Origin of the sequence: Natrialba magadii ATCC 43099 (genome assembly GCF_000025625.1) — an archaeon.
In the GTDB taxonomy this organism is placed as follows: domain Archaea; phylum Halobacteriota; class Halobacteria; order Halobacteriales; family Natrialbaceae; genus Natrialba; species Natrialba magadii.
In genome coordinates, this window is record NC_013922.1 from 736,950 (window position 1) to 852,292 (window position 115,343).

100 protein-coding genes, 1 tRNA gene and 1 pseudogene (2 of these 102 cut by a window edge) are annotated in these 115,343 nt (G+C 60.2%); 46 read left to right on the plus strand and 56 right to left on the minus strand.

The window, feature by feature from the left end:
• Positions 1–597, plus strand: the final stretch of a protein-coding gene (locus NMAG_RS03495; protein WP_004216506.1) for a PQQ-dependent sugar dehydrogenase. The gene continues 1,650 nt to the left of window position 1, outside the view; 597 of the gene's 2,247 nt are visible here — the last part of the coding sequence; its start codon lies beyond the left edge, outside the window; the stop codon is at positions 595–597.
• A 221-nt stretch (positions 598–818) separates the two neighbouring features.
• On the opposite strand, the gene NMAG_RS03500 is transcribed toward NMAG_RS03495, so the two are convergent.
• Entirely contained in the window at positions 819–2,744 is a 1,926-nt protein-coding gene (locus NMAG_RS03500) for a pyrroloquinoline quinone-dependent dehydrogenase (RefSeq protein WP_004216507.1), read from the minus strand.
• Positions 2,741–3,679 (minus strand): hypothetical protein, encoded by a 939-nt coding sequence (locus tag NMAG_RS03505; RefSeq protein WP_004216508.1) that lies wholly within the window; start codon positions 3,677–3,679, stop codon positions 2,741–2,743. Before NMAG_RS03505 ends, NMAG_RS03500 begins: the two co-directional genes overlap by 4 nt.
• 556 nt (positions 3,680–4,235) lie before the next feature.
• Here NMAG_RS03505 and NMAG_RS21475 point away from each other — a divergent pair.
• Positions 4,236–4,374: pseudogene (locus NMAG_RS21475) on the plus strand (IS630 family transposase); the annotation flags it as partial.
• A gap of 297 nt (positions 4,375–4,671) precedes the next feature.
• Here NMAG_RS21475 and NMAG_RS03515 read toward each other — a convergent pair.
• The 10 genes from NMAG_RS03515 to NMAG_RS03560 form a co-directional block, all read right to left on the minus strand.
• Entirely contained in the window at positions 4,672–5,631 is a 960-nt protein-coding gene (locus NMAG_RS03515) for a hypothetical protein (protein ID WP_237076812.1), read from the minus strand.
• Between the two features lie 81 nt (positions 5,632–5,712).
• Entirely contained in the window at positions 5,713–6,777 is a 1,065-nt protein-coding gene (locus NMAG_RS03520) for an eCIS core domain-containing protein (protein ID WP_049939263.1), read from the minus strand.
• Between the two features lie 104 nt (positions 6,778–6,881).
• Complete coding sequence (locus tag NMAG_RS03525) at positions 6,882–7,811, minus strand: hypothetical protein (protein WP_004216068.1); 930 nt, start codon at positions 7,809–7,811, stop codon at positions 6,882–6,884.
• 77 nt (positions 7,812–7,888) lie between these two features.
• Positions 7,889–9,238, minus strand: coding sequence for an eCIS core domain-containing protein (locus NMAG_RS03530; RefSeq protein ID WP_012996405.1), 1,350 nt, complete (start codon positions 9,236–9,238; stop codon positions 7,889–7,891).
• Between the two features lie 8 nt (positions 9,239–9,246).
• On the minus strand, positions 9,247–10,200 hold the full coding sequence (locus NMAG_RS03535) for a hypothetical protein (RefSeq protein ID WP_237076813.1): 954 nt from the start codon (positions 10,198–10,200) through the stop codon (positions 9,247–9,249).
• Between the two features lie 91 nt (positions 10,201–10,291).
• The gene (locus NMAG_RS03540) at positions 10,292–11,146 is read right to left on the minus strand and encodes an eCIS core domain-containing protein (protein WP_012996407.1); all 855 of its coding nucleotides are present in this window, start codon (positions 11,144–11,146) and stop codon (positions 10,292–10,294) included.
• 22 nt (positions 11,147–11,168) lie between these two features.
• Complete coding sequence (locus NMAG_RS03545; protein WP_012996408.1) at positions 11,169–12,125, minus strand: hypothetical protein; 957 nt, start codon at positions 12,123–12,125, stop codon at positions 11,169–11,171.
• Positions 12,122–13,420, minus strand: coding sequence for an eCIS core domain-containing protein (locus tag NMAG_RS03550; RefSeq protein WP_004216510.1), 1,299 nt, complete (start codon positions 13,418–13,420; stop codon positions 12,122–12,124). The genes NMAG_RS03545 and NMAG_RS03550 overlap by 4 nt, the downstream gene beginning before the upstream one ends.
• 8 nt (positions 13,421–13,428) lie before the next feature.
• Positions 13,429–14,463 carry a hypothetical protein gene (locus NMAG_RS03555; RefSeq protein WP_012996409.1) on the minus strand — a complete coding sequence of 345 codons (1,035 nt, stop codon included), beginning with the start codon at positions 14,461–14,463 and terminating at the stop codon, positions 13,429–13,431.
• 2 nt (positions 14,464–14,465) lie between these two features.
• Positions 14,466–15,836: an eCIS core domain-containing protein gene (locus NMAG_RS03560; protein ID WP_012996410.1), complete on the minus strand. Its 1,371-nt coding sequence runs from the start codon at positions 15,834–15,836 to the stop codon at positions 14,466–14,468.
• A gap of 118 nt (positions 15,837–15,954) precedes the next feature.
• Between NMAG_RS03560 and NMAG_RS03565 the strand changes: the two genes are divergently transcribed.
• Entirely contained in the window at positions 15,955–18,132 is a 2,178-nt protein-coding gene (locus tag NMAG_RS03565) for an ATP-binding protein (RefSeq protein WP_012996411.1), read from the plus strand.
• Positions 18,133–18,162: 30 nt separating this feature from the next.
• Positions 18,163–18,822, plus strand: a complete 660-nt coding sequence (locus tag NMAG_RS03570; protein ID WP_004216521.1) for a DUF4255 domain-containing protein — start codon at positions 18,163–18,165, stop codon at positions 18,820–18,822.
• A 37-nt stretch (positions 18,823–18,859) separates the two neighbouring features.
• Here NMAG_RS03570 and NMAG_RS03575 read toward each other — a convergent pair whose 3' ends face one another.
• The 15 genes from NMAG_RS03575 to NMAG_RS03640 all read right to left on the minus strand — a co-directional run bounded on the left by NMAG_RS03575 (position 18,860) and on the right by NMAG_RS03640 (position 35,069).
• Positions 18,860–19,312 carry a phage tail protein gene (locus tag NMAG_RS03575; protein ID WP_004216522.1) on the minus strand — a complete coding sequence of 151 codons (453 nt, stop codon included), beginning with the start codon at positions 19,310–19,312 and terminating at the stop codon, positions 18,860–18,862.
• A 39-nt stretch (positions 19,313–19,351) separates the two neighbouring features.
• Complete coding sequence (locus NMAG_RS03580; protein WP_004216523.1) at positions 19,352–19,609, minus strand: DUF6760 family protein; 258 nt, start codon at positions 19,607–19,609, stop codon at positions 19,352–19,354.
• Positions 19,606–20,136 (minus strand): hypothetical protein, encoded by a 531-nt coding sequence (locus NMAG_RS03585; protein ID WP_004216524.1) that lies wholly within the window; start codon positions 20,134–20,136, stop codon positions 19,606–19,608. The genes NMAG_RS03580 and NMAG_RS03585 overlap by 4 nt, the downstream gene beginning before the upstream one ends.
• On the minus strand, positions 20,133–20,285 hold the full coding sequence (locus NMAG_RS21935; RefSeq protein WP_004216525.1) for a hypothetical protein: 153 nt from the start codon (positions 20,283–20,285) through the stop codon (positions 20,133–20,135). The genes NMAG_RS03585 and NMAG_RS21935 overlap by 4 nt, the downstream gene beginning before the upstream one ends.
• On the minus strand, positions 20,282–20,734 hold the full coding sequence (locus NMAG_RS03590) for a phage tail protein (protein ID WP_004216526.1): 453 nt from the start codon (positions 20,732–20,734) through the stop codon (positions 20,282–20,284). The genes NMAG_RS21935 and NMAG_RS03590 overlap by 4 nt, the downstream gene beginning before the upstream one ends.
• Positions 20,735–20,782: 48 nt before the next feature.
• Positions 20,783–22,540, minus strand: a complete 1,758-nt coding sequence (locus NMAG_RS03595; protein WP_004216527.1) for a phage tail sheath family protein — start codon at positions 22,538–22,540, stop codon at positions 20,783–20,785.
• A gap of 277 nt (positions 22,541–22,817) precedes the next feature.
• Complete coding sequence (locus NMAG_RS03600) at positions 22,818–24,062, minus strand: hypothetical protein (protein WP_012996412.1); 1,245 nt, start codon at positions 24,060–24,062, stop codon at positions 22,818–22,820.
• Positions 24,063–24,311: 249 nt separating this feature from the next.
• On the minus strand, positions 24,312–26,495 hold the full coding sequence (locus NMAG_RS03605) for a phage tail protein (protein ID WP_012996413.1): 2,184 nt from the start codon (positions 26,493–26,495) through the stop codon (positions 24,312–24,314).
• Positions 26,492–28,441 (minus strand): putative baseplate assembly protein, encoded by a 1,950-nt coding sequence (locus NMAG_RS03610; RefSeq protein ID WP_004216532.1) that lies wholly within the window; start codon positions 28,439–28,441, stop codon positions 26,492–26,494. Before NMAG_RS03610 ends, NMAG_RS03605 begins: the two co-directional genes overlap by 4 nt.
• A 4-nt stretch (positions 28,442–28,445) precedes the next feature.
• Positions 28,446–31,751, minus strand: coding sequence for a putative baseplate assembly protein (locus tag NMAG_RS03615; protein ID WP_004216533.1), 3,306 nt, complete (start codon positions 31,749–31,751; stop codon positions 28,446–28,448).
• A 114-nt stretch (positions 31,752–31,865) separates the two neighbouring features.
• Positions 31,866–32,264 carry a GPW/gp25 family protein gene (locus tag NMAG_RS03620; RefSeq protein ID WP_004216534.1) on the minus strand — a complete coding sequence of 133 codons (399 nt, stop codon included), beginning with the start codon at positions 32,262–32,264 and terminating at the stop codon, positions 31,866–31,868.
• A gap of 2 nt (positions 32,265–32,266) precedes the next feature.
• Entirely contained in the window at positions 32,267–32,557 is a 291-nt protein-coding gene (locus NMAG_RS03625) for a PAAR domain-containing protein (protein ID WP_004216535.1), read from the minus strand.
• 2 nt (positions 32,558–32,559) lie between these two features.
• Complete coding sequence (locus NMAG_RS03630) at positions 32,560–33,306, minus strand: phage baseplate assembly protein V (protein ID WP_004216536.1); 747 nt, start codon at positions 33,304–33,306, stop codon at positions 32,560–32,562.
• Positions 33,303–34,328, minus strand: coding sequence for a phage late control D family protein (locus tag NMAG_RS03635; protein WP_004216537.1), 1,026 nt, complete (start codon positions 34,326–34,328; stop codon positions 33,303–33,305). The genes NMAG_RS03630 and NMAG_RS03635 overlap by 4 nt, the downstream gene beginning before the upstream one ends.
• 72 nt (positions 34,329–34,400) lie before the next feature.
• A complete protein-coding gene (locus tag NMAG_RS03640; RefSeq protein WP_004216538.1) occupies positions 34,401–35,069 on the minus strand; it encodes a CIS tube protein in 669 nt (222 codons plus the stop codon).
• Between the two features lie 1,617 nt (positions 35,070–36,686).
• Between NMAG_RS03640 and NMAG_RS21940 the strand changes: the two genes are divergently transcribed.
• Positions 36,687–37,055, plus strand: a complete 369-nt coding sequence (locus tag NMAG_RS21940; RefSeq protein WP_191219369.1) for a hypothetical protein — start codon at positions 36,687–36,689, stop codon at positions 37,053–37,055.
• 2,884 nt (positions 37,056–39,939) lie between these two features.
• Here the strand turns inward: NMAG_RS21940 and NMAG_RS03650 are convergent.
• Complete coding sequence (locus NMAG_RS03650; RefSeq protein ID WP_237076814.1) at positions 39,940–40,923, minus strand: hypothetical protein; 984 nt, start codon at positions 40,921–40,923, stop codon at positions 39,940–39,942.
• Between the two features lie 622 nt (positions 40,924–41,545).
• Between NMAG_RS03650 and NMAG_RS03655 the strand changes: the two genes are divergently transcribed.
• The 4 genes from NMAG_RS03655 (at position 41,546) to NMAG_RS22410 (ending at position 45,185) form a co-directional block, all read left to right on the plus strand.
• Positions 41,546–43,804 carry a CDC48 family AAA ATPase gene (locus NMAG_RS03655; RefSeq protein WP_004216541.1) on the plus strand — a complete coding sequence of 753 codons (2,259 nt, stop codon included), beginning with the start codon at positions 41,546–41,548 and terminating at the stop codon, positions 43,802–43,804.
• A 299-nt stretch (positions 43,805–44,103) separates the two neighbouring features.
• Positions 44,104–44,409 carry a hypothetical protein gene (locus tag NMAG_RS22400; RefSeq protein ID WP_160165667.1) on the plus strand — a complete coding sequence of 102 codons (306 nt, stop codon included), beginning with the start codon at positions 44,104–44,106 and terminating at the stop codon, positions 44,407–44,409.
• Positions 44,409–44,717, plus strand: a complete 309-nt coding sequence (locus NMAG_RS22405; RefSeq protein ID WP_160165668.1) for a hypothetical protein — start codon at positions 44,409–44,411, stop codon at positions 44,715–44,717. The genes NMAG_RS22400 and NMAG_RS22405 overlap by 1 nt, the downstream gene beginning before the upstream one ends.
• A 123-nt stretch (positions 44,718–44,840) precedes the next feature.
• On the plus strand, positions 44,841–45,185 hold the full coding sequence (locus NMAG_RS22410) for a transposase (protein WP_237076815.1): 345 nt from the start codon (positions 44,841–44,843) through the stop codon (positions 45,183–45,185).
• Positions 45,186–45,453: 268 nt separating this feature from the next.
• Here the strand turns inward: NMAG_RS22410 and NMAG_RS03665 are convergent.
• The 3 genes from NMAG_RS03665 to NMAG_RS03675 all read right to left on the minus strand — a co-directional run bounded on the left by NMAG_RS03665 (position 45,454) and on the right by NMAG_RS03675 (position 48,509).
• Positions 45,454–45,528 (minus strand) — tRNA-Glu (locus NMAG_RS03665).
• A gap of 231 nt (positions 45,529–45,759) precedes the next feature.
• The gene (locus NMAG_RS03670; protein WP_004216546.1) at positions 45,760–47,265 is read right to left on the minus strand and encodes an alkaline phosphatase family protein; all 1,506 of its coding nucleotides are present in this window, start codon (positions 47,263–47,265) and stop codon (positions 45,760–45,762) included.
• Positions 47,262–48,509 (minus strand): inositol-3-phosphate synthase, encoded by a 1,248-nt coding sequence (locus NMAG_RS03675; RefSeq protein WP_004216547.1) that lies wholly within the window; start codon positions 48,507–48,509, stop codon positions 47,262–47,264. Before NMAG_RS03675 ends, NMAG_RS03670 begins: the two co-directional genes overlap by 4 nt.
• A 299-nt stretch (positions 48,510–48,808) precedes the next feature.
• Here NMAG_RS03675 and NMAG_RS03680 point away from each other — a divergent pair, with 299 nt between their 5' ends.
• The 5 genes from NMAG_RS03680 to NMAG_RS03700 all read left to right on the plus strand — a co-directional run bounded on the left by NMAG_RS03680 (position 48,809) and on the right by NMAG_RS03700 (position 53,380).
• Positions 48,809–49,609, plus strand: a complete 801-nt coding sequence (locus NMAG_RS03680; protein WP_004216548.1) for a TatD family hydrolase — start codon at positions 48,809–48,811, stop codon at positions 49,607–49,609.
• Between the two features lie 3 nt (positions 49,610–49,612).
• Positions 49,613–50,443, plus strand: a complete 831-nt coding sequence (locus NMAG_RS03685; protein WP_004216549.1) for a sugar phosphate isomerase/epimerase family protein — start codon at positions 49,613–49,615, stop codon at positions 50,441–50,443.
• Positions 50,444–51,454, plus strand: coding sequence for a UbiA family prenyltransferase (locus tag NMAG_RS03690; protein WP_004216550.1), 1,011 nt, complete (start codon positions 50,444–50,446; stop codon positions 51,452–51,454).
• 226 nt (positions 51,455–51,680) lie between these two features.
• Positions 51,681–52,529: a sugar phosphate isomerase/epimerase family protein gene (locus NMAG_RS03695; protein WP_004216551.1), complete on the plus strand. Its 849-nt coding sequence runs from the start codon at positions 51,681–51,683 to the stop codon at positions 52,527–52,529.
• 113 nt (positions 52,530–52,642) lie between these two features.
• Positions 52,643–53,380, plus strand: a complete 738-nt coding sequence (locus NMAG_RS03700; protein WP_004216552.1) for a fumarylacetoacetate hydrolase family protein — start codon at positions 52,643–52,645, stop codon at positions 53,378–53,380.
• A 56-nt stretch (positions 53,381–53,436) separates the two neighbouring features.
• On the opposite strand, the gene NMAG_RS03705 is transcribed toward NMAG_RS03700, so the two are convergent.
• Complete coding sequence (locus NMAG_RS03705; protein WP_004216553.1) at positions 53,437–53,724, minus strand: DUF357 domain-containing protein; 288 nt, start codon at positions 53,722–53,724, stop codon at positions 53,437–53,439.
• A 139-nt stretch (positions 53,725–53,863) separates the two neighbouring features.
• Between NMAG_RS03705 and NMAG_RS03710 the strand changes: the two genes are divergently transcribed.
• Both NMAG_RS03710 and NMAG_RS03715 read left to right on the plus strand, forming a co-directional pair.
• On the plus strand, positions 53,864–55,243 hold the full coding sequence (locus tag NMAG_RS03710; RefSeq protein ID WP_004216554.1) for an FAD-dependent oxidoreductase: 1,380 nt from the start codon (positions 53,864–53,866) through the stop codon (positions 55,241–55,243).
• Positions 55,244–55,686: 443 nt separating this feature from the next.
• Positions 55,687–56,118, plus strand: coding sequence for a thiol-disulfide oxidoreductase DCC family protein (locus tag NMAG_RS03715; protein ID WP_004216555.1), 432 nt, complete (start codon positions 55,687–55,689; stop codon positions 56,116–56,118).
• 54 nt (positions 56,119–56,172) lie between these two features.
• Here NMAG_RS03715 and NMAG_RS03720 read toward each other — a convergent pair whose 3' ends face one another.
• Complete coding sequence (locus tag NMAG_RS03720; RefSeq protein WP_012996415.1) at positions 56,173–56,781, minus strand: TetR/AcrR family transcriptional regulator; 609 nt, start codon at positions 56,779–56,781, stop codon at positions 56,173–56,175.
• 323 nt (positions 56,782–57,104) lie between these two features.
• Here NMAG_RS03720 and NMAG_RS03725 point away from each other — a divergent pair, with 323 nt between their 5' ends.
• Positions 57,105–58,706, plus strand: a complete 1,602-nt coding sequence (locus tag NMAG_RS03725) for a COG1361 S-layer family protein (RefSeq protein ID WP_012996416.1) — start codon at positions 57,105–57,107, stop codon at positions 58,704–58,706.
• A 93-nt stretch (positions 58,707–58,799) separates the two neighbouring features.
• Entirely contained in the window at positions 58,800–61,571 is a 2,772-nt protein-coding gene (locus NMAG_RS03730) for an efflux RND transporter permease subunit (RefSeq protein WP_004216559.1), read from the plus strand.
• Between the two features lie 172 nt (positions 61,572–61,743).
• Here NMAG_RS03730 and NMAG_RS03735 read toward each other — a convergent pair whose 3' ends face one another.
• The 5 genes from NMAG_RS03735 to NMAG_RS03760 all read right to left on the minus strand — a co-directional run bounded on the left by NMAG_RS03735 (position 61,744) and on the right by NMAG_RS03760 (position 66,787).
• Entirely contained in the window at positions 61,744–62,262 is a 519-nt protein-coding gene (locus tag NMAG_RS03735; RefSeq protein WP_004216560.1) for a metal-dependent hydrolase, read from the minus strand.
• Positions 62,237–62,833, minus strand: coding sequence for a hypothetical protein (locus NMAG_RS03740; RefSeq protein ID WP_004216561.1), 597 nt, complete (start codon positions 62,831–62,833; stop codon positions 62,237–62,239). Before NMAG_RS03740 ends, NMAG_RS03735 begins: the two co-directional genes overlap by 26 nt.
• A gap of 79 nt (positions 62,834–62,912) precedes the next feature.
• Positions 62,913–64,931 (minus strand): right-handed parallel beta-helix repeat-containing protein, encoded by a 2,019-nt coding sequence (locus tag NMAG_RS03745; protein ID WP_004216562.1) that lies wholly within the window; start codon positions 64,929–64,931, stop codon positions 62,913–62,915.
• A gap of 314 nt (positions 64,932–65,245) precedes the next feature.
• Complete coding sequence (locus NMAG_RS03755; RefSeq protein ID WP_004216564.1) at positions 65,246–66,112, minus strand: sulfite exporter TauE/SafE family protein; 867 nt, start codon at positions 66,110–66,112, stop codon at positions 65,246–65,248.
• Positions 66,113–66,115: 3 nt separating this feature from the next.
• Positions 66,116–66,787 carry an SCO family protein gene (locus NMAG_RS03760; RefSeq protein ID WP_004216565.1) on the minus strand — a complete coding sequence of 224 codons (672 nt, stop codon included), beginning with the start codon at positions 66,785–66,787 and terminating at the stop codon, positions 66,116–66,118.
• A 147-nt stretch (positions 66,788–66,934) separates the two neighbouring features.
• Between NMAG_RS03760 and NMAG_RS03765 the strand changes: the two genes are divergently transcribed.
• From NMAG_RS03765 to NMAG_RS03775, 3 genes are all read left to right on the plus strand, one after another.
• Complete coding sequence (locus NMAG_RS03765; protein WP_004216566.1) at positions 66,935–67,552, plus strand: nitrous oxide reductase accessory protein NosL; 618 nt, start codon at positions 66,935–66,937, stop codon at positions 67,550–67,552.
• A gap of 243 nt (positions 67,553–67,795) precedes the next feature.
• Positions 67,796–68,482 (plus strand): nitrous oxide reductase accessory protein NosL, encoded by a 687-nt coding sequence (locus NMAG_RS03770; protein WP_004216567.1) that lies wholly within the window; start codon positions 67,796–67,798, stop codon positions 68,480–68,482.
• Between the two features lie 204 nt (positions 68,483–68,686).
• Positions 68,687–69,130 (plus strand): DUF4870 domain-containing protein, encoded by a 444-nt coding sequence (locus NMAG_RS03775; protein ID WP_004217071.1) that lies wholly within the window; start codon positions 68,687–68,689, stop codon positions 69,128–69,130.
• A 40-nt stretch (positions 69,131–69,170) separates the two neighbouring features.
• On the opposite strand, the gene NMAG_RS03780 is transcribed toward NMAG_RS03775, so the two are convergent.
• A complete protein-coding gene (locus NMAG_RS03780; protein WP_012996418.1) occupies positions 69,171–69,992 on the minus strand; it encodes an IS5-like element ISNma2 family transposase in 822 nt (273 codons plus the stop codon).
• 77 nt (positions 69,993–70,069) lie between these two features.
• On the opposite strand from NMAG_RS03780, the gene NMAG_RS03785 reads away from it, so the two are divergent.
• The 7 genes from NMAG_RS03785 to NMAG_RS03815 all read left to right on the plus strand — a co-directional run bounded on the left by NMAG_RS03785 (position 70,070) and on the right by NMAG_RS03815 (position 75,984).
• A complete protein-coding gene (locus tag NMAG_RS03785) occupies positions 70,070–70,261 on the plus strand; it encodes a hypothetical protein (protein ID WP_049939264.1) in 192 nt (63 codons plus the stop codon).
• 16 nt (positions 70,262–70,277) lie between these two features.
• Positions 70,278–70,967: a hypothetical protein gene (locus NMAG_RS03790; protein ID WP_004216569.1), complete on the plus strand. Its 690-nt coding sequence runs from the start codon at positions 70,278–70,280 to the stop codon at positions 70,965–70,967.
• Between the two features lie 4 nt (positions 70,968–70,971).
• On the plus strand, positions 70,972–71,724 hold the full coding sequence (locus tag NMAG_RS03795; RefSeq protein WP_012996419.1) for a hypothetical protein: 753 nt from the start codon (positions 70,972–70,974) through the stop codon (positions 71,722–71,724).
• A gap of 22 nt (positions 71,725–71,746) precedes the next feature.
• Positions 71,747–72,388 carry a hypothetical protein gene (locus NMAG_RS03800; protein WP_004216571.1) on the plus strand — a complete coding sequence of 214 codons (642 nt, stop codon included), beginning with the start codon at positions 71,747–71,749 and terminating at the stop codon, positions 72,386–72,388.
• A gap of 4 nt (positions 72,389–72,392) precedes the next feature.
• A complete protein-coding gene (locus NMAG_RS03805; protein ID WP_004216572.1) occupies positions 72,393–73,157 on the plus strand; it encodes a hypothetical protein in 765 nt (254 codons plus the stop codon).
• Positions 73,158–73,794: 637 nt separating this feature from the next.
• Positions 73,795–74,559, plus strand: coding sequence for a hypothetical protein (locus NMAG_RS21950; protein WP_191219373.1), 765 nt, complete (start codon positions 73,795–73,797; stop codon positions 74,557–74,559).
• Positions 74,560–74,895: 336 nt separating this feature from the next.
• Complete coding sequence (locus tag NMAG_RS03815) at positions 74,896–75,984, plus strand: Vms1/Ankzf1 family peptidyl-tRNA hydrolase (RefSeq protein WP_004216574.1); 1,089 nt, start codon at positions 74,896–74,898, stop codon at positions 75,982–75,984.
• Positions 75,985–76,423: 439 nt separating this feature from the next.
• Here the strand turns inward: NMAG_RS03815 and rdfA are convergent, their stop codons facing one another.
• Both rdfA and NMAG_RS03825 read right to left on the minus strand, forming a co-directional pair.
• Positions 76,424–77,062, minus strand: a complete 639-nt coding sequence (gene rdfA / locus NMAG_RS03820) for a rod-determining factor RdfA (protein WP_004216575.1) — start codon at positions 77,060–77,062, stop codon at positions 76,424–76,426.
• Positions 77,063–77,384: 322 nt separating this feature from the next.
• A complete protein-coding gene (locus tag NMAG_RS03825; protein ID WP_004216576.1) occupies positions 77,385–78,875 on the minus strand; it encodes a glycerate kinase type-2 family protein in 1,491 nt (496 codons plus the stop codon).
• A 454-nt stretch (positions 78,876–79,329) separates the two neighbouring features.
• Between NMAG_RS03825 and NMAG_RS03830 the strand changes: the two genes are divergently transcribed.
• The 4 genes from NMAG_RS03830 to NMAG_RS03845 all read left to right on the plus strand — a co-directional run bounded on the left by NMAG_RS03830 (position 79,330) and on the right by NMAG_RS03845 (position 84,445).
• Entirely contained in the window at positions 79,330–80,892 is a 1,563-nt protein-coding gene (locus NMAG_RS03830; protein ID WP_012996421.1) for an aldehyde dehydrogenase family protein, read from the plus strand.
• A 78-nt stretch (positions 80,893–80,970) separates the two neighbouring features.
• Positions 80,971–81,789, plus strand: coding sequence for an IclR family transcriptional regulator (locus NMAG_RS03835; RefSeq protein WP_004216578.1), 819 nt, complete (start codon positions 80,971–80,973; stop codon positions 81,787–81,789).
• 172 nt (positions 81,790–81,961) lie between these two features.
• Entirely contained in the window at positions 81,962–83,017 is a 1,056-nt protein-coding gene (gene rocF / locus NMAG_RS03840) for an arginase (protein ID WP_004216579.1), read from the plus strand.
• 102 nt (positions 83,018–83,119) lie between these two features.
• Positions 83,120–84,445, plus strand: a complete 1,326-nt coding sequence (locus NMAG_RS03845; RefSeq protein ID WP_004216580.1) for a class-III pyridoxal-phosphate-dependent aminotransferase — start codon at positions 83,120–83,122, stop codon at positions 84,443–84,445.
• Between the two features lie 203 nt (positions 84,446–84,648).
• Here NMAG_RS03845 and NMAG_RS03850 read toward each other — a convergent pair whose 3' ends face one another.
• Both NMAG_RS03850 and NMAG_RS03855 read right to left on the minus strand, forming a co-directional pair.
• Positions 84,649–85,449 (minus strand): enoyl-CoA hydratase/isomerase family protein, encoded by an 801-nt coding sequence (locus NMAG_RS03850; RefSeq protein WP_004216581.1) that lies wholly within the window; start codon positions 85,447–85,449, stop codon positions 84,649–84,651.
• 294 nt (positions 85,450–85,743) lie between these two features.
• Positions 85,744–86,994 carry an RNA-guided endonuclease InsQ/TnpB family protein gene (locus NMAG_RS03855; RefSeq protein ID WP_049916401.1) on the minus strand — a complete coding sequence of 417 codons (1,251 nt, stop codon included), beginning with the start codon at positions 86,992–86,994 and terminating at the stop codon, positions 85,744–85,746.
• 426 nt (positions 86,995–87,420) lie between these two features.
• On the opposite strand from NMAG_RS03855, the gene NMAG_RS03860 reads away from it, so the two are divergent.
• The gene (locus tag NMAG_RS03860; protein ID WP_004216583.1) at positions 87,421–88,170 is read left to right on the plus strand and encodes an IclR family transcriptional regulator; all 750 of its coding nucleotides are present in this window, start codon (positions 87,421–87,423) and stop codon (positions 88,168–88,170) included.
• Positions 88,171–88,174: 4 nt separating this feature from the next.
• Here NMAG_RS03860 and NMAG_RS03865 read toward each other — a convergent pair whose 3' ends face one another.
• Entirely contained in the window at positions 88,175–88,963 is a 789-nt protein-coding gene (locus tag NMAG_RS03865) for an enoyl-CoA hydratase/isomerase family protein (protein ID WP_012996422.1), read from the minus strand.
• Positions 88,964–89,242: 279 nt separating this feature from the next.
• Between NMAG_RS03865 and NMAG_RS03870 the strand changes: the two genes are divergently transcribed.
• A complete protein-coding gene (locus NMAG_RS03870; protein ID WP_004216585.1) occupies positions 89,243–90,376 on the plus strand; it encodes an acyl-CoA dehydrogenase family protein in 1,134 nt (377 codons plus the stop codon).
• Between the two features lie 28 nt (positions 90,377–90,404).
• On the opposite strand, the gene NMAG_RS03875 is transcribed toward NMAG_RS03870, so the two are convergent.
• On the minus strand, positions 90,405–91,283 hold the full coding sequence (locus NMAG_RS03875; RefSeq protein WP_004216586.1) for a 3-hydroxyacyl-CoA dehydrogenase family protein: 879 nt from the start codon (positions 91,281–91,283) through the stop codon (positions 90,405–90,407).
• Positions 91,284–91,397: 114 nt separating this feature from the next.
• On the opposite strand from NMAG_RS03875, the gene NMAG_RS03880 reads away from it, so the two are divergent.
• Positions 91,398–93,098, plus strand: coding sequence for an acyl-CoA mutase large subunit family protein (locus NMAG_RS03880; RefSeq protein WP_004216587.1), 1,701 nt, complete (start codon positions 91,398–91,400; stop codon positions 93,096–93,098).
• 513 nt (positions 93,099–93,611) lie between these two features.
• Here NMAG_RS03880 and NMAG_RS03885 read toward each other — a convergent pair.
• From NMAG_RS03885 to NMAG_RS03905, 5 genes are all read right to left on the minus strand, one after another.
• Positions 93,612–94,238 carry an NAD(P)-dependent oxidoreductase gene (locus NMAG_RS03885; protein ID WP_004216588.1) on the minus strand — a complete coding sequence of 209 codons (627 nt, stop codon included), beginning with the start codon at positions 94,236–94,238 and terminating at the stop codon, positions 93,612–93,614.
• A gap of 151 nt (positions 94,239–94,389) precedes the next feature.
• Positions 94,390–95,598 carry a CaiB/BaiF CoA transferase family protein gene (locus NMAG_RS03890; RefSeq protein WP_004216589.1) on the minus strand — a complete coding sequence of 403 codons (1,209 nt, stop codon included), beginning with the start codon at positions 95,596–95,598 and terminating at the stop codon, positions 94,390–94,392.
• Positions 95,599–95,853: 255 nt separating this feature from the next.
• Positions 95,854–96,039 (minus strand): hypothetical protein, encoded by a 186-nt coding sequence (locus tag NMAG_RS03895; protein ID WP_004216591.1) that lies wholly within the window; start codon positions 96,037–96,039, stop codon positions 95,854–95,856.
• A gap of 405 nt (positions 96,040–96,444) precedes the next feature.
• The gene (locus tag NMAG_RS03900) at positions 96,445–97,662 is read right to left on the minus strand and encodes a mandelate racemase/muconate lactonizing enzyme family protein (protein WP_004216592.1); all 1,218 of its coding nucleotides are present in this window, start codon (positions 97,660–97,662) and stop codon (positions 96,445–96,447) included.
• Positions 97,663–97,889: 227 nt separating this feature from the next.
• A complete protein-coding gene (locus tag NMAG_RS03905) occupies positions 97,890–99,002 on the minus strand; it encodes a mandelate racemase/muconate lactonizing enzyme family protein (protein WP_004216593.1) in 1,113 nt (370 codons plus the stop codon).
• A 141-nt stretch (positions 99,003–99,143) separates the two neighbouring features.
• Here NMAG_RS03905 and NMAG_RS03910 point away from each other — a divergent pair, with 141 nt between their 5' ends.
• A complete protein-coding gene (locus NMAG_RS03910) occupies positions 99,144–100,445 on the plus strand; it encodes a nickel pincer cofactor-dependent isomerase, group 22 (RefSeq protein ID WP_004216594.1) in 1,302 nt (433 codons plus the stop codon).
• 50 nt (positions 100,446–100,495) lie between these two features.
• Here the strand turns inward: NMAG_RS03910 and NMAG_RS03915 are convergent, their stop codons facing one another.
• Positions 100,496–101,290, minus strand: coding sequence for an IclR family transcriptional regulator (locus tag NMAG_RS03915; RefSeq protein WP_004216595.1), 795 nt, complete (start codon positions 101,288–101,290; stop codon positions 100,496–100,498).
• A gap of 431 nt (positions 101,291–101,721) precedes the next feature.
• On the opposite strand from NMAG_RS03915, the gene NMAG_RS03920 reads away from it, so the two are divergent.
• The 4 genes from NMAG_RS03920 to NMAG_RS03935 all read left to right on the plus strand — a co-directional run bounded on the left by NMAG_RS03920 (position 101,722) and on the right by NMAG_RS03935 (position 104,055).
• Complete coding sequence (locus tag NMAG_RS03920; RefSeq protein WP_004216596.1) at positions 101,722–102,510, plus strand: SDR family oxidoreductase; 789 nt, start codon at positions 101,722–101,724, stop codon at positions 102,508–102,510.
• Positions 102,507–102,854, plus strand: coding sequence for a cupin domain-containing protein (locus NMAG_RS03925; protein WP_004216597.1), 348 nt, complete (start codon positions 102,507–102,509; stop codon positions 102,852–102,854). Before NMAG_RS03920 ends, NMAG_RS03925 begins: the two co-directional genes overlap by 4 nt.
• Positions 102,855–102,884: 30 nt before the next feature.
• Positions 102,885–103,712, plus strand: a complete 828-nt coding sequence (locus NMAG_RS03930) for a fumarylacetoacetate hydrolase family protein (RefSeq protein WP_004216598.1) — start codon at positions 102,885–102,887, stop codon at positions 103,710–103,712.
• A gap of 133 nt (positions 103,713–103,845) precedes the next feature.
• Positions 103,846–104,055: a hypothetical protein gene (locus tag NMAG_RS03935; RefSeq protein ID WP_004216599.1), complete on the plus strand. Its 210-nt coding sequence runs from the start codon at positions 103,846–103,848 to the stop codon at positions 104,053–104,055.
• A gap of 8 nt (positions 104,056–104,063) precedes the next feature.
• Here NMAG_RS03935 and NMAG_RS03940 read toward each other — a convergent pair whose 3' ends face one another.
• Entirely contained in the window at positions 104,064–104,498 is a 435-nt protein-coding gene (locus NMAG_RS03940) for a universal stress protein (RefSeq protein ID WP_004216600.1), read from the minus strand.
• 148 nt (positions 104,499–104,646) lie between these two features.
• On the opposite strand from NMAG_RS03940, the gene NMAG_RS03945 reads away from it, so the two are divergent.
• The gene (locus NMAG_RS03945; RefSeq protein WP_004216602.1) at positions 104,647–105,948 is read left to right on the plus strand and encodes a threonine synthase; all 1,302 of its coding nucleotides are present in this window, start codon (positions 104,647–104,649) and stop codon (positions 105,946–105,948) included.
• A 38-nt stretch (positions 105,949–105,986) separates the two neighbouring features.
• Here NMAG_RS03945 and NMAG_RS03950 read toward each other — a convergent pair whose 3' ends face one another.
• Together NMAG_RS03950 and NMAG_RS03955 are read right to left on the minus strand one after the other, a co-directional pair.
• A complete protein-coding gene (locus NMAG_RS03950) occupies positions 105,987–107,399 on the minus strand; it encodes an aminotransferase family protein (RefSeq protein WP_004216603.1) in 1,413 nt (470 codons plus the stop codon).
• 415 nt (positions 107,400–107,814) lie between these two features.
• Complete coding sequence (locus tag NMAG_RS03955; protein ID WP_004216604.1) at positions 107,815–108,465, minus strand: metallophosphoesterase family protein; 651 nt, start codon at positions 108,463–108,465, stop codon at positions 107,815–107,817.
• Positions 108,466–108,592: 127 nt separating this feature from the next.
• Between NMAG_RS03955 and NMAG_RS03960 the strand changes: the two genes are divergently transcribed.
• Positions 108,593–109,384: an SDR family NAD(P)-dependent oxidoreductase gene (locus NMAG_RS03960; RefSeq protein WP_004216605.1), complete on the plus strand. Its 792-nt coding sequence runs from the start codon at positions 108,593–108,595 to the stop codon at positions 109,382–109,384.
• Between the two features lie 134 nt (positions 109,385–109,518).
• Positions 109,519–110,169, plus strand: coding sequence for a helix-turn-helix domain-containing protein (locus NMAG_RS03965; RefSeq protein WP_004216606.1), 651 nt, complete (start codon positions 109,519–109,521; stop codon positions 110,167–110,169).
• A gap of 391 nt (positions 110,170–110,560) precedes the next feature.
• On the opposite strand, the gene NMAG_RS03970 is transcribed toward NMAG_RS03965, so the two are convergent.
• The gene (locus tag NMAG_RS03970) at positions 110,561–111,493 is read right to left on the minus strand and encodes a ferritin family protein (RefSeq protein WP_004216607.1); all 933 of its coding nucleotides are present in this window, start codon (positions 111,491–111,493) and stop codon (positions 110,561–110,563) included.
• 117 nt (positions 111,494–111,610) lie between these two features.
• Entirely contained in the window at positions 111,611–112,108 is a 498-nt protein-coding gene (locus tag NMAG_RS03975) for a hypothetical protein (protein ID WP_004216608.1), read from the minus strand.
• 274 nt (positions 112,109–112,382) lie between these two features.
• On the opposite strand from NMAG_RS03975, the gene NMAG_RS03980 reads away from it, so the two are divergent.
• The 3 genes from NMAG_RS03980 to NMAG_RS03990 all read left to right on the plus strand — a co-directional run.
• Positions 112,383–114,071 (plus strand): acyl-CoA synthetase, encoded by a 1,689-nt coding sequence (locus tag NMAG_RS03980; protein ID WP_012996423.1) that lies wholly within the window; start codon positions 112,383–112,385, stop codon positions 114,069–114,071.
• 166 nt (positions 114,072–114,237) lie between these two features.
• Positions 114,238–115,116, plus strand: a complete 879-nt coding sequence (locus tag NMAG_RS03985; protein WP_004216610.1) for an SDR family oxidoreductase — start codon at positions 114,238–114,240, stop codon at positions 115,114–115,116.
• Positions 115,117–115,258: 142 nt separating this feature from the next.
• Positions 115,259–115,343 carry the 5' portion of a linear amide C-N hydrolase gene (locus NMAG_RS03990; RefSeq protein WP_012996424.1) on the plus strand. Its footprint extends 911 nt past the window's final position, so only the first 85 of its 996 coding nucleotides appear in the window; its start codon is at positions 115,259–115,261; its stop codon lies off the right edge, out of view.

Below are 115,343 nucleotides of genomic sequence, written 5' to 3' on the forward strand. Positions count from 1 at the left end.
GGGTGGCCAAACGGTGAAGAGGAAGACGACGCCGAACTCGATGAGGAGAACGATAACGGCGTCGAGGACGAGGACGAGGACGAGGACGATGACGACGAGGTCGAGAACGGAGCGGACGACGATGCTGAGGGCGAAAACGGCGAGGACTTCGAGCCCGTCGATCCCGAAGGCGAAAACGCAGACGACGCTGAGGACGACGAAAACGAGATCGACGAGGATGGACTCGAGCAGTACCACCCGCCAGACGAGGTCGACCTCTGGGACATCGAAGAACTCACCGTCGAAGGCGACGGCGAAGTCGCTGGCGATGGCATGATGGAGCAGCTCGTCTACGCCTTCGGCCGTGACGCAGACGGCGAGGTCTACGTCCTGACGTCCGACACGCCGACGATCGAGGGCGAAGGTTACGTGAGCCGAATCGTGCCGGCTGACGACGAAGAGGAAGTGGAAGAAGAAGTAGCGGATGAGGACGAAGACGACCTCGACGAAGAAGACGATGAGCTGGACGACGGGGAAGATGATGTCGAGGTCGACGACGAGGAAGATGACGTCGAGGTTGACGACGATATCGAAGACGACGAAGACGAAGACAACTGACGGAGACTACCACGAGAATCCGTCAAACAGCCTCGACTCGGTCGACGTTTTCGTTCATTTTTCGGCGGTGAGAAGGTGACAATTCGATGTTGAGAGCGCCTCGTAACCCGTAACGTGGTATTCATGGCTCGTGGCTCGTGGCTCGTGATCCGTGACTCGTGTCCGCATCGAGTCGAGGATAACGAAACGGACGACTCGGCAAAAAACTGACGAGGAATCGCTCAGCGCTGCAGTGAGAGGACGGCGAACCGGTTTCCTGGCTCGGTCCAGTCCTCACGTTCGCCGCCTGCCGGTGCGGCGACGTACTGTTTGTCTTCACCGGGGTCGTACCAGCTAATCGGCGCACCGGAGACGGCTGCGCCGATGTTCCACTCGGCCAGTTCTTCGCCAGTCTCCGTGTCGAACGCCGTGAACAGGTCGCGGCCGTCGCCGGCGAAGGTGATGCCGGTCGCCGTGGTCATCGAACCACCCCACGGCGGCGTCTGCTGCCAGCTGTACCACTGTTGCCACTTCACCTCGCCAGTGAACGGATCGATACCAGCGAGCACACCGCCGTTTTCGTTCCAGAACGGGACCTCTTCTTCTTCCATCTCTTCTTCCTCTTCTTCCTCTTCTTCTTCCTCCTCGTCTTCCTCTTCCTCCTCGTCTTCCTCATCATCGTCAACCGTCTCGACATCCTCCTCTTCGTCTTCTTCGACCTCTTCTTCAACTTCGACGATTTCCTCACGCGGCGTCTCGATGTCCGGTTCGTCGATCTCCTCTTCCTCGCCGGGCACCCGATCCTGTCTGATCGTGTCCATACCGATGTAGACCTCGCCCGGTTCGTACTCGACCTCGAACCAGGAGAACTTCATCGGGTGGTTGACGCCTTTAACGACCATCGTCCGTGAAATCGGGTCGAACGAACTGGTCTGTGGGTTCGTCCCGCCACGGAGCTCCGGCATGATCCACGGTGCGTCGTCCAGATTTTCGTACGGCGGCAGCGACCACATGTTGTGGTGCTGGACGAACTCCTCACTGCGCTGGTGGAGCTGCCCCGTCTCCATATTGACCGTGTAGACCCAGCCAGTCTTCCCGGGCCACGCTGCAAACCGCGTCGGCTCGCCATTGTGCTCTTCCTCGAAGACCAGCGCCGGACTCGGCGAGTCGTAGTCCCACCAGTCGTGTGGAGCATCCTGGTAGTGCCACTCGTACTCGCCCGTCTCGATGTCGACCGCAACTTTTCCTGCCGTGTAGGGGTTGAACCCCGGCCGAACAGTCCCGTACCATGGGGCAGGGTTCGCAGACGGGATAATGATCGTCCCACTCTCCGGATCGAGGTTCGACGCCGCCCAGGCCGTCCCGCCGCCGTGCAACCAGGAGTCGCCAACCCACTCGTGTTCGGGCGTCATATTCACCCGCCACTCCGGCGAGCCGTCCTCGACGTTGATCCCATCGAAGAACCCGCTGACACCGAACTCACCGCCGAAGCTCCCTTTCATCAGAACGCCGTCACAGATCATCGGCGGGAACGAGGACGTCGTCCCACGCGAGCGCTCCCAGCGCAGTTCCTCGTGCATCCCGACGTCGGTGTCGGCGACCTCCCCGCGATACGCCGCCGCACCGTTGTAGTACCACTCCGTCTCACCGGTGTAGCGATCCATCGCGAGCACGCCGAGATCCAGCGTGCTCTTGTAGATCATATCCCCGAGCACCGCCGGACCACGCTCTGCCGGCGGCGTCTCGTCCGATGTCCCATCTGCGTTCTCGTAGATGTGACGCCACAGAATTTCACCGGTTCGGCCGTTGATCGCGTACAGCCTGTCCGGCCCAATCGTCTGGTAGATGATCGGCGGATCACCGTGGACCACCAGCGGCGACCCCTGGAAGTCGTTCTCCGGCGCACCCAACTCGAGTACGTACTCGAACTCGAGTTGGTCGACGTTCTCCGGCGTAATCTGGTCTGCCGTCGTGTGGCGGTGGCCCTCGTAGTTGTTTCCGAAGACGAGCCAGTTCTCGGGATTCTGTCCGGAGTCGCGGATGTCGGATTCGGTGATGTCGACCTCCGGAATCTGGTCTGTATCGTACTGTTCGACGTGCGATTCGCCGGGCATCTCGTCCCACGGTGCGTCTTCTGGGAGTTCTTCGAGGTGTGATTCGAACGTCATTGGCTGGTCACCCCCGTCGGGGCGCGCTTGTCGTCTGTGATGCGGATCACGTCGTCGAGCAGGAACTCCTGGCCGATGATCATGATCGCGCTACTGCCGCTGATCAGGGTCGAGAGGTGTTCGTCCGCGATGGAGCCCTCCGCGAGGTCGCGCGCGGCGGAACCCATGAGGTAGTAGCCGCCAAGCATGGATTTGATGTCCCAGAGTCCGCGGTCGATCATTTCCGAGGTCACCAGTACCTCGTTCGTCCAGAGGAAGTGATCGAGGCCGTCGATCCACAGCAACGATCCCTCTGCAGCCCGCTGGTGCAACGGTGCGACGTAGTCGTGGACGACGCCGTCGTCGACCGCCTCTGCGGGCGGATACGCTTCAGCCGGCATCCACCACGAGAGCTGTTCGCGCGCGTTGACGATGTTCGTCACGAGCGCCGCCTGCTCCTGTTCGGCAAAGCCAACCTCCGCCAGCGTGGCTGGCAGCGCGTCGAGGTGGAGCAATTGCCGCGTCGTCGTCTCGATGTGTTCGGGCGTGAACGCCGGCAGCGTCTGCTCTGCGCTCGCGAAGAAGCCGACATCTGCCAGATGCTCGTTGATCGCCCACGCCGGTTCGGTCAGCGCCTGATACGCCTCGGACCCGGCCTCAGGGACCCCCATCGCCTCGAGTTCAGGAAGCTGCTCGAAGGAAGCCGTCAACGCACCGAGTTGGTTGCTCAACAGTGTGGCGTCGAGCGAACCGGTAAGCCCGTCACGAATCCCCTGTCCCATTTCGGCCAGCCCGCTTGCTGTGCCGCTCGATACCTCGGCTCTGAGGTCGTGCAACGTCGCGCCTGCGATCGTCCCGCCGGCGATGACACCGAGTGCCTTCAGGAACTCGCGGCGCTCGTCGTCACTGACCTCGCCGTAACTATACCGCTCTCTTGGATCTGTACCGTATGCCATGGCACAAGAGAACCCGTGACACACCACCAATTAGCTGTTTTCACAGTTTCGACTTCTGTCTGAGATTACCCAGCGTACGCTGTAGGGTGTGCCAAATTGTAGTCGGATTAGTAACCGTTTCCGCGCCTAATAACAGATTAGACGAGTCGCTATCCCCGAATCGAGAGGCAGTCGCGACGCACGACCACTGCGGGTGAATTTGTAGGCTGGTCGCCACTCGAGTACCGGTTCTCCAATCCGATTCGAACGCCACTAAGTGGGAGATGTACTGTAAGACGAGACTACCGGGGACACGACGGAGCGGGCTTCTATGAGAGCACTCTTGGGATGAAAGTGGAAGGAAACAGATTGTTCAGCTGGGTCGTAGGTACGACGTCTGTCTTCAGAAGATTGGTGCTTCAGAGCACGGGTCACACGCTCGGCTCACGAGTTTGTTCGCCGAAGAAGTGCTCCGTCTGGGATTTGTGCACTAATACATCAGTACAATATACAGTAATGGACTCCAATTAGTTGGATATGTGTAAAACAGACTCGATCAACGACCGACGAGTCGACGTATTCACCTGAGCTAAATCCAGGCGAAGAGTGCTGGAGACAACTCCAAGCGGTACTTAGCAATGCTCTTTGACTCACTCAACGAGATCACAACAGCGATTGATCAACCCTCGCTCCCAAAGGTGAGCAATTATTCCTAACGTCTACTATTGTCTCCAACCTTCCTTTAGTGGCAGCCCCAGCCAGACCGGCACCAATAATCGTCCCTAACGGACCTGCCAGCCCTAACGCGGCAATCCCCGCGCCAGTCGCTAATCCGGCTCCACTCGAGAGGGCGTCCTTCCCGGCTTCGGTGACCATCTGTCGTTTGGTCGAGGCGGGCCGGACCTGCTCGGAGACGTACTCGCCGAGCGTAGATACTTGGTTCTCGAGGGGGAGTGTAATCGTTGGGGCCATGCATTGAACTTGCGTTTGCATCTTCTCTTGGGTTGGTTCACTCAGTTTAACAGTGACTTTACGTTGCCGAGCAGGGAGTTATCACCGAAGTATTTCGAGTCGAGGTCGGAGAGATACGCCCCGTCCTCGTCAGGAGCATGGTAGTCCGGATAGAAGTCGACCTCCTCGTAGGCCAGTGCAGCAGCAATGTGGCCCAGACCCAGGATCTGATACTCCTCAGGTGGCTTCACACCCATTCGAACGAAACAATCCCGGATCTGACACGCCAGATCGAACGACAGTCCGTGCCGGAACTGCTCGAGGGTGCCGGGATCGACCGGTGGTTCCTCGAACCGAGCGTCAGGTTCCCTGTCGGGTTCGACTGCCGTCGTCACTTGTTCGATGCCGTCGTGGTCGAGATACGCCATATGCAGTTCGGAGGTCGTATCGACGTAGAAGCCCTCGGCTAACTCTGCCAGCTCGTCCTCGTCGGAGCGGTCGAACAACTCCGTAGAAAAGCCACTCCAGGCCTCGAGTCCATCGTCGGTTAGTCCCGCTAGTGGCGTCTCGTTCGGTGATTGCTCGTCTAAATCGAGACCGAACTCCGCAGCGAGCTCTCTAGCGTCATCCGCGAGGTCGGTGTCTAACGGATCGAGACCAAGATAGACGTGCTTGCGATAGAGATGGTAGTCCTCGTCTTGCGAGTCTGCCGGCGGGTGAAGGACGCGCTCGGTATCGTCGTCGTGGTGACTTTTCAGTTGCTGGTAGAGATCACTGAAGTGGTCCTCGAACTCCTCGAGGTCCATCGAATCGATCGCCGAGCGAACCGCCTGCAGGTGGACGGGGTTTTTCCACTTCGGGTTGACAGTGTCGTAACCCCGATTCAGGAAGACGTAGTACTGGGCGTAGCGTCGGGCTTGCTTGCCGTACTCGCTTTCTTCTCGAGTACGCTTCTCGGGTTTTTGTGAATAAGCTTCAGAATCGTGAGCGTAAACCTCGCCATCGGCTTTGTGCATCTCCATTCTGTGCTTGTTACCAACGTTATCAACGACGTGGAGTCCGATACTTTCATCATTCTCACCGGTGATTTCTGCTTTCATGGTTTACGCTAAGCCATCGAAGTTATCTCCCCACTCATCATCCTCATCCCGGCCACCGAGCCAGCCCGGTAGACGGTCACGCAAGGCACCAGCCTTCTCATGGACGCGACCAGATGCCATTTGCTCGGCAGTCTGACCGATGGCAGGGCTGGTATCGAGCATGCCTTTAGTGGCAGCCCCAGCCAGACCGGCTCCAATAATCGCACCAAACGGGCCTGCCAGCCCTAACGCGGCAATCCCCGCGCCAGTCGCTAATCCGGCTCCACTCGAGAGGGCGTCCTTCCCGGCTTCGGTGACCATCTGTCGTTTGGTCGAGGCGGGCCGGACCTGCTCGGAGACGTACTCGCCGAGCTTTGACACCTGCTCCTCGAGATTTTCGACGCGTTCTTCAATATTGCCCTCAGTGGCACCCATCTGGGCGTAGCTGTCGGCTTTGTCCTCCTGAGCTGCTTTCTGTGCGTCGTGGTTGACCTTCGCGAAACTTGCCACAGTACTGCCGATATCGGCGATCGCCCCCGTAAACCGCTGGACGTGGATTTCGGTGTCGGCCATCTCGCCCTCGAGACCGGCCTCCCAGCCGCGCATGACCTGGCCGGCGATCTCGTCGGCCTCGCGTTCGGCGGCCGGATCGGGGTCGACCTCCATCTCGACTTCGGTTTTGGGCATCATCGAGATGGGAGCGTCGGGTTGCTGCAGCGTGTGGACGACCTCGTGGGCGATGAGATGCTGGCCCTCTGGTGAGGACGGATCGTACTCGTCCGGACCGAACGCGATGTGGTTGCCGACCGCGAACGCGCGGGCGTTGACCTCTTCGCAGGCCTGCTGGGCCGTCGGTCCCGTGTGAATCTGGACGTGATCTAACGAGGCGTCTAATCGCCCCTCGAGGCCGGCTTTGACCTCGCCCTCGAGTTGCTGGCCGGGTTCGGAGACGACCGCTCGCACTGAATCGGGGACGCTGGCCTCGCCTGCGGGTTCGTGATCACGGTGGGCAGCTTTGTTGCGATGCAGCGAGGCTTCGGTTTGCTGTTCGATATCGTATTGCGCTCCGCTTCTCAGCGAGCCATCCATACCGTGACAGACAGTCTGTGAGCGCATTGATAGTCGATACATCCGAGTTTGAGGAGCGGTGAATTATGTATTTCGGAACTGAGATTATATCGATAAGACTCTTCTTAGGTTGACTCGAGCAGGCCTGAGAGGTCGTACGCGTCGTCGGGCGTGTGCTGTTCGTGCCAGTCGGTGATGGTCGCCTGTGGGTCGTGATAGTCCTGATAGAAGTCGTGATTGCTGTACCAGCCGATGTGATCGTAGAACCCCGGCCCTTGAATCCGAACGTCTTCCGGCGGGGCGATTCCCATCGTGATGTAACAATCGCGAACTTGACAGCACAGGTGGCGAACCAGCGAGTGGCGAAAGTCCTCGAGGTCGTCGAACTGGTAGGCACGGCCGAACATCTGTGGACGGGCGTCTGGATGACGGTCTGGGACGGCTCCATCGGACTCACCTGTCACTGCTTCGTCGCGGTCGCCGTTTGCCCATCGGATCGTAACCGGTCCGATGGCCTCGATGACGCCCTCACTGAACGTTTCTGCCACACTGGAGGTGTCAATCTCCTCGTCGCTGGCGAAAGTCTGCTGGATACGACTCACGAGCCCCCCACTGTCGGTGGCCTGCTCGACCGTTCGCACCACTGCTTCCAGGGCTCCGTCAGCGATCAGGTCCTCGAGCAAGGCTGCCGTATCGGTCTGATCCAGCCCGAGGTAGATGTCCTGTTCGACGCGTGGGACGGTCACCGGTGGCAGATCCGGAACCTCGACGACGGGGGCAGCCTCGCCAGCGTCGTGGCGCATCTGCTGGTAGAACTCGCCGAAATAGTCCTCGAAGGTATCTGCCGGAAGGTTGGCAATAGCCATCGCGGCAGTCACAATCCTGTCGGGATTCGAAAGCGGGTCGACCGTTTCGTACCCGCGCTGACGGTAGACGTAGAATTTGGCGAATCGACGCGTCTGATTGACCCACTCGTGTTCTTCTTGGGTGCGTTTGGCTGGCTTGTCTGGATAGCCGTCTTGCTCGTGGTACTTTATCTCACCACTTTCGTTCATCTCGATACCGTGGTCTACACCATTGTTATCTTGAACCTTAATACCAATCCGCTTGGATTCTCCTGTAATAACTGCCTTCATTGTTCGTACTCTGCCTCCATGTCCACGTCACCGGTCGAGTCACCCGCTCCAGTCTCGCCACTCTCTCGCAGTTCACGTTTGACCGTTTCGACGACCGTTGCGAGTTCTTCCGGGGAGAGACTGCTCTCTTCACCGAGTGCGGCGTCGGCAGCCCCTTTGCCGAGCATACTTGAGGCGAAGGCTCCAGAGGCAGCGACGGCAGCACCAGCAGCAAGCGGCAACGCGCCGGCGGATGCGACCGTCGTCAGTGCTGCAACGGTTGCGCCGACTCCGGCGGTGACCGCCGTTCGATTGTCGGTCGCCCCGTCGCGTAGCCGTTCCCACACGCTGCTCTCTCCGCCCTCGATCGCCTCGGGATCTACACCGAGGTCTTCCAACGCCGCTTCGTCCAGTTCGTCCGAGCCGCTGAGCAACTCTTCGATTTCCTCGGATCGCTGTTCCAATCGCTTGTCTACCGCCTCGGGAACGCGCTGTTCGATCTCTTCGGAGACGATTTTACGAATACGGGATGGGCTCGCGAGTCCACCGTCGTCGGTGGTCGTCCGCTGAATGTGGACGTCCGTCCCCATCCGACTCACGACTAGCGGCTCCTCACCGGAGAGTGCCTGTGCAGCCGCCTCGTCGGCCTCGCGCTCGAGTTGCGGATCAGGGTCAATCTCGAGATTAGCGCCCTCCTGGGGCATCATCGAAATCGGCGCGCCACCGTTCTGTTGTTTGACGTGGGCGAGTTCGTGCGCGAGCAAGTGCTGACCCTCCGGACTTTCGGGGTCGTACTCGCCCGAATTAAACACGATATCGTTCCCGCAGGTAAACGCCTTCGCGTCGATCGCCTCAGCAGCTTTCGCTGCAGTACCGCCCGTGTGAAGGCGTACGTCCGAGAAATCGGCGTCCATCCGCTCCTCGAGGGCGCGTTGGACGGGCTGATCCAGCGGTTGGCCACCGTTGCTCAGCACGTCCAGGACCTTGCCGGGCACCTCGTCGATGGTCGTGTCGGTTCCCTCGAGCGAGCGCTGAATCTGACCCTCGTCACGACCGAATAGTCGTGGAACCGCCGAATCGGCAAGATCCACGGCGGCAGCGGAGTTGTCGAACGTCGCTGCCTCGAGGTGGGTCTCCACCCGGGCATGCTCGAGGGCAGCCGCCGCCAGCGGCTTGGAACTTCCATCCCGGACAGCGGCTGACGAAGGCGTCGTGTCGGCTGTCTGTGCCTGTGACTTGTCGCTCGTCTCGTCGTCCGAGTCCGCGTTCCGGGAGCGTTTCCAGTGTTCTATGGACCACTTGCCCGCGGAACTCGAACGTATTAGTGCAGTTTTCGAGCACTCAGTACTGTGGGTCTGTGCCGACATGGGTTCGGTCAGTTCAGCAATGATTTCACACTGCCGAGCAAGGAGTTATCTGAGAAGTACTTCGAGTGGATGTCACCATAGAAGGTACCGTCGTCCTGAATGAGATGATAATCAGGGTAGAAGTCGACTTCGTCGTAGGCTTGGACGGCAGCGATGAGACCGACACCCAGCACCTGGAATTCTTCGGGCGGAGTAACGCCCATACGGATGAAGCAGTCTCGAATCTGGCAGATCAGGTTAAACTGGAGTGCAGCCTTGAAGTGTTCCATCGATCGGGGGTCGAGTGGCGACACCTCGAATCGAGCGTCGGGCTCTTTGTCGGGGTCGACGGCCGTCGTCACCTGCTCGATGCCGTCGTGATCGAGATACGCCATGTGCAACTCTGACGTCGTATCGACGTAGAATCCTTCTGTCAGTGCTGCCAGTTCTTCCTCGTCGGACTGTTCGAACAACTCCGTGGAAAAGCCGGTCCAGGCCTCGAGTCCATTGTCGGTTAGTCCTGCCAGCGACGTCTTCGTCGGTGCGTGCTCGTCTAAATCGAGGCCGAACTCCGCAGCGAGTTCTCGAGCGTCATCCGCAAGGTCGGTCTCGAGGGGATCGAGACCGAGGTAGACATTCTTGCGATAGAGATGGTAGTCTTCGTCCTGGGAATCCGACGGTGGATGGAGAACGCGCTCGGTGCTGTCGTCGTGGTGACTTTTCAGTTGCTGGTAGAGATCGCCGAAGTGGTCCTCGAACTCCTCGAGGTCCATCGAATCGATCGCCGACCGAACCGCTTGCAGGTGGACGGGATTTTTCCACTTTGGGGAGACTGTGTCGTAACCGCGGTTCAGAAAGACGTAGTACTGAGCATAGCGGCGAGCCTGATTATTATATTCGTTCTCTTCTCGGGTCCTGTTGGCCGCTTTGTCGTGGTATTCCTCACACAGGTGGGCATAAATCTCGCCATCAGATTTATGCATCTCAATTTGATGTTCGGAACCATTGTTATCGATTATTTTGGTACCGATATCAACTTCGTCTTCACCGATTATTTCGCCTTTCATAACACAATCAGAATTTCGCACCATCGGAATGGTCGTTCATTTCTTCATCCTCATCCCGACCACCGAGCCATTTTGGCAGGCGATCTGTAACGGAGTCACCCCACTCGTCTAGCCAATCGGGGGTGACTTGCTCAGCAGTCTGGCTGACGGCAGAGCTCGTGTCCAGCATCCCTTTGGTGGCAGCCCCAGCCAGCGCCGCACCGGCGATCGCTCCCAGCGGGCCTGCCAGTCCTAACGCGGCAATCCCCGCGCCAGTCGCCAACCCGGCCCCACTCGAGAGGGCGTCCTTCCCGGCTTCGGTGACCATCTGTCGTTTGGTCGAGGCGGGCCGGACCTGCTCGGAGACGTACTCGCCGAGCTTTGACACTTGCCCCTCGAGATTTTCGACGCGTTCTTCAATATTGCCCTCAGTGGCCCCCATCTGGGCGTAGCTGTCAGCTTTGTCCTCCTGAGCTGCTTTTTGTGCTTCGTGGTTGAACTTCACGAAACTCGCTGCAGTACTACCAATGTCGGCGATGGCCCCCGTAAAGCGCTGGACGTGGATTTCGGCGTCGGCCATCTCACCCTCGAGACCGGCCTCCCAGCCGCGCATGACCTGGCCGGCGATCTCGTCGGCCTCGCGTTCGGCGGCCGGATCGGGGTCGACCTCCATCTCGACCTCGGTTTTGGGCATCATCGAGATGGGAGCGTCGGGTTGCTGCAGCGTGTGGACGACCTCGTGGGCGATGAGATGCTGGCCTTCTGGACTCTCGGGATCGTACTCGCCGGAGTTGAACACGAGTGTGAACGCCGACTGCCAGCCAGGGATACGTGAGTTGTTCGTTGTCGGCTGCGGCGACGCGACACGGAATTCGACACTCATGAATGCTGTCTGCAGGTCTGGGTTAGGCCCTGTAGCCTGGAACGTCGGTGTTCGGATCGGCGTAGTCGGGGTAACAATCGAAGTGGCGGTACTTCTGGGCGAATTTGTAGAGGCCATGACCAAGCACGCGGTACTGTGCGGGCGGTTCCTCGCCCATCCCGACGTAGCAGTCTCTGATCTGACAGAGTAGGTGTTCCTCGATTAGGGGCCGGAACTGTTCAACTGAATGCGCAGGCATCGGCGTGAACTCGAGGCGGGCATCGGGTTCTCGATCAAACGGCCGATTGCCTTCGACGACGCGGTCGTCATTAGTGTCCTCATAGTAGAGCATGTGGACATCCGAAACTGCTTCGATAGAGAACTCTGGCGGCTCGATGTCGCCGGACGCCGCTCGCTCTTGGACCTGGCCGGCGAAACTGGCAACTTTCTGTCGGAGACCTCCACTGTCGGTCTGAGATTCGACTTCGTCAACAATCGTCGCCAGTTCGTCGCTGTACGCGTCCGCGGTCGCTCGGATCTCCTCGAGATCCTCCGCGAGGTAGACGTCGAGCATGTACAGTCTGAACTCCTCGCGATCGACGTACTCGAGCGAGTCGATCGGCGGTTCCACGGACGGATCGTCGTAGCTAACCACTTGCCGGTGGAGAGGATCGAACAGCGACTCGAACTCCTCGTCGTCCATCGTGTGAACGGCCGCGAGGACCGCGGCGAGCCGATCCGGGTTCATCCGAGGCTCGAGGGTGTCGTATTCTGTTTCTCGGTAAACGTGGTATTTGGCATAGCGCCGAGCCTGGGAGACACTTTCGTCCTCGGTGTTGGTACGCTCTGATGGATCGTCGGGGTAGCCGTTTTGGGCATGTTGTTTGATAGTCCCGTCAGGTTTTACGGCGATGGCATGCTCCGTCCCGTTATTATCGATTACATCTACTACTACCAAGTCGTCGTTTTCGCCATGGATTGAGGATTCCAAAATAATCACCCCACCAAGTTTCTAACCGAATCCAACGTTCCTTCACTCTCATCTTCTTCACGGGATTTCTGATCGTCTTCGTCACTCTTGGCGCGCCACTCGGAGAACCACGCTTTGGCGCGCTTTTTGAGCGCGGAGATGCCTTCTTTGCCGCCAGTGACCTTCGCGGCGGTGGTCCCGGCAATGACCGTTCCGAGAACGGCGTCGGCGTGAGCGTCTCCGGTAAGATTGCCAAGTAGGCTTTCCACGCCGAGGGCGTCAGCACCAGCATGCTGAGCCTGGGTGAGTGCGGCACCGACGCTGCCCCAAATACCGGCCGCGCCAACTTTCTTCGCGACCCCGCCGTCGCCCGAACCGTCCAGTTGTGCTTTGAGCTCGTCGGTCCGATCGGCCAGTGACTTCAACGGCTCCAGTTCACTCAGTGACTCCTCGATGGCACTCACCCGGCCGGCCAGGCCCGCGCCACCTTCTGCACCTTTCACTGGAGCACCGGCAGGCATCCGCTGAATGTGGACATCCGTCCCCATCCGACTCACGACTAGCGGCTCCTCACCGGAGAGTGCCTGCTCGGCCGCCGCGTCGGCCTCGCGCTCGAGTTGCGGATCAGGGTCAATCTCGAGATTAGCGCCCTCCTGGGGCATCATCGAAATCGGCGCGCCACCGTTCTGTTGTTTGACGTGGGCGAGTTCGTGCGCGAGCAAGTGCTGGCCCTCCGGACTTTCGGGATCGTACTCGCCCGAGTTGAACACGATATCGTTCCCGCAGGTAAACGCCTTCGCGTCGATCGCCTCAGCAGCTTTCGCTGCAGTGCCGCCCGTGTGAAGGCGTACGTCCGAGAAATCGGCGTCCATCCGCTCCTCGAGGGCGCGTTGAACGGGCTGATTCAGTGGTTGGCCACCGTTGCTCAGCACGTCCAGAACCTTGCCGGGAACCTCGTCGATGGTCGTGTCGGTTCCCTCGAGCGAGCGCTGAATCTGAGCCTCGTCACGGCCGAATAGTCGTGGAACCGCCGAATCAGCGAGATCCACGGCTGCAGCGGAGTTGTCGAACGTCGCTGCCTCGAGGTGAGTCTCCACCCGGGCATGCTCGAGGTCAGCCGCCGCCAGCGGTTTGGGGCTTCCATCCCAGACAGCGGCTGACGAAGACGCCGTGTCGGCAGTCTGTGCCCGTGACGTGTCGCTCGTCTCGTCGTCCGAGTCCGCGTTCCGGGAGCGCTTCCAGTGTTCTATGGACCACTTGCCCGCGGAACTCGAACGTATTAGTGCAGTTTTCGAGTACTCAGTACTGTGGGTCTGTGCCGACATGGGTTCGGTCAGTTCAGCAATGATTTCACACTGCCGAGCAAGGAGTTATCTGAGAAGTACTTCGAGTGGATGTCACCATAGAAGGTACCGTCGTCCTGAATGAGATGATAATCAGGGTAGAAGTCGACTTCGTCGTAGGCTTGGACGGCAGCGATAAGGCCAACACCCAGCACTTGGAACTCTTCAGGCGGAGTAACGCCCATGCGGATGAAGCAGTCTCGAATCTGGCAGATCAGGTTAAACTGAAGTGCAGCCTTGAAGTGTTCCATCGATCGGGGGTCGATTGGCGACACCTCGAATCGAGCGTCGGGCTCTTTGTCGGGGTCGACGGCCGTCGTCACTTGTTCGATGCCGTCGTGGTCGAGATACGCCATGTGCAACTCTGACGTCGTATCGACGTAGAATCCTTCTGTCAGTGCTGCCAGTTCTTCCTCGTCGGACTGTTCGAACAACTCCGTGGAAAAGCCGGTCCAGGCCTCGAGTCCATTGTCGGTTAGTCCTGCCAGCGACGTCTTCGTCGGTGCGTGCTCGTCTAAATCGAGGCCGAATTCCGCAGCGAGTTCTCGTGCGTCGTCGGCGAGGTCGGTCTCGAGGGGATCGAGCCCGAGATAGACATTCTTGCGATAGAGGTGGTAGTCTTCGTCCTGGGAATCCGACGGTGGATGGAGAACGCGCTCGGTGTCCTCGTCGTGGTGACTTTTCAGTTGCTGGTAGAGATCACCAAAGTGATCCTCGAACTCCTCGAGGTCCATCGAATCGATCGCCGACCGAACCGCCTGCAGGTGGACGGGGTTTTTCCACTTCGGGTTGACAGTGTCGTAACCCCGATTCAGGAAGACGTAGTACTGGGCGTAGCGTCGGGCTTGCTTGCCGTACTCGCTTTCTTCTCGAGTGCGCTTTTCAGGTTTTGATGGATAATCCTCACACTCATGACCATCAATCTCCCCGTCATCACAGATTCCAATTTTGTGTTTGACATTATTATTGTCCGTGACTAGAACTCCGAACCCATCATTCGTTTCTTTTTTAATTTCTGCCCTCATACTTAGAAGTCCGTCTTGTTACTCGCTTCCCACTCGTCATCATCCTCATCCCGGCCACCGAGCCAGCCCGGTAGGCGATCTGTAACGGAGTCACCCCACTCGTCTAGCCAATCGGGGGTGACTTGCTCAGCAGTCTGGCTGACGGCAGAGCTCGTGTCCAGCATCCCTTTGGTGGCAGCCCCAGCCAGCGCCGCGCCGGCAATCGCCCCCAGCGGGCCTGCCAGCCCTAACGCGGCAATCCCCGCGCCAGTCGCCAACCCGGCCCCACTCGAGAGGGCGTCCTTCCCGGCTTCGGTGACCATCTGTCGTTTGGTCGAGGCGGGCCGGATCTGTTCGGAGACGTACTCGCCGAGCGTAGATACTTGGTTCTCGAGATTTTCGACGCGTTCTTCAATATTGCCCTCAGTGGCCCCCATCTGGGCGTAGCTGTCGGCTTTGTCCTCCTGAGCTGCTTTCTGTGCGTCATGGTTGACCTTCGCGAAACTTGCCACAGTACTGCCGATATCGGCGATGGGCCCCGTAAATCGCTGGACGTGGATTTCGGTGTCGGCCATCTCACCCTCGAGACCGGCCTCCCAGCCGCGCATGACCTGGCCGGCGATCTCGTCGGCCTCGCGTTCGGCGGCCGGATCGGGGTCGACCTCCATCTCGACTTCGGTTTTGGGCATCATCGAGATGGGAGCGTCGGGTTGCTGCAGCGTGTGGACGACCTCGTGAGCGATGAGATGCTGCCCCTCTGGTGAGGACGGATCGTACTCGCCCGGACCGAACGCGATGTGGTTGCCGACCGCGAACGCGCGGGCGTTGACCTCTTCGCAGGCCTGCTGGGCCGTCGGTCCCGTGTGAATCTGGACGTGATCTAACGAGGCGTCTAATCGCCCCTCGAGGCCGGCTTTGACCTCGCCCTCGAGTTGCTGGCCGGGTTCGGAGACGACCGCTCGCACTGAATCGGGGACGCTGGCCTCGCCTGCGGGTTCGTGATCACGGTGGGCAGCTTTGTTGCGATGCAGCGAGGCTTCGGTTTGCTGTTCGATATCGTGGGGAACTTCGGACGGCCGGTCCTGCTGGCGCTCGCGGAAAGCCGCCATCTCGCTGGGTGTGCCCATTGCCTCGGTGGGCATCCCTTCGGTAGCCCACTGGTGGGTGTCGGCGTGGCCGTACTCTTTGGCCGCGCGCTGTAACGTTGCTCGCTGGGACTTGGTTGGGTCGACCTCGAGGGCGTCGACTGGCGCGGACGAGTGATCCCTCGCAGCGGCTGTCTGGGGCGCGGCAGGGGAGCCGGTGGAATCGGTGGCGTCTCGCCACGCAGTCGCCGAATCGCGGCTCTCGGCCGTCGACTCGTCGGCGTTCGCTCTGGCGGATCGAAATGCCATCTTACTTTCTCGTTCGTCTCATTCTGCTATAAATGTTGGTATCTAAGCAGTTGGCTCAAAATACTAGTCGCCTCTCCCAAAATATATTTTGTATTGGTGGGTAACAGGATAGATACTGGTGCCCTACTACGACACACTCGAGCATCTCCTCGAAGAATGCGAGCTTGCGAACGCGCGTCTGGAGGCGTTTCACGAGCGTGCCACGTCACGGTTCGCTCGGGACGGGCTATCGATGGACGAAGCCGACGGGGTCGGCGAGCCGGTCGCGTCGGCCGCTACTTTCGAGTACGCACTTCCAGAACGAGACCGTGATCGGTTTCGGGAGCGACGAGACCGTATCGAGCGCAAGTGTAACGCAGCCCACGAACAGGGTGTCGAACTTCGCCTTCGGAACCTCGTCGACACGTTCGACCTGCAGCCACCGCATCGTGATGTGCTGGTCGTGGCGCTGTTGCCCGACCTCGACCCCGGCGTCACCGATTCAATGACCGGCCTGACCGATGAACGGTCTACTACGCGTCCGACGGTCGGTCTCTGTGCCGACCTGTTTGCCGACTCGCCCGCGGCGTTTGCCAGCGCTGTCAGGCTGCTCTTCGATGAATCACCGCTTGTCGAAGCCACCCTCGTCACGCTCGAACGTCCCGACGACCCGTCGGCGTCAATACTCGATGCGGTCGTCGCCGTCAAGGACCGAATTCGGTCGTACCTGCTGGGCAGCGACGGCGTCGATTCGGCACTACAGACACACCTCGAGCGCGAGACCCGAATCCGGGACCAGCCACTGACGATCGCAGACGCAGACGCGTCCCTCGAGGACCTGCTGATAGCCCCGGAGTGTCGGGCGGATCTGGAGGCCCTGCCCGATCCCGATGGCCGGGGACGGCGCGTCTACGTCCATGGCCCGGAGGGAGCCGGAATGCACCGTGCTGTGGAAGCCGTCTGTGAGAGCGACCGGCTGCTTCGGGCCGACCTGCGGGCGGTCCTCGCAGCCGACGCCCTCGATGCGGTCGTCCGCGAGGCGCGACTGCTCGGCCTGCCGCTCGTCCTCCACCACGCCGACCAGGCTGCTGCCGACGCGGATCAATCACTCGAGGCGATCGTCCATCGCGTCGGCGACCTCGAGACCGACCTCTACGTCGTCGGCCGAGAGTCGTGGACGCCGTCGAACCGGCGGGACCGAACGCTGGACGCGATCCAGTCGTTTTCGCGACCGACTATCGCACAGCGACGGGAATTCTGGGCGGACCGGGCTGACCAGTTCGCGGCGGATATCGATCCGGAACGGCTGGCGAGCACGTTCGATCTGACCCAGGGACAGCTGGAGGCGGCGCTGACGACAGCTCGAACGCTGGCTGCCGACGGCGGGCCGACCGTCGACGACATACGCGCCGGCTGTCGCGCCCAGTCCTCCGACGCACTCGAGGACCTGGCACAGCACGTCGAGCCCGACCTGTCGTGGGACGACATCAAACTCGGCGACGAGACGAGACGCCAACTCGAGACCCTCGAGGCCCACGTCACGAACCGTGGGCGTATCTACGACGACTGGGGGTTTCGCGACCGCGACAAGAACGCGGGCGTGGTCGCCCTGTTCAAGGGACTGCCGGGGACCGGGAAGACGATGGCCGCCGAGGTGCTGGCAAAGGAAGTCGGGATGGATGTCTACAAGATCGACCTCTCGTCGGTCGTCTCGAAGTACATCGGCGAAACCGAGGAGAATCTCGAGGAGATCTTCCAGGCAGCCGAGCAGTCGAACGCGATCCTGCTGTTTGACGAGGCCGACTCCATCTTCGGCGACCGGGCGGAAGTTTCCGACGCGACCGACCGGTACGCGAACGTCGAAGTGAACTACCTGCTCCAGCGGATCGAACACTACGACGGCATCATCGTGTTGACGACCAACTACGCACAGAACATCGATACCGCCTTTTCCCGGCGTATCACGCATACGATCCGCTTCGAGAAACCCGACGCAGCGACACGACGGGCGATCTGGGAGTCGATTTTCCCACCGTCGATGCCCGTCGAGAACATCGACACCGAGTGGCTCGCCGACTTCGAGTACAGCGGCGGGACGATCGACAAACTCGCGAAACACATCGCGATCTACGCTGCCGAGGCCGACGCCGAGACGATCACGATGCGACACGTCGTCGAAGCGCTCGAACAGTACAAACGAGATCGGAACAGTCGTATTCAGGATCGTGACTTCGAACCGTATCTCGAGTATCTCCAGGGACCGACCGAACGAGAACAACAGCAACAACGCCACCGGATTCGCCACGATGAGAACTGACAAGCGCCATCACCGACAATACCCGAACCGATGACGTACAGCGCCATAGCCGACGTGACGACGGCGATCGTCGAACTTTTGCGGGAGCACGCGGCGGAAGCGGCAACGCCACTCGATCCGTCCGGGATCGAAGCAGTTGCTCCTGATGCGGTCGATTCGCTCTCCGGGCTCGAACTCGCAGTGTATCCGTACCGGATTGCGACGGACAATCGGGCCGGAACGGCGGTCAAGCAAGTGACCGGCACGACCCGCTCCGATCCGCCGCTGACGCTTTCGGTGCGGTATCTACTGATCGCCTATACTGATCACGATGAGACGCGAGCGGAGAGTGGTGACGGACGATCGGGACCTCTCGAGCGGGGGACGAGTCTGGGTGCTGCGTTGCAAATTCTTCACGACAACCAGCAGCTCGATCCGAACGACTCGCCGGCGGCGCTGTATCAGAACGAGTCGCTCACGATAACGTTCGTCGACGAACCACTCGACGAGATGCTATCGCTGTGGGCTCAGTTCGAGGGTGCGAGCTATCGCCCGACCGCCGCCATCGAGGTTGCGCCGGTCGTGATCCAATCGTTGAACGAGGAAGAGTTCACGCGTGTCGATGAACGGGAAACTCGCGTCGGGCGTCACACAGACGGAGCCGATACCGATGAGACGCCGGATCGTCTCGACATACCTGGTAACTCGTAGCAGGCGACGAGTTGTGCTGATTCGATATCTGGTGTGACTATTCCGGGAGTCCCGACACCGTTTCGAACCGCTGATAGGTCAACTCGATCGATTCGAACGCCATCCGGTTTTTCGCACCGATGAGGTCGGGCCCCTGCCATCGGGTCGGATAGGCACCGGTAAACTCCCAGCCCCAGACGCTCTGTCCCTGGAAATCCTCCTGCAGTTTGATGACGACGTCTTTCCGCGTCACGGTACCGCTCATCACCTCCTCGATCCACTGCCAGAACGTCGCATCTTCGGTCATCCCGCGTTCCATCACGAGATTCGCGTGCGAAAACGTCCCCGGCAGCGAGTGGACGTGGTCGTTGACGCCGCCTTCTCGGTACTGGACGGTCTCCAGTTGCATCGTGATGCCGGAGATCTCCGAGAAGCCGGCGACCGGTTCGCCGTCGACCTGTACTTCGAAATTGAACTGTGTGTATGGGTCGCTCTGATCTGTGTACGTCATAGTATGTGATTCTGTGAGCGTGAGAGGAGTGAAAGCGGGCTAGAGGTCCTCCAGGGAGTTCCGGAGGATGGTCCCCTCGCCGTCGTCCCCCAGGATGCTTCCGGAGTGGCTCTCCTCAAACTGCGGTGACGGAGAGTGGCCGTCGTTCATCCGTTCGTTGATCTTGCTGATCTCTTCACACCACCGGTGTCGCTCCCAGTGTGGGAGCGTGAGTACCTCGTCGTGGCTCCAGCCGAAGTGATAGGCGACGAACGCGACCTCTTTGTAGAGCGTCTCCCGATCGTACAGCTGTATCACTCGGTCGGATTTCCCGACGCCAGCTCACCCGTCTCGCCGTCCCCGTCGTCCGTGTCGTCCGTGTCGTCGACGGTCGGCGCTTCGAACTCCATCTCAACGTCGTCACCGGCTGGTGCAGCCGGCGACTCGACTGCCGACTCCTCCGCTGACATGTGGGGTCTGCCGGTCAGCACGTCGGCCTCGAACTCGTGTCCACACTCCGGACAACCGGTCGCGACGGTGTTTCGGCCGCGGTTGTTGACCCGTTCGTACATCGCCTGAAGATGCTCCAGATCGGTGACGAACAGGTTCTCGATGACGCTCCGGTCGACCGTCTCGAGCGTGCCGAGTTCCGTCACGACTCTCGCGAGTAGTGTGATCGTCAGGTACGATTGATTCGACTGTACCTTCGGATCCTGAAGCGGTTGGATCTCATCGGCGGCCGTCGCAAGCCGCATTCGACCCTCTTTGTGCAGCGTCCCGTCGTCGTCAACGTACCCTCGAGGGAGAGTGAACTCGAATTCGGTCTGGAGTGGTTGCTCGCTCATTCGTATCGGATGTGCGTGATTGTGATGTTGCTGACGTGTGAGCTGGCGCTGCCGGTGTGAAGATACCCCTCACTGTCGATGCGACACTCGTCACCGTACCAGGTGTGATCGAGGGAGTATCCGTGTCCGGACAGCGGTTGCTTCGTCATTGGTTCTTGCGCTCCATCTCTTCGAACTCGACAGTGAACGTCTCGATCGCCAGTGCCTCGGCACCGCCGTTTGCTTGTGCGTTCAGCGTCGGTGGCTCGTACTCGCGGATCCAGGCTTCGGAGAACTCGTACCGGATCGCGTTATTGCCCGACTGGTCCATGATTACCACCGCGATGTCTTTTCTCGCTTCGTCCGCGTTGCCCTCTTCGACGGCCTTCAGCCAGTCGTTGAGGGCACCGTTGTCTTCGTCGGCACCGCGGGCGAGGACGAGCGGCGAGTAGTGGACGTCACCGAACATCTTACGGGTGTGTTTCGAGTCGTCACCCTCGCGGTAATCGTACTCCTCGGTTTCCTTCTTTGGCAGTTTGACTTCGAGGAAACCGGGAACTTCAGCGCCGTCGAGCTCAACTTTGAATTCCGTGCTTGGTAGGGGTCCGTGTTCTGGCATAGGTGTTGTGTGTTATGGTCGTCTGGGTGTGGTTCTACAACGATACGATCAGGCGGTTTCGGTGTCCTGTGCGATTCGGAACACGACGAACTCCGCCGGTTTGACTGGTGCAATACCGATTTCGACGATCAACCGACCGTTGTCGATGTCGTCCTGGGTCATCGTCTCCTCGCCACAGCGGACGAAAAACGCCTCGTCAGCGGTCGATCCCTGTAGACCACCTTCTCGCCAGACCGTTTTGAGGAACTTCTCGGTAGACTGGCGGATACGAGCCCACAGATCTTCGTCGTTCGGTTCGAACACCGCCCACTGCGTTCCCTCTTCGAGCGACTGCTCGATGTAGAGAAACAGGCGGCGAACGTTGATATACTTCCATTCCGGATCGCTGGAACAGGTGCGAGCACCCCAGACGCGGATGCCACGCCCCTGAAAGCTCCGGATACAGTTGACGCCTTTCGGGTTGAGGACATCCTGTTCTCCCTTCGTGATGTCACGTTGCAAGCCGACAATTCCCCGTAGCGGTTCGTTCGCAGGGGCCTTGTGTACGCCGTGGTCGACGTCGCTTCGGGAATAGATCCCCGCGATGTGGCCGCCCGGCGGAGCCAGCTTTTCACGATTGGTAACCGGATCGAGAACCGAGAGCCAGGGGTAGTAGTACCCCGCGTAGGAGGAGTCTACTGGCGTCTCCATTTCTGACACCGGGCCGGGATTTTGCGGAGACTGCAGGATAGCGAACCGGTCACCCATGTTTTCACAGTGAGCAACGATGGCGTCGGTTAGTCCCTGCACGTCGTTTTCGTCCGGAGCGCAGACGATGGAAATCTCGTCGATCGCTTCGAACGCTGCCAGACCGGTTCGGAGGTCGGGTTTATTGACACCTTCGTAGTCGTTGAGTGTCACTTCACCGTCGGAGTCGGATTCGGATTCGGACTCGAATCCGGACTCCGGTTCTGCCTGCTCGGGTAGTTCGGTAACGACTTCCATGTCGACCTCGCGCTCCCCGTCTCGAATCTGTTCGAGTGTATCGATGAATTCATCCGACGATGGATCTGCATCGATGTCGACGGGTTCGGCGAGTGCTTCCAGTTCGTCTTCGTCGAGTTCGTCCAAATCTTCCGGAATGTGCAGCACGTCCTCGTGGTCAACTGCCACGGTACCACCATCAGTGCGGATTTCGTGGTCATCTCGGCTCAACCAGACGAGTCCGTTTTTCGGTCGGCCATCGTCGAGATACTCGATGTTGACTAACACAGAACTCGCCAGTTGTTTTTCGTGGAACTGACTGGATTTCGGATCCGTCGACAGTCCGTCAAACACCTCCTCGACGTCCGGTGAAGGTTCGGGCCGATTACCGTCGGGATCCATCACTTCCGTTCGGTCGCACGACCAGTATCGGACGATTATATCGAACTGGTCCGGATGTTGGCCGTCACGAACAATCACGGCGACGTTCGACCCCCAGTCGCCCGGACCGTTCGCCTCGAGTTCGACGACACCGTTTTTGTCGTCGTCGATCAACGTTCTCGTCGCGACGTCGTTGGGATCGGCTGCAGTAACTCGAGCGACGTAGCAGCGACTCCCTCCGTTTTTGAAGAAGCCGTTGACTGAGACGTCTAGGTTCGACTCTTTGGGACTCGATCCATAGATGCGTTCGAATTCGTTGTAGCTCGTGATGAGCTGTGGTTCGACCGGTCCACGAACCGTCTGTCCCAGAAATCCTGCAGTACTAGTACTTACACCTTCGACTGATTTGCTTCCGGTGCTTTGTTCTTCGACGTAAACTCCGGGTGCTTGATACTCTGGCATTTATATCCTCTTCGAGACGTGCTACGTTACATTAGTAGAACATTATATTAATATATTTTACGGTACGTACAACAGGATAACACATTACAGATCATGAATGTGTTGGAAATATATAATGAAAATCAATCATCGCGACCGGGAGAGGTGAGGTTTCGGGAGTAGCTGTGGTCGTTCGTTTGACGTGGGAGGGATGAACTCATACGAACGTCGTAGCGTGTTATCGGTGATCGGCCGGATGAGACCGGAAATATCCGATAAAGAACGCCAACAGACTGCATCAGGCGTCGGGGACGACGTTGACGAGGACGTCGAACGAATCGACAGTTTCACAGACCCGATCGTCCGCATCGATTAAGTCGATCAAATCGGCGTCGGATTTGAGCGACGATTGCAACTGCGAGACGGCCCGGAGATACCGCTCGAGTGAGCGTTCGGTGACAACACCGTCGAGCAGATCGCCAATTTCGATGAGATACGGGAGCAGCTCCGACAGTTGCTGGGTGTACTGGGTGTGGACGTTTTCGCTGTCAGCCAGTTCGCTGTCGGAAACCCGAACGATCTCCCGTGCTACTCGGCTACTTTCACCGTGATGCTCTTCGATACGGTCGCCAAGCGTGGCAAAATACCTGGCACGATCCTTGATCGTCTTTCGGAGCGTATACCGAGCAAACGTATCACGTTCTTGCTCGAGGGCGTGTAGCGACGTCTCCAGATCGGCGAGTCGATCCTCAATGTCGCCGATGTCGGGATTTGGGTCAACGGGTTCATGAACCGGCGTCTCGTGGGGATTATCGGTGTCCGTGAGATGCTGGGCGAGCAGGCTAAAGAGCAGTTCGTGATCGTACACGTACGGGCGTGCGCCCCTGTCAGTAATTTCGGACCACGACCCGTCGGATGTGCGTTCGTATCCGCCGAGATAGACGGCTGGATCGGACTCGGACGCCGAATCGCTCCCGTGGTGCTCGTGGTACCGGTTGGTCAATTCCTGTGCGAACGACGTCGCATCACGGTCGGCCGATTTCAGCTCGGAGAGGTCGATCGCTTCGGTAACTGCCGACGTCTCCGGTGGGTTCTCTCGGGAGGTGAGTTCGAACGTTTCGACGACTCGGTTTGGCACGGCATCGTCTTCGATTGCCCCGTCAGTATCCGGTACTGGTACGGTCTCGACCGGCACTTCGTTGTACTGGATGAACAGGTGGAGTTCGTCCGACGAGGCGTCCGGCAGCGATGTCGTCGTCATCTGTTCGACGACGATCGGACGACCGCGTCCATCGAGTGCGAGTCCCGGCGTCAGCGTTATTTCGATCCCGTCACTCGTCGGTTCGAACGACTCGATGTCTAGCCCCGAAACGACGCCCGAACCGGTAATATAGCGGTTGAGCGTCTGCAACCGTTCGCTGTGATACGATCGATCGATCTCCATGATTCGGGGCGTCATCAGTTTCCCCTTAAAGAAGCGGTTTTTGGTGAATTGAGAGAGACTCCCCTCCGAGCTCGAAAATTCGCGTGATGGGTCGTTCATCTCCGTCTATCCTTGCTGTTGTTCTCCGTTTTATTAAAAACTTCGTATATATAATTCACCGTGATAGGGATGGGAACCGCCCCGGCTCTGAGACGGGTCGATGGTCGTCGGTTTCGGTATACCTGCAAGTATCTCGTTTCCGAAGTTATCGACCGTGCGTCAGTTGTGGAAGGGTGTGGGAACCGAATCTGATGTCAATGTGAAATTGTATGGCTAAACCCCGGCCTAACGAACTCGATTCTCGCTCCGCTATCCCTTATTAGTGCCACCCAGGTACGTGTCTCGTCCGAGCGTCGCATCACCGAGTGAGAACGACTCGGTTCCGAGGCGCGTGTTGACTCCGAGGAACGTCGCCCGTCCGAGTTCGAACTCATCATCGACAACGTGAACTCGCGCGTCGACGTGTGCGGGCGTTTCAGTCTCGATGATGGTCTCGATTGCTTCTTCGTGGACAGCGGATTCGAACGGGCCACAGAAGACGGCAACCGATCGATCCGTTGGAACCAGCGAGTCGTAGCTGCTGTCGGAGACACCGTCAGTTCCCAATTCGACGTCTTCCGGCTCGAGGAAGAACAGGCGGTAGCCAGTCGCCGTTTCTCCCGCTGCACCGCTCGAGTCACGCACCGCTTTGTCCGTTGCGTGGCGGAGATAGAGTTCGATCATTTCTCGCAGTCCTGCACGTGTCCCCCGTTTTTTGTAGAGTTCGGGAGCCCGTGCCAGATATTCCCGTCGTGCGCTTTCGGGCCACTCGCGGTACTCGTCAGCGGCGAGCCAGTCTTCGAGCCACTCGAGCGAGTCGCTCGGGGCACCGTGTGGGTCGAAATATTTGGTGATCCCGTCGATCTCGGACTGGATGTCGACAAACGACGTCTCGAAAACCGACAGAAACCGTTCAAGAAACGCCGCTGATCTCTTGTCGTCCTGATACAGTTCAGGCATGTACCGAAGATACGACTGTCGGGGACAGTACGCCGTCACGGTGTCGACGAGCGGTGACGCCGTTGGTGTCCCGATCAGTTCGAGTGCGACGTACAGATATCGGCCGACAGCGTCGTGTAGTAGGATGTCTGGACTCTCGTCGCCTTCGGCGACTGTCCATTCGGATTCGGCGTGTATTTCGAGCGCGTTGAACGCGGTTCGTTGCCACTCTCGGACGGTCTTCGACGATAGTGACTCGTCGTGGGTGGTAATCGTTTCGGGATTGGACCGTGCCAGTTCAAGCCCGGAACTGATGCCAGTCGCCTGCAATGACCTGCAGACGTCCGCGGACCGAAGCGGTGCCCACCAGTCCGACGATTCGTCGGATAGAGCGGTTTCATCAGCACCGACTCCGGAGGTGTCTGGTGTTGCCTCTCCCTCTGAAGCTGGTGTTTCGAGCGGCAACAATGGGTCGTCCGTCGCGTAATAGCGAATTTTGATTCTGGTGTTTGCCGGAAAACGAGCGAGATCGACGGCCAGTCGATGCCACTCGAGTTGTTCGGTTTCGGAGTCGTATCGTGTCATCGCGATTCCGGTGTGTTTGTTCCGATCGGCCCGCTCGAGGTATTCGGTTCGTTCGGTCAGTGCCAGACATCGGTTGTGCGTATCGATTGCGTAGAACGACCGCATTCCGTCTTCGGATTCGGTACCGATCAGCGTCTCGATCGGTCCGTCGCTGTCGATCGTTTCGAGTCGAGTCAGTTTCTTCGTTCCCGGCTTGTACTCAAAGAGGGCGTACTCGTTCCGATTTTCGACGACGCCGGCGAGGACGAGTGACTCCACTGTACCCGTTATCGCCGTCGGCGTGAACTGATGGTCCGCGGCGATGAGCGTTTCGGAGAGTCGTGGTCCGTCACCATCGGTGTCACTGCGGTCGAGCTCGTTTCTCCAGAGTCCGTATCCATCGTCTGTCGCGGTCAGTACCACTAACCCGTCCGTTACAGTCGTCACGTCGACTGTCGTCCCCGGCGACTGGTTCGTTTCTTGCTTGGCTCCGCGAATCGAGACGAGTGTCTCCGCATCGTCGACCACATGCAATGCACCGCAGCCGTACGTACTTGCGGACGGCGTGTCTACTGGAACCTCTATCGCCTTGGTTTCACGCCGCATTTCGGGAATGACGGCCGTGATCTCTCCTGACTCGTGAGTAACGAACACACGTGACCCTGCAGTTGCGATCGATTGCGGCGCCCAGCGGTGGCGGGACGTTCTGTCGATCACCAGTTCACGTGTCTCGGTCGTCATATCGTACTGGTACAATCCGCCGTCCGTCGTGAGAATGTAGAGGGTGCCGGTTGGATCCACGGAAACGTCGACGATATCGTCACCGATCGTCTGTGAACGGATCGCGGTCGTCTCTGTCAGGGTGATTCCCCCGTCAGTGATCTGGGTGTTTCGTGCGACCCAGTCTTTCCACCCAGTCTCGCTCGTCGTCACTGTATACGAAAACGTCACAGTCGATCACCTCGCTGGGTAGATGGGTGCATATCGACGGTCACACGTTCGAGCGAAAACAGTCCCATCTCGTCTATCCTCACTCGGTCGTCGTTCGGCGTCCCACCGTGTGCAGTGATCGAAAGGTCCGACACCCGTGCAACCGCATCGACGCCCTCGATCACGTTGCGTAACGCCTCACGTTCGAGCGGGCGGCCAAGCGGCCACCCGTTCCCGTTAAATCCGTGGAGTGGGTGGAGATACGACTCGACAGCATCGGTTATCGCCGACTCGAACCCGCTCGGTGCGTACTGCTGTCGAACCTCGCCGCTTACTGTGATTTCGAGTCGGACGTACTGTGGACCGGTGACGTGAACCCGGTCAGTCAATAACGTCCGCTCCCGGAGATACTCCCGAACGGTATCGAGAAACGCCACACTTGGTTCTGGACTCGGAATGTCCGCCGGTGCGTATGGAACGACGATCACGGTGGCTCGTCCGCTGTCGACCGCGACGTGCGTCCGTCCGATCCTGAGACCAGGTGTTCGTGCCGCGAGACGGCGATAATCCGCTGTGGTCACTGCACGAGCAGGGCGATCGAGGTTCCGCCTGACACGGTGTAGTGCCTCCGTAACGGTCTCGCCGTCCGTGCCGCCAGTGGCGGGCCCAAGCGGGGTGATGTCGATTTCCCTCGCAGCGTGTTCGGCATCGAACGCCTCCCCAGGATCGTCGAGTTGCCAGTTTGCTGCTGCCGAGACGTTGCCGCGTTCACCGCCACCGTAGACGTACTCTGCGCTGACCGTCGTATTTGTCGGCGGAACGGCACCGTTGAATCCGTCGCCGAACGTGACGCGGCCTGCCGGCCGGTCGAGCACGTAGTGACAGTCCTCAGGACCGGACGCATCGAAGTTGGGCACCTCCGTGTACCGTTCGCCGTCGACGTAGACCGTCGCGGAAAGAACGGGACTGTTCGCGAATCGATACGTCTGATTGTCGAACTGTGAGTCGGTTACTGACTCGGATTCAGCGGACACGGGCACCAATCGTTCGTGGTCGACGCTGACTGCGTGGGTCGCGGTAACGACGTTCGTTCGAATGCCGTCGAGCTGTGGTGGAATCTCGTATCCCGGACGGTCGACGCGACAGCGGATCCACGTCGCCGCTGTGGCAGTGTCGGGGAGAGACGGCAGACTCGAGTTGGGTTCTGCCGATAGGTCTGATTCGTCTGCAACGAGTTCGATGATACCAGATCGATAGAGCGAGTTGGTGTTGTCCGTGGAAACGGCCAGCCGTTCCCAACTGCCGTCACAGTGGTGTTCCCACGCGAGTTCGACCGACGGCTCGAACGGTGGGTGCTGTTCGTCCGCCACCGCCGAGGGCGCTGGCAGGTCCTCGTCGTGATAATCGACGTGAAGGGAGAGTCGATTTGCCGACGAGAAGGGGTCGTGGTCGAATCCGATGTACACGGTGTCGTCTGCTTCGACGCGACGGCCGAACGGCCGATAGTACGTTCCTGATGCGGCGTTTGCCTCACTGTGGTTGCTCACAGCGCCAGAATCGCCGATCACGCTGTCGACGCACGCAGTCGTAACGACGAGTGGCTTGTCCGTTTCGAATAGGTACCGTTCGTCGATACCATCGGTTACGCTCAGTTTGGTATCCGCTGGGAGCCGCGTCCCTGCGAACCGTTCGGGAACGTCGAACCTGATCGTCGCCGTCGCCGACTCCGGCGGTCGTTGTCGATACCCGAGTAACTGGAGGTACTTCTTGCGGTGTTCTTCGGTAATCTGATCGAGTTGATAGGTGTGGGTCTCGGTCAGCCACGCGAGGACTTCCAGAATCGTTATGCCGGGATCGTGCGGGTTGAAATCCGTCCACTCGTCGGAGTACGCTGGAATCAGCTTTTTCGCCTGATCGAGTAACGCTTCGTACTCCCTGTCGTCCAGTTCGGGTAAATCAAGTCCCATCGCGTTAGTCCTCCGTCATGGTGATGCTGAGCTCGTGTGACCCGTGACAGACCAGCGTGTTTTTCGGCAGCGTTTCGACTCGCTGCTGATCGGTGATCGACCGCCGTTCCTCGTTGACCGTGATCGTCGCGTCGAAGTTCGACACCCCCTCGACAGCATCGACGCCGGTAACGACGTCGGCGAGCGATTTCCGTGATGGAAGTGTTCCGAACTCCCATCCATTACCGTTGTTTCCCGTCAATGGATGGACGAACTCGTCGAGTCGGTCTTCGATGGTCGATTTCAGCAGGGAAACACTCTTGACACTGCTCGCTCGGACCGTTGCCTGGACGGTGAGTTCACTGTAACTTGGACCGCGAACGACGATATCGCGGTCTGTATCCGAAACCAGCGTTGCTGGCGCACGTTCGTACAGCGTCTGACGAACGTCGTGTTTCAATTCCATCGACGGCACGGGCTTTTCCCGCTGTGCGTCCGGAACGATATAGACGGTTATGCAGTTCTCGGCATCGGTCACGCAGGACACTCGAGCGAGTTCCGGAAACTCGCCTTTTGCTACCTGCTCGTAATCGCGTGGTGTTACTGCCCGCCCACGATGTCGGAAGCGGTTCGTCGATCGCGAGACGAGCGTATCCGTCGATTCGACGTCAGTCCCGCCGTTGGCCGCCGTCGGATTCGTCACGGTATCGACCAGTGCGATAGAACTCTTGAGATCGGTAATCGTCCACGGACCGACGTTTCCATCGCTACCGCCGCCAGTCGTATACGTCGCCTTGATGTTGTCCTGACCGCTCGGTGGAATCTTGCCGTTGTCACCGTCACCGAACTGAACTGTCCCCAGCGTCCGGTTGATGACGTAGTGGCGATCCTGTGGTCCCGACTCGAGAAAGTCGTCGACGGCGTTCCATCGAACCCAGAACGCCTTCAGTTCACCACGAGAGTCGTATTCTCGGTTGACGTCTGCCGGCCGTTCGTTCAGGAGTCGTCGTCGCTCGCCCGCCGACATGGTATCTAGTGCGTCCACCCAGAGATCGATGTCTATCACTGGTGCGTGCGAGCAGGCGAACGACTGTTCGTGGGATCCGTCGCTCGAACCGAGTATCTCGTCCTCGACGGTGATTTTGTTGTGCGCCCATTGCGTATTGGGATAGAGTCCTGAAAGAATGGGGGGAAGCGTCGTTTGTTCTGTCGTCATGTTCGCCGGGATTGACGACTGGCTGTCGTGGGTACGGGCGCGGGTGGTCGTCCCTCGATCTCGATCGGTGACGGAACCCTTACCGATCTTCCCGCCTTCCGACTGGAACGCAACGGCTTCGTCCTCGACATCGAGGTGGGTCCTAAACTCGTCTTTCGTCAGCCGTGCCCTGATCCAGTGACGTTGTCGACCGAACAGTTCAGCCTCCGTCGTTGGGGTCGGAAACGTCAGCATGACCATGCCTCGCTCGGTCAGACCGGCGGTCTGATCGCGAACATCCATCTGGTTCCAGGTCGGCTCGTTGTCCACAGTACAATACTCCCACTGGACGCCTGGATCGAACTGTTGTGGATACGTGGCGTCGTCGATCACGAAAAAGAGACTTATCGGACCGTTTTCCAGTCGTCGGTCGAACCCGAAATACACCGTCTGCGCGTCGTCGGGGAGCGAGACGAACGGATCGAAACTCCACTCTCGTTTCGTCAGGTCGTCACTGTATGCGCCGTTGTTCTGCCGGACGATCGTATTGAACGAGAGGTCGAGGTGCTCGTACTCGACGATAACATCGCCGTAAACCGGTGGATCGGGCCTCGTTGTGAAAGACGTCGACAGCGGTCCATCGGAATCTTCGATCGACGGCCGGTCGTACGTCCCGCTGACGAGGCGTGCACGGATCCAGACGTTGTCGTGACCTGCAACTGTCGTCGGCTCGATATCCGACGGCACCTCGAACTGAACACGACCGGGGTGTCGTAATGCCTCGGTCTCGTCTGCGACGGAATCCAACCGCATCCACCCGTTTCCGTTCCAGTACTCCCAGGAGACTTCGGGTGGTCCGTCCAGAACTCCTCTATTCACGTTCGTCTCTTCGTCGAGATGGGGTAACGCGTCCGCCATCGCGTCACTGTCTGTCACACCAACTCCATCGTCTCCATCCCGGCCACTGGTGGCCGACGAACTCGAGTCCTGCGGGGTCTCGGATTCGGATTCGGCCGGCGGTGTAAACTCGAGTTCGACTGTCCCACCGGGCTTGGTAAACGCCTCCTCGCAAGCGACGAAAAACGTCACCGGAGGGTGTGGGACCCGTCCGAACGGGTGCAATCGTTCGTCGTCGAGCGCGACCGGGACGTCGTTCGACAGCAGCATATCCGGGTCGAGACCCGTCTCCGAATCGGTCTCCCGATCGCTGCTCGTCACCTGTATCGATATCGAACGAACAGTCCACGTCGGGACAGCCGTCCCGTCGCGTAGCGAACAGCGCAGCCACCGCCCCTCAGTCCCGTTTACCTCGTGGATCGTCGGTTCTCCGGGCAGCCGAAATCGCTGTTCGGCAACGCCGTCACGGGTGCGTGAATCGTCGTCCCCAGTACTGGAGTTTGCCTGTAGCTGTTCTTGCAGGGCTTTCACACCGCCGTCGTCGGACATCGGTGTGTCGTCTACGACGCGCTTGAGGGGGTGCCATCCGTGTTCTCCGTCCTCGTTTTCACCGTAATACTCCCAGATCGTCTCTTCGAAGATCGGTTCGGGATCCGACTGCGAATCGACTCTGACGGTAAATGTCGATCCAGCGGCTACATTGAGTGCGGATTCGTTCTCGAGATAGAGTGCATGGGACTGTATCAGCTCGCCGTCGAACAGCCGTGTCTGTTCGTTCTCCAGCAAAGTGTCGTGATCGACGATCGCGTCGGCGGTCGGATCGACCGCGACGATGTCGGTAAGCGACGCAGGTGTGGCTTCGAACCCGGCCTCCTGTGGAAGTTCGAACTGTTGTGCCTCTCCGTCCGTCGGATCCGCGATAGCGGTCGTTCCCCCGGGGATTGGCACGTTTCGATCGAGATCTCTGGAGACGTCAAACGAAAGCGGAACACGAGCTGCTTGCGGGGGTCGCCGATCGAAGTCCAGCGCATCCAGAAAGCCGAGCAAGTGTTTTTCCGGGACCTCGTTGAGGCGGTTCCATACGTCGGCTTCGAACGACGAGAAGATCCGAACGAGCGTCTGGCCGACGTCGCCTGACTCCGGATCCCACGTTTCGGTATATGTGCGTGCCCGCTGGCGAAGCGTCTCGTAGATCTCTTCCTGACTTCGGTCGTCAATAATTGGTTCGGTTCCATTCATATTGTCTGCTCGTGAGCAACGGAATCTCGATTCATCGGACGTCGGTTATCGGAACACTGATTCTGTGGACTGTTCGCCGATTCCACCGCTGTTGTGTCGTCCTGCTGTCGTCGTTCATCCGTCACCTTCGGTGGTGTGGAACGGGTATACCATGTTCGAGAGGCTGTTCGTCGTGCGAACGTAGTAGTTGATCTCGATCAGGATTCTGTTGGGATCGTCACTCGCAATCGATGCGTTGACGTCTTCGATGTCGATGCGTGGTTCCCACCGAACCAGCGCCTCGTGGACGCTGCTTTCGATGAGATTCAGCGTCGCTGGAGACACAGCCGAGTAGACGTGATCGTGGATATCACAGCCGAACTCGGGTCGCATGACGCGTTCTCCTTTTGCAGTTCCCAGGATGATCTTGATCGATTCACGAATGTCTTCCTCCGCGTCAGATGTTTCGATGTTGCCGCGGTGGTCGGTCGTGACTGGATACTGCCACCCGGTTCCGAGAAACTCTTCAGCCATGGTTACTCGATGAGGACTGTTGGACACCCGGAAACGATCTTGTTTGGGGGTCCGTTTTCGATGATCGTATCCCCCAGTCTCGCTGCCGGCATATTGTTTATCAGGACAGTTGTACTTCCGTCGACGACCGGGCCACCGACGTGTGGTACCACGCCGGAGGCCAGCGGACAACTGTGGACGTCGCTGATCGCCCGCCATGCCGGTCGGTTCCCGATGAACACGTTCGGACTACCCGTTCCTGCCAATGGTGTTCCGTGAGCGGTCCCGTCACCTGTTCTTGCTGCTGGTTTCATGGTTAGTTAAGTCGGATAATGGCGCCTTTGATCGTAAGCGGTCCCGTCGAGTCGACACTCATGATGCCACCACTATCGATATCGACGTTCGCTTTCCCGGAGATGTCCACGGTATTTTTACTCTTGACGTCGACCGTCGTGCCACCGGTAATCTCGACGCTCTTGTCGCCATCGATCTTTACGTTCTTTGCGGAGAGTTCCAGCGTATCGCCGGCATCGACCACGACGGAGTCGTCCGACGAATTGAGGACGATTCGGTTCGTGTCGCTGTCGTCACGGATCGCGATCGTCTCTCGTCCGTCATCGTCATCGATAACGATCTCGTGACCCTCACTGGTCTGGATCGTCACACTTCCTCCGTCGCCGTCTCTGTCGTCGTCGAAGGTGATCCGGTGTTCGCTCCGGGTCCGAATCTCGCGAACGTCGTTGTCGCCGTCGTTTTGTTGTGGCGGTTCCTGTTTCCCGTTCCACAGCGATCCGACGACGTACGGCCGATGGATATCGCCGTTCTCGAACGCGACCAATACCTCGTCGTCGACTTCCGGCAAGAAATACGAGCCGTATTCGTTGCCGGCCATCGGCGTCGCGATACGGGCCCAGTAACTCTCGTCGTCGGCGTCTCGCCAGGGGAACTGCAGTTTGACGCGCCCGAGTCCCTTCGGATCTTCGTTGTCGGTAACGATACCGACGACGACGCCTTGCATCCCGCCGTCCGACGTTTCGCCATCGAAAAATCCGGGTTGGCTCATGAGCCCACCTCCACTGCTTCGAAGGTCGTTCGATAGCCGGCTGCTCCCATCCGATGAGTCGCCCTCGTCACGTGGTAGTGTCCAGAGAACCGGTCACCGAGTTCGACAAGTTCGATCGTTTCTCCCGCACGTATCTCGGGAATCCCATCCGCTTCACCGTACCCCTGGACGACCTCGTCGGAAAACTGGTTGAGCTTCGTCTCTGCAATTCGCTCGGCTTCGTTGGGTGACATCGCTGGCACACAGAATACCTCCTTGTGTTTCGCATCGGAACTGCCCGCCGTTTCGACGATCTCTTCTTTCTGTTCGACGTCCCACGACCTGACCTCGACCTCGTGTGTGTCCCGACGGTGAGATATCTCGCCGGTGAAGTCGTGCAGATCCTCGCCGTACCACAGCTCAACGACCGGCTCGTCCGAGACTGCCGACGACCGGGGAACGAACTTCACCGTCGACCGCTCGGCGTAGAACTCGAACCCGTACGTTGCTGCGAGGTCGTGGACGAATCGATAGTCGCTACATCCGTTTTGAATCAATTTTTTGCGTTCGATGTTTGCACTCTCGACTTCGACTGTCGAGAACGGGTACGCCGAAAGCACGTCTTCGACGGCCTCCCCGATAGTCGCTTTCTCCCACGAATCCGACCGGGATCCTTGCATCGCTTCCCACAGCAGTCCATATCCCGAAACCTGCACTTCGGGACCGTGTTCGACAGTGAATTCACCGGTAATCGATTGAATCTTTCCCGACAGAAGCGGTGTCAACTCGCCCTCGTCACCGTACCCCATGGCGATTTCCACGTCGGTCCCGACCTCGAACTCGTCCCAGGACAGCCCGGCGAACTCGTCGAGTTCTTCGTCGAACGGGAAGTTGAGACCGAACGAGAACCGATCCGCTCCGTCGAACGATGTCTCGACGACGAGATCGGCAATCCGACCCCCCGGTTCCTGGAACCGTTGGTCGCCGATCACTACTTCGAACCGCGGCGAATACCGGGGATGGTTGTCGATGTCGTAGCTCACGTTTCGGTCACCTCTCTCGACACGACACGCGCCGTCGCTCGAGCTGCTCGGTGTGGGATGTACTCGATCATACTACAGTGGTGGCAACTCAAGCTTGTCTCCTGGCTCGATCGCCCGGGGGTTGTCGATGTCATTCTGATCCGCGATCGTTCGCCAATGTGATGGATCACTGTACTCCTCGTCGGCGATTAACCAGAGCGTATCTCCTTCGGCTACCGTCCAGACTTTCGTCTTGTCCGTCGACTCCGGGGAAACCACCGACTTATGATAGTCTGCTGTTTTGTACTCTTTGAAGACGATCGACACACGAGCCCGTATCGGGATCCCGCTGGGCAGGAACTTCGTAAACTGCTTGTTCGCGCGTTGGACCAACGCGGTGAAATCGATCCCATCTCCCCACACGAACCGACAGACCGGCGGGGCGTGAAGTTCACCGTCGACGGTCAGCAAGTAATCGATCGCGTTCGTATACCGTTCACGGACGTCGAGATCTTCGGACGATGCGTCATCGGAGCCGAGTTCGTTCGTCGTGTCGAAAAACAACTCCATCGATAGCGTCTCCGCATTTCCGTCGACAAACTGCATGATCGACGCTCCCGATCCGGTCGCTTTCATCTCGCCGTAGTTGACACTCTTTTCGAGTGCGTACGAACTTGGATTGAATCGACACTCGATCGTTTCACCTTGCTTTTTCCCGTTGAGGATCGTAATCTGGGCCTTCTCTAGTTTTCCGTTCGTCATTGCTGACCTCTTCGTTCACGTTCGATTCGCTTTCGTCGCTCGAGTTTCCGATGAAGACGTTCGACGACACGATCGACGTCTGCCTCATATCGGAGCGATTCGCCTGGCAACTGGACGCTGCTCTTTGTTCGACGTAGCTGTGCTCTGTGATCATCGGTGGAGTGGTGGGCCGGCGCTCCGTGTGCCTGATCGATGTGACTCCGGTGTCTATCGCGAGAGTCGTCAACCGGTCTGGCTGACGACATCGCTGGTGGCGGCCCACCAGTCTGATCGATGCCTTCGGAACGACGGTCCTCGTGAGGGAATGGCCGTCCCGATTCGGGACTCGAGTTCCCTTCGATCGCCGATCGATTCGTGACCGGGTCGTGTCGTCGTCCGCGTCTGGATTGTTCCGACGTGTCGGGACGTTGCGAGTTCGCTGTCCGACGGTTCTGGACACGCTGGTCCGCCCGCTTTCCGTTCGGCCTGCTCCGTGTCGCGGCCGCGCTGTCACCGGATCGCGGACCCGATTGGGATCGTAACGCGTTTTTCTGCTTCCGTTCGCCGGTCAGGGGTGCGTCGACGTGTGCCGACGCAGCCTCCCCACCGCCACCGCGACGAGACTGCTGTTCGCCGCCGGTAGTGTCGATCGGTTGCTGGGCTCGATAGACGAGAGCGGGCCGATCAGTATGCGAACTGACTGTCCCAACCATCGACTCGTCTATACTACTTTCCAATTGAGAGGATTTATATTTATTTATATTATCTCCACTATTGATTTCTGCTGGTTTGGCTACCCGTTCCCCGCCAGTCGTTTGAACTCGTCTCGGGGCCGTAAGCGACGGCGACGAGTCTGCAACCCTCGGTGCGGTCGCGGTCTCATCGTTCTTCGGGATCGATTCGAAGCCTGTATCGATCGCTGTCCGTTCGAACGAGGATTGCTGCTGGTAGTTCTGATGGTAGTCCTGATGTTGAAGTTGCGAGTTGCTCGGCGATTGTTCGCTTGCGACGCTGCTCACCCGGGGAACGAGAAACGACTCGTCACTCGATGGTCGTCGGTCCGTCCCTCCCGTGCTCGAGCCGCCCAAGACGTCACGGTCCGTCGACTGCGTTCGAAGGATTCGGATTCCGGACCCGACCGTACTGGGAACTGTCGCCGTACGAGTAACCGACGGAGAGCCCGCTCCCGACGAACGGATGGAAGCCCGATCAGGACTGCGACCTATCCCAGCAGTGTCTTCGGTTGCCGCCGTTTCTGAAACCGAACTCCTCGCTTCACTGCCACTAACCGAACTGCTGGTACCAAGAGAGAGCCGCGATGACGACGGTCGAGGTTCCGTACGGTTGCTCGGCGTCGACGTCATCGGACTCGAGGCGCGTTCCTGACGTTCTGGTTGTGTCTGTCTCGCCGAGTTGTCGAGCGTGGGTACGGATCGCTCCGACGTCGCCACCGACCCGAGACCACCGGTTTCGGATTCAGTAGCTGAGACCGTCGTCCCGAAACTCCTGGTGGCGTCGTTCGCGATCTGTCCCTGCTCGGCGGTCGTCCGGCCCGTATCCTGATTCGTCGGACTGGGGAGCCGACCCGTCGGCTCGAGCGGCGAGTCGTCTTTCGCAGGTGTCCCTGTCCCCGCAAACGTGACTTTCGCTCGTGATTCCGTCCCCCGGGCGGTCGCAGCCGACGAAGATGGCACCGCCCTCGAGGGCGTCGGCACGGGACTGGTGGACGTGATTCGGACATCTGTGGCCACAGTGTATGACCCAATCGATGCGATCCGATCGCTAGCGTTTCGTGGGGTCGACCCGATCGAGAGCCGACTACTGGCGTCGAAACGCTCGGTTATGAAAGCGGTACTGGTCGCCTGTGAGACCGGCGTCGTGTCCACGTGCAGGTTTGTCGAGGTCGGGTCGGTAACCGATCCATTCGGCGACGAGCGTGCGGTCGTTGCGGATAGCGATACCGATTGCTGTGATCGGTGGTTCGACTGGCCTCGGACTGTCCCGTGATCCCCCGGACGATCGACGGAAGCGGCCGAGACGAGTTGCTGCGATTTCGCAGTTCGATCGGTTGGCCTGCCGTTCGACGCGTTCGTTGCCGTCTCTGTGGGTTTGATTTCGACTGGCGATTGGCTATCGAGTCGGGACACGGACGGCGAGCGGGACACATCCCGGCCGATCTCAGTCAGTATCGCTCCGATCCGTGACGTGGGTCCGGTCGTCTCCGGTCGCGTGTTCTCGGGTGTCGTCGTTCGGAATGCTGCGCGTCGTGACGACCGTTTGGAATCCGAACCGCGGTACTCGAGTGTGGGGTGGGACGGTGGTACCGTCGTCGATTCGAACGACGCCGATCGATCGACGGATTTACGCATACTATCTCGATCCACGTCACCCCCAATCTCCCTTCTGGCGAGGTTCAGCGCGGTCGCAGCGTTGCGGGTCTCTTCCGTGGCCGTGTCCCCGCCAGCCGTGTTCCGGTTCGAAACCGCACGGTATCGGTGAACACCACTGCTCTCGTTTGCTGGCGATCCCGCGTGGACCTCGTTCGGTCGGGCTGGTTTCCACGCCGCGAATGGCTTCTGTCGTCCGTGTTCGCTCCCCTCCGTAGGCTGGATCCGAGCCGGTCTGTGGACGAGTTGCGATCCGATTGCGGTTCGCGGAGTCGGGTCGGTCGGGATCGGGGTCGAAGACGATTCTGCTCTGACTACGGACGCATCGTCACCGGTGGGTGCCGTCTCTCTGGGATCGATACTCGCCCTGCCCGGCGAAGAACTGGCGGCTCCTGTCTCGGTCTCGGTCCAGTGTGGATCGGATCCACTGTGGGTGTCGGAACCAGCACGAGCTGTGGGGAACTGGCGGTTCACTCGAGATCGAGGTCGCTTCCGAACCGATTTCGCGGGAGTGGACTGGGCCGTAACTGGTGACACGCTGTCCGCAGCGGTGACGCGATCCGCCGCTTCGACCCCCTCCCGTCCGACGCTGGTTCCGGGGACGTGTGGAGACGGCTGACGCGGGATGACTGCAGTCGTCGAACGGACGGGGCTGTCAGACCCTCCGCTGTCGGACGACGATCCGTCGCTGTCACCGTACGAACGGGTACCGTCACTAGTTGCGCCTGTTTGAGATTCGGATCGGTATCCGACATCCCTCGAGCGACTGGCAGTCGTCAGGACAGACATCCCGTCTCGCTGACTGTCTCGCTGACTGTCTCGCTGACCGTCTCGCTGACTGTCTCGTTGACTGTCCTGCCGACCTGCCGCTCGTCGCTCATCAGCTGTCAACTCCGCAACCGCCGGAACGGTTCTTCGGGCGGCTCGGGGTCTCCAGTCCGTTGGTCGCCGCCGGTCAGTTCGAGCCGCGGTAACTGTTCGAACAGTTCGTTGCTTTCGGACAGTGGACCGTTGACGCTCGAGCACCGTGGATTCGTTCGCTCCGTCGTCGATCTGGCCGACGTTCTGTGATCGAGACCAGTCACCCAGAAGGCGGTGATCGGACGGGTCTCCTTGGCGCGACAACGCGTCGTTGGATGGCCCCATCGTCTCCGTCGCCGGTGACTGACTATCACCAGACCGGACGATAGTCGACACCGATTCGCTCGCCTTGCTTCGCTGGCTTCGGTGCTGTGTTGTTGTCCAGTTCGACCGAAGCCGTCGAATGTCGTCACCGGCCGCTCGTCCAGTCGGTGCCGCGGAACCGATGGGGCGCGCCGATCGACGGGTGCGGCCCCCGTGGACGCCTTGCTTTGTCGCTATCGACGAAGGATCATCGTCCGTCGTCGTTCTTGCCCTCTCTCGTGACGACCGTTGATCAACGTGGGTCGTCGGGGTCGGCACGTCGTCGGTCGCTACTGGTGTCCTCGAGGGTGTGCGCTGTCGGTGCCGGAGTTCGGGAGCACCCGAAATCCCGGTTTCGACGGCGACTGTTCCGCTTCGTTCGTCCGCTGTTGTCGCAGTCGGTTCGTTCGCGGTAGACGTCCATTCATACTGTCGGACAAAAGTCAGTACTGTTTTTCGACCCCTCGCTCGGTCAAAAGCCTGTGATTCGTTTTGTTCGACAGTATCATAGGGATTATCGTAGAAGTTCATAGTTCCCCTCCGACGGACCGAGATACAACGCCGAAGACCGCGCCTCGGAATCACCGATTGGCTACGATAATCCCTATCAGTCGCGGTCCCGCCCCCGAATGAGGTTTCGCTGACTGGACGGGGTATTCGGTTGTTCCGGGTCGGGGATTGCTCCTCGATGACCTGATGGTCTCGATTCGTGTCCGTCTCTTGTATCGCCGACTCGGCTTCGGGAGCCATGGGCGTGAGATGGGCGCGCACTTCGCCGAACGTGGAGTTGCGTGCTCGTCTCTGCGTTTCTCTCCGCGCCGGCGAGCTGTACTGGTCCGCTGTGGACGTTTCGATCCACGACGGTGGATCTCCATCGGTGTTGAGTCCGAACGGTTCCGGTGGGTCGTCGGGAAGAAGCGACACTGCCGCTAATTCTCGGTCCGATTGGTGGTCGGTCGTGTCGTCTTCGTTCGTGGCGGGTTTCGCCCCGTGGTCCTCCGGTGGAGGGACATACCGGTCACGGAGGCGGTACGTTCGATCGGCCGTCGAATACCGATTGAGGATTCGGAGCGCAAATCCGCCGATCAGCCTCGATGGCTCGAGTGTGAGAATGCCACGATGCCGATTCTGAACGGCTGCCACGTGGTGGCCAACGCTCGTCTGGCTGACTGAATGTCGTTCACTCGTCCCGTCGTTGTATTCCGATTCTCGCCGTGCATTCCCGTCGCTCCAGTCCATACTGACGCTGATGTCACGAATCGGTTCCTCGACAGCGTTCGGCCACGTCCTGGGTCCGGATTCAGGGTCGTACATACGTTATGCGATCGATATCTCGAGTGTCAATCCTGCGGCGTTGGACTACCGGCTGCACCAACGACCGAATCGGGTTCGTTGGCGGTTGAGTGACGGCTATCGTTGTCTTCTTCGACGGAATCGGTCACGTGTTTCGAGCTGTCCCGACCGATTGCGCTTGCGGCTTGCTCCGTCCACTGGAGGTAGTAGACTTCCCCGTCTTTCGTAAACACTGTCGGCGTCTCTCCGCCTCGCTTGAGGTTGTATCCGAGCGGGAGTTTGAGGGCGTCGTCGTTTGGCTTGAGCGAGAACGCTTCGTCTATTTCGAAGGTCCCCTCTTCTCCCGGCCTGATCGTCGTATCGACGCCAGGTCTGAAGAGATCGAGATCTGTGTCCCTGATCAGTGATTCCGAGAGATCGATCGATCGGTTCGAGCTGTTCCGAACGATCAGTTCGAAACTGTTCCGCGCTTCCGGAGTCCTGATGTCCGTACTGATGAGATCGGTGCGTTCGACCGTTCGTTTTTCGTATCGGTTGTAAAGCAGTAGCGTCACTACTCCCCAGAGTAGCCCGGCACAGAGTACGGGAACCCACCAGAGGTATCGATCGAGAGACCATGTGACGACGCCGACGATAAGACCACTGCCAATCGCGACGAGGAGACCGACGATCATCGCGAGGGTTCGGCTTTCTAACCCTCGAGTAAGCACGTATCCGACCCTAATCGATCCGAGTGTCGAAGACGTACGTCGGCTCTTTCGGTAGCCTAACAACACCGCTCCGACTGCAAGCGGCCACGTTAGTAGTATGCCAACGAACAGTATCGGTACCGTGATCCAGCCGAGGGCGTATCCTACCGCCAATACGACAGCGACCGACAGGGCCGCAACCCACCCGCTGAGCATCGCTTTTGCCCACGTCGAGTACTGCTCCCAGCGCTGGTGTATCGTCTCGCGGTTGTTCCGATACAAGAGGTAACAGCCACCGAGAAGAAGTCCGAACAGAAACGCTGTGAGGAAGGTGGTTCGCATCGGTACCAACTCCCATCCCACGACAGGTATCGTCACGAGTGGCACGATGTCGAGCCATCCGGATACCCAGAACGCCAGTGTCACCGCTATCGCGATCGCCGTCGCGAGTATCACAGCGGGAAGAGCCGGTTTGATAAACTGGTTCACCGACGTTGCAACCGCTTTCTTTGCTTTTGTTGTGATCGTCATTGTCCAGTAGTCTGCGCTCGGATCGATGCGTACTCCAGTGGACCACGGCGACGGTGGCGAACACCGATTCGTAGCACTCCGGGCGAAACCGAGTGAATCCGACGCCATTGATGTCGCTTCTTCTCCCGTTCTACTCTCGCCAGATGAGAGCCTGCCCGTATTATGGATGCCCCACCACTCGAGCGTGCTACGCTACTATTCATAGCTACGTTACTGACATTGTTTTATAATGGAAATATAAATACTTTAGCATAGTTATAGAAAACATCTGCGGAGCAATACAAGCGAACGAACGGTTGGTACTGACGATTGACCACAGGTGGACCTAATCGAGACAATCCACGAATCAATAATCCATGTATTTATAATTATCTAATTAATCCTCGATGAGAACGTATTAATGGAGAGTAATACACTACTATCAACTCGACGAATGGAACTCACGGTAAAATCACTCAGCCAGAAGGATGCCGGTCGCGGCCTCGCTGCCGTCGACCGAGCAGCGATGACTGAACTCGGTATTGAAAACGGTGATTACGTCTTTATCGAGGGCGATAGTGGCGAGGTAGCTGCTCGAATCTGGCCAGGATATCCCGAAGACGAAGAATTGGGAATTCTTCGTATCGACGGACGGCTTCGGAAGGCAGTCGGCACCAATATCGATGACACCGTCGACGTGTCGGCTGCCGATCTCCCGGCTGCAACGACCCTCACTGTAACCGCTCCAGAGACGCTGCGTGTCGACGGTGATCTTGCCCCCATCGTCAAGCGAAAGCTCAAAGGGCGGGCAATTGATCCCGGACAAACCGTCCACATTTCGCTCGCGCTTGGGCCCGGTTCGTCAATCTCGGAACGACGGATCCCCATACAGGTCGCAGAAAGTCAGCCAGGCGATATCGCCGTCGTCGTCGAGTCGACGGAACTGACTGTCAAAAGACGACCGGCTGAACGAGCGCAGGATCACGAGGAGTCGAGCGACGATCAGTTGGCGTCTGCGTCCCAGTCCGAATCACAGATCCAGACGGAACCGCCGGACATCACCTACGAGGACATCGGTGGCGTCGACGACGAACTCGAACAGGTCCGTGAAATGATCGAGCTGCCGATGCGCCATCCGGAACTCTTCCAGCAGTTGGGAATCGATCCACCAAAAGGCGTGTTGCTGCATGGGCCGCCGGGAACGGGGAAAACACTCATCGCAAAAGCCGTCGCCAACGAGATAGACGCGTTCTTCACGGATATTTCCGGCCCGGAGATCATGTCTCGATACTACGGTGAGTCGGAAGAACAGCTCCGGTCCGTCTTCGAGGACGCAACGGAAAACGCACCTGCGGTCGTCTTTATCGACGAGATTGACTCTATCGCACCGAAACGCGACGAGACCAGCGGCGACGTCGAGCGCCGGATCGTTGCACAATTACTCTCACTGCTAGACGGTATCGAAGAGCGCGGTGAAGTCGTGGTTATCGGAGCCACCAACCGTCTCAATGCGATCGATCCCGCGCTCCGACGAGGTGGCCGTTTCGACCGAGAAATCGAAGTTGGCATTCCGGATCGAGACGGCCGCGAGGAAATCTTCGAGGTTCACACCCGTGGAATGCCGCTGTCCGAAGAGATCGACCTCAGCGAGTACGCCGTAGATACCCACGGGTTCGTCGGTGCTGACATCGAACAACTCGCCAAGGAAGCAGCGATGCGGGCACTCCGTCGGGTCCGTCCGAATCTCGATCTCGAGGCGGATACGATCGACGCGGCGGCACTCGAAGCGATCCGTATCGAGGACCGTGACTTCCAGCACGCGATGAGCAGCGTCGATCCGTCCGCGCTCCGTGAGGTGTTCGTCGAGGTGCCGGACACTTCCTGGGATGAGGTCGGCGGTCTCGAGACGACGAAAGAGCGACTTCGGGAGACGATCCAGTGGCCTCTCGCGTATTCACCCGTCTTCGACGAACTCCATCTCAGTGCGGCAAACGGCGTCTTGCTGTACGGGCCCCCAGGGACTGGGAAAACGTTGCTGGCCAAAGCCGTCGCGAGCGAAGCCCAGAGCAATTTTATTTCGGTCAAAGGGCCCGAATTGCTCAACAAGTACGTCGGTGAATCCGAAAAAGGAGTCCGAGAGGTGTTCGAGAAGGCTCGCTCGAACGCGCCAACGGTGGTCTTCTTCGACGAGATCGACGCCATCGCTGCCGAACGTGGGAGTGGTGGAGACGCTTCCGGCGTTCAGGAACGCGTGGTATCCCAACTGCTGACGGAACTCGACGGTCTCGAGGAACTCGAAGACGTCGTCGTGATTGCGACCAGCAACCGACCGGACCTCATCGACGACGCACTGTTGCGTCCGGGACGGTTCGACCGTCAGATCCATGTTCCAATACCAGACGAGCAGGCACGTCGCGAAATCTTTGCCGTCCACACGGCACACCGTTCGATCGGCGACGATGTCGAACTTGCCCGTCTCGCCGGTCGGACACAGGGATACGTCGGCGCGGATGTCCAAGCGATCTGTCGGGAGGCCGCGATGGAGGCTGCACGGGAGTACGTCGATGGGGTGACACCGTCGGACGTCGACGACGGTGTCGGAACGATCACAGTGACTGCCGAGCACTTCGATCACGCGATCAAAAGCACGAGCTCGAGTGTCAACCAAGCGATAAAACGTCGATACGAGGAACTCGAGCGGAAGTTCAATTGACGACACACCAGGAGAGCCGCTCGGATTGACCTGCTCTACAGCCTGAGGGCTATGGAATCCGCCATCAGATGTCCGCCAAGCATGATGTTCGAGGTTCCAACCCGTACTCGAGAGGAACCGGCAGCATACCGGAGAAACACTCGTGCCTATGATACTCTTCAACAGATTGAACAATGAGGGCTGATATCTGGTGATATCTATAAAAGAAAAATAGCGCGAGTACCACGGGCCACCGCGCCCGTGGGTGAAGCGCGTCAAAACACGAGCTTTTAACAGGTAGCTAAGCATATCAAAATCCAGTGCAGTCGTCCAAACTCACCCAAACCTTATCGTTCGGACTAGACATCCATACGGGGAGTGGGGACGACCTGCAAACGGGCTGTCTTGAGGCCCGCCGCATCCGCAACGAAGCCAATCGACTCGACCGAGCTGGTTGGGATTGGGACGAGATCAAATCAACTGTTGTCGCCAACGCTGATCACGTCAACAACACCACCCAACTCATCGTTGACAAGGCACTCGGTGAAATCGAAACCAATCACGACAACAAAGATGACGGGTGGGGCGACCCTACCCATACACCGACGAGTCGTACCCGATGGTGATGAACCACGGAGAAGGCTATCGCCTGTTCCCCGAAGACGACGAGACGGTTCGGTTCCGTATCACCGCCACAAGAGGCACGCACGTCAAAGGTGAACTTCGTGGCAACCCCGACCACTTCGACAGACTCCAAATCGCATTCAACGACGAAGAGTGGCGGGTTGGAACCGTTGAAGTCGTTCACAAACACGGTGAGTGGCGACTCCACGTAACAGTCACCCACGAGACTCATCACGTCGCCAGCAAGAACGACGCGGACACAATTGTTGGTGTGGATGTGAACGAGGGCTGTATTGCACTGCTGCAATGAGTCGAAATGGGTCGGTGAAAGACTCCGTGGTGTTTGAGTACCCGTCGGTGAAAGAACAGCGACACGAGTTTTTCACCAAGCGCAAGCGGATGCAGAACACTCCCGTTTGCTGCACTCCAAAACATGGTGTCGTACAAGGCTGCGTGGGAAGGGATTCCCAGCGATGTGGTTGACCCGGAGTACACGAGCCAGCGGTGCCCAAGAACGGAGTGCCAGCACACAGAACGAGCGAACCGACACAGAAAGCGGTTCAAGTGCCAGCAGTGCGAGTTTCAAGACCATTCCGATAGGAAGGCGGCGGTGTGCGTTGTGCAGAATTGGTTTGACGAGCAGTCTGGAAATGTGCCGTCTCTCGAAACCCTTCCACGAGTTCGGACGGTGAGACGGGCGGCATCGGGCGGTGGTGGAGCCGCCGACTCTCACGGACGCCATTCGCGTTCGGATGTTACCTCCGCAGGGGAGGCGTAACCAGAGATGGAAGCGCGAGAGGAATTAAAGACCGTTGCATCAGCAGTGCAGGACTAAACACGGACGCCCCGCGCCACCGTGCGGGGGTACTTCACGCAGATTGCGTAATCGAGAGAAAACGGGAAAACTACCTTTGAGCCATTTGCCCGCAAATGTAGTGCTCCGTCAGGGATTTGAACCCGATGCAAATCCTCGCTTCACTCGGATTTCCGTGCTTCAAATCCCAGAGCGTGCGCTTCCTTCTTCGTTACGCTGTTCCTCAGAAGAGTGCTCCGTCAGGGATTTGAACCCTGGTCATCGGCTCGAAAGGCCGAAATGATTGGCCGGACTACACCAACGGAGCGTGTCTCGTACGCACTCTTTGCTTGCCGAGGGTTAATAAAAAACGTTCCGTTCCACGTCCGTCGTGACACGTGCTGACGCACACAGCGTGTGAGCCCCATCTCGAAACGCTCACACTCACGGTTTCCACCATCTCAGCTGTTCAAAGTGCTGAATTAGTATTCCACCATCCTCCAACTCTTCCCAGGTCTCCGTTAACAATCCACACTCAGTCGGGTTACACCCAATCGATTCACTCCGCTGTCTGATCGAGCGTCCCGTACTCGAGTACCGCCTCGATCGTCGGCGTCACGGCCGTCGCGTCGACGGCGTCGATGCCACTGAGATCAACATCGCGCGCGGCGGGGCCGCCCAGGGCGTAGCAACCGTAGGCGGATTCGTCGACGCGGCCGTGGGAGCCGCTGACCGTCGAGGGGTCGAGCGAGACCATTCCCTCCTCACCGAAGAACAGTTCGCAGGGGTCGAAACCGGGCTTGTCGTGGATGTCCATGTCGGTCGCGTACGGCGGCGCGTTGTCGTGGTCGGTCCACCAGTAGTACTGGAACCAGGCGTCCGGCTCCGCGACGAGGACGAAATCACCCGCGTTCGGGTGGTCGATCCCCCACTCGGCCTTCTCGGCGTCGTCGATGACGGTGGCGACGCCGTCGAGATCGGCGAGCAACTCGCGGGCCGACTCGAGTGCGTCACCGTCCACGCCCGCGTTTCCGTTCGCGCCGTCGTCTGTCCCCGCATCCGCGCCCGCGTCTGCGTCCGTGTCCAGATAGACATGTGCAATCTGATGATCCACCATCGCGAACGCGGCGGAGTTCGGAATGTCGGCGTCACCCTCCGCATCGGTTTCGAGGAGTCCCGCCTCGTGAAGTGCCCGATTCGGGAACACTGGCTGTTCGACGTCGTGGAAGCCGTACTCGCTCAAGAGGTTGACCGCGGTCTCGTCCCAGCGGTCGGTCTCCGAGAGGAAGTCGAGAAAGTCTCCAAGCATCTCGTCGACCGTCTCGAGTTCCGCGTCGAACGCGTCGGAACTCGGCCCGTCGCTCTGACCGACGTAGTCCAGATGGGGAACGTACACCCAGAGCAGGTCGGGATCGAAGCGCTCGACCGCCTCGCGCGCCGCCGAAAGGATCCATTGGCTTCCCTCCTCGTTCGCGCCTGGCCCCCAGTAGTTGTGCAGGGGGAAGTGGGCGTACGCTTCCTGGAGGTCGTCGTAGAACCCATTGGGGTTCGTCCAGCAGTTCATCTCGATCAGGTTGTTGTCCTCGTCCTCGATGGGCGAAGGCGTCACGGCCACGTCGGCGGACGTCCCGATCAGGTGCTGGAAGAACAGGGCACCGGTCGTGAGCCCGGCCTCGCTTGCGGTTTCCCAGATTCGATTCCGGTCCGCGCGATCGCGCTCCCAGAACTCGGCGGCCCGGCGCTCGCGGTCGAACTCACCGCTCGAGACATCGCCGTGCTCGCTCGGCCCAGTCCCGGTCGCGAGGGTCGTCTGCGTTGGCACCGTCAGTGCGGGAAATGGTGGTCGAAGATCCGTCACCCGCTCGTTCGGAAAGAGCGAGTGCAGCGTCGGCGTCCGTTCAGGGTCGATGTGCTGGGGCTGGAGCCCAACGACGTCGAGAACGATGAGTCGGCCTGTGGAGTCGATCGTTTCGGAGTCGAACTCGAGTGCGGTCTGTTCGGTCTGTTCGGTCCGTTCGGTGCTGTCGGTACTGGCCGTGTCGTGGCTTCCGGTGTCGTCAGTCATACCTCGGTATCGCTATGGGTCGCAGCATAGTCGTACAACCAGTGCAACTGCTTCGAGAAATCGTGTTCGTCGACCCCGAGCGGGGCCTTGAAAAACGAGGCGAGGTGGGGCTGGAGACCCCCGTCACCGTATTCGTCGGCATGTGCGATCAGCCGAACCAGATCGAGCACGAGCGGCGCGGCCAGCGCTGAATCTGACCCCTCCCAGGTGAACTGCATCGTCATCTCAGTGTTCAGGAAGCCCTCGAAGTGGATGTAGTCCCAGGCCGTCTTCCAGTCCGCGAGCGACGGCGTGTAGTCGATCCGGACCCGATTGTGGCCAACCTCTGGAAGGATGGACTCGAGTACGTCGCCCTTGCTCGCGAGTTTGCCGGCGGCGTTTTGCTCGTCCTCGAGTACGAGTCCGTCCTTGTTGCCGAGGATGTTGTGGCCCTCCCAGGAGAGGACGTTCAGGTTTCGGCCGGCGAACATGGGCGCGAGCGCGGACTTGACGAGTGTTTCGCCGGTTTTGGCGTCTCGGCCGACGTGGGGGACGCCGCGGTCGGCGGCGAGTTCCTGTACCCCGCCGAGCGCGTTGCCCGTGCTCGGCGTGAAGTTGACGAACGGATGGCCGGCGTCGATGGCAGCGTAGGCGTAGAGAACGCTTGCGGGCAGGTCGCGGTCGTCGGTGTCGAGTGCCTCTTCCAGCGCGTCGCGAGTGTCGTACTGGTCGGCTGTGGGGAGTTCCGGCTCCGTGGACGCGACGTTGACGACGATGAGGCGGTCGAGGTCGTGTGCGGTTCGGAACGACTCGTAGTCGTCGCGGATCTGGTCGAGAACGGTCCGCATCGAGAGCGACTCCTCGAGTTGTTGGCTCTCATCGGTCACCGCAGCTCCGCAGTTGATCGCCGTCCCGACCTCGATGCGCTCGTCGACGGCAGTGAGGTCGTCGCGGACGCCCGCGAGGGTTGCCTCGTCGGGAACGCCGTTTCGCTCGCACTGGCGCTCTGCCTGCTCGACGAGCGAGGTCGGATCGATGTCGTGGCCACCGAAGACGAACTCCTCGACGGGGGGTAACTCGAGTGCCGAGACTGGCTCGCGCTCGGTGACCATGCCGGTCGTATCGGTATGACCGGCGGCGATTGCCCGTGCGCCGACGATGGCCATCGTCGCGACGTTTCCACGTGCGCCGACGAGCCAGACGCCGGTCCGATCTCCGGTGAGCGAGTCGGTCGAGTCGGCTGCGTGAGGCGAGTCAGCGCTCATCGGCCATCACGAGCGCAGTGGGTGGGTTGGGGGAGGCCGTCGGCGCTCGGGGCGCTCGGCCTCGACTGGTGCGTGACCGCTCCGGGAGTCGTCGAAGGCGTCTGCGCGTGTTCACTCATCCGGAAGCCATCTGTCCGGGATGGCTTTTGTTATGCCCGCCGTAGCACGCGTAACACGTGTTTGGCCGAGACTAACACGACATTCCCCGCGAGTCGGACGACCGTCGTTCAGGCACAATATGAGATTAGCCGCGTGAACAACCGGCATTCCAAAACCGAACCACTGTCGTACTCCGGGGCATGCGCATTATCGACCCCCACATGCACATGGTGTCGCGCGCGGCCGACGACTACAAGCGGGCGCGACGCGCCGGCATCGAGTGCTGTATCGAGCCGGCATTCTGGAGCGGGCAGGACAAACAGCACGCGGGCGCGTTCTTCGACTATTTCGAGCAGATCATCGAACACGAGACCGACCGGGCTGAGCGGACAGCCAACATGGACCACTACGTGACGATCGGCCTCGAGCCCAAAGAGGCCAACTACCGGGACATGGCCGAGAAGGTCGTCGAGCGCATTCCGGAGTATCTCGACCGCGATCCGGTGGTCGGCGTCGGTGAGATCGGTTTCGACCAGGTCACCGACGACGAAGAGTGGGCCTTCCGCGAGCAGTTAGAAATCGCCGAGGACCGCGAACTGCCCGTCGTCGTCCACACACCTCACACCGACAAGCCGGCCGGTACCGAGCGCATCGTCGAGATCATCGAGGAAATGGGCCTCACCCAGGACCGGATCATCATCGACCACAACACCGAGGATACGATCGATATCTCCGCACAGACTGACTGCTGGATCGGCTTCACCCTCTACCCCGGCAAGATCGAGGCCGACGCCGCAATCGACCTGTTAGAGGAGTACGGCACTGACAACATGATCTTCAACAGCGCCGCCGACTGGGATCCCTCCGACCCGCTCGCAGTTCCCAAGGCGCGCGACAAAATGCTAGACCGCGGCTGGGACCGCGAGGAGGTCCGAAAGGTCGTCTTCGAGAATCCCTACGAGTTCTTCAACCAGTCGCCGAACTTCGACTACGAGGCCTGATCCATGCAGTTTGGCTTCTCTACGAACGCCTTCCGCGAGTACGACCTCACCGACGCGATCGAGGAACTCGCCGACGCGGGCTACGACGGCGTCGAACTCCTCTTCGACGAGCCCCACCTCTACCCGCCCACCGCCACCGAGGACGAGATTGGCGCAGTCCAGGACGCACTCGAGTCCAACGACATCGCGATCAGCAACGGGAACGCGTTCATGCTGACCGCGATCGAGGACTTCCACCACCCCTCGTTCATCGAACCCGACGCGGACTACCGCCGCGAGCGAGTCGACTACACGCTCGCCGCACTCGAGACCGCCGCCGACCTCGGCATCCCACACATCTCGATCGAGCCTGGCGGCCCGATTCCCGAGGAGAAGTCCCGCGAGTGGGCGATGGACACTTTCATCGATGGACTCGAGGAGGTCGCCACCCGCGCCGAGGATGTCGGCGTCGACGTCCTCGTCGAACCCGAACCGGACCTGCTGATCGAGACCTCCGAGGAGTTCTTCGACCTGCTCGAGCGCGTCGACTCAGACCGGATCAAGTGTAACTTCGACGCGGGCCACTTCTACTGCGTCGGCGAGGATCCCGCCGCGCTGGTCGCGGACCTCCACGAGTACACGCCACACTACCACCTGGAGGACATTCCGGACGATCGGACGCACGAACACACCCAACTCGGCGACGGTGCGATGGACATCGATGGCTTCCTCAGCGAACTCGACGAGCGCGGCTACGACGGTTTCGTCACGGTCGAACTCTACCCCTACGAGGAGACCGCGGTCGAAACGGCCCGCGACGCGATGGCGTATCTCGAGGAACACGGGTGGGCGTAGGTGGTCGGCAGGGGCGTCGACGGCAGCAGCGACAGCGGTGCGGGTGGTGAGCGCTCCGACTCTGTTACTTCGACTTCCTCTGACGCCGCCACAACCGCTACACACCGCGAGACTCTCGCCGCCGTCGCCGAACTCGTCCGCGTCCCGAACCTCTTCACCGCGCCGCCCGACGTGATTCTCGGCGCGGCACTCGTCTCGGTTGCCGGCGCTGAATTCTCACTGTCCGCAGTGGCTGGACTCGCCGCCGCCTCCATTCTGCTCTACGCCGCCGGAACGACGCTCAACGACGCGTTCGACGCCCCGATCGACGCCCGCGAACGACCCGACCGGCCGATTCCCTCGGGTCGCATCTCTCGACGGGATGCGTTCGGATTCGGGGCTGGACTGTTGCTCGCCGCCGTCGCCGTCGCGTTCGCCGCGGCCGGCGCTCCCGGTGCTATCGTCGCCGCGCTGCTCGCCGGCGCAATCGTCGCCTACGACGGTCCGCTCAAGGGCACCGGCGTCGGCTTCCTCGCAATGGGCGCGACCCGCGGCCTGAACGTCGTCCTCGGCACGACCGCCGCGACAGCCGGGTTCGTCCTTTCTGACTTCGGGCCGGCGCTGCTCGCCGTCCCTGCGATCGTTGTCGTCTACATCGCCGCCGTCACCTTCATGGCCGCCCGCGAAACCCAGGGCCAGAACCGTCCTGCAATCGCCGTTGCTGCCGCGGGCGCACTCGCCGCGCTCCTCGTGCTCGGCTGGGTGCTCGTGAGTGTGGGAACGGGGGTACTCGAGTCCGCCCTCGCGCTCGGCTTCGCCGTGCTCTTTTGCTGGTGGGTGGGCAGGCCACTCTGGGTGGCGCACGCGGACCCGATTCCGGAAACGGTTGGGCCTGCGGTGGGTGCCTGCGTGCTCGGACTCGTACTGCTCGACGCGGCCTTCGCAGCAGTAGCTGGGATCTGGTGGGGGCTCGCTGTCGCTGTGTTTCTCGTGCCGGCGGTGGGGCTGTCTCGGGTGTTCGACGTGACCTAGTCTCGAGACCACGATACTCTCGATACTCTCGCTGATCTCGCTGATCTCGATGGTCTCGATGGTCTCGATGGTCTCGATGGTCTCGATGGTGTCAGTCCTCTCAGTCGTCTTAGTCGTCTCGAATCCACCTACCAGGGAGCCACTACGCAGCTATTAGGCCGAATTACGCCACTCGCCCTGCACATCCCGTACAAATCCATTAGTGGCGGGTCGGTGTACGGTCGCCATGGTCGACCTCGCCTTCTCGACGAACGCGTACACGCGCCACTCCCTTCCAGAAGCCGTCCGACGCATCGCCGACCACGGCTACGCCGGTGTCGAACTCCTCGGCGACGAGCCACACGCCTACTTCCCCGAGTTCGACAATGTCGCTCGGGACGACCTCATCAAGGCACTCGAGGAGACCGGACTGTCCGTCTCGAACATCAACGCCAACACCGCGACCGGCTACTACGACGACGCCCCACCCTCGTCTTTCTTCGAACCGAGCATCATTCAGGCGGACGACGACGCCCGCGCGTGGCGCGTCGAGTACACGAAGCGTGCTATCGACCTCGCCGAGACCGTCGACGCCCCCGCCGTCTGTCTCGCGACCGGTCGCCCGCTCCCCGGAACGCCCCCCGAGGAGGCCCGCGAGTATCTCCACGAATCGCTCGGCGAGATTCTCGATTACGCCGAACCTCGCGACGTGGATGTCGGGATCGAGTTCGAACCCGAACTCCTGATCGAGAACACCGACGAAGTGCTCGCACTGACCGACGAGATCGGCCGCGACAGTCTCGGGGTCAATCTCGACGTGGGTCATGCCGCAGTCTACGGCGAGGATGTGGTCAAGAGTATCCGCCGCAGCGCCGGCTCGATTACGGGCGTCCATCTCGAGGACATCGTCGGCGGCCGACGCGGGAAACACTACCACCGCATTCCAGGCGAGGGCGATCTCGATTTCCGGGCCATCTTCGACGCGCTGGACGACATCGGCTACGACGGATTCGCGACGCTGGAACTCTACACCTATCCAGACGAGCCTGACCGGGCGGCTCGGGAGGCCTACGACGAACTCTCACAGTACGTCTAAAGTTGTGGGCCTTCACTTCGCAACCGCTGTAGTCGCTGCCCGGAGTACCACGTCCCGTCGCGAACCCCGCCGCCACCTCAACGTTTTTGCCCCATCGTCCCAACCCATCCGCCATGAAATACGTCCGATTCCGCGACCCGGCAGGGGCAGTTCGACGAGGCACACTCGAGAGCGGCCACGTTCATTTCGCAAACGAGAGCTACGATCTCAACAGCGACGAGATTGACGTGCTCCCACCGTGTGAGCCGTCGAAAATTGTCTGTATCGGCCGCAACTACGCCGATCACGCCGACGAAATGGGATCCGACGTGCCGGACCGTCCACTGCTCTTTCTGAAGCCACCGAACGCGCTCGCGGGTCACGGCGACACGGTCACCGTTCCCGCCGGCAAGGAGCGAATCGACCACGAGGCCGAACTCGCCGTCGTCATCGGCGAGCAGTGCCGTCACGTCCCCGAAGCCGACGCGATGGACGTCGTCGAGGGCTTCACCTGCATGAACGACGTTTCGAACCGCGACGACCAGCGCCAGGAACAGAACTGGATCCGCGGCAAAGCTTTCGATGGTGCCGCCCCGCTCGGTCCAGTGCTCGCGACGCCTGACGAGGTGCCAGCCGACGCCAGCGTGCAGACGCGCGTCAACGGCGAACTCCGACAGGACGGCCACCGCGAGCAGCTTATCTTCCCGATTCCGGAACTGATCGCCGAGATCACGACCTACATGACGCTCGAACCAGGCGACGTGATCGCGACCGGCACGCCGGAAGGCGTCGGTGCGCTAAACGATGGCGACGAGGTCGAAATCGAAGTCGAAGGCGTGGGGGTACTCGAGCACACGGTTCGCGTTCCCTGATGCGATGAGTTTCGCGGCGGCTCAGTCTCGAGTGGGAGTGATCGGTTGTGAGCCAGTCACTCGACTGTGAACAGATGTCCCTCCGTCGGCACGTCGAACAACCCGATACGCGCCCCCGCATCGAGCCAGGCGTGGCCGTAAGAGAACGACGCCAGCGCGTTCACGAGGTCGTCCTGGTCGCGGAAGTGCCGGCCATCCGTGAGGTAGGACTCTGCCATCCCGTAGCAGTCCGCCGCCGCCTCGGCCATTGGGGTTCCCTCCCGGGGTGCAACCGTGGCCTCCTCGAGTGCCTCCGCGAGTAATCCTTCGTACCGATCCGTCTTTTCGGCGAGATCCGCAGCCATACTGAGTTCTTCTCGGACGGAACTGTAAGTGCGTCGCCGGCGTCGCTCGCAAAACTGGCTGGCCAAGAGTGATACACAGCGGCCCGTTGCTGGGAACGCAAGGGGTTTACGCGCCGTTTCCCTACCAATGGACAGACAGATGAGCGACCAGCCTCGCGTCGAAATCTACACGAAGACGAACTGTCCCTACTGCGATAAGGCGAAGGACCTCTTCGACAGCAAGGGAATCGAGTACGACGTGTACAACGTCACGGGCGACGACGAGTTGTTCGAGGAGATGGTCGAGCGCGCCGACGGCCGCAAGACTGCACCCGAGGTGTTTATCGACGACGAACTGATCGGTGGCTGGGACGACACCAGCGCACTCGAGGAGACCGGTGAGCTCGACGAGAAACTCGGCATTGCGGACGATGTCGGGAACGATGGCCACGGCGGCGGGGACGGTGACGGTGACGGCGACGGTGACGATGGAGGTGAAGACACCATCGAGCACCGCCCACTCATCATCGCTGGCACGGGTATTGCCGGCCTCACCGCCGCGATCTACGCCGGTCGGTCGAACAACGACCCGCTCGTGATCGAAGGTGACGAACCCGGCGGCCAGCTCACACTCACTACGGACGTCGCGAACTATCCCGGCTTCCCAGACGGAATCAGCGGCCCAGAGCTGGTCAACAACATGAAAGAGCAGGCCAAGCAGTTCGGTGCCGACCTGAAAAACGGCATCATCGACACTGTCGAGGCCGACCAGCGCCCGTTCCGCGTCGAACTTACGAACGGCGATGTCTACACCGCAGACGCCGTCATCGCCGCCTCCGGTGCCAGCGCCCGAACGCTCGGCGTTCCTGGCGAGGACGAACTCATGGGGTACGGTCTCTCGACGTGTGCCACCTGTGACGGCGCGTTCTTCCGCGGCGAAGACATGCTCGTCGTCGGCGGCGGCGACGCAGCCATGGAGGAAGCCACCTTCCTCACGAAGTTCGCCGACACCGTCTACATCGCCCACCGCCGTGAAGAATTCCGCGCAGAGGACTACTGGATCGACCGCGTCCACGAGAAGGTTGAGGAGGGCGAGATCGAGATCATGAAAAACACTGAACTGGTCGAGGTCCACGGCTCGCAGGAGGCTGGCGTCGACCACGTTACGCTCGTCGAAAACGACCAGGGCCACCCCACTGACCGACTCGATGACCCCGAGACCAACGAGTTCGAGTTCGACGTCGGCGCAGTCTTCCTCGCCATCGGCCACACGCCGAACACGGAGTATCTCGAGGGAACTGGCGTAACGATGGATGACGAGGGCTACCTCCGAACCCAGGGCGGCGATGGCGGCGGCCAGACCGAGACTGACGTGCCCGGCATCTTCGGTGCCGGCGACGTCGTCGACTACCACTACCAGCAGGCCGTCACCGCGGCCGGGATGGGATCGAAGGCCGCACTTGACGTCGACGAGTATCTCGACGACCTCGAACGCGCGGAGGCAACGTCGGAAACGGAAGCCGCAGCGGCTGACGACTGATACAACGTCAAAGATAACGACAGCGCCGACGACAACGTCAGCGAGTCAGCACTCGACTACACCACGACTATTGTTCTCTCGGACGTTGGCTATTCCGTACTCGAGTTCCAGTCTGCACGCAACACCTCGGGATTCGGGATGCACTATGCAAACGAGAGAAAGCGACAGATGGGGGCGAGAGCAATCAGGACAGAATCGTGACGTCCGGCCCATCGTCGTCATCGTCCTGGATAAACTCACTCGAACAGTCTCCCACGACGTTTGCGTTCCGAGCAGTGACGTCAGCCAGATTGGTACGTACCAGCCCCCAGACACACCTCCCGTACATCGCCCCCAGCGATCAGCCACGGGCACGACCCAACGTATACGCAGACACAACTATCATCCAGATCTAGCCGCATCGAAACGCTGAACTGGCTCCTGTCCCAATATACTGTCCTCGAATGAGCCCTGATACGCCCGAGACGAAGATCCCGGACGACAGCCCCATCGTCCTCTTTGACGGCGTCTGCAACCTCTGTAACGGCTTCGTTCAGTTTCTCGTCCCCCGCGACACTGACGAGCAGTTCTACTTCGCCTCGCTCCAGTCTGACGTCGCGACGCAACTGCTCGCCGAGCACGGGTTACCGACGGACGAACTCGAGTCCATCGTGCTTATCGAGGGTGAGGACTGTTACGTCAAGTCGGCCGCCGTCATCCGAATCGCGTCGATTCTGGGCGGTGTCTACGCGTTGCTCCGACCGTTTCGGTTCGTACCGCGACGGGTTCGTGACTGGGTGTACGACCTCGTCGCGGCCAACCGGTACCGTCTGTTCGGCAAGAAAGACCAGTGTATGATGCCGACGGGGAACGTCCAGCAGCGGTTTCTGGAGTGAACGAGCGACTCGGAGCTGACGAGTAAGCACAGCAGCTAGCTGCAAAGTCTGATTTTACGCCGATTCTGGTGCGTACAGCGTGTGTTCGAGCGTTGCCACGAGCTCATCGCTCGTCTCGGGAAGCCACGCCGTCGTCGTCACAGTCGTTCGTCGGAAGAAAATGCCCTGCAGCGTGACACACAGTACTTCGGCCACCCGTCCCGACTCACAGTCGACGAACGTCCCCGAATCGATGCCCGCCTCGATAACCGACTGGAGCCAGTCTCGGAACACTCGGTCGCTCCGAGTGAAGTGTTCGCGGTACGCGGCGTCGTGAGCCGCTTGCGCACGCAACTCGATGAACACCCGTCGAACCGACTGCTCCGGGTCGGAGTCCACCGGTGTGCAGACGCGTTCGATCGTCTGTTCGAGGGTTTCCCGTGGGTCGTCGACCGTCTCGTCCAGCGTCGACTCGAGATAGTCGAGCATGTACTCGAGACACGAGAGGACGAGTTCGTCCTTGCCATCGTAGTGGTGATAGATAAGCGACTGGCTCTTCTCGAGTTCGTCACCGATCACCGAGAGTGTGAGATCGGCATAGCCGTGATCACAGAGTGCCCGATAGGTTGCTGCGAGAATTTCTTCGCGCGTCCCGGAGACGGTGGCGAACGGATCGATACTCATCGGTTCAGGTGACCTGCTGCAGCGGTTGCCAGTCGACTCAGTTGAGAGAGGCAGAACTGGAAACGAGAGCGGCGTCTCAGCCGTTGCCATCGACTGTGGCTTCTTTCCCCGTGACGCACCTGTGTATCGTGCATACCAACGTGGTATCGACGCCACTCCATAAGCGTTTGAATGAACATTCAATCAAAAAGGCTATATACGATCTGACGACTGTATCACGTAATGACCTCTTCTCGCGTCCGGTCGTGGAAGCGACTCGCTACCCACTGCGGGTCAGCCATCGACACGGCAACACAGTATCGAACCGAGTATGGGGGCACCACATGAGTCGGTCCAGACACACCGCTGCCCTCGTGGTGCTCGGATTGTGTCTCCTCGCGCTTCTCGCCCTCCCGACGATCGGTGGCGCCCTCGAACGAGGCGAACCGAATCTCGAACTCTATCTCTCGGACAACGAGGTCGCACCCGGTGGGACCGAGATGATCGAGATCGATATCCAGAACGATGCCGAACTGACCGTCGGCACCGGTCAGGAGGTGCTGACTGCTCGCGCGACATCGGTCGAACTCGAGGACACGGGGCCGTTCGAGTCGAAGTCCGGCGAGACCGCAGTCGGGCCGATTCAGGACGGACAGATCGTCTCTGTGCCACAGCAAATCGAAGTCCCGAACGATATCGAGCCCGGTGAGTACGATGTGTCGGTTCGCGTTCGCTACGCATACACGAGCATGGTTTCTGATCGGGCGGGAGTCTCGCAACGACAAACCGCCTCGGAAACCCACGACGTTACCGTCGTTGTTCCTGACGAACCGCGGTTCGACATTTCCGACGTGAAGACAGATGTCGAGCCAGGTGCCAGCGGCCCTGCGACGATCGAAGTGACGAACACGGGGACCGAACAGGCAAACGTCACGCGTGCCACGATCACCGGTGGGACTGGTGTCACGATCGATGGCAGCACCCCGGAAGCACCAGCAGAGGAGATCATCGGCGATCTGGCGCCGAACGAGTCGACGACGTTCACTGTCGATGTTGCGCTCGATCGCTCACTCAGTGGCGGCGAAAAGCCGCTCGATATCCAGTTCAGCTACCGTGACTCCTCGGGAATCGAACGCGAGAGTCAGTCCGAAACGGCAAGCCTCGCTCCCGCCTCAGAGCAGTCGTTCTCGATCGACAAACTCGAGGACACCCTCGCCGTCGGCTACGACGGCGAGATCACCGGTGAAATAACGAACGACGGCCCACGAGCGGTTGACGACGCAGTCCTGATCGTCGAGCCGATGAGTGAGTCGCTGTTCATCGAGGACACGCGATACGCGCTACCCGAACTCGATGCCGGTGAAACGACGACGTTCCGCTACCCGACCGACGTGAGCGGACAGGCCGACGAGGGGCCGAGACAGCTTCGGTTCTCCGTCGAGTACACCGGCAGCGGTGACGCCACACTCGAGGACGGCCCAATTTCAGAGCGCGTCTTTGTCGATCCTCAACAGGATGAGTTCAGCCTGACTGACGACGGGATCTCCGTTCCACAGGATGGGCAAACGTCGTTCGAACTTGTGATTACTAACGAGCGCCAGCAGACGCTATCGAATATTGACGCGAAGCTGTACACGGACAGTCCGCTGCAGACGAGCAACGACGAGGCGTTTGTGCCGGAACTTGCACCCGGTGAGTCGGCAACGATGACGTTCGACGTGGCGGCCGCTGCCGACGCGCCAGCCGAAACACACCCGGTTGAACTCGACTTCGAGTACGAGACCGAACGCGGTGAGACGACGATCTCGGACGTTTACCAGCATCCGATCGATGTCGAGGCTGTTGAGACGGATGACGGCGGTAGCTTCATCGGCTCGGCGGTGGGCGTGATGACGGCACTGACGGCCGTCGGCCTCGGACTCGGGTTCTGGTGGCGGCGCACGTGAGCAGACGGATGTATCAACCACCGTTTCACGCCGTGAACCCGGTTTCAGGCCCTCCTGTAAGCAAACCAGTGTCGGTCGAACGTCCAAAGAGCGATGAGTGAAGATCGATCGAATCAGCCGGCGGAGACACAAGGAGAGACGGCATCAGAGGCGTCGTCATCGGAGAGTGGTGGCGCCGGTGTGAGCCTCTTTGGGACCCTCAGTGATCGGCTCGGCTCGCTCGGTGGTGGCTCCGGTAGCGGCTCCAGTGGTGGCTCGGATGGTGGCTCCGGTAGTGGCTCCAGTGGTGGTTCGGATGGTGGCTCCGGTAGCGGCTCCAGTGGTGGTTCGGATGGTGGCTCCGGTAGTGTCTCCAGTGGTGGCTCGGATGGTGGCTCGGACGGCGGATCGCGTGGCGATGACCCGTTTACCCGCCGAGTCAATCCCCTGATCACCAACCGCCCGTGGACCATCGTCGCTGTCTTTCTCCTGCTGACGGGTGTCTTCCTCGGCGGTGCACTAGCTGGTGGCGCGGGACAGGAAGCCGGTGCTGACCAATTCACCGAAGATACCGAGGCCTACGAAGCGTTCGAGGACATGCAAGAGAACTTCGACCGTGGTGACCGGTCGAGCGGTGGCACGTCGGCACAGCTATTCATCACGGACGATCGAAACGTCCTGTCGGAGCAGAGTCTATTGCGGATGCTCGAGTTCCAGGACCGGATCGAGAACGACGGCGACCTTCGGGTTGTCTCGAGTACCAGTCCGGCTTCCCTCGTCGCCACGCAACTCGATCCGTCGGCGACGACGCCCGAAGAACAGTACCGGGCGGTCGACAGAGCGTCGCAACGCCAGCTCGATGAGGCGATTGCGACAGCCGACGAGACGAGTGGGCTGCCGGTAAGTACGGACTTCACTCGCTCGTCGGCGAGTGCGAACGTCGCACAGATCGCGGTCACGTACGATACGCCACCGATGGCGGAGACGGGTGACTACGCGAACCTGCAGTTCGAGACACAGGATCTGGCGAACGAGATAGACGGCTTCGACACTGACGACAACGTCGTCATCTTCGGTGATGCGATTCTCGAGGAGGAGACCTTACAGTTGCTCGGCGACACATCGATCGTCGTCTTCCCGGCAGCGATCATTTTGATCCTGTTCTTCCTGCTCGTCGCCTACCGTGATCCGATCGACCTCGGTCTCGGACTCGTCGCATTGGTGATGACGATGATCTGGACGTTCGGGTTCATGGGATTCGCCCAGATCCCGTTCTCGGATTCACTGATCACCGTCTTCCCGCTGTTGCTCGCTGTCGGAATCGACTTCGGGATTCATATCATTAACCGGTATCGCGAGGAGCGCACGACCGGTGTCCCGATCGGAGAGGCAATGCAGATTACGACCGGACAGTTGACGACGGCGTTGCTCATCGTCACCCTGACGACGGTCTTCAGTTTCGGTGCGAATCTGCTCAGCGACATGACCCGCGACTTCGGGATCGTGGCTGCTTCGGGAATCATCTTCACCTTCCTCATCTTCGGCGTCTTCTTGCCAGCAGGGAAGGTCGGGTTCGACCGGCTCCGCGAGGGGACCCGGTTTCCCGAGTTTGGATCGACGCCGCTCGGAAGCGAGCAGTCGTTCCTGGGACGGGTGCTCCCGGTCGGCGTCCACATCGCTCGGGTGGTGCCCGTGCTCTTCCTGGTCTCGATGCTCGTGATCGGTGCAAGTGCTGCAGCGTACGGAACGGGCGTCGACACCGAGTTCGACGATGAGGCGTTCTTCCCCGACGAAGAACGGATGGAGCAGTACGAGTCGCTCCCTGAGCCGTTTTCGGCAGGTGACTACACGTTCCTGACAGTCCTCGACCACCTAGAGGAGGACTTCGAGCAGGGGCTCGAGGGGTCCGTAACAGTGTACATAGAGGACCCAGGGCTCAGAGACGACAACGCGCTCAGAGAGCTCGATCAGGCGCTACAGAATCCACCAGACGCCTTCGAGTCGGACGGCAGGGAAGCGGATGCGGACAGCCTGATCGATACGATCGAGGCGCAGGCAGCCGCCGATCCAGCGTTCGACGCGACGGTGACGCGATACGACAGTAGCGGCGACGAGATACCAGACCGTGAGCTTGACGCCGTCTACGACGCGCTGTTCGACGCCGCTCCGGACGAGACTGCAGACCGCATGACGACCGACCGGAGCGCCACACGAATCGATATTCAGGTGGATGTCGACGCCGAACAGGATGAGGCCGTCGCTGCGGCGACCGAGGTCGCAAACGAGATGACACTCGATGCAACGGCAACCGGCCAACTCGTGCTATTCGAGACCGTCATCGAGCAGACGACCGACTCGTCGATCACCAGCCTGTTCGTCGCGTTTGTGTTGACAATCGTCTTCCTCGTGCTCTCGTACTGGTGGCTCGAGGGACGGGCCATCTACGGCGTCATCAATCTCATTCCGGTGTTGCTCGCCGTCGCGTTACTTGCAGGATCGATGCGGGTATTCGACATCCCACTCAGTCCGATCAACGCGCCGATCCTCTCGGTCTCGATTGGACTCGGCGTCGACTACACGGTTCACCTGATGCACCGATTCGTCGACGAGTACGAGGAACGCGACGATACCCACGAGGCGCTGCTCGTGACCGTGCAGGGAACCGGTGGCGCGCTCACCGGCAGTATGCTCACGACCGTCTGTGGCCTCGGCGTACTGTACCTCGCGCTCATCCCACTGATCATGGAGTTCGGCCTGCTGCTCGCACTCGGCGTCTTCTACGCCTGGTTCACGTCGATTCTCGTCCTCCCATCGGTCGTGATCGTCTGGGACCGACTCGAGCAACGCTACGGGGAACTCGAGTGGTTCCCGTCGGCGACGGCGTAGTCGGGAGTGGGAGCTGGGATCGGGGTGGTTTCTGGTTTCTGTTCCGGTTCCAGGCCGGTTCGGACTCCGGGTCCGACTCCGACTCCGACTCCGGCTCCGACTCTGGCACCAATTTCAATTCGGTCGGCGTCTGCCAGCCAGTATTCTACCACTCACAACAGCGCAGGGTCGTCTATGCCCGTCTCGCACCGGAGCGACGACGGTTGAGAAACCAGACCACGAGCGCACTCGCACCCGCAACGAGCGCCGGCCACCGATCGCTGCTCAGGAACAGGTCCGCCGCCGGGAAGCGGTAGTCCGAAATCGGCCAGAACACCGCATAGGAGTAGCCTGTGGCAGTCACGAGCACGATATCGAGGATGTGGTGAGAGACGACCCCGACGACGATGAGGGCGAGCGCCCGCCGTCGGAGCTTCGGTGCGACGAACAATGATCCAAGCAATGCGACGATGAGCGTTCCAACCAGCGTGTGCAGCGGTGCCCAGGAGAACGGAACCCCGAGCAGGAACGAGACCGCCGGATCCGGGAGTAGCAACTCGATCTTGACGAAGTCGGGTGCGAGTGCACCGATCATCACCAGTGTCACGTGCGCCGGTCGCATCCACTCGTAACGCATCGACAACAGCGAGCCGATCACGTACCCTGCCAGCACGTGCGTCAAGACGTCAGCCACGGCGCTCACCCCGATCATCGCTCTTGGTGAACGATTGGACTCTCGCAAGCCCGCCCGAGAACTGATTCGAGAGCCAGCCCGTCACAGACGGCCGCTGCTCTCGCGGCACGAACGCCAGCCGTGTCCGGTCGAACCGCCACCCGCACACGAACCGGCCGACGACCCACAGGCCACCGAGAGCCGACACCGCGTACATATACTGCATCTCGCTCGACTGCCTGGCGATCGTTCGATCCGCGACCAGCGTCGACTCGTCCTCGAGTGTTCCGTAAGCAGCAAGCTGGTCACCGGACTCGAGTGGGTCATCAGTATTCACCAGTGCATTTTCGGCATCGACGACGGTAAACTGGCCGTAGCCACTGGCTCTGGTTGCGATGACGACGGGATCAGTGCTGACGACTTCGCCCCCAAGGGTGACTTCGGAACCGACGTAGGCGGCTCGATCCTGTGGGACGTCGGTTTCGTCGGGGCCCGGCTGTTCCATCGGCTCGGCTGGCGATGCGCCGGCCCAGACCATGAGTCCAAAGAGGAGCGCAAACAAGAGCAGAGCTGCGAGCAGACGGCCGCGCTGTCCGAACGGTTCCGCCATGTGTTCGATGGATAGAACGGCAGGGATGGAATAGGTTTTCTGATCCGGGTAGCCCAATTGGCGGGTTGAGTGGGGCTACTTAGCAGGTTCGTTCCGGCGGCTCCCACTCCGTGCGTTCGAGCAGGTCTGGATTCGCCGGTTCGCAAAGCGGCGCGCGATCGACGATGCTCTCAGATCGCATGCCCGAGACCGCCCCCTCGAACATCGAACGGGCATCGATTGCCGGCGCACGAGTGAGTGTTGGGGTGCCATCCACGCGATGGAGACGCTTGTCGACCGGATCCGTCGGTGCGTACGAGCGCTCAAGGGTAGCCCCGTCGGTGACAGTCCCTGTGTCCGATCCCGGTACGCCGATAGCACCGTGCCAGAAGTTCCCTTTGCCGTCCTCACTCCAGACTCGAAGTGTACCGAGCCGAGCATTGGCGTGTTCGTCGTTCCCGACAAAGTCGTTTCCAGTCACCTCATTGGTCGGGAGCATGTGATTAGCCTGCACGCCCTGGACGTTGTCCGCGAGGACGTTTCCCTCATAGATGGAGTTCCCGGCACCGGTGGTCAGACCGACCTGTGTGTTGGTGACGAGGTTGTCTGCAACGTACGAGCGTGAGCCTGCCATGAGGATTCCCTGTGAGGCGTTCCGAACCTCGTTGCCGACAACAGCATTGTGTTCGGGACTGGTCATCACGTCAATCCCTGTCGAGATCGGGTCCTCGATCCGGTTGTCTGCAATCAGGGTATTCGAGGTGTACATCAGGTGGACGCCGATCCGGTTGTTCTCGAGTTCGTTATTCCGGAACACGATCCCGTCCGAGCGGTGGAGATAGATTCCGTCACGACCGCCGGTGAGTGTCGAGTCTTCGACGATGGCGTTCGGCGAGCGGATCGTCGTGACGGCCATGTAACTGTCACTCCAGTGGTCGCTGCCGTGGACGGAGACGTTCCGAACGACGCTCTCGGGCGCGTCCCGGAGCAAGACACCGGTCGCCGGTGTCTCGATCGTTACGTTCTCGACCAGCGCGTTCGGTGCCTCGTCGAGTTCGACGCCGGCATCACTCTGGCCGTACGCCATCTCGAGGGCGTCGTCGACGTCACGATCTTCGTCCTCGTCTGGTTCGGTCGTGTTGCCGACGCCGTCGATCCGCAGGTCTGCGACCGCCGCACGGTCGGATGTGAGCACAAGGACGGAGCCATCACCGTTGCCACGGAGAGTTGTTACAGCGCTGGTTTCGTTTCCGTCACCATTACCGTCACCGTCAGAACCACTATCTGTGCCACTGTCACCGGTACCCTGTCCAACGATCGTGATCGGCCGGTCCACCTCAATCTCATCCGGCACCTCGTGGACACCCTCGGGAACGATAACCGTCGATTCCGCCGGCGCAATTTCGACGGCCTCCTCGAGCGTGGCTGCGTCCTCGCCAACGACGACCGCAACGGAGCGATCCCGAAGCGTCGTCGTCTCCGCGACCAGTTCGTCGGCGTGGGCATGGCGCTGCACGGCGCGATCCCGGACCACGTCCGCGTCGTCGATCTCGAACTCGTACTCGAGTAGGTTCTCCCAGCCGACGACGGTCCCGCCGTGGTTATCGACGAACGTGTCAGCGTCCGCGCGGTCGCTGAAAGGAACGACCGTCTCGCCTGCAGGCGTTCGAGCCTCGCTGTTGACGACGAATACTGCCGACTCGGCATCAATCCAGTCTGTGGATCCGTCCGTGAGCGTTGGATATCCCTCCGCGGTGAGTTGCACGTCGTCACTGGCGCCATAGTCCGTGACGTACACCGCGAGTGGGTAGCCAAAGCGCTCCTCGTGGTCGGGTGTGTCGTATGCGTCGACGAATCGTTCGACGCCGCGGTAGCCGACAACGTACTCGTACTGGGAGTAGAACACCTGTGCTTTCGGTACGTCGATCTCGTCAGAGCCGTCCGCATCGTCCACGTTCTCGAGGACGACACCCGTAGTAACGGTATCGTGGAACGGAACCGGGTCTGTGGTGTCGGGTCCCGAGCCAGCATCGACGGCGAAGAGTCCGACGACTCCGGCGAGGGCGATCACGACGACGAAAAGAACCGAAATCGAAAGGAGACGACGGAAGGAAACCATCGGTAGCGTTGCCCGTTTCTGGGCGGGCCGACACAATAGGTGGTCTGGTACGGTTATCGAAGTATCGGACGTTCAAGCCCGCAACACCCGCGATATGTGGCGCTCGATCGTGATGGTTTTACCGGGACCTCGTATCGGTACTGGCAGATCCACGCCTGTCCACGCGGTGGCGTCGATTCTCGGTCTTCGATGACGAGGAACGAACCGTGGCGTACGACGACCGCGATGCGGACGACGTCATCGAGTTCTTCGAGGTCGACCAAGATCGTGCGTGGATCTACCGCGACCCCGGCGAAGAGCCGATTCAGCGCGTTCTAGAGTGGCTGATAGTGCGGCAGCGGGACGTGCGGAAGGTGAATACCGAGCGTCGCGAGTCCGTGCTGGAGTGGAATGTACCCGAGCACGACGAACGCGAGCCCGAGCACACGGTGGAGTTTTATTCTGGTTTCGGGGCTGAGCGACTGAAACAGCGTTCCGTACACGAACATCGACGGCACCGTTCCCAGTCCGAGTGCGGCAAGCGCGAGGACGCCACCCGACGGCGACCCCTGTACGAATGCGTAGAGAAACGCCGGGTACAGCAATGGGCAGGGAAGCAGTCCGTGTGCCGCGCCGAGCCCGGCGATCCGGCTATCACCGACCCAGGAGTCGACGTTCGCGAGGAGTCGGCCGTGAACCCGCTCGAGGAGCGGCTGAACGAGCGGGAGGGTAACCGAGCCGCCAATGAGACCGCGCCCGGCGAGGTAGTGGATCCCCATCACGACGATCAGCGTACCGACGACGATGCCGGCGACCGCGTGAACGTCGGTCGCGACGGCGGTCACCGCCTGTGGGGAGACGAAGACCAGCGACCCCGCGAGGCCGAACAGTCCGCCAATGGCTGCGTAGCTGACCGTCCGGCCGAGGTTGAATAGCGCGTGCTGTTTGACCATGCCCACCGTCAGTTCGTTTCGGGCTGACGATCCGCCGTTCTGTGCGCGCAGCCGATCCGAGTACGTCGTCACTAGCGGCCCACACATTCCCAGACAGTGTGCGCCACCCAGGAGTCCAATCAGCGCGAAGACGACGATACTGACCGGTTCCATTGCGGTCGGATCGAGCGCCGGGTCGTAACACTGATCGAGGACGATCCGCGGGACCGGAATCGACTCGAGTCCGAACCCGTTGACGAGTCTCGCCATAGATTACTCGTGACCGTCGAGAACCTGCTCGAGATCGTCCGTGATTCGTACCGGATCAGGGTCGTCACCCCGATAGGCCCGCTCGACGTATCCGTTGGGGTTGACGAGGAACGTGACCGTGATATGCATAAAGTCGTACTCGTCCCCGAGTTCTTCGCGCTCGAACGGAATTCCGAGATCGTCATAGACGACAGATTGGGCCATCTCGTGGTCTTCGGGACGGAGATAGTGCCAGTTGTCCGCTTCGTAATTGATACCGAAGGTGTCGGAGTGGTCCTGAAGCGCGTCGCCAGTGTCACGCTCGGGGTCGAACGTGATCGCGAGGATTCGAGTCTCGTCCCCGAGTCCGCGCTCGGCGGCGTTCGTCTGGACTTGAGAAATTGAATTCATCAGCGGAACGCACTCGTCCGGACAAGACGCGAAAAAGGCGGTTACAACGAGTGCGTCCTCAAGAGCGGACACGTCGACGGTCGTCTCGCCGATCGGGTCCTCGAGTTCGAACGCCGGGAACGGGTCACCGTAAGTCGGGTACAGGGATTCGCTCTGGATGTCCTCCTCGGGTGGCGCAAGGACGGCGTGCTCGGATGACTCGTCATCTAGCATGCCGGTCAGGCAACCGGCGACGGCGGTTAGCCCGGTCGTCACTCCGACGGTCAACGCACGGCGGCGATTCATTACGAGTGTCTATCGACTGGACCGGCAAGTAGCGTCTGGTGCAACGGTCGAATACGGGCCGAAGAAGTGCGCTTCTATCGGGTTGTCGACACAGATTTTCGGCGACCGTACCAGATTCAACTTATTCGGTAGGTACATAGGCCCGGTATGGACGAGCAGATATCTGGGACGGATCGAGATGGAGGCGTCGCTGAGACGGGAAGAAAACACGCTCGCCGAACCGTTCTGGTTGGCGCGACCAGTGTCGGGGTCGCGGCGCTTGCTGGCTGTCTTGGCGAAGACGATGACGTACCCGAGCCGATTACGATCGACAGCGATCAGATCTGCGACCATTGCACGATGCAGATCGGGCGGCATCCGGGTCCAGTTGGACAGACTCATTATGACGATCCGGAAGACGTTGTCGACGAGGAGCGGCCGGCGCAGTTCTGCAGTTCGACCTGTGCCTACACCCACACGTTCGAGCAAGAGGACGCAGGCCACGATCCCACCGTTATATATCTGACCGACTACTCCACCGTCGACTACGATGTCGAGTTCGACGACGATATCGAGGAAATAAGTAGTCACCTCGCGGTCGACGCGTTTGCGAGCGCCGATAGACTCACGATGGTCGTCGATAGCGACGTTCAGGGTGCTATGGGGCCGTCGATGATCGGGTTTAGCGACGCCGACGAAGCCGAGGAGTTCCAGGGCGAGTATGGCGGTGACCTGTACGAACACGCAGATGTGACCGCCGAGCTGGTGATCTCTCTGCTTGGATAACGTCGCTCGCGGGATCGCCGCTCCTGCTGAGAGATGAGATGCCTTCGTCGTCTCGAACCGCATAAGAGAACTGGTTCGAAGGCCGAAACAGGACGTTGATAGAATAACTCCCACCCAACCTCCAGAATCTAGTGTTCCAGATCGGCCACTAACCGTTCTAAGAACTGATTTTTGGTTTGGTCTCCGAATGCGTTCGACGGAAGTACCAGATATCGTTTATAATCCGTCTGCGACCGTTAGGATATGGAAGGCAACTCCAGGTACAAGCGTCGCCGTGTGATTGGTCTAATCGGTACGGGAACAGTAGTTAGTGTTGCAGGCTGTCTCACTGACGATACAGAAGACGATGGCGTCCCCAATGACAGCGACGGGACGGACGACGAACCAGCATCGGGAGCCGACGACGACGGAGAAGAAGGTACCGGAGAGGATGATGCTGATTCAGCGGACAAGGAAGGCGACAACGAAGAGACCAGCGAAGAGGCAGCGTTTCCCGCCGACAGGAAGTGTGCTGTCTGCAACATGGTTGCCAAAGAGTATCCCGACTGGAACGCCCAGTTGGTCCACGAGGACGGTCACCGCGAGTTTTTCTGCTCTGCGGGCTGTATGGCCGCCTATTATGCCGCTCCAGAGGAGTTCGACGGACCGGACACAGACGTCGAAAACGTTTGGGTTACTGACTACGAGACAGGCGAACTCGTCGACGCATCGGACGCAGTCTTCGTCCGCGTGACCGACCCTGATCATGTCGACGACATCATGATGAGGAACCCCACACCGTTTGCTGATCAAAGCGACGCTCAGGCGTTCGTGAACGAGTTTGACGAGTACGACGAAGACGATATCCTCGATCTCGAGGCGTTCGACAGGAGCCTTGCGGAGTACTACCGTGGGCGCTTCTTCGAGGAACCGGATAGCGACGACGACTGACAGGATATCCGGCGAGGCGACTTCGGTTCGATCTCAGTCGCCGTTGACACTGGGACTAATGGTGATGCGTAGGTAGTGATTGGTATCGAATGGCTCTGTTGAAATCCTCTTCTTTAGATATTTATTCGCGCGAATCTACTGTGCCCTACACGTGCGAACTGAGCAAGAAAAGATATACAGGGCGAGACAAGTTATCAAAATATAATGCCCTCCACAGCAACACTGTCCGGCTCCGACCAACCTGAGAATCGTTCTTTGGGCGGCATTCTCGTCCACGTGTTGGCGCTTTTCACCAGTTTCGTTGGCCCTGCCATCATGTATGCCGTATCAGACCACGAATTTACGCGAGAGAACGCCCGAAACGCGATTAATTGGCATATCACCGTTATTGTTCTGGCAGTTGCTGCGTTCGTGACAGGCTTCCTTGGTGCCGACGAAGTAACAATCAACGGTGAGCCGACTGAACTGCTGGCGGTACCGTCACCCCTCGACACAGTGTTTACCTTCATTGGAATCCCCTTGCTACTTGCACTGGTGGTCGCGGTTTTCGCTACATTCGGATTTGCTGTCGTTGCCACACAGAAAGCGGCGTCCGGGTCAGCGTGGTCGTATCCCGGCTCGATTAATATCATCGAACGGTTCCGATAGTCGCTCTATTGAGCGATGACTTCTTGCCCTGTACTAACCGTTAGATTGCTTGGTCAAGATTGTGGACGATACACCCAAGAGCGAGTTCACGAAACTGCTTCCACCAGCGTCGTGAACGGACGAATGCACCGTACTTCCGCTTGAGCGTTGAGTTGACTGTCTCTGATTGACTCCGTTGGCCGTAGAGGTCAGCGTCTAAGCGTGCGTTCCATGCCTTGTGAAGCGGTGTGAACTCACGATGCTTGATTAGTGGACGAATCTCGTGTTGACGAGCAAGCCGTCTGATTTTCTGGTCGTCGTAGCCTTTGTCCCCGAGCAAGATGTCGATAGTCTCGGGGTTACGTTTGATCAACGATGGAGCGATCTGGCTATCGTGTTTTCGTGTCGTCGTCACGTGTAAATCAAGGACTGCGTTCACTTTGGAATCGACCAACAGTGTTACTTTGAGTTGCTGAATCGTGAGTTTGGCTCGTTTCGTGTAGTGTTTCGAGGCGTGACTGCGGTCGAATCCCGAAGCATCGATCCCCGCAACGCCGGTGGTCGGGAGCAGTGAAACAGAGAGATTGAGCAGCACTCGCCAGACAGCCATATCGAGTCTGTTGAACGCCTTGCAGAGCGTAGACGGCGCAGGGAGTTCAGTGAGATTGATCGCGTTCCGGATACGGGGCATCTCGATGAGTTCGTCGAGGAGTGTACGATAGGTCGTGTTCTTCCGAACCTTGAGACAGAGGAGAACGATGTGCTGATGGAGCGTGTAGCGTTGTTTCGAGAACTTTGAGGAGTATCGAGCTACGGCACGTTTCGCTAACTGAAATGCTTCCTCGACAAATCGGAGCAACCGAGACTTTGGGAGGGTCTGCATCTACTCAAACTACCGACCGAACCTGTAACTCACTAAGGATTTCAACAGAGCCGGTTATAACAAAACTCGGTCTGGAAGTGTCTGGGACGAGAGGGAAACTCACAGCAGCTGGTGACGCCCTCGAAGACCGATTCGCCAAACACGTCAAAGGGATTCGCAGAGAGCGGGCTGCCGGCCTTGACTCCTCACAGGAGTACGACGAACTGGTCCATGCGCTCTTACACGTATTAGATGAGGAGGACCTATTGGAGGAACATTATCATGGGTAACGTGCCACCGTCCCGAATGGAAGCAGACGTTATCGGACTGGATAGCCCAGGGGTAGCTATCCAGGTGATCGATCACCGCGACTATACCCATCACCTGCTGTTCGACTGGGACGGTGAACTCATTGGTCATGTTCAAGACCGATTTACAGAAGAGGTCCAGACTGATCTCCAACCTGCGAAAATACTCAATCGCGTTCGGTTTCGCGCACGTAACGTCGGACATCACGAGACTGACGCGAAACTCCTCAGCCCCATCTTCGACTGGGTCGTTCTCGACGAGGCCATCGATGTCCTCCAGGGTTTGGACCAATTATCGATTATAGAACACTTCATGGACTTTCTCGAAGCAATTCGAGATCCCCCCGTTGATGACGTGGAGTTCACCGCCTTGTACCTCCATCTGGATGATGCGAACGAAGAACTGATAGATCAGTCCGATCCCGTGACGTTTTATTTCGACGACCAGGACCTCGTTCACACACCAGTTAACCTCGAACGTGAGCCAGATGTGTACGTGACGATTTCACCGCTCAAAAGACCCTTCGCCTGCGATCACACCTTTCGAGATCTCATCGTCCATCAGCTCAAATGCCAGATTCGAGATCTCTACTACAGGCAGGGTGGGCAGCCACCGGAACAGTACCAAGTCAATGGGATCGGTCTTCACGATACTGAACTCGCCCCATTCGAACATCAAGCACAATAGAACTATGCAAGCAAACGTAATCGGAATTAAAGAAGGTGTTATTGGTGTGGAGGTTATCGATCCACGTGGTAATTCTCATCTCATCGAATTAGCTGTGGATAACGAAGATGCGGATGACTTTCACGGCCAGGACACTTACCCACACAGCTCCGGAGAACGGGACAATGAAGAAGAGCGTTTAATGAATCAGGTCTTCGCTCGCGCTCGGTTTGAGGCCCATACACAAACGGAGTACGATATCCTCCGTTCGGGGTGGGACCCGACCCAGTTACGCCGGGGCATCGACGCTCTCGAGCGCATTTCAGACGACGAATTCGACGACCTCTTCTACGAGTATTACATGGCGTTGCACGATCCGACGCGCCTCAAAGACGAGTATGATATCGGTCCAGACACTGCCGAAGTCGGGGGGAACCCTCGGATCGCACTTGTGATCAAGAGCTTCTGTATCGACGATCAAAATGAGATTGTGAACGATTTACCTCTGTTCGTCTTCTACTCGAGCGAACAGGCCGACAAAAATTATACGGCTGGTCCGGATCCCGACTGTCCCAGTGGTACTACTGAAATCCCGTCGATGCTCCCGCCGTTCAAAGACGCACCAGAAGACTTCGTCTATCCAGAGGACTTCAGAGGCCTGATGATCAATAATCTCATCTGCCAAATTAGAGACGTTTATCGCAATATGGGTGAGCGTCCGCCGAAGCAGTACGATATCGACGGCTTCGGAAAGCCCCACGGGAACTTTGATCGGTGATACTAATTGTAGTATTCACCGGATGAATGAAAAGTACACGCATCACGTGTTGTTCGATTGGGATGGGAACCTCATTGGGCACGTTCACGAACGATATACAGAGGAAACACAGACTGATCCCAAACCGAGTCGAATTCTCAAGCGCGTCCAATTTCGTGCACGGTACGAAGCTCACCACGAGACGGATGCCCACTGTCTCGGGTCGATCGTCAATATAGACGTTATCGAGGATGCTATTACTGTCCTCGAAGCTCTCGATATTCGCCAGGTAATGGACCACTTTGAGCCGTTCTTGAACACAATTCGGTCACCGCCCGTTGACAAGGAAGTCGTTGTGTTCACTGCACTGTTCCTCTCCCTAAACGATTCCAGAGACGAACTTGTTGGTCAGTCTGATCCGATTACGTTCTATCAGGAAAACGGAGAGCTCGTCAATACTGATGTAACTCTCCGGAAAGAGCCGGATGTCCACATTACTATTCCGCCTCTCGAACACTGTTTCGCTTGTGATAAACAGTTTCGCGATCTTATCGTTCGTCATCTCGAGTGTCAGGTGAGAGATCTCTACTACAAGCAAGGTTGCCAGCCTCCCGAACAATATCGAATCGAAGGACGAGGACTCGACGAACCAGGAATTGTTCCTTTCGACGAACAAGCAAAATAGACCTATGAAAGCAAAAATCATCGGAACCGAAGACGGTATCATTGGCGTCCAAGTTATCGACCCGCGTGGAAATACCCACCTCGTTGAGATTGATGTTGAAAACGAGGATACTGAAGACCTCCACGCTCAGGAATCATACCCGAACGACCCAACAGAGAGAACTGCTGAACAAAATCAGATTATGTATCAGGTTCGGGCACGGGCCAGATATGAGGCTCATATAGCCACAGAACACGATATTCTGTTGCCTGATTGGGATCCAAGACAACTACGTTGTGGTACTGAGTCCCTCGAAAACATGTCTCTCAAAGTGTTTGGTGACAACTTCCGTGACTATTATCATGCGCTAATCAATCCTGAGAAGGCCAGAGAAGAGTATGGGATTACCGAAGGTTCGATTGAGTTCCCTGGCGAACCTCAGATCGTGTTAATTATGAAAGGGTTCTGTATCGACGACCAGAACGAAGTGGTGAACGTGTTACCTGATATGTATATTTACTACACGAATGACCAAACCGAACAGACGTACACCGCGGGGACGTCGGCTAGCTGTTCGGATGAGACGACACAACTTACAGTGATGCTGCCACCGTTCGTGAGCATCTCTGATGACTTCAACTATCCAGAGGACTTTCGCGCCTCGGTAATCAATAATTTGGTCTGCCAAATCCGTGATATCTACCGAAATATGGGCGAGGAGCCGCCTGCAAACGTTGATATCGAAGGATTTGGAAAGCCTGCCGGTAATTTCGACCCAGATGAGTTCTGAGTTCCGTGTCTATACCCATCACCTGCTGTTCGACTGGGACGGTGAACTCATCGGTCACGTTCAAGACCGATTTACAGCGGAGGACCAGACTGATCCCCAACCTGCGAACATACTCGAGCGCGTTCGGTTTCGCGCACGCAACGTCGGGCATCACGAAACTGATGCAGAACTCCTCAGCACCATCTTCGACTGGGTCGTTCTCGACGAGGCCATCGATGTCCTCGAGGATCTAGACCTGTCAGCCATCATGGGTCACTTCATGGACTTTCTCGAAGCAATTCGAGATCCTCCAGTACACAAGGTGGAGTTCACCGCCTTGTACCTCCATCTGGATGATGCGAACGAGGAACTGATTGACCAGTCCGATCCCGTGACGTTCTATTCCGAGGACCAGGACCTTGTTCACACACCGGTTAGCCTCGAGCGTGAACCCGACGTGTACGTGACGATCTCACCACTCACACGCCCATTTGCCTGTGATCATGCCTTCCGAGATCTTATCGTTCACCAGCTTAAATGCCAGATTCGAGAACTCTACTATATGCAAGCCAGTCAGCCACCCAGAGAATATCAGATCGACGGAGTGGGCATTCACGATACCAAAATCGAGTTTTTGAACGTTCAACCAAATAGAATTATGCAAGCAAAAATAATTGGGATTGAAGACGGTGTCATTGGAGTCGAGGTTATAGATCCACGTGGGAATCAGCACATTATCGAGATACCAGTTGATAACGATGAGGCAAGCGACTATCATGGACAAAATGTCTACCCACACAGCTCTGAGGAGCGTACTGAGGATCAAGAACGTCTTATGAACCAAGTTTTTGCTCGAGCTCGTTTTGAAGCACATATAAACACCAATTACGATATACTACTCTCTGACTGGGACCCACGACAGTTGCGACGTGGGATCGACGCCCTCGAGAAGATGCCGCTCAACCAGTTCGACGAGGCCTTCCGAGAGTACTACCACGCGCTGATTAATCCAGAACGAACCAAACAGGAGTACGGGATAACCGAAGGCAGAGTCGAATTCGAGGGGGAACCTCGGATCGCCCTGATCATGAAGGGGTTCTGTATCAACGACGAGAACGAAGTTGTCGAAGTCCTACCGGACATGTACATCTACTATTCGAAGGAGGACATCGAGGAGACTTACACGACTGGGACGCCAGCGAGCTGTTCGGAGGGAACCACACAGATCACCCCGATGGTGCCTCCGTTCGTAGAAGTGCCCGAGGACTTCGTCTACCCCGAGGACTTCCGGGGCTTTCTGATTAACAACCTCATCTGCCAGATCAGAGACGTGTACCGGAACATGGGTGAAACACCGCCCAAACAGTACGATATCGAAGGATATGGCAAACCAAAAGGAAACTTCGATCGTGACGAGTACTAACGCGAGTCGAGACGCACGACACTCTCCTCAGCACAACTTCGAGTGGGTCGTTCTCGACGAGGCCATCGATGTCCTCAAAATTTCCCAAGTGTCTGATAGAATAGCGTAATTCACTGACTCGTCGAGCTGCGAAATAGTCATCAAACTGGCGAGTAGTCACCGTTCAACCTATGCATTATAATTCATCTTCGGAACCCGTCTGGTGTCGGCTCCACGGACGGAACGGCTGCGCACAGGGACGCAGACGACGTGGCCACCGACACGTTTCAGCGTGACTTGAGTACGCCAGCAGGCTTCTCAACCGGGACGCCAGCGTAGCGGATCCAGTTCGAAACGATGCCTGTCGACACCCACGCAGAGTATGACCGTCATGCCCAGCTCGATCGACTCGAGAGCGCGAGCGCCGACCGGGACGTCCTCGTCTCGCTCATCGTCCCACCAGACGAATCGATCGGCGCGGCTCGCCAACCCGTCGAAACCGACTACGCCGAGGCAACCAAACTCGACGAACAGTCGCTCGCGGCACCGCTCGTCGATGCACTCGAGTCGGCCCGACAGGAACTCGCCGACTACGAGGCGGTGCCGAAAAACGGCCTTGCCATCTATACCGGCGTCGTCGATGGCGATCTTCTCACCGTCGTGTTCGACGAGTTGCCACTCGCGGTCGACGAACTGCGCTACGAACAGCACAACGAGTTCACTCTCGAACCGCTGACGGCGATCACCGGCGACGAGTCGACCTACGGGCTCCTCGTCGTTGAGCGCGGGGGCGCAGCGTTCGGCCGGTACGAGGGTGAAACCGTCGAGGTGATCGACTCGTTCGATAGCAACGTCCCCGGAAAGTCGAGCGCCGGCGGCCAGTCCGCCGAGCGATTCGAGCGCGACCGCGAACGACAGAAACGCGAGTTCTTCGATGAGGTCGCAGAGCGTGCAGCACGGACGTTTCTGGACGACGACGCGGTCGACGGCATTCTCCTCGGTGGCACGACCGGAACCATCGATCGATTCCGCGATGAGGCCGACCTCGACCACCGCTTCGACGACCACGTCACCGGCGAGTTCAGCGTCGAATACGCGACCGAGCAAGGACTTCGCCAACTCGCTGAGAAGGGACAGGAAGCGATCGATGAGCAGGACCACGAAGCCGCTCGCGAAACGCTTTCAGAGTTCTTCGACCGCGTCCAGAACGACGGTGAACCGATCGCCTACGGGATGGACGAGGTCGACGACGCACTCGAGTACGATGCGGTCGAGACGGTGTTGCTCTCGACGGCGTTAGACGGGACAGAAATACAGTCGATCGGTGATCGTGCGGTCGAGCAGGGTGGTGAGACCGTGGTTGTGCCGGACGACTTTGCCGACGGGAGTCGGTTCGTCGATGCGTTCGACGGGGTCGGCGCGTTACTTCGGTTCCCGATCGAGTGAGTGACTGCGAGCGGATTGCTGTCGGTAGTCGAGTACGGCCAGATGGGTATTGAGACGGTTTGGCGTTGCTTGTCCGTAGTCCCAGCGCCGATGTGTCTCGTCCGTCACACAGCCGTGGACGTAGCACCAGCCTCCGGTCACGCTTTTGTGAGTAGTGCTGTGGTGGTCGCTGGTGTCGTTCGTCCGCCCCGATCGTCCCTCTGCTCAAAGGTGACAGATACGAATGCATCAACGTGAGGTGGTAGGTGTGTCGTTTACAGCCGCACTGGACTGTCTCAGCTCCGACAGACGTACCGGGTCGAGCAATCAATCCGCTCCCGGCTGTTGCACTGCACGCAAGGACAGAATCGGAGCGACAGGTTCCACCCTCCGAAAGTCGGGCGTCGCTGTTGACAGTCGACGTGCGCTGAGAGGCGGTTTCGGGTGGGCCGTCGACTGCTCAGTCGTCCGTCTCCGCGCAGTTACAGCCGCCCTGGTCGAGCAGATCGCGGATCGTATACTGCTGTTTGCAGTCTTCACAGGTCACCGTAACCGTCACCAGGACGTTGAACTCGCCGATATCGAGTACGTCACTTCGTTCGAGCTGGGCAACCGTGTCCTCCGTGACCGCAGCTGTCCGATTCCGGAGCGCACCGAGTTTGTCCCGGCTGCGCTCGAGTCGTTCCTCGTCGCTCGGGGACTCGAGTGAGGCTTCGAGACAGTCGGTCAGGTGGTTGTAAACCGTCTGGTGAGAGATGAAGTCGCTCTCGACATCGTCGACTGGGACGTTGTCGCGCTCGAGTTCTTTGCGTGTCTGGACGCGCGTCCCGCTGCTGACGTCGTCGCCGGTGAGCAGTCGGTACGTGTTCTCGACTTCACCGTCTTTGTACTGCAGGCCGGCTTCGTCGAGAGCGCCCTCGAGAACGCGCTGATTGACGTGCTCTGCGAGGTCTCGCGTGCTGTATCGCTCGTCTGTTCTATCGGTCCAGTAGCTAACGAGTTCCTCGTCGAGTCCGATCAGGTCGTACTGCTCGGTGATCCGCCCAACCTTGCAGCCACACGCTGAACTCGCCGCTGCATCGAGAGTTCGCTCAGTCACTACCTGAGGATACTCCTGTGAGCCAAAAAAGCGTTCCGAACGCGATGTTTACAGCAATACGTCCGTAATTGCCATCCCTGTGATCGGACCACCGTAGGTGTCACGGCTTTCGCGAGAACGGAGGCTGAAGCTATCTGATTTAATATGGTTCGTCCAAAATCTCAAGTTTATTATCATTCATACGCGTACGTCTCTCCCTTCCAGATAGGGTAGCGGGATACAAGTCGTCGCTTCTCAGTTTGCCAGTGCACAGTTCAGAATTTACATTCGTAAGATTGTAAACTCTGTAGAGAGCGAGGGGATGGTGTCGTGCCCTCTCCTGCTAGCACGCTCTATCCGTGCACGTCGCCGACTCGACGACGATAACGCGGAGATCGTTGACGTTCGTCCCTGTCGGCCCAGTCCGAACGAGCGCGTCCGCGTCCTCGAGCGCGGCGAACGCATCGTTTCGCGCAAGCGCATCGCGGGCGTCGACTCGAGCCCCTGTCCCGCTCTGGTCGGGCGTCCCCTCGGACTCGAGTGCCGTCTCGACCGACGTCGCATCGACGAGCGCACCGGCGACGTCAGTCGCGCCGTCGACGCCATCGGTGTCGACGCTCCCGACGACGATGCCATCGGACTCGAGTTCGAGCGCGCTCGCGAGCGCGAACTCCTGGTTCGGCCCGCCGCGACCGGGGTCGTCACAGAGCGTCACTGTCGTCTCGCCGCCGGAGAGGAGGACGGCGGGCGGTGAACACGGCTCACCGGTCTGACGACACTCCTCGGCGATGGCGACGTGGGTCCGTGCTGACTCGCGGGCTTCGCCGCGAACCCGTGAGGAGAGCACGAGAGGTGTGTATCCCTGTTCGTCTGCGGCGTCACGGGCTGCCTCGAGTGCGACGCGTCCGTTTCCGATGATGTGGGTACTCGTCCGATCGAAGAGTTCAGCGTCCGCGTCGGCCGTCGGGGTCTCCGGTCGGTCGCCTGCGTGTCCGCCTTCGAGGCGGGCGACGACAGCGTCGGGTGCGTCGATCCCGTAGCGCTCGAGCACGGCGAGCGCGTCGCCGTAGGTCGTCGCGTCCGGAACCGTCGGTCCGCTGGCAATCACGCTGGGATCGTCGCCGACGACATCGCTTAGCGCAAGCGTCACGACGGTTGCAGGTGCGGCGGCTCGAGCGAGCTGGCCGCCCTTGATCGCCGAGCAGTGCTTTCTGACGGCGTTGATCTCGTCAATCGTCGCACCGGAAGCGAGGAGCGCTCTCGTCACCGCTCGAAGATCCGCTAGCGAGAGGGATGTCGCCGGCGCTGTGAGCAGCGCGCTCGCACCGCCAGTAACGACGACGAGCACCAATTCGTCCGGCCCAGCCGCCTCGGCTGCGTCGAGAATCCGCGTCGTGTTCCGAACACCTCTCTCGCTCGGAATCGGGTGAGATCCCTCGTAGACGGCGGCGATGTCGGTCTCGACTGGATCGTCGGTCACGACGACGCCCGTGTCGAGTTGCTCTCCGAGTCGGTCACTGCCGCCGAATTCAAATTCGGCTTCAAGCGCACGCACCACGTGTGCGGCCGCGTTCCCACCACCGAGAACGGTGATCCGATCGTACTGTGTGAGGTCGTACGAGGCTGTATTCCCTCCGTCTCCGGTCACGTCAGCCACAGTAAGCGCGTCGTCCGATACCGTACACGTGTCCGCAATTCGGTTCTCGGGGCGTGCTGCTTCGATTCCGGCGAGCAGGCACTCGAGTGCGACCTCGTGTGCGGCCGTCGGCGTGTACGCCACCGGTCCATCGCGGTCGGCCATTGCGGATGGGTGTTCGGGGGAGTCGCCGTCCATGCGTACCCCGTTTGGCGTCTCGGTGTATGTAGTTACCGTGCAGCCCCGCACCAGGCGAATGCTCTGACGAACTATTTGTTTGACTATCTCAAACCTTATTGTTCGAGAACTGGTAACAGGTGTGGGGGTTCCATAGCCAGAGAAGAAAGAACTCAGCGGTGAACCGTCGTTTTCTGCTGTCTTCCTCGAAAGATCGGTGCGAAACTAGGCAACAGCTGCGTTTCATAGTCTCAAATGCTCTCTTCGATAGACGGTCGAAAGTGTTTCATCGCTGTGGATAATCGGCAAAATTCGGACAGTTGTTGTCTTCTATGCCGATAGTGGCGACAAACCGGTCGTCTACAAACGGCATGACGAGCAATGGTCACCACGGCACGGTTCGTGTTTGATTCTATCAAATACAGTCCGAGAGACTGTGTTGTTCTCCGTGACGGTCCGTCGAAGGGGAAAGACTATGTCGACACCACCAGTTGCACTGACTGTGAGCGATACTACCTCGAGTGAAGTCAATCTTCACTACATCGACGGCGAATGGGTCGAAGGAACCGGTTCGGAAACGTTCGAAAGCGAAAACCCGGCGACGGGCGAGACGCTCGCGACGTTCCAGCGCGGCACCGAAGACGACGTCGACGCCGCGCTCGAGGTTGCTGACGAGACCTTCGAGGAGTGGCGAGAACTCTCCCACATCGATCGTGCAGAGTACCTCTGGGACATCTACCACGAACTGCGCGAGCGCCACGATGAACTCGGCGAGATCGTCTCCAAGGAGTGCGGGAAAGAGATTTCCGAGGGGAAAGCAGACGTCGCCGAGGCCTGGCACATGGTCGAGTGGGCAGCGGGCAACGCGCGCCACCCGCACGGGGACGTCGTCCCGAGTGAAGTCGGCAGCAAGGACGCCTACATGCGCCGCAAGCCACGTGGTGTGATGGGCTGCATTACGCCGTGGAACTTCCCGGTTGCAATCCCGTTCTGGCAGATGGCAATCGCGCTGGTCGAAGGAAACACGGTCGTCTGGAAACCAGCCGAACAGACGCCGTGGTGCGGTCAGATCATCGCCGAAATGTTCGATGACGCCGGCATTCCGGACGGAGTCTTCAACATGGTTCAGGGCTTCGGCGACGCCGGTGCAGCGATTTCCGACGACGAACGCGTCGACACGGTTCTCTTTACTGGATCCGCCGAGGTTGGCCAGGAAATCGCCAGCAAGGTCGGCAGCGAACCCGGCAAGCTCGCAGCCTGTGAGATGGGCGGCAAGAACGGCATCATCGTCACCGAGGAAGCCGACCTCGACATCGCCGTTCACTCGGCGATCATGTCGAGCTTCAAGACGACCGGCCAGCGCTGTGTTTCCTCTGAGCGACTCATCGTCCACACGGACGTCTACGACGAGTTCAAAGAGCGCTACGTCGACATCGCGGAGGACGTTGCCGTTGGCGACCCCCTGCAGGAAGACACCTTCATGGGGCCGGCAGTCGAGCCAGAGCACGTCGAGAAGATCAAGAAGCACAACGAACTCGCAGTCGAGGAAGGTGCCGAGGTCCTCGTCGACCGCTTCGAACTCGAGGACGACGAGATTCCCGAGGGCCACGAGGACGGCAACTGGGTCGGTCCGTTCGTCTACGAAATCGAGTACGACACCGACCTGCGCTGTCTGAAAGAGGAGTGTTTCGGTCCACACGTCGCGCTGCTGGAGTACGACGGCGACATCGAGGACGCAGTCGAGATCCACAACGACACGCCGTACGGCCTCTCCGGAGCGATCATCTCCGAGGACTACCGCCAGATTAACTACTTCCGCGACCGCGCGGAAGTCGGCCTGGCGTACGCGAACCTGCCGTGTATCGGCGCAGAGGTCCAGCTTCCATTCGGCGGCGTGAAGAAGTCGGGCAACGGCTACCCGTCCGCACGTGAGGCTATCGAAGCCGTCACCGAGCGCACCGCCTGGACGATGAACAACTCCAAAGAAATCGAGATGGCACAGGGCCTCTCGGCTGACATCGTCACTCGAGACGACTGAGGCACCGACCACCTCGAGCGACCTGCTGCGGTATTTGATATCTGCAAACTTTAAGGGTCCCCTCGCGTAGTGACGGGTATGACAGCCGGGTCGCCCGGGAACGGGGCCGAGAACGAACGCGACGGGCCGCGCCAGATCAAATCGGTGCGCACAGCAGCGACGGTTATCGACGTCATCAAACAACAGCAGGGCGGCAGCCTCGCCGACATCTCGGCGGAACTCGAGTTGACCAAGGGGACGGTCCACACCTATCTGCAGACGCTGGTCGACTGTGGATTCGTCACGAAAGAGGACGGGGAGTATCGACTGAGTTTCCAGTTTATCGCGCTCGGCGAGCACGTGCGAAACGAGACCGACCTCTACATGGCTGGCCACAGCGAGGTGGACGAACTCGCAGAGCGTACGGGGGAGTACGCGCATCTGGTCGGCGAGGAACGAGGACGAGAGACAGTCCTCTACGAGAGCCGCGGTGAGTTCGCAGTCGCGATGGATTACCATCTGCGGATGCGCGAGACGCCGCAGTATCTCCACGATACAGCTGCAGGAAAGGCAATTCTCGCGCACGTGCCTGAAAATCGGCGCGACGAGATTATTGCGAACCAGGAGTTCGAACGCCAGACCGCGAACACGATTACGGACGCCGCCGAACTCCGGGAGACGCTCGCAGACATTCGCGAGCGGGGGTACGCGCTCAACGATGAAGAAGAGATTCGCGGAATGCGTGCGGTCGGTGCGCCGGTGCTCGACCCGGACGAGACCGTCGTCGGCGCGGTCAGCGTGACGGCACCGACGAGTCGGCTGAAGGACGAACGATTTCGCACGGAGATGCCCGAACAGGTAATGGAGACGGCAAACCTGATCGAGGTCAATCTGGAAACGGCTCGATTCGATAGCTGAGACTGTGGTTCTGGTCCGCCCGACAGGCGGTACCCCGCTCGCTCGCGCTCGCTTTTTGCAAAGAGATATATGACCCTCGCCCGGAAATTCTGTCAGTAGCTATGTTCGAGCAGCGACAACCAACGGAGTTTCGACGGAGACGGCAACGACCGGTAACGGCGGGTGAGCCGCGATGAGTGACGAGGCCGACACGGACTCAGGACCGAGCAGCAATCAGGACGCAGACCGCACCGCACGACTGCTCGGCGTGCCACTCGACCTTGGTGCGAACCGCCGTGGCGTCGACATGGGTCCCTCGGCAATCCGCTACGCCGACGTTGCCGCCGAACTCGCCGCCGCCGGTGTCGACTGCATCGATGACGGTGACCTCGAGGTCCCGCGACTCGAGACGAGTTCACCCGCACCTGCGTCCGGTGTGAACGACTCAGACTCGAACACGAACACGAACTCGAACTCGAACACGAACACGAACACGAACTCGAACTCGAACTCGAACTCGAATACGAACGCAAAGTACCTCGACGACATTGGCGGCGTAACGGCGACGCTTGCGGATGCCGTCGCCGCGACGGTCGACGACGACACGACACCGCTCGTCCTCGGCGGCGACCACGCAGTCGCCATGGGGTCGATGTTCGGTTCCGGCCGTGGCACCGACAACGGAATCGGCGTCATCTGGTTCGACGCCCACGGCGACTACAACACGCCCGCGACATCCCCGAGCGGCAACGTTCACGGCATGCCGCTCGCCGCCGCCCACGGCCGCGGCTCGTTCGCCGATCTCGACTGGGCCGACACGGACGCCGTCAGTGAGGAAAACACCGTCCTTGTCGGGATCCGAAGCCTCGATGACGAGGAACGAGCAGCACTGCGTGAGAGCGAGGCCACCGTCTTTACCATGCGCGAAATCGACGAACGCGGTATCACCGCCGTCGTCGAAGACGCACTCGAAATCGCCACCGACGGCGTCGACGGGATTCACGTGAGCCTGGATCTGGACTGGCTCGATCCGACGGTCGTTCCAGGCGTCGGCACCCCTGTCCGCGGCGGTGTCAACTACCGCGAAGCCCACGCCGCACTCGAGTTAGTCGCCGAGCGCGACCGGGAGGCAGACATCCTGCGGTCGATGGACGTAGTCGAGGTAAATCCGATCCTCGACCGAGATAACCAGACGGCGGAGGTTGCAGCGGAACTTGCGGCCAGTGCGTTCGGGAAGCGCATTTTGTAGGCGTTTGTGCTGTCTGGCTGTTCTGCTATCGACGTTTGTGTTCGATCCCAGTCTGTCCGGAAAATCCACCTATTTTAAGCCCTCCGGTGACAACTACCATGCATGCGACGCGAGACAGCAGAGCCGAGTGTATCGCAACTGCCAGGTCCGGCTGCAGCTGAGTGGGTCGAGTACCACCAGCAAGCGGCTGCCACGAGTACGTACGTCTACGATTTCGTCTGGGACATCACCGCGGACGCGGAGGGACCGTTCTGTACGGACCCTGATGGGAACGTCCTGCTCGATTTCACGAGTCACGTGGCCGCGGCCCCGCTCGGGTACAACAACCCGCTCCTGATGGAGAAGTTCGAGGAGTTCGACCTCGTCGACCCGCTCAAGATTGCCGGTCACGACTTCTACGTCAGCACTGGTGGCTCGCCGGAGGACGCAGCGCTTCCCGGACCATCCCACCTGATAAACACGCTGGCGGACATTACAGACCACTACGACATGGACACCGTCTTCCTCTCGAATTCCGGGGCGGAGGCGGTCGAGAACGCGATCAAGCTTTGTTACGACAACTGTGCGGAGCCAAAGTACGGGCTGACGTTCGAGGGAGCCTTCCACGGCCGGACCCTCGGAGCGCTCTCGCTGAACCGCTCGAAGTCGGTTCACCGGCGCGACTTCCCCGAGATCAGTGGCATTCACGACGTGCCCCCCAGCATGGGCGGCATCGAGCGCCTGCGTGAGAAACTCGACCCCAAGAGCGGCCACATTCCCTCGGAGCAGGTCGCGTTCCTCATCCTCGAACCGGTCCAGGGCGAAGGCGGCTACCGCGTCCCCGACGACGAGTTCATGCGCGAGGTGTCTGCCCTCTGTACAGAACACGACATTCCGCTAATCGCCGACGAGATCCAGACCGGTGTCGGCCGCACCGGCGAGATGTGGGCGTCGGATCACTACGAGTTCGAGCCAGACGTGATCACCAGCGCCAAGGCGCTTCGTGTCGGCGCGACGATCTCGCGCGAGGACCTCTTCCCCGACGAAGAGGGGCGACTCTCCTCGACCTGGGGTGCTGGCGACATCATCGCCTCGATGCAGGGGACGCTTACCCTCGCTGCAATCGAAGAACACGATCTCGTCTCCCACGCTGCGGAGCAGGGAACGCTCCTCGTCGACCTCCTCACCGACGTCAAAGAGAGCCACGAGGACGTCGTCAACGACGTCCGCGGCCTCGGGCTCATGGGTGCAATCGAGTTCGACACCGCCGAGCGCCGCGACGAAGTCGTGGAGGCTGCACTCCAGCGCGGCCTGCTTACCCTTGGCTGTGGCAAGAAGACGCTGCGACTACTTCCACCGCTCGACGTGCGCGACCGGGAACTCGAGATCGCGATCGATCTCCTCGAGGACTCGATCGCCGCGGTCGAGCCCGCTACGGTGGCGAACTAGGGGAGACGACTCGGCTCGCGCTCGCGCTCGCACTCGCACTCGCACTCGTGCTGTCGAAGCCGATCCCTAGCAGATCGTCAGGCAATCGCCAGCACAGTCGATTAGCAGTGAGCCATCGCGCTGTCACCCGGCCGACGGCCGCCCCTGCCTCGTAGTGCCGTCGTCCAGCTTCACTCTCCCAATGGTACCGCACCTGCGACTGCTTACCGGCCCTTGAATTCCGGTTCGTACTCGTCTTCGGCGAACGCCCGCGCCCCCTCTTCGTGATCGTCCGTCTCGAGTAGACTCCGGAAGAGCCGTCCGTCGTAGGCCCGCCCCTCCTCGAGTCCGGTCTGCGTTGAAATCGCTGCGGACTCCTTGATCGACTGGATGGCCAGCGGCGGCTGCGAGGCCAGTTGCTCGGCGAACGCCTGTGTCTCCTCGTCGAGGTCGTCGCCGTAGACACGGTTCGCGAGACCGATTTCGGCCGCGTGCTCGGCGGAAATGTGCTCGCCGGTCATCGCGAGTTCCTTGGCAGTCGAGGGGTCGGCGAGTTCGGCGAGGTACTGCACGCCGCCAGCGCCGGGCAGGAGTCCGAGATTCACCTCGGGGAAGCCGAACGAACTCTCCTCGTGTGCAAATCTGAAGTCACAGGCGAGTGCCGTTTCGAGGCCGCCGCCCAGGCAGTAGCCGCGAACCTTCGCGATAACCGGTGCGGGGAACGCCGCGATGAACTCGTAGTGGCTCTGCCCGGACTGCGCGCCGGGACTCGAGTCGCTGAACTCGGTGACATCGGCACCAGCGCAGAACGTGCCGCCCGCGCCCTCGACGATGACCGCCCGGAGCGCGATGCCGTCGGCCTCGTCGTTTTTCGACTCGAGCCACTCGAGACTCCCGACGAGATCCTCGCGAAGCTGGGTGTTGAGCGCGTTCAGCGAGTCCGGCCGGTTCAGTGTGACGTGGCCGACGCCGGTGTCGTCGTCGAACGAGGCGAGCGTGGTGTCGAACTCGGTATCGTGTTCCATAGCCGGGACCACGGTAAACAATCACATAATTTTGTCGACCAGTACAGCGGCCACGCCGTGTTTGCCCCTTCTGCTCATCTGCGAGAAACCGATGAGTTCGAATTTACTATAGCAACAGGAGATTCATATCTATTTCTCCCCAAAATTGATGCCGCGTTCTGTGGCCCGCTATCGTGGTCTATGGCACGATCCGCCAGCAAAACACTACCTCCGATTTCGCTTACCAGCGAATACATGAGTACACCTGTGAATCGCCTCGGGGTCAAGTGGTTCGAGAATCGGAGATTCTCGTCATCACGAGAGAGCTTTGCTCTCTCGATCGACCTCGAGGCTTCCTGCTTCGATGACGCGCTTTGCAGACACCGAAGTGGTGTCCGTAGGGAGCACAGTCTCCACAGGCGTGTCTTCGGGCCATCCCAGCCCTAGCTCAGAAAAGCCGCGTTGAAGGACGTTCATCGCCGCATTCGCATCCCGGTTACACTCGAACCCACAACTCGGACAGGAGTGTTCCCTGACCCAGATTGGTTTCGCCGTCTCCATACCACACGACGCACATTCTTTCGTCGTGCCTCGTGCTTCGACCTGCACGACGTGACAGCCGTATAGGTCGGCTTTGTATTCGAGGAGGGTGATGAATTGCCGCCACGCTGCATCCTGCTTGTTGCGAGCGTTATGCGAGTCTTCCAACATCCCCTTCACGTCCAAATCCTCAACGAACACCGCGTCGTACTCATGGACGAGCCACGTTGTAATCTTGTGCTGATAGTCCAGCACCTTCCGGTGGATGTGACGCTTGACCGTCGCCACTTCCCGACGCTGTTTCTCGTAGTTGTTCGATCCTTTCTGTTTCCGTGAGAGCGTGCGTTGCTCGCGTCGGAGTCGCTCGTACTCGTCTTCGAGGTCGAGACAGTCCACGGTCGTGCCGTCGCTGGTGTGGATGTAGTTGAGGATGCCGAGGTCGATACCCACGCTGTTGCTTGAATCTAACTCGTCCAGCGCGGGTTTCTCGGGTAAGTCAGCGTCGTCGGTTTCGAGACCGAACGAGACGAACCACTCACCGGTTGTCTCTTTCTTGACTGTGACTTCTTTGATGTCTGCTTCATTCGGGATGTCGCGGTGGTATCGGAGGGGGATGTCACCGATTTTGGAGAGCCAGAGTGTCGCGTGTCGGCCACTCGTGTTTTTGAGATCGAAGCCAGACTGCGAATACGTCATACTCTGGAACTTTTTTGGAGACTTCCACTTGAGCTTCCCAACCTTGTGGCCGTTCTGTTTCTGCTCAGAGAGGCCGTCAAGGTTCTGGTAGAACCGTGTGACGGTTCGTTGCAGAGCCTTCGAATTGACTTCCGAGAAGACAGAGAACTCGTCTTTCCAGTCGGGGAGTCGGTAGTGGTGTTTGTACGCGGAACCGATGTCGTCGGCGTCCACGTGTTCGTACTCGTACCGGGTGTAGTTGTACGCTTGGCGATGAATGTCGATGTGTCGTTCCAGCTCAGCCGCTACCTGTTGTGTCGGATAGGTGAGGTAGCGGTGACTGTACTCCATCGCCATCTTTTGATTCAAAGTGTATTCACTTAATGGTTTGTATGTTCACCTATCGGATTCAACCTGGGAATCAAGCCCCGGGGCATTCTCCTATACTGCTTGTAAAGGCTGATTGCGGCACGGCTGCCGTTCTCCAATCTGACTTGACCAGACTAAATTCCGGGAATACCGAATACTACCAGTACCGAGTTTCGACCGTGACGTCAGACGAACGTCACTGGTGGGACGAGAGAGTGGGTACTCGAGTACCGCCCACCGGTCACAACTGAACTGCAATACGACGAAGAACGGACTCGAACGGGGACACCGCCAGCGAATGTTGCGATGAAATGCTGGTCAGTTGCCCATGTACCAGCGCCGATACGTTCGTAAAGCTTTCCGGAAAAGTCGAAAGAGTTCTGTCGGTGGCCGGAGACGGAGTCGATAATGCCAGATACACCAAACCGCTCCGTCGCACGCGCGTTCACGATCATCGACGAACTCTCGGAGAACGGCAGCGGCCGCGCCTCGGAGCTGGCAGCACGGCTCGAGATGCCGGTGAGTACCGTCCACGACTACCTGCAGGCGCTCGTCGACACCGGGTACGTCACCGTCGAGGACAAGGTGTACCACCCCTCGACGCGATTTCTCGAGGTCGGCCACCGGCAGCGCCACCGGTTTGAGGTCGTGAAAGCAGTTCGGGACGAACTCGCGGCCGTCGCCGAGGAAACTGGCGAGCACGTGACGCTCCTGATCGAGGAGAACGATCAAGCAGTCATCCTCGCGGTACAGGAGGGCTCAGAGGCGATCACGTTGTTCGCCTATCCCGGCGCACGGATGCCCCTGCACGTCACCGCGCCGGGAAAGGCGATGCTCGCCCACATGGACCCCAAACGTGTAGAATCGATCCTCGACCGCGGCCTCGTCGAGATCACCTCCGAGACCATTACCGACCCCGACGTGCTGCTGGAGCAACTCGAGTTGGTTCGCGAACGAGGATACGCAGTCGACGAGGGCGAGCGCATCGCGGGGATGGTCTGTATCGCCGCGCCGGTGCTCGACAAACGCGACGAACTCCGGGGCGCGATCTGTGTCTGTGGGCCGGAAAGCCGACTCGACGAGACGAGACGGGCGGAAATCGCGGACGTCGTGAAGCGAGCGGCGAACGTGACGCAGGTGAACCTGGATTACGTTTGATACCTTAGTAGCCGACGAACTCCGGATCATCCTCACCGAAGAACGCACCGAGTCCGCGCTCGTAGTCCTCCGTTCGGGCCGCCTTCGCGATGGCGTCGGTCTCCGCAGCCAGGTGGGACTCGAGTCCCCGCTCGTAGCTCTCGGTCAGCAGTCGGCTGGCGGTGCCGAGTGCGTGCGTCGGGCCGCTGGCGAGGTCGGCTGCGAGGTCAGCGACGTGGTCGTCGAACTCCTCGGACGGCACGACCTCGGTTGCGAGTCCGAGGTCGACGGCCTTCTCGGGGCCGATCGGCTCGTCCCGGAGGACGATCTCTTTCGCGTTCCGGAGGCCGACGAGGCGCGGCAGGAAGAACGTCGAGCCGCCGTCGCCGGTGAGCCCGATGCCGGGGTAGGCGAATCGCAAGGTGGTGTCCTCACCGAGGACGAGCAGGTCAGGCATCAGCGCGAGGCTGAAACCGATTCCGGCGGCGATGCCGTTGACAGCGCCCACGACGGGTGTTTCGGTCTGTTGGAACTGGATGACCGCCTCGTGGGCGCGGCCGGCGAGTTGGCGCAGCCGTGCCGCGTCAGAATCGTCGCCCTCGAGTTGGGAGAGATCCGCGCCGGAGCCGAAGAACTGGCCCTCGTGGGTGAGCACGATACAGCGCGTCTCCTGGTCTTCGCCGAGCTCGGCCGCGACCGCGATCAGTTCGTCGGCCATCTCGAGTGTGAGTGAGTTACGGCCGGCGGTGCTGTCGAGCGTCACGGTGGCGACGCCGTCGTCGTGATCGACGGTGAGGTTCTCGTAGTCCGTCATGTCGGGCGAGGATTCGTGGCGGTGTTGGTTAACTGTTATCGTCGGCTGAGTCGGCGGTTCCGCTGTGTTCCAGTCTGAGCCGCGAGCAGCGTCGAGCGCTGTTCCGGCATCGTCGGAAGCCATGCCATGATTGCTTCGATCTCCGTAACCCACTCCGTGCTTGTGTTCGGTCTCGGTAACCCACTCCGTGCTTGTGTTCGGTCTCGGTAACCCACTCCGTGCTTGTGCACGTTCTCCGTGAATCGGACACTTTAGTAGGTCCCTCACGAATATTCGTCCATGGAACTGACGAGCGAACAGGAGCTTATTCAGCAGACGGTCCGAGAAGTCGTCGAAAACGAGGTTCGAGAGGGTGTTCACGAAGCCGACGAGTCACAGACGTTTCCAGAGGACGTCTGGGACGAACTGGCCGACCTCGACCTGACCGGGCTCACCGTTCCCGAGGAGTACGGCGGGATGGACGTCGACGAGATTACGTACAGCATCGTCAACGAAGAACTCGCCTACGGTCATCTCGCGGTGGCGACGGCCCTGTCGGTTCACTGCCTGGCAACGTCGTGTATCCGCGAGTTCGGTACCGACGACCACCGCGAGGAGTGGCTCCCGGAGATGGTCTCGGGCCGGCCCGTTGGCGCGTTCGCGCTCTCGGAGCCCGACGCCGGCTCGAACCCGGCCGAGATGACGACGGAAGCCAAACTCGACGAAGGCGCCGGCGAGTACGTCATCAACGGCAAGAAGCAGTGGATCACGAACGGTGAGCGCGCGGGCGTCGTCGTGCTGTTCGCGAAGACGGACCGCGACGACCCGAATACTGTTACCCAGTTCCTCGTCCCGAAGGACACCGACGGCGTCGAGGTCGGCAAGAAGGAGGACAAACTGGGGCTGCGCGCGAGCGACACGACGACACTCATCTTCGACGACGTGCGGATTCCGGCGGAGAATCGCCTGACAGAGGTTGGGTCGGGACTCAAAGCAGCGTTTTCAATCCTCACGGGTGGCCGGATCGCCATCGCGAGTCAGGCTGTCGGCGTTGCGCAGGCGGCACTTGACGCTGCGACCGCGTACGCGAACGAGCGCGAGCAGTTCGGCCAGCCGATCATCGAGCATCAGGCGATCGGGCACAAACTCGCGGACATGCAGACCGACGTGCAGGCCGCCCGCCTGCTCACCCGCGACGCCGCGCGCAAGAACGAGGACGGCGTCGACCCGACGGCGGCAGCCATGGCGAAGTACTTCGCCAGCGAGGCAGCCGTCGACGTGGCAAACGAGGCGGTGCAGGTCCACGGCGGCTACGGCTACACGAAGGATTTCGACGTCGAGCGCTACTACCGCGACGCGAAGATCACGACGATTTACGAGGGAACCAGCGAGATCCAGAAGAAGATTATCGCACGAGATCTGAAGTCGAACTGAGGTCCGGACACCCGTATCGGCTTCCGGCTTACTCGTACTCGTAGAACCCTTTCCCCGTCTTCTTCCCCAACTCGCCCGCCTCGACCTTCCGCTTCAGCAGGTAGGCCGGCTGGTAGCGATCACCGAGTTCCTCGTGCAGCGTCTCGGAGGCGTGCAGACAGATGTCGAGACCGATGTGATCGGCCAGCGTGAGCGGCCCCATCGGGACGTTCGTTCCGAGTTCCATCCCCGCGTCGATATCTTCCTTCGTGGCCACGCCCTCGTCGTAGGCCCGAATCCCCTCGTTGATCCAGGGCATCAGAATCCGGTTCGTGACGAAGCCAGGTTTGTCGTCGGACTCCCAGGTGGTCTTCTCGAGTGCCTCGGCGAACTCGTGGGCCAGCGCGGTGATCTCGTCGGTCGTCTTCTCGCCGACGACGACCTCGACGCCCTCCATAATCGGGACGGGGTTCATGAAGTGCAGGCCGACGACGCGCTCGGGGCGTTCGGTCGCGCTTGCGATCGACGTGATCGAAATCGTGCTCGTGTTCGTCGCCAGCACGGCCTCGTCGTCAACGATGTCGTCGAGGTCAGCGAAAATGTCACGTTTGACATCGAGGTCCTCGAGTGCGGCCTCCACGACGAGGTCACAGTCGGCGAGGTCGTCGAGTTCGGTGGTGCCCTCGATTCGGTTACGGACCGTCTCAGTGTCCTCGCCGTCCGGGAGTGAATCGCGGTCGTCGAGGCGACCGAGGCTGTTCTCGATGGTCTCGAAGCCGCTCTCGACGTACTCCTGTTCGATGTCGCGGACGATGACGTCGTAGCCATGCGTTGCGGCGACCTGTGTGATGCCGCTGCCCATCGTTCCGGCGCCGACGACGCCGACGCTGTCGATCGAATCCAGGCTCTGGCGGTGGTCCTGTGACATACGCTGCTGTGCTGTCACGATCAGTATAAGTGTGCCGGATCGGCACCCAACACCGGACGACCGTTCAGAGAGTAACAACAAGACTTTAGATTCTTGCCAGAGATGTCCACACTAATGTTCGACCAGGAAGAGATAGACCAGATTCGCGAACAACGGGAACGGTGGGCCGATGACACACTCGAGCCGACACTCGAGTCCCACGGTGAGCGCCAGGACCGATTCGCGACGATCTCGAACCACGAGGTCGACCGACTTTACACCCCCGAAGATATCGCGGATCTCGAGTACGACGAGGATCTCGGGTTCCCCGGCGAACCGCCGTACACGCGCGGCCCGTACCCGACGATGTACCGCGGGCGGACGTGGACGATGCGCCAGTTCGCCGGCTTCGGGACGGCAGAGGAGACGAACGAGCGATTCCACTACCTGATCGATCAGGGGCAGACGGGGCTCTCGACGGCGTTCGACATGCCGTCGCTGATGGGCATCGACTCGGATCACCCGATGAGTGAGGGCGAGGTCGGAAAGGAGGGGGTCGCGGTCGACACCCTGCGGGATATGGAGATCCTTTTCGATGGAATCGACATCAGCGAGGTGTCGACCTCCTTCACAATCAACCCCTCTGCGGCGGTCATCTACGCGATGTACATCGCACTGGCTGACCAGCAGGATGTCCCGCGCGAGGAGATTCGGGGAACTCTCCAGAACGACATGCTCAAGGAGTTCATCGCCCAGAAAGAGTGGGTCGTTCCGCCGAAGCCCTCGCTCGATATCGTCACTGATACCATCGAGTTCGCCGTCGACGAGACGCCGAAGTTCCACCCGGTCTCCATCTCCGGCTACCACATCCGCGAGGCCGGCTCGACGGCGGCACAGGAGGCCGCGTTCACGCTCGCGGACGGCTTCGCCTACGTGGAGGACTGTCTCGACCGCGGACTCGAGGTCGACGAGTTCGCCCCGCTGCTCTCTTTCTTCTTCAACTCCCACAATTCGATCTTCGAGGAGGTCGCGAAGTTCCGCGCCTCGCGCCGGATCTACGCCCGCGTGATGGACGAGTGGTACGACGCCGAGCGCGACGAGTCGAAGCGCCTCAAGTTCCACACTCAGACCGCCGGCCAGTCGCTGACCGCCCAGCAGCCGCTGAACAACATCACCCGCGTCACCATTCAGGCGCTTGCCGGCGTTCTGGGCGGCACGCAGTCGCTACACACCAACAGCTTCGACGAGGCCCTGGCGCTGCCGAGCGAGAAGGCGGTCCGGGTCGCCCTGCGCACCCAGCAGATCATCGCCGAGGAATCCGGCGCAGCCGACATCGTCGACCCGATGGGCGGCAGTTACGCGATCGAGAAATTGACCCACGAGATGGAAGCCGAGATCATGGGTTACATCGAGGACATCAAGGAGATGGGCGACGGCTCGATCCGCGACGGCGTCCTCGACGGCATCGATCAGGGCTACTTCCAGCGCGAGATTCAGGAGTCGAGCTACGAGTACCAAAAGCGCGTCGAGCGCGGCGAGGAGGTCGTTGTCGGCGTCAACGAGTACACCATCGAGGAGGACACCTCGCCCGAGATTCTCAAGATCGACGAGACGACCCGCGATCGCCAGCTTGGGCGTCTCGAGGATGTCAAGGAAGAACGCGACGACGAGGCAGTCGATGCAACACTCGAGGCGCTCTCTGAGGCGATCGAGACTGACGAGAACGTGATGCCGTACATCGTCGACGCGGTGAAAGCCTACGCGACGATGGGTGAGATCATGCAGGTGTTCGAAGACCATCACGGGGCGTATCAGGAAGAGCTGAGCCCAGTCTAATCTCAGGGTATACATATACAATTTCTTTCGACATATCCAGTCCCAGTTAAGACAATTCATCTGAATCGCTTCCCCGGATTTTCTCACTATCAGCGGCCTAAGTCGGTGTTAGTGAATAGTTTCACAGAGGACTGACTACCGCATAGTACTCGAGTACTCCGAAGAGCAAAACACCATATGTTAGCATTAGAGGAGTGAGATTGGCCAGGTAGCTGTCTTAGACAGCACGACCGCCCAGAATAGCCATTTTAGTGAAATCTCAGTAGTTATATTCCTCTCCGAATGTGTATGTGCGCTGCGATAGTGCGGTCACTACTCGAGAGCGATCCGTTTCGCTATTGGACTCGTACCGATCACAAATCGCCCGGTACCAGTACCAATATAGTAATAACTGCAACTAGTTACACACTGATCGCCGAGTCATCTGGCGATCAGGTGTGCAGTGACTTGCAGTGGCTACTATACCAGTGTCGACTCTCCCGTTACACCCACTGTATGTAGCCGCCTCCGGACTCACAACGCCCCATCGTTGATCGTCGTTGCTGGCAACTCACCGTCGTAGACAGACTTGACGTTTGTCGCCGCTTCGAGGCTCATGTTTCGCAACGACTCCGTCGTCTGCGCACCGATGTGGGGTGTGAGAATCACGTTCTCGTGCTCGAACAGCGGTCCCTCTGGTGTCGGCGGTTCCGCTTCGAAGACGTCTATTCCTGCGCCGGCGATCGCATCGGACTCGAGTGCCCCTGCCAGCGCCTCCGTGTCGACGACTTCGGCGCGGGCGGTGTTTATCAAGATGTCCGACGGCGAGAGGTACTCGAGTTCGTCGTGCGAGATGGCGTGTCGCGTTTCGGGCGTGAGCGGGGTGTGGATCGAGAGTACGGCCGCGCGCTCGAGCAGGGACTCGAGTGAGTCGACGGCCGAGATGGAGTCGGGCAGCGTCTCCTCGTCGACGTAGGGGTCGTAGGTGAGACAGGTCATGCCGAGGCCGGTTGCGAGGTCGGCGACGATGCGGGCGATGTCGCCACAGCCAAAGAGGCCGATGGTGTCGCCGCGCAGTTCGTCAGTGGTGCCGTGGCCCTCCCACTCGCCGCTTCGGAGGCGCTGGTCAGCGCCGAGGAGGCGACGGCGGACGGCGAGCATGAGCGTGATCGCGTGTTCGGCGACGGCGCGGGTATCCTTCTGTAGTGACGATTTATCTCACTGGGGTCTCCCTGTACTCAATTTGTTCACCCACAGCAGGAGACGCAACCGGCAGCAAAAGTGGTCGTGGTTGATTCCGCGTCGGTACCCGCTAGTTCTCGGACCCGCTGCGGACAGCCGCGAGTGCGTCAGCAGAGAGCACACTCGAGAGCACTGACTCAGTGTGCTCGCCGAGCTGTGGTGGCTCGTGGCCCGAGCGGGTCGTCGACCCGGAGAACTCGATGGGACAGATCGGGAACGGGAGGTCGACGCCGTCGATGGTGAGGTCATCGAGCGTGCCGCTCTCTTTGAGATGCTCGTCTTCGAAGACATCGACGGTGTTCTGTACGGGTGCGCCTGGGAGCCCCTGATCGCGGAACAGGTCGAACCACTCGTCGTTCGTCCGGTTCGCGAAGATCGGTTCGAGTTCGGTCGTCAGCGCGTCCCGGTTGGCGACGCGGTCGTTGTTGACCGTAAAGCGGTCGTCGTCCGCGAGGTCAGGCCGGTCGATAGCCTCACAGAACCCGGTCCAGGTGTCGTCGCTACCGATCGCGACGGCGAACCAGCCGTCTGCGGTCTCGAAGGTGCGATACGGTGCCAGCGAGGGGTGGACGGTTCCCTGGCGTGGGTACGGCTCCTCGGTAACGAACGTGCGACCGGCGCGCTCTGTCAGCCAGGAGACCAGTCCCTCGAACATCGGGACGTCGATGTACTGGCCCTCGTCGTTGTACAGTGCCGTCGTGATCCCGATGACGGCGTACATGCCAGCGCAAATGTCGCCGATCGGAATCCCGGGTCGCGCCGGCGGCCCGTCCGCCTGCCCGGTGATACTCATGCTGCCACCGAGCGCCTGGACGACCATATCGAACGCCGGCATCTCGCGGTACGGCCCCTCGAGAAAGCCCGAGATCGAACAGTACACCAGATTCTCGTTGACCTCACGGAGGTCTTCGTAGCCGAGCCCCCATTTGTCCATCGTGCCTGGCCGGTAGTTCTCGATGAGCACGTCTGCGCTTTCTGCAAGGGACTCGAGTGCGGCCGCGCCCTCCTCGGAGGCCATGTTGAGTTCGATGCTCTGCTTGCCCCGGTTGAGCGAGGCGAAGTAGGCGGTGATCCCCGAGTCACCGATCTCGGGGCCGACGCTCCGTGTGATGTCCCCGCGTGTGGGGCGTTCGATCTTGATGACCTCTGCGCCCATATCTGCCAGTAGCTGGGTCGCGAACGGACCCGAGAGCATCTGCGTACAGTCGATGACGCGGACGCCCTCGAGTGGCGTGTTCGCGTTCGGTGCCGCGGTCGGTGTCGACGTCGGGGGTGCCATCGTCTTTGATGGTGTTCTCACATGTAATGAGCGCTCCGTTCTCGGAAGGTGCGTTGGGACTCTTGGACGGTACTCGAACGGGGCTCGGACCGAGACGATGTGTACTGACTGACCGGTGCCCGTGTCAGTCCAGACGAACTGTGTCGCAACGTGGACTATCTCGAGGGAGGAAACGAACGAAGAACGAAGAACGAAGAACGAAGAACGAAGAACGAAGAACGAAGAACGAAGAATGACGAGCGTCTCTCGGACCGATCAGCCGAGGTAAAGAACCAGCCAGTAAGCGAGCATCACGAACAGGCCGACTGCAAGAATCAGTTCAGTGATCGTGACGAGGGTAGGAATGTACGCTCGAACGCCGTCAGCTGCGTTGTCGTAGCGCTGGTGCAGATCGTCGAGCGTGTTGATAAGCCGGGATCCAATCGTCTCGTCTCGGGACATACCCAAGATAGAGCGTGGGCACTGTTAAAACCATACGTTTTGCGAGCACACCACACAGTTGTGTCTCCACTCCTCATCACGTATCAGTACCGTGGAGTAGTTGTCACCGACACTCGAATCCCCACTCTCAAATCTCAAACCTCAAATCCCAACACCTGGACCCCGGACCCCGGACCTCGGATCTCGGATCTGAAATCCCACATCTCGACTCGAAGACCAGGGCCATGAGTCGGGAACCAGCCCTTCCTGTTCGCGGGTGCAGCGATCACAGTATGCTAAGCACACCCCACCCTCCGTTGTGGGTCCCGACCAGGTCTGGTTTGGGGCAGGCCCACATCCGGCCCCGTCGACCTCGCGTACCCACATCGTCGAAACTGGTTCAGCCCATTCGTTCCAACGTAGTCGTTAGAACCCCGACGTCCCCTCGAGTGTGTGCTCCTCGACGACATCCTCGTCGAGCTCCACACCGATACCCGGCGTCTCCGGCACCTCGATGTAGCCGTCCTGGATCAGCGGCTCCTCGCGCTGGATCAGGTCGTCCCACCAGTCGACTTCGAGCGCGTGGTACTCGAGTACGTCGAAGTTCGGAATCGCTGCGCCGAGGTGGACGCAGGCCATCGTGCCGACGGGGCTGCAGACGTTGTGCGGCGAGATGGGGATGTAGTTCTCTTCGGCACGGTCGGCGATGCGCATGGTTTCGCCGAGGCCGCCGACGGTGGTCGGGTCGGGCGTGACGATGTCGACGCCGTGGTCGTAGATGAGGTCCGAGAGTTCGAAGACGCGGAAGCGGTTTTCACCGGTCGCAACCGGTGTTCGTGTCGCCTTGGTGACTTCCTTCTGGGCCTCCATGTTCTCCGGCGGGACGGCGTCCTCGAGCCACATCAGATTGTACTCCTCGAGTTCGTAGGCGAGGCGCTTCGCGCTCTCGACGGAGTAGTCCCAGTGACAGTCGAACGCGAGGTCGATTTCGTAGCCAATCTCCTCGCGGACGGCCTCGACGATCTGTCGTTTGTGCTCGATTGCGGCGTTGCTGAGACGGCCGTTGTACGGGTCCGGGTCGTTGTCCATCTCGACGTCGAGGTCGAATTTGAGGGCGGTAAAGCCCATGTCCACGACGCGGCGGGCCTCGTCGGCGTAGGCCTGGGGCGAGTAGGCGTCGGCCTCGGCGTACTCGGTGTAGCCGTCGTCGACGGCGTAGGCCTCGCCGGCGTGGCAGTCACAGTAGATGCGGACCTCGTCGCGGAGTTTGCCGCCGAGGAGTTGATAGACCGGGACGTCTAAGATCTTGCCGGCGGCGTCCCAGAGGGCGATTTCGATGCCGGAGGCGGCGGTGATGACCTTGCCGGTGGTGCCGCCGTGGCCGGACATCTCCTGGATGATGCGCCGGTAGAGGCGCTGAACGTCGAGCGGGTTCTCGCCGATCAGGAAGCGTTTGGTGTACTCGACGAGTTCGGGGACGCCGCCGCCCCGGTAGGATTCGCCGATGCCGGTGACGCCGGCGTCGGTTTCGATTTTGATGAGGTTCCACTCGAAGTTACCCTCGACGACACAGGATTTGATGTCGGTGATTTCGACGTCGCGCGATTCTGCTCGGTTCGTGATCTGGTTGGAGAAGTCTTTCATTGTGTCTCGATCGTTCTCTCTCGTGTTAGCTGTCTGTCGTCTTGGAGTGTTGTCGGCAGTGGTTCTCTGTGTCGCTGTCGACTGTGATTCCTGGTTCTCTGTGTCGCTGTCGACTGTGATTCCTGGCTCTCTGTGTCGCTGTCGGCTAGCTCTCTTGGCACCCCGTCAGTCTCGTGGTCGGACGACCGTTGCACGGATCTGATCGGGTGCGCCTCGAGTTGTCTCTCTCAGACCTCGCGTCGAAACTCTTCGACCGCATCGTTGTCGATCTGGACGCCGTGTCCCGGCTCGTCGGGAAGCGGGATCATGCCGTTATCGTCCGGCGAGAGCGGCTCTACGACGATATCGCCGAAGACCTTCACGTCCATATCGCGGTAGAAGTACTCGACCCAGAGGGCGTTCTCGATCGATCCCACGAGTGAGGCGTGGAGGTTCCAGTTGTAGTGTGGCGCGATCTGAACGTCCAGTGCGGCGGCGTGGTGGGCAATCTTGAGCCACTCCGTGATCCCGCCACAGACCGTCGCATCCGGCTGCAGCACCGTCGCCGCGCCGTCGCTGTACAGACGTTCGAAATCGTAGCGTGGGCCCTCGAGTTCCCCCGTCGCGACGGGGTAGGAGATCGCCTCGTTGACTGCAGTCATCGACTCCGTGCTGTCGATCATCACGGGTTCCTCGATGAAGTACGGGTCGTAGGGTTCGAACGCACGACAGTTTCGAATTGCCTCGGTCGCGTTCGACCACCCGCCGTTGGCGTCGAGCAACAACGTGCGCTCGTCGCCGATCTCCTCGCGGACGGCGGCGACGCGTTCTGTCTCCTCCTCGACGGAGCGGCGACCGACCTTCATCTTAACCACGTCGTGTCCTTCATCGAGGTAGCGCCGCATTTCCTCGCGCAGGCCCTCGTGTCCCTTGTCGTCGCGGTAGTAGCCACCGCTCGCGTACGATGGGACGTCGTCGGCGTAGCCGCCGAGTAACTTGTACAGCGGCTGACCAGCGGCCTTGGCCTTCAGGTCCCACAGCGCGATGTCGACGCTCGAAATTGCGCGCAACAGGATGCCAGAGCGCCCGATCTGGACGGTGCCGTCGTACATCTCGCGCCAGAGGCGTTCGGTATCTCGGGGGTCCTCACCGAGCAGCATCGGTTCGAGGAGCGATTCGACGGCTTCCGAGATGAGATGTGCTCCCTCGTAGCCGAGGGAGTATCCTACGCCCTCGCGGCCGTCTGCCGTCCGGACGTAGGTGATCGCGTGATCGCGGTACGTCAGCGTCCGGTTGGAGAACGAGACCGGCGACGCCAGCGGTATCTCTACGGGGACGCTCTCGATTGCTGTGATCTCCACAGTCGAGCACACGTGAAACGATACCAAAAACCGCGCACCATCCGGCAAGTATCCCCTGGAGATACTGTTCGGCTCGATGACGCGGGATGGGACAGCGCTACGAGCCGATAGTATATATGCCAGGCATTAAAACAACCAGCCATGGAGTTCCCCGATCGGCGCGACCTCGGAGAGCTGATCGAACCGCAAGCGACGCCGACGTTCGCCCGTGTACGATACGAACCCGAGACGGAAACGCTCGATAACCCACTCGAGACGGTCCGCTCGGAACTGGCGACGCTCGCACTCGACGAACTCGAGTCGGGTGCGACCGTCGCGGTCGGCGTCGGCAGCAGAGGGATTCACGGCATCAGCGATGTCACGACCGAGACGGTCTCGTACCTCGACGAGAAGGGATTCGATCCGATCGTGGTTCCCGCGATGGGAAGTCACGGTGGTGCGACGCCCGAAGGCCAGCGCGAGGTGCTCGAGGCGCTCGGAATCACCGAGGACCGTCTCGGCGCACCGATCGAGGCCACGATGGCTGTCGAACAGATTGACGAGGTCGAAATCGGCGACGTGACGACGCCGGTCTACTTCTCCGCGGCCGCACTCGAGGCCGATGCTGTGCTCGTGATCAACCGAGTCAAACCTCACACCAACTTCAGCGGGCGGATCGAGAGCGGCTGTTGCAAGATGCTCACCGTCGGCCTCGGCAAACAGCGCGGTGCACAGGCGTTTCACTCGACGGCGCTCTCGGAGGGCTATGTGCCGACGATCGAGGGGCTGACCGACGCAATTCGCGATGCCGTCCCGCTGCTCGGCGGTCTCGCACTCGTCGAGAACTTCCACGAGGAGACCGGCCACATCGAGGCGATTCCGGCCGCCGAACTCGAGTCGCGCGAGCCAGCGCTCCTCGAGCGCGCGTACGACGAGATGGCGACGCTGCCGACAGACGAGATTGACCTGCTCGTGGTAGACGAACTCGGAAAGGAGATTTCGGGTGCAGGGATGGATACGAACGTCATCGGCCGCTATCGGGTGATCAACGCGCCCGACCCGGAAAATCCCGCGATCGACCTGATCTACGCACGCGGGCTCACGGAGAAGACGAAGGGGAACGGTAACGGCATCGGTCTCGCAGACATCACCCGCAAAGAAGCCATCGAACAGCTCGAGATTCAGAAGGTCTACGCAAACGCGCTCACGAGCGGGTCGCTCGCCAAGGCGAAACTACCGCCGGTCGCACCGGATGACGAAATCGCACTTCGGGTCGCGCTGAACGCGCTTGGCGGCTACGATCCTGACACAGTTCGGGTCGCCTGGATCGAGAACACGACCGACCTTGGCGAGTTCTACGTCTCCGAGGCGCTCGCCGAGGAACTCGGCGAACGGGGAGAACTTACGATTATCGAGCGAGCGACCCTGCAGTTCGAGGACGGAACGGCGGTTTTCGAGGCCTGATACCCGTTGAGAGCGCGCTACAGAAGAACTCAGCAGTGGTGGACCGACCGTTACTCTACGATGTGGTCTCGGGAACTCGCATCGGACGCGTAGGTCACGTTCAACTCGAGTTCGTTCGCTGCGGCGAGCATCATATCTGGAATCTCTTCGTCGAGCCACTCGCCCGTCAGTCGGTGCGAGGGACCGGCCACGGCCAGCGCGCCGATTGCTCGCCCGTCGCGCTTGACCGGCACAGCCGTCCCGTTGAGTCCGTCGACGTGTTCTTCGCGGTTGAAGGCGACGCCGCGCTCGCGGACCGTCTCGAGTTCCTCGTAGAGCTCCTCGCGGTCAGTGATCGTGTTCGCCGCGTGAGCGGGCAGTCCCCACTGGTCGAGAATGTCGTCGACGCGCTCGCGTGGGTAGTGGGCGAGAATGGCCTTCCCGGCCGACGAAGAGTGGAGGTGAATCTGCCGACCGACGCCGAAGCCGACGCGGACGGCCTGACTCCCCGTCTCCACGTGCAGGTAGATCCCGAGGCCGTGGTCCTCGACGACGAACTGTGCTCGCTCGCCGGTCTCCTCGGCGAGCGCCTCGACGTGGCGCTGTGTCATCTCGTAGGCCGGATCGCGCGTCTGTGCGGCACGGCCGAGTCGCGCAAACCGCAGGCCAATCTGATATCGCTCGCCGTCACGCGAGACGTACCGCATGTCGTGGAGCGTCTGCAGGTGGCGGTGGGTCGTACTCTCGGCCAACTCGAGTTCCGCTGCAATCTCCGAGAGTCGGGCGGGTCCGATCTCCTGGAGCGTGTGGACGATCTCGAAGCTGGTTTTCGTCGCTTGAATCGTTTCCTTGTTCCGTTCCACCATAGCACAACTCTGTCGGATCGGTACTTAGTGATTCCGCTATTCGGAACAGCAGAAAACTATCTGTGAACCAGACGGTTTCATCGAAGCGGTCCAGGAAGGAAGAACGAGGTGTTCTACGCTGTAACAGTGATCACTTTGTTGTAGAGATGCTACTACTGACGTTCATCACGATGGAATATGATCTGTATACACTTCCTTTCGCTGAGTCAAACGGGTTGGGTATTACACACGTACAGCTGTAATTCAAGTTGTGATTGTTTCTGACAGGACTGGCTGAGAGAACATATGACTGATCAAAAGTACTGTTAGTAGGGTCTTCATACGTTGTGCCCGCACTTTCCACAGGGCGGAAATCGACTGGCTTTTGTGGCATGTACAACCTTACCGCAACGCGAACCTTTTTGCCGCTTTCCTCTGGGCTTACGGACGATATGGATCTACAGATCGACGGCAACGCGGCACTCGTCACGGCGTCCTCGAGTGGACTTGGAAAGGCGTCTGCGAAGGCGCTCGCCCGGGAGGGTGCAAACGTCGTGATCAACGGCCGCGACGAGGATCGTCTCGCGGACGCGAAAGAAGAAATCGAGGCGGAAGCGGCTGGCGAGGTCGTCGCCCAGGTCGGTGACTTGACCGACGAGGACGACATCGAGACACTGGTCGAGACGACGGTCGACGAGTTCGGCGGTATCGACCACCTCGTGACGAGCGCTGGCGGTCCCCCGTCCGGACCGTTCCTCGACACCGACGACGACGACTGGTATCACGCCTACGATCTGCTCGTGATGAGCGTCGTTCGGCTCGCCCGCGAGGCCGAACCGCACCTGCGCGAGAGCGACGAAGGAACGATCGTCAACATCACCTCCCGCAGCGTCAAGGAAGCGATCGACAGCCTCGTGCTGTCGAACTCTGTGCGGATGAGCGTCATCGGACTCGAGAAGACCCTCTCGAAGGAGTTCGCACCGGACGTGCGGACGAACGCGGTCCTCCCCGGACCTCACGAGACCGAGCGCATCGAGGATCTGGTCAATCAGGCCGTCGACCGCGGCGACTACGACTCCTACGAGGAGGGGCTCGACGACTGGGCGAGCAACCCACTCGAACGCGTTGGCGACCCGATGGAACTGGGTAACACCGTCGCGTTCCTCTCTTCGCCGCTGTCAGGCTACATCAACGGTGAAAGCGTTCTGATCGACGGCGGTTCGACCGGAGCGAACCTATGAAGCCGGTCGAGTTCGACGACGCGGAGACCTACGAGCCTGACGAAGGCTGGCGACGGGTCTCGATGGCCGGCAGCGACAAATTCTCCTTCGAGTGGTTCGAGAAGCCGCCGGGCCACAGTTCGCCGATGCACGACCACGAGAACGAGCAGGTCTGTCTCTGCCTGCAGGGCGAACTGACGGTCGCCACGGAGGACGACGAGATCACGCTCGAGCAGTACGACTCCGTCCTGCTCGAGGCCTGGGAGAGCCACCGCGTCGAGAATACCGGCGACGAACTGGCTGTCGGCCTCGACGTGTTCGCACCGGGCCGCTCGTTCGACTTCTGGACGGATCGAGACGACTGAACAGCGGATCGATTCGACTCACCTCTACCGATGAAGTATCTCGCACGCACTCTCGACGGAAAGCCACTCCTCGGCGACGACGAGGGCTACGTCCCGCTTTCGGCAGCCGCGCCCGAACTGGAAAGCGTCTCCGACGCACTCCCGCGCGCTGCAGCCGGCACGCTGCCCGACCTCGACGACGTCCCCGCTGAGCGAACCGACCCAGAACACATCCAGTTCGCCCCGCCGCTCGCCAAATTCGGCAAGCTCTGGGGGATCGGCCTGAACTACGAGGAACACGCCGGCGATCTGGACGAACAGCGCCCCGAGGAGCCGGCGAGTTTCATGAAGCCGGCCAGCGCGCTCACCGGTCCCGGCGGCCCGATCAAACTCCCACCGGTCGAGCAGACCGACGGCGTTACGGCCGAGGCCGAACTCGCGGTCATCATGGGCCGTCAGTGTCGCAACGTCGCCGAGCGCGACGCTGACGACGTGATCGCCGGCTACCTGCCGGTCATCGACATGACCGCGGAGGACATCCTCCAGCGCAACCCGCGATTCCTGACCCGCGCCAAGAGCTTCGACTCGTTCATCGTCGTCGGGCCCGCGATCGCCGTCCCCGAGGACGAGGATTCGCTCGCACTCGAGGAGCTGACTGTTCAGACGATCGTCAACGGCGAGGTGGCGGCCGAGAACGAGATCCGAAACATGCTGTTCCCACCGCGAGAGATCGTCTCGTTCCATTCGAACGTGATGACACTCGAGCCGGGCGACCTGTTCAGCACGGGGACGCCTGGCGCGGAGCCACTCGAGCCGGGTGACTACGTGGAGGCGAGCGTGGAGTCGATCGGATCTGTAGAGGCACCGGTCGTTCGCTGACCCGTTCGAACCGTTCGAAGGCGGTCGACACCGGCCAACCGGACGAAACCGTCGGGCACTTTTAAACATGCGCCGAGGCGGGAAACCTACAGGTATCTTGGGACCCAATCACTCACCAACCGGTGCTACTCCCATGAGCTCGAAGGGCAGTGACGAGGTGACGTTCGAGATCGACGAGGAGTGGTTTCGATTCGGCGTCTACATCGCCTTTCTGTACGCTGCGTTTACGCTCGTAATCGTCTACCTGCTGCAGTTCGATCAGCTAATCGGCCTCGTCGTCGCCGTCGTCGGGAGCATCGTCTTTGGGCTCTCGATTATGGTATACGTACTCTACATTCGTTGAGAGGGTTCTCACTCGTCGCCGTCCATCATCGTGATCACCGGTCGGTCCGCCGAGAGCAACACCGACTGGGTGACGCTGCCGAACAGCACCTTCCCGGTCGGGCTTCGGTCGCGGCCGGACATCACGATGGCGTCTGCGTCCATCTCCGTTGCGGTCTCCAGAATCGTCTCCGCGGGGTCGCCGTGTTCCCGCCGTGCGTCGACGGTAATTCCCTGTTCCTCGAGGTCCGTGAGGATCGCCGCGGCGCTGTCGGGAAAGTCTGTTTCGTCGTAGACGTCCTCGGATCTGACGCGGCCACCCTCGCCGGTTACATCGAACTCCTTGAACACATTGAGCGCGATTACCTCGATATCTTCGGGGTCGCCGGGGAGTGAGGTGATGATCGAGGCTGCCTGTTCGGTTCGTCGTTCGTCTTGATCCACTGGTAACAAAACCCGGTACATGTGCTATCACTGTGCGACCACCATCTTAAATGTCGTGTCAGAGTGTCTGTGTGTCTGCTGTGAGAACAAGGCTGCTGTCCGACTCCCGAGGTGGCGACGAGCGGAACAAACGTTTTGGTGTCTGCACGAGAGGGCACTGACGAGAACGATGACGGCGAGTTCGCAGGCCCGACTCCGATGTTACGACTGTGGCTGCACGTATGACCACGGCGACCGCACGCGATGTTCCTGCGGGGAACCGCTCTGGTTCGATCTCGATGTGGACGAATTCGAGTGGCCCACAGAGACAGCCCAAGCAACGGAACAAGATCCGGCGACGACCGGTATCTGGCGCTACGACGCCGTCCTCCCGGTTTCCGCACCCGAGACGACTACACTGCCGCCCGGTTCGACACCGCTCGTCCGCGCAGGTGCACTGGACTCGTTCGCCGGCTGCGAGCTACACCTCAAGCCAGAGGGACAGAACCCCACCGGCAGCTTCAAAGACCGCGGCACCGCCGTCGGCGTCGCCCACGCCCTCGACACCGACACAGACTGGATCGGCACCGTCTCCCACGGGAACATGGCCCTGAGCACCAGCGCCTACGCCGCGGCGGCCGGACTCGAGTGCACCGTCTTCGTCCCGGCGGATATTCCGCCGGAACGGCTCGATTTGCTCGCTCGGCACGATCCGCATATCTTCCGCGTCGAGGGAGAGTATGGCAGGCTCTACGAGGAGACGCTCGCGCTCGATACTGACGGCGACGCCGGTATCACGTTCGTCAACTCCGATACGCCGCTGCGGGTGGCCGGCCAGAAGACGATTGCGTACGAGTTACTCGAGCAGTTTCGACTGGAGTCCCCGAACGCGCCGTCTTCGCCGGGCGTGCCGTCCTCGTCGACGGCGTCGACCGCGTCGACCGCACCGGACGCGATCGTCCTCCCGGTCAGCAGCGGCGGCCAGGCCAGCGGCGTCTGGAAAGCACTCCGAGAACTGACCCGGAGTGGCGTGCTCGCAGCCGACGACGTTCCGCGGCTCTACTTCGTGCAGGCAGCGCCGTGCGATCCAATCGCGACGGCCTTCCGGGAGGGCCGCGAGGAGGTAATGCCGATCGACGCCGATGAGACGATTGCTGTCTCCATCGCGAACAGCGACCCGCCGAGTGGCACCCGCGCGCTCACGGCCGCTCGCGATACCGATGGCGCGGTCGTTGCCGTCCCCGACGAGGCCACGCGCGAGGCGATGGACCGGCTGGCGACGGACGCCGGTCTCGCCGTCGAGCCGTCCAGCGCAGTCGCGCTCGCGGGAGTTCGAGAGCTCTCGGACCGCGGCGAGATCGCAGCAGACGAGTTGGTCGTTACGATTCTAACCGGCTCCGGGTACAAGGAGTCAGTCGAGACGGAGCCGCGAAGCCGCCACATCGACCTCGCGGACCTCGAACACGAACTCGCGTCTGTCGTCGAGTCCTGAGGACTGAGGTTCGCTGATCGCAGGCGTACGAACCGCAATCAGTCGGCGGGATCGGGCTCGGACTCGAGCTGGGAATCTACACCGGTCTCGAGTACCCCCTCGCGCTCGAGGTCGGCGGCCACGTCCTCGACCGCGGTCACGACGGCGTCGCCGATCGCTTCGACCGACTCTTCGCTCACCGTCAGCGGCGGCGCGAGCATGAGGTGGTCGCCCGCGACGCCGTCGACGGAGCCCGAGCCTGGATAGGTGTAGACGTCCTGTTCCATCGCGCGCTCGTACACCCGCTTGTTGACGGCCACGTCGGGATCGAACGGTCGCTTCGTCTCTCGATCCGCGACGAACTCGAGTCCGATCATCGCGCCGGCGTGGCGTATGTCGCCAACGATCGGATGATCGCGTAGCGGTTCGAGCGTGTCGACGAGTTGCTCACCGCGCTCGCGGCCCGTCTCGAGTACGTCGTCAGAGTACTGCGCGACGACGTGGGAGGCGATGGCCGCCGAGAGCGGGTTGCCGGCGAAGGTGTGGCCGTGATCGAAGGAGCCGCCCGCAGGGTCGCTCGCGTCGAACTCAGCCGAAATCTCGTCGCTGACCAGCGCTGCGCTGATCGGCGTGTAGCCCGCCGAGAGTCCCTTCCCGACTGTCAGGATGTCCGGAACCACGTCGAAGCGTTCCATCGCGAACAGCGGCCCGGTACGGCCGAAGCCGGTCATGATCTCGTCGGCGATGAACAACACGTCGTACTCGTCGCAGATCCGTCGGATCTCCTCGAAGTAGGCCGAATGTGGGTGTGCCGCGGGGATGCTCGCGCCGGAGACCGGTTCGGCGATGAACGCTGCGATCGTTTCGGCACCCTCCTGTTTGATCGTCGTCTCGAGTTCCTGTGCGGCGGCGACGGCCTGCTCTTCTGGGGTGCCGTCGTGCTCCCAGCGGTAGGGGTAGGCTGGCGAAATGTGCGGCCAGCCCTGCAGCTGTGATTCGTAGCCGTCGCGGCGGGTGGTGTTGCCCGACGCCGACAGTGCACCGAGCGTCGCGCCATGGTAGGCCTGCCACCGGCCGATGACCTTGTGCTTGCGGTCGTTCCCGCGCTCGCGGTGGTAGGCGCGAGCCAGCTTGAACGCCGACTCGTTGGCCTCGCTACCGGAGGTGACGAAGAAGGCGCTGTTCAGATCTCCGGGTGCGCGTTCGGTGAGCTGGTCGGCGAGACGTTCCGGTTCCTCGTTCGTGAAGTGTGACAGACTGAGGTAGGAGACGTCCGCGAGCTGGTCGCTGACCACATCTTCCAGGCCGGGAACGGAGTGGCCGAGGTTGACGACGGCAGCGCCCGACGCTGCGTCGATAATCTCGCGACCGTCGTCGGTGACCAGAAACTCGTCGTGTGCCGTGTCGATGGTGAGGTGGTCGGGACCGATTCCGCCGCCCCACTTGTAGAAGATCGAGGGTGTGCTTCCCATGCACGGAGAGGCAGTGGCGACCATTGTAAACGTTTCCCGACTGGTCGGGAAGACGAGTACTGATTCACGAGTAACTGTTTGGAACGGAGAGTGTTTGTGGAAAGACAGCTATTACTATCTGAAGACTGTATGATCTGTACTCTTATCACTCTTCGAGTACATCCATAGCTGTTTCGTGAGTTCGGCAAAGCAAAGTGGCGTCCCGAAGCAACTGGAAGATTCGGGGCGTGTGGGTGTTCTTACTATCCAAATTTTGGTCCCATCCACTTTCTCTCAGGAGATACTGATCGATCACCCAGAAATATCGTGTTTGACTTGCAGATTAATCCATCTCTCTTAGTATAGTACACATTCGATACGAATCCCGACATCCAAGGTAGAGAGAGTACGTTTGAACGTATTTAACAGTCAGCAATCATGTTTCGGAGTCGGGACCAAACTCGTGCTCGTGGGACTCGAGTACCAACCGCTCTGGGTCCAGGGTGTAGTACCGCTCCCAGGCCGGTGCGAGACTCACGACGCTGGTGTTCGCAATCTCGCGCTCGCGGTGGGTGTGGTGGTGGCCGACGAGACAGAGGTCCGGCGAGAGCGTCTCGAGGAGGGCTGTCACGTGCTCGCAGCCTGGGTCGTAGCCGTAGGAGAGCAGCCCGGTCGGTGCTTCGTGAGTAAGAAGGACGTCGATATCGGAGCGTTCGGCTGCCTGTTCGACGTCTTCGTGGGTAAAGTGCCGCCGTCGGTCGCCCTCGAGTTCGTCTCGCGAGCGATCGTACTGTGTCGGCGCGAAATTCCCGGAGAGACCGGCGACACGGAGTCCGTCGACCGTTGCAACGGTGCTCGCGAGGAGGTGGACGTTGTTCACTTCTGTTGGTCTCTCGCCCGCGCGGAGCGCGTCGATGACATCGAAGTCTTCGTTGTTGCCGGCGATAAACCAGGTCGGCGCTGGCAGATCGTACAGTTCGAGGTCGCCGACCTGCAGGGCGTGCTCGGGGTCGTCCGTGCGGTAGCACTCGAGTAGCGCCGCTCGCTTAGCCGGGTCGGAGGCGTGGGCATCGCCGAGAACGAGCATATGTCTGCTGGGTCTGACGAGCGCGAGGCTGATACTGTCGTTGGTCGGCGAGCCGGGCAATCGGCACCGATAAAGCGTGTGAATGACACGCAAATTTAAATAAGCGCTCGAAGTAGTCAGCGCCGAGATGGATTTCGGACTCGAGGGACGGACAGCCGTCGTCACTGGCGGCGCCGGACGGATCGGGAGCGCGGACTGTCGAATTCTCGCGAACGAGGGCGCGAACGTCGTGGTTCTCGACGTGGATGCAGATGGTGCCGACCGCGTAGCCAGCGAGATCAACGAGGATACCGGCACAGACAGCGGCACGGCGATGGCACTCGAGTGCGACCTCACCGATCGCGACGATGTCGCGGCCTCGATGGAGGGAGTCCGTGACGAGTTTGGCGGTGTCGACGTTCTCGTGAACAACGCGGCGATGGTCGATGCGCGCTCGCGAGTCGACGGCTACGACGACGATATCTGGGAGCGCGATATCGAGATCAATCTGACGGGGACGTACAACGTGAGCAAGGAGGTCTTTCCGCGGATGTGTGAGCGGGGCTGGGGTCGCGTCGTCACCATGTCCTCGATGGCCGGCTGGTACGGCGGCTTCGGGCAGGTCTCTTACTCGGCGACGAAGGCCGCGATGATCGGCCTCGGACGAACGATGGCACTCGAGGGCGCGCAGTCCGGTGTCACGTCGAACGTGGTAGCACCGAACATCGTCGTCGGGGCGTGGGCCGAGATGGGGCCGGACGAACTCCGAGAGCACGTCGACGAGTACTACGCGCGAATCGCCGAGGCGACGCCGATGCGCCATCTCGGCACGGAGGAGGACGTGGCCAACATGGTCGCCTACCTCTGCTCAGAACAAGCGTCGTACGTGACGGGGCAGGTAATCGGTGTCACCGGCGGTGTCGATCTCTTTAGCTTTTGAGCCGACGGGTATCCCGATTACTACTGCCAGCGGGCCCAACCACGGCCGCCCCGTCAGTCGGTGGCCACGCCGCCGCTGGGACAGGATGGGTTGTCAGCCCTCACACACTTAACCAGACCCGTCGTACCTACGCCATGGCCATTGAAGCCTCGTTCGTCGCGACACAGGGGACTTTTCCCCTCGCGGAGGTCTTTGAGAAGTTCCCCGCAGCACAGATCGAACTGGACCGAGTCGTCCCGGCGACGCAGGTGTTGATCCCGTACTTCTGGCTACAGGATGTCGATTCAGAAGAGATTGATCTCGAGGGAATCACCCATCCCGGAATCGACGACCTTCGGATCATCGATACCGTCGACGACGAACTGTTCGTTCGAATCGACTGGAATTTCAACTACGAGAGTGTCCTGTCGGCGATACTCGAGACGGACGTGGCACTGGTTTCTGCAATCGGGCGCGAAGACAAGTGGACGTTCGAGATTCGCGGTGAGAGTCAGGCCGATGTCGCCGACTTTCAGACGTACTGCCGGGATCACGATATCCCGGTCGAACTAACTGAGCTCCACGCTCTCTCGCCGTTGCGTTCTGGCCAGGAGTACGACCTTACTGACGCTCAACGCGAGGCACTGACGCTCGCCTACGCGCGCGGCTACTTCGATTCGCCGCGACAGGCGAGCCAGCAGGATATCGCTGCGGAGCTCGATATTACGAGGCAAGCGTTCGCTTCGCGCCTCCAGCGAGGCACGAGAAGATTGATCGCAAGCACGCTGGTCCGACCGTCTGAGTAACGTATAAAGGTATTACCCAAGCAAAAGTTAGGACTACCCGTCCGCCACCCATAGACTGGTTTGTGTGTGGAACTGACCGACCCGTGGGTATGGACCAGCCGTCGACTCGACCAGAGACGACTGTCGCCCCCGCCGGTAGAAGTACACGGCGCTTCTTCGAGAGGCTGCCGACGTGAAGAACTACGTCGAGTGTATCGGCTGTGAGTACGTCTACATGTCCGAGGACAGCGTGGCCCCCGCGCCGAAGAATCAGACCACCTGTCCCAACTGCGAAGGGACAAATTTCGAATTCACGAGTTCGTAATCGGAGACTGGCAGTCGCTCTTCGGGCTCGCAGACGGGCCCTGCAGACGGCGAGACTGCGGTAGGACGCGGCCACCTCGCGGCCACCTCAGTCGTCTCCCTCTAGCTGAACCAGTTCGTCGACGTCCGGAATCTCGGCTGCGGCGTCTGTGATCTGTTGCATTCTGTCCGTATGCTTTTCGACGGCGTAGGCCGCGAGTGCGCCGTCCTCGAGTCCGACGCGTTCTGCCTCGTCGTCGGGCTGGAACCGCTCGTCTTCGGTAATTCCCTGGACCAGCGGCACGAGTTCGTGAACGGTGTCTTCGATGAGGTTCGGATCGACACCCTCCGCGATCAGTTTCTTGAGTTGATTCATGCCGAAGCCGACGTGACGACCCTCGTCGCTGCGAATCTTCGTAAAGCCCTCGACGAGACCGGGGAGGTGGGGTAGCTCCTCGAACTCGCCACCGTAGGAGGTCTGCATCCCGTAGTAGCCCGTCTGGGCCAGGATTCCCTCGACGGTGAGGTGGTAGTGGCAGTAGGCTTTCGCGCGGTTTTCCGGCGTGTCGTCCTCGAGAAGCCGGTACTGTGCCTTCCGGTTGCGGTCGAACAGTTCGACGTAGGGGTCGTTGAACCACTTGTCGTTTCGCGGATTCGAACGCTCCCAGCCGAGTTCGTCCTCGACGGTCCAGATGACCTCGCGCCAGTAGCGGTCGAAGAAGTCGGCGTGTTTGGCCTCCTCGTACAACTGTGTCGTCAGAAACAGCTGATCGTCGATGTTGTCGAGCACCGTTGCGAGCGGTGCGAGGTCCTCCGTCACGGCGTCCTCGCCGGCACCGAACTTCGCGATGCCGTTGAGCGTCCGGTCCCAGTAGGACTGGTCGTACTCGTCCGACGCCTCGATGTGTGCGAGCAGGTTCTCGACGTCCTGCTCGAGTTCGATCTCGCCAGGATCCCAGTGGCGTTCGACCGCGTTCCGATAGTACCGGTTCGATCGGGAGTCCCGATCCATCATCTCGGTCGGCGTGTATTCTGTTGCCATGTACCACGGTATTCTGTCCGAGTATTAAAATACAGGTCCTCCAGAAACTGATAACAACGACAAAGGAGTGGTTTCCGCGGAAAGGAGAACAGTTGGTGGCAGAGCAAGTCGCCAGCGTTACGATCGCTGCGTTGCCGAGCCGATTTCGAAAATTTCCTCGTAGAGCGTCGCTGCGAGCTGGTCCATGTTGTCCGCGGCCTCGCTTGCGTCCATCGAGTCGCCGACGCCCTGCCACTCCACCGAGAGTCGAGACAGTGGGACGAGGGCAATGCCGCCGATCGTGATCGTACCATCTGGGGTGTGGACGGTCCACTCCGTTCGCATGCCATCGGAGGATTTCGTGACGTCTTCGATCGCACCGCCGGCCTCGATCCAGCGGTCGACGAGCCCGTCGGTGATACGGCGCAGTTTTCGCTCACCGAGGACGTGCACGACGATACCGGCACCGGCAAGAAGCACGAACGCGGCGACAGCGAGCGGAACGCCGCCGTAGGGGACGTTCACCGACGCCGCGAGGCCGGCGATCACGACGATCAGACCGAGCACGCGCGCGTCGAGTGCGCTGGGGACCGTTCCGCTCCAGGCGGCCTCCTGGGGTGACTGTTCGAGTTGCATCTATCGGTGGTGAGGACGACTAGCGGGTAGGTCTTCCCCTGTCTCGTTGTATCCTTTATGCGCCCTCGCCTGCTCTCTCCGTTCTCATGTGACAATAGATTTTCATGTGCTACTCACTTCTTATGTGTCACTCATCGCTCTCACTCCGCTCACATGCTACTCCGCCACTCTCGCTCCTCACCCACGTGACACTCGCCGCTCTTGCTCACCACTACTGCGACACTCGCCCAGTCGACAAACGCTATGTGGGGTCCGTGTGATGTGTGGTCATATCATGAGTTGGACGGTGATGCCGACGTTCGACGACTACGACCGTGCTCGCGAGGAGTTCGAGTGGGACCTCCCAGACGACTTTAACCCGGCTGTCGACTTCCTTCGCAAACACGACGATACAAGCCGTGTCGCACTCCGATACGAGCGACCCGGCGAAAGCGACAAGGAAGATGGAAACGGCGACAGCGAAACGCACTCCACCGAGGACACCATCGAGACGTACACGTTCGACGACCTCGACGACCGTTCGGACCGGCTCGCCGCCGCACTCGCCGACCTCGGCGTCGAGGCCGGCGATCGCGTGGGCGTCGTCGTCCCGCAGAAACCCCAGAACCCGATCACCCACCTCGCAAACTGGAAACTCGGCGCGGTGTCAGTGCCGCTTACCGTTCTCTTTGGCCGGGACGCACTCCAGTACCGCCTCGAGGACAGCGAGGCCACCGCCGTCGTCGTCGATCCGAGCGTCCGCGGAACCATCGAGGAAATTCGTGACGAGTGTCCCGCACTCGAGTCCGTGATCGAACTCGGCACCGCCGACTCGGTCGACGGCGATGCGTACGCCTTCGACGAGTTGCTCGCTTCGCACGAGCCAGGGATCGAGGTCTACGATGCGACGCCGGAGACGCCGTCAGCGATTATGTACACGAGCGGGTCGACGGGGCCGCCGAAGGGTGTCCTCCACAGTCACGCGCTGTGGCTCGGCCGTGCTGCGGCGGCGTACAACTATTTCGAGCAGGGGCTCGCGGAGGGCGAGGCGACGCTGTGGACGCCCGCGGACTGGGCCTGGGGCGCTGCACTCGGCGGGACGCTCTTCGCCGCGTGGCACCACGGCTGTACGATCGTCGGCTGGCCGCGGGAGGGGTTCGACCCCGAGGCGGCTTACGACCTCATGGAACGCCACGGGGTAACCAAGGCGTTCATGCCACCGACCGCGCTCCGGATGCTGATGGGCGTCGACGATCCCGAGGGGCAGTTCGATCTTGCACTCGAGACGTTCGCCTCAGCGGGTGAGCCGCTGACTCCGGAGGTGGTCGACTGGGTGCAGGAGACGTTCGCCAATGTGGGGATCAACGACTTCTACGGGCAGACGGAGCTCAATCTGGTCGTCGGCAACTCCTCGTGGTTCGAGACGCGGCCGGGGAGTATGGGCAAGCCGTTCCCGGGCTACGAGGTGGCGATTCTCGATCCTGATTCCGAGGAACGGGTGCCGGAGGGCGAGGTGGGCGAGTTAGCCGTCAAGCCGGACGATCGGCGGGTTTTCTTCAACGAGTACTGGGGGTTTCCGGAGAAGACGGCAGCCAAGCAGACGGAGAGCGGCTGGTTCCGGACGGGCGACCTCGTCGAACGTGACGACGAGGGCTACCTGTGGTTCGTCTCGCGGACCGACGACGTGATCCTCACCAGCGGCTACCGTGTCGGTCCGATGGAAGTCGAGGAGGCAATCCTCCACCATGACGCCGTCGAACAGGTCGGCGTCGTCGGCGTCCCGGACGAAACCCGCGGCGAGGCGATCAAAGCATTCGTCCAGCCTGCCACTGCGGTGGCGGATGCGGCGAAACTCCGCGAAGAAATCCGCACCCTCGTCCGCGAGCGCCTCGCGGAGTACGAATACCCACAGGAGATCGAATTCGTCGACGAACTTCCGACCACCACGACCGGCAAGATCCGGCGGCGGTCGCTTCGCGACTAGGTTGGGAGGGCGGCTAGCGGAATGAGAGGGAGAGGGGAGAGCTATTTCGGGCGTGTCGAACGGGCACTCGAGTTACCCCAACTGGACCCCGTTCCGACCGGTCCCAGCTGCGCTCTGAACTCTCCCCGTGGCGTAAGTTTATACTGATGCCGACAGATGATCGGGTATGGCACTCCAGAAACCGGACCTCTCCGGACAGACGGCGTTCATCACCGGAACGACTCGTGGCATCGGCAAGGAAATCGCCCTCGCGCTGGCCGAGCAGGGCTGTAACATCGTTTCAACGGGGAAGACGAGCGAGAAAGACGCAGACGAGAGCGAAGACGGGAGTGGCCCGGACCTCGAAGGGTCGATCGAGCAGACGGCCCGCGAGGCGCGCGAACACGGCGTCGAGGCGCTGCCGATCCAGCTCGACGTTCGGAGCGAGGAGGCGGTCAACGCTGCAGCCGAGCGCGCTATCGACGAATTCGGTGAGGTCAACATCGTCATCAACAACGCGAGCGCGATTCAGTTGCTGACGGTGGAGGATCTGCCGCCGAACCGGTTCGATCTCATGACTGACGTCAACATCCGCGGCACCTACCTCGTCTCGCGAGCCTTCGCCGGCCACCTTCGGGAGGTCGAGAACGCCTGGCTGTTGACCAACGCGCCGCCGGTCAAGATCGACCGTGCACCCGGCGAAGCGCCCTACGCGTGGTCCAAGCTTGGTATGTCGTTCCTGACGCTCTCGATGGCGAGCGAACTCGGCGACGGCAACGTCGGCTGCAACACCTTCTGGCCCGTGACGGCGATCGATACGCGTGCGACGCGGTACTTCGGACTCGGCACGGAGGACGACTGGCGGACGCCCGAGATCGTTTCCGACACGGTACTCGAGATCCTCTCGCGTGATCCGGCCTCGTTCACTGGGAACGCGGTGTACGACGAAGAGCTACTGCAGGAGGCTGGCGTCGAGGACTTCTCGCGGTACAACCTCACCGAGGGCGATCCAGCGCCGGGGTCGGCGCAGTTGTTCGATCCGGAGTATAGCCGGTCGGACGAGTAACCCATTGAATTGGGGTGTATCGGTACCGTTTGGGGACGGCACTGCCAATGCAGGTACGTTCATTATTTCTGCGGGAGGTGACAACTCTCCCATGGTTTCAATCGACGAACGGTGTGGCGCGGTTTCAGGAGGGCGGCGATAGATGTGCACACGACTGGTGTATCTCGGCGAGGAGGGGCGCGTCCTCACGGCTCGCTCGATGGACTGGGGCGAAGATATCGGGAGCA

What these genes read in the sequence shown, in the direction of transcription:
- NMAG_RS03825 (WP_004216576.1), bottom strand. Translation starts at nt 78,875, where the DNA reads ATGGACGGCGACTCCCCCGAACACCCATCCGCAATGGCCGACCGCGAT.
- NMAG_RS03915 (WP_004216595.1), bottom strand. Translation starts at nt 101,290, where the DNA reads ATGGTGGAACGGAACAAGGAAACGATTCAAGCGACGAAAACCAGCTTC.
- NMAG_RS03885 (WP_004216588.1), bottom strand. Translation starts at nt 94,238, where the DNA reads ATGCTCGCCGTCCGCCGTCGCCTCCTCGGCGCTGACCAGCGCCTCCGA.
- NMAG_RS03845 (WP_004216580.1), top strand. Translation starts at nt 83,120, where the DNA reads ATGCGACGCGAGACAGCAGAGCCGAGTGTATCGCAACTGCCAGGTCCG.
- NMAG_RS03870 (WP_004216585.1), top strand. Translation starts at nt 89,243, where the DNA reads ATGGAACTGACGAGCGAACAGGAGCTTATTCAGCAGACGGTCCGAGAA.
- rocF (WP_004216579.1), top strand. Translation starts at nt 81,962, where the DNA reads ATGAGTGACGAGGCCGACACGGACTCAGGACCGAGCAGCAATCAGGAC.
- NMAG_RS03805 (WP_004216572.1), top strand. Translation starts at nt 72,393, where the DNA reads ATGAAAGCAAAAATCATCGGAACCGAAGACGGTATCATTGGCGTCCAA.
- NMAG_RS03675 (WP_004216547.1), bottom strand. Translation starts at nt 48,509, where the DNA reads ATGAGCGCTGACTCGCCTCACGCAGCCGACTCGACCGACTCGCTCACC.
- NMAG_RS03630 (WP_004216536.1), bottom strand. Translation starts at nt 33,306, where the DNA reads ATGAGCCAACCCGGATTTTTCGATGGCGAAACGTCGGACGGCGGGATG.
- NMAG_RS03875 (WP_004216586.1), bottom strand. Translation starts at nt 91,283, where the DNA reads ATGTCACAGGACCACCGCCAGAGCCTGGATTCGATCGACAGCGTCGGC.
- NMAG_RS03640 (WP_004216538.1), bottom strand. Translation starts at nt 35,069, where the DNA reads ATGACGAACGGAAAACTAGAGAAGGCCCAGATTACGATCCTCAACGGG.
- NMAG_RS03685 (WP_004216549.1), top strand. Translation starts at nt 49,613, where the DNA reads ATGCAGTTTGGCTTCTCTACGAACGCCTTCCGCGAGTACGACCTCACC.
- NMAG_RS03710 (WP_004216554.1), top strand. Translation starts at nt 53,864, where the DNA reads ATGAGCGACCAGCCTCGCGTCGAAATCTACACGAAGACGAACTGTCCC.
- NMAG_RS03830 (WP_012996421.1), top strand. Translation starts at nt 79,330, where the DNA reads ATGTCGACACCACCAGTTGCACTGACTGTGAGCGATACTACCTCGAGT.
- NMAG_RS03650 (WP_237076814.1), bottom strand. Translation starts at nt 40,923, where the DNA reads ATGCGAACCACCTTCCTCACAGCGTTTCTGTTCGGACTTCTTCTCGGT.
- NMAG_RS03920 (WP_004216596.1), top strand. Translation starts at nt 101,722, where the DNA reads ATGGATCTACAGATCGACGGCAACGCGGCACTCGTCACGGCGTCCTCG.
- NMAG_RS03935 (WP_004216599.1), top strand. Translation starts at nt 103,846, where the DNA reads ATGAGCTCGAAGGGCAGTGACGAGGTGACGTTCGAGATCGACGAGGAG.
- NMAG_RS03815 (WP_004216574.1), top strand. Translation starts at nt 74,896, where the DNA reads ATGCCTGTCGACACCCACGCAGAGTATGACCGTCATGCCCAGCTCGAT.
- NMAG_RS03890 (WP_004216589.1), bottom strand. Translation starts at nt 95,598, where the DNA reads ATGGCACCCCCGACGTCGACACCGACCGCGGCACCGAACGCGAACACG.
- NMAG_RS03525 (WP_004216068.1), bottom strand. Translation starts at nt 7,811, where the DNA reads ATGAACGAAAGTGGTGAGATAAAGTACCACGAGCAAGACGGCTATCCA.
- NMAG_RS03965 (WP_004216606.1), top strand. Translation starts at nt 109,519, where the DNA reads ATGGCCATTGAAGCCTCGTTCGTCGCGACACAGGGGACTTTTCCCCTC.
- NMAG_RS03760 (WP_004216565.1), bottom strand. Translation starts at nt 66,787, where the DNA reads ATGAATCGCCGCCGTGCGTTGACCGTCGGAGTGACGACCGGGCTAACC.
- NMAG_RS03625 (WP_004216535.1), bottom strand. Translation starts at nt 32,557, where the DNA reads ATGAAACCAGCAGCAAGAACAGGTGACGGGACCGCTCACGGAACACCA.
- NMAG_RS03620 (WP_004216534.1), bottom strand. Translation starts at nt 32,264, where the DNA reads ATGGCTGAAGAGTTTCTCGGAACCGGGTGGCAGTATCCAGTCACGACC.
- NMAG_RS03730 (WP_004216559.1), top strand. Translation starts at nt 58,800, where the DNA reads ATGAGTGAAGATCGATCGAATCAGCCGGCGGAGACACAAGGAGAGACG.
- NMAG_RS03930 (WP_004216598.1), top strand. Translation starts at nt 102,885, where the DNA reads ATGAAGTATCTCGCACGCACTCTCGACGGAAAGCCACTCCTCGGCGAC.
- NMAG_RS03770 (WP_004216567.1), top strand. Translation starts at nt 67,796, where the DNA reads ATGGAAGGCAACTCCAGGTACAAGCGTCGCCGTGTGATTGGTCTAATC.
- NMAG_RS22410 (WP_237076815.1), top strand. Translation starts at nt 44,841, where the DNA reads ATGGTGTCGTACAAGGCTGCGTGGGAAGGGATTCCCAGCGATGTGGTT.
- NMAG_RS03745 (WP_004216562.1), bottom strand. Translation starts at nt 64,931, where the DNA reads ATGGTTTCCTTCCGTCGTCTCCTTTCGATTTCGGTTCTTTTCGTCGTC.
- NMAG_RS03700 (WP_004216552.1), top strand. Translation starts at nt 52,643, where the DNA reads ATGAAATACGTCCGATTCCGCGACCCGGCAGGGGCAGTTCGACGAGGC.
- NMAG_RS03585 (WP_004216524.1), bottom strand. Translation starts at nt 20,136, where the DNA reads ATGAGCGAGCAACCACTCCAGACCGAATTCGAGTTCACTCTCCCTCGA.
- NMAG_RS03755 (WP_004216564.1), bottom strand. Translation starts at nt 66,112, where the DNA reads ATGGCGAGACTCGTCAACGGGTTCGGACTCGAGTCGATTCCGGTCCCG.
- NMAG_RS03940 (WP_004216600.1), bottom strand. Translation starts at nt 104,498, where the DNA reads ATGTACCGGGTTTTGTTACCAGTGGATCAAGACGAACGACGAACCGAA.
- NMAG_RS03590 (WP_004216526.1), bottom strand. Translation starts at nt 20,734, where the DNA reads ATGCCAGAACACGGACCCCTACCAAGCACGGAATTCAAAGTTGAGCTC.
- NMAG_RS03780 (WP_012996418.1), bottom strand. Translation starts at nt 69,992, where the DNA reads ATGCAGACCCTCCCAAAGTCTCGGTTGCTCCGATTTGTCGAGGAAGCA.
- NMAG_RS03790 (WP_004216569.1), top strand. Translation starts at nt 70,278, where the DNA reads ATGGAAGCAGACGTTATCGGACTGGATAGCCCAGGGGTAGCTATCCAG.
- NMAG_RS03795 (WP_012996419.1), top strand. Translation starts at nt 70,972, where the DNA reads ATGCAAGCAAACGTAATCGGAATTAAAGAAGGTGTTATTGGTGTGGAG.
- NMAG_RS03895 (WP_004216591.1), bottom strand. Translation starts at nt 96,039, where the DNA reads ATGTCCCGAGACGAGACGATTGGATCCCGGCTTATCAACACGCTCGAC.
- NMAG_RS03515 (WP_237076812.1), bottom strand. Translation starts at nt 5,631, where the DNA reads ATGGAGATGCACAAAGCCGATGGCGAGGTTTACGCTCACGATTCTGAA.
- NMAG_RS03925 (WP_004216597.1), top strand. Translation starts at nt 102,507, where the DNA reads ATGAAGCCGGTCGAGTTCGACGACGCGGAGACCTACGAGCCTGACGAA.
- NMAG_RS03505 (WP_004216508.1), bottom strand. Translation starts at nt 3,679, where the DNA reads ATGGCATACGGTACAGATCCAAGAGAGCGGTATAGTTACGGCGAGGTC.
- NMAG_RS03550 (WP_004216510.1), bottom strand. Translation starts at nt 13,420, where the DNA reads ATGTCGGCACAGACCCACAGTACTGAGTACTCGAAAACTGCACTAATA.
- NMAG_RS03715 (WP_004216555.1), top strand. Translation starts at nt 55,687, where the DNA reads ATGAGCCCTGATACGCCCGAGACGAAGATCCCGGACGACAGCCCCATC.
- NMAG_RS03765 (WP_004216566.1), top strand. Translation starts at nt 66,935, where the DNA reads ATGGACGAGCAGATATCTGGGACGGATCGAGATGGAGGCGTCGCTGAG.
- NMAG_RS03740 (WP_004216561.1), bottom strand. Translation starts at nt 62,833, where the DNA reads ATGGCGGAACCGTTCGGACAGCGCGGCCGTCTGCTCGCAGCTCTGCTC.
- NMAG_RS03655 (WP_004216541.1), top strand. Translation starts at nt 41,546, where the DNA reads ATGGAACTCACGGTAAAATCACTCAGCCAGAAGGATGCCGGTCGCGGC.
- NMAG_RS03835 (WP_004216578.1), top strand. Translation starts at nt 80,971, where the DNA reads ATGACAGCCGGGTCGCCCGGGAACGGGGCCGAGAACGAACGCGACGGG.
- NMAG_RS03910 (WP_004216594.1), top strand. Translation starts at nt 99,144, where the DNA reads ATGGAGTTCCCCGATCGGCGCGACCTCGGAGAGCTGATCGAACCGCAA.
- NMAG_RS03615 (WP_004216533.1), bottom strand. Translation starts at nt 31,751, where the DNA reads ATGAATGGAACCGAACCAATTATTGACGACCGAAGTCAGGAAGAGATC.
- NMAG_RS03985 (WP_004216610.1), top strand. Translation starts at nt 114,238, where the DNA reads ATGGCACTCCAGAAACCGGACCTCTCCGGACAGACGGCGTTCATCACC.
- NMAG_RS03980 (WP_012996423.1), top strand. Translation starts at nt 112,383, where the DNA reads ATGAGTTGGACGGTGATGCCGACGTTCGACGACTACGACCGTGCTCGC.
- NMAG_RS21950 (WP_191219373.1), top strand. Translation starts at nt 73,795, where the DNA reads ATGCAAGCAAAAATAATTGGGATTGAAGACGGTGTCATTGGAGTCGAG.
- NMAG_RS03880 (WP_004216587.1), top strand. Translation starts at nt 91,398, where the DNA reads ATGTTCGACCAGGAAGAGATAGACCAGATTCGCGAACAACGGGAACGG.
- NMAG_RS03680 (WP_004216548.1), top strand. Translation starts at nt 48,809, where the DNA reads ATGCGCATTATCGACCCCCACATGCACATGGTGTCGCGCGCGGCCGAC.
- NMAG_RS03775 (WP_004217071.1), top strand. Translation starts at nt 68,687, where the DNA reads ATGCCCTCCACAGCAACACTGTCCGGCTCCGACCAACCTGAGAATCGT.
- NMAG_RS03900 (WP_004216592.1), bottom strand. Translation starts at nt 97,662, where the DNA reads ATGAAAGACTTCTCCAACCAGATCACGAACCGAGCAGAATCGCGCGAC.
- NMAG_RS03735 (WP_004216560.1), bottom strand. Translation starts at nt 62,262, where the DNA reads ATGATCGGGGTGAGCGCCGTGGCTGACGTCTTGACGCACGTGCTGGCA.
- NMAG_RS03555 (WP_012996409.1), bottom strand. Translation starts at nt 14,463, where the DNA reads ATGAGGGCAGAAATTAAAAAAGAAACGAATGATGGGTTCGGAGTTCTA.
- NMAG_RS03860 (WP_004216583.1), top strand. Translation starts at nt 87,421, where the DNA reads ATGCCAGATACACCAAACCGCTCCGTCGCACGCGCGTTCACGATCATC.
- NMAG_RS03955 (WP_004216604.1), bottom strand. Translation starts at nt 108,465, where the DNA reads ATGCTCGTTCTCGGCGATGCCCACGCCTCCGACCCGGCTAAGCGAGCG.
- NMAG_RS03600 (WP_012996412.1), bottom strand. Translation starts at nt 24,062, where the DNA reads ATGAACGACCCATCACGCGAATTTTCGAGCTCGGAGGGGAGTCTCTCT.
- NMAG_RS03530 (WP_012996405.1), bottom strand. Translation starts at nt 9,238, where the DNA reads ATGTCGGCACAGACCCACAGTACTGAGTGCTCGAAAACTGCACTAATA.
- NMAG_RS03500 (WP_004216507.1), bottom strand. Translation starts at nt 2,744, where the DNA reads ATGACGTTCGAATCACACCTCGAAGAACTCCCAGAAGACGCACCGTGG.
- NMAG_RS03535 (WP_237076813.1), bottom strand. Translation starts at nt 10,200, where the DNA reads ATGCATAAATCTGATGGCGAGATTTATGCCCACCTGTGTGAGGAATAC.
- NMAG_RS03575 (WP_004216522.1), bottom strand. Translation starts at nt 19,312, where the DNA reads ATGACGTACACAGATCAGAGCGACCCATACACACAGTTCAATTTCGAA.
- NMAG_RS03720 (WP_012996415.1), bottom strand. Translation starts at nt 56,781, where the DNA reads ATGAGTATCGATCCGTTCGCCACCGTCTCCGGGACGCGCGAAGAAATT.
- NMAG_RS03725 (WP_012996416.1), top strand. Translation starts at nt 57,105, where the DNA reads ATGAGTCGGTCCAGACACACCGCTGCCCTCGTGGTGCTCGGATTGTGT.
- NMAG_RS03865 (WP_012996422.1), bottom strand. Translation starts at nt 88,963, where the DNA reads ATGACGGACTACGAGAACCTCACCGTCGATCACGACGACGGCGTCGCC.
- NMAG_RS03670 (WP_004216546.1), bottom strand. Translation starts at nt 47,265, where the DNA reads ATGACTGACGACACCGGAAGCCACGACACGGCCAGTACCGACAGCACC.
- NMAG_RS03695 (WP_004216551.1), top strand. Translation starts at nt 51,681, where the DNA reads ATGGTCGACCTCGCCTTCTCGACGAACGCGTACACGCGCCACTCCCTT.
- NMAG_RS03705 (WP_004216553.1), bottom strand. Translation starts at nt 53,724, where the DNA reads ATGGCTGCGGATCTCGCCGAAAAGACGGATCGGTACGAAGGATTACTC.
- NMAG_RS03520 (WP_049939263.1), bottom strand. Translation starts at nt 6,777, where the DNA reads ATGGATGGCTCGCTGAGAAGCGGAGCGCAATACGATATCGAACAGCAA.
- NMAG_RS03960 (WP_004216605.1), top strand. Translation starts at nt 108,593, where the DNA reads ATGGATTTCGGACTCGAGGGACGGACAGCCGTCGTCACTGGCGGCGCC.
- NMAG_RS03950 (WP_004216603.1), bottom strand. Translation starts at nt 107,399, where the DNA reads ATGGGAAGCACACCCTCGATCTTCTACAAGTGGGGCGGCGGAATCGGT.
- NMAG_RS03570 (WP_004216521.1), top strand. Translation starts at nt 18,163, where the DNA reads ATGACGTACAGCGCCATAGCCGACGTGACGACGGCGATCGTCGAACTT.
- NMAG_RS03595 (WP_004216527.1), bottom strand. Translation starts at nt 22,540, where the DNA reads ATGCCAGAGTATCAAGCACCCGGAGTTTACGTCGAAGAACAAAGCACC.
- NMAG_RS03610 (WP_004216532.1), bottom strand. Translation starts at nt 28,441, where the DNA reads ATGGGACTTGATTTACCCGAACTGGACGACAGGGAGTACGAAGCGTTA.
- NMAG_RS03945 (WP_004216602.1), top strand. Translation starts at nt 104,647, where the DNA reads ATGACGGCGAGTTCGCAGGCCCGACTCCGATGTTACGACTGTGGCTGC.
- NMAG_RS21935 (WP_004216525.1), bottom strand. Translation starts at nt 20,285, where the DNA reads ATGACGAAGCAACCGCTGTCCGGACACGGATACTCCCTCGATCACACC.
- NMAG_RS03560 (WP_012996410.1), bottom strand. Translation starts at nt 15,836, where the DNA reads ATGGCATTTCGATCCGCCAGAGCGAACGCCGACGAGTCGACGGCCGAG.
- NMAG_RS03800 (WP_004216571.1), top strand. Translation starts at nt 71,747, where the DNA reads ATGAATGAAAAGTACACGCATCACGTGTTGTTCGATTGGGATGGGAAC.
- NMAG_RS03975 (WP_004216608.1), bottom strand. Translation starts at nt 112,108, where the DNA reads ATGCAACTCGAACAGTCACCCCAGGAGGCCGCCTGGAGCGGAACGGTC.
- NMAG_RS03855 (WP_049916401.1), bottom strand. Translation starts at nt 86,994, where the DNA reads ATGGAGTACAGTCACCGCTACCTCACCTATCCGACACAACAGGTAGCG.
- NMAG_RS03850 (WP_004216581.1), bottom strand. Translation starts at nt 85,449, where the DNA reads ATGGAACACGATACCGAGTTCGACACCACGCTCGCCTCGTTCGACGAC.
- NMAG_RS03970 (WP_004216607.1), bottom strand. Translation starts at nt 111,493, where the DNA reads ATGGCAACAGAATACACGCCGACCGAGATGATGGATCGGGACTCCCGA.
- NMAG_RS03540 (WP_012996407.1), bottom strand. Translation starts at nt 11,146, where the DNA reads ATGAGTGTCGAATTCCGTGTCGCGTCGCCGCAGCCGACAACGAACAAC.
- NMAG_RS22405 (WP_160165668.1), top strand. Translation starts at nt 44,409, where the DNA reads ATGAACCACGGAGAAGGCTATCGCCTGTTCCCCGAAGACGACGAGACG.